The sequence below is a fragment of the Streptomyces cyaneochromogenes genome (assembly GCF_003963535.1).
Classification (GTDB): Bacteria; Actinomycetota; Actinomycetes; order Streptomycetales; family Streptomycetaceae; genus Streptomyces; species Streptomyces shaanxiensis.
On record NZ_CP034539.1, the window covers coordinates 5,301,035 to 5,415,696 of the forward strand.

Sequence of the window (114,662 nt, forward strand, 5' to 3'; positions counted from 1 at the left end):
GAACTCGACGGCACCCACGCCCACATGCCGCCCCTCGGCACGCTCGACCACCTGCCGCCCGAGTGGTGGTCCCAGCGCACCGGCGCCGACGGGGCGGTGGTGCGGACGACCGCCGACATCTGGGCCTTCGGCGTCCTCGCCCACCAGGTGCTCACCGGCGGCCTCCACCCGTTCCCCGGCGCCACCGCCCGCGCCCGCTCGCTCGCCGCCCAGGCCTACGCCCGCGGCACCGCACCGCTGCGTCTGGACGCCGGGCTCGACGAGGACTGGCGCCGGATCATCGGGGACTGCCTGGCACCGGACCACCCGGCCCGCCTCCGCCACACCGCCGCGAGCCTCGCGACCCGGATCGGGCAACTGTCCGGCGGCGGGCGTGGCCGGCGCCGACTGCTGCCGGTCGCCGCGGTGGCCCTGGCCGGTGTCGCGGCGGCCGCCGTAGCCGGGTTCGCGCTGCTCGGGGGCGGAGGCGGAGGGGGCGGTGGTGCCGGGGGTACCGGTGGAGCCGGTGGTGACGACGCCGGGCGAGGCGCACCCGCCGTCGTCACCGGCGCGCAAACTCCGGCTGCCGCCGGGGAGATCCCGGAGGATTCCGACGTACCCGAAGCGCTGCGCCCGGTCATCGTGAGCGCCGCCCGGCGCTGCACCGACGAGGAGGTCACCCCAGCGCTGCTCGCCGCCCTGATCAAGGCGGAGAGCGGCTTCGACGCGAACGCCGCCCGCCCGGCGACCGACGAGTACGGCATCGCCATGTGGACACCGTCGGTGTTCCGGGCCTGGGCGGTGGACGGTGACGGCGACGGCGACAAGGACTACCGCTCGCCACCGGACGCGATCGCCACGATGAGCGTGTACGCCTGCTGGCTCGACCAGCGGTTCAAACAGGCCCATCTGCCGACGGAGGACCTCCCCGCGCTGATCGCGGCCGGCTACCGCACGAGCGATCGCACGGTCATCGAGGAGCGCGGCGTCCCCGAACGCGTACGGCCGCACGTGGAGGAGGTGCTTCGCTTCCTCGCCGAGTACGAGGGGTGAGGAAGCGGTCGTCGGCCGCCGGCGTTCATCGCCGGCTCGCGTTCAGCACTCCTTGACGGTTCAGCACTCCTTGACGTCCGGGATCTTGTTGTCGGGCGAGCTGACGTAGATGTTGGAGATCCAGCCGCCGTACTGGGGCAGATAGGCCCACCAGTCATTGGTGTACGGCGGCACTCGGACCTCCTCCCCCCTCGCCTGGCATCCGATCAACACCTCGGCCCCCGCCGGGAGTTGGGTGATCGCTGACTTGCCGGTGGACGGATCCGGACGCACATTCACATGGTCGCTCCACGTGCCGTACCACCACCCCGCCGGCCGTGCGGCCCCAGGAACGTTCAGCGAGCGGGTCAGCCGCCCGATGTCCGTGTACGCCTTCCCGTACGACGTGCCGACCGGGTGCAGCGTGTACACGGCCACGATGTTGCGGTCACCGGCGCCGACGGTTCCCGTGCTGTGCAGCGCGGGACGGGTGAGGTCCACGTCGGCGGCGGCGGCCGGAGCGGGCGCGCTCTCCGTCCCTGTCCCCGATTCCGCCGTGCGCAAGGCGGTTGCCGTACCGCACGTGCCCTCCGGATACGACGATCCCGCCCAGCCCTGCTTCACCGCCCACGGCTTCTCGAACGCCCCGGCGATGCCGAAGTGCTGGTCGAAGCGGTCCGAGGCGCAGCGGGTGGACTGGCGCAGGTTGCCCATGACGAAGTCGCGCACGGGGCCCGGCGCCGAGTCCAGGAGGTAGCGGTAGATCGTCACCGTGTCGCGGGCGGAGAGCGAGGTGTAGCCCCAGTAGCCCTCGTACCCGGCGGGCGGCGGTGCGGTGTCCTGCAGTCCGAGACGGCCGACCATGCGGTTGATGACGGCCGAGCCGCCGAGCGTCGACCAGTAGTGGTTGGCCGCCTGGTCGTTGCTGCTGCGCAGCATCGGCTCCAGCCGGGCCCGGTCGGCGGCGGGCACGCTGTAGTCGGGGCCCCGGTTCCACAGGAAGTCCAGCGCCAGCAGCAGTTTGACGACGGAGGCGGACCGGAAGCGGGCGCTCGCGTTGAGCTGCTCGGTGAAGGTTCCCGTCTGCCGGTCGAAGACGGCGACCCCGGCGGTGACGCCGGCGGGGACCTGGACGGACGCGACGGCGGGGTTGGCGGAGGCAGTGGCCCCGGCGTTGGCGGAGGCACTGGCGGCGGCGGACCCCGCCACGCCGCTGACCAGCAGCAGCGCGGCGGCGGCAGCGAACAGACGACGCCTCACTGGAGGTGCTCCCGCAGGAGGATCGAGTTGATCGGCGTGAGGTCGACGTACCAGCCTTCCTGCGGGGGGATCGTCTCGTGACAGTCCCCGTTGACGGACTTGCACAGCCCGGCGAGGGCGCCGTCGTACTGGTTGTTGAAGATCCAGTGGTTGCCGTACTGGTTGTAGATGGGGTGGAACCCGTAGGAGTAGAAGATGTGGCTCGGGTTCGGGTTGTGGGCGGGAGTCACGTTCTCCGGGTAGATGCAGACGGCGCCGTAGGGGCACCCGTCCCAAGTGCCGCCCTCGGCCTGGGCCTGGCTGGCGCCGGTCAGGACGGCGGCGGTCGTGAGGGCGAGCGCGGCGATGCCGTGGAGAAGTCTGCGCATGGCTTTCGTACCTTTCGTGGTGAGCGGTGAGCGGTGCAGGTCGGCGGGGCCTACCACCAGTCGGAGCACTCGACCCGGCCGTCCGAGATGAGCGAACCGCAGACCCGGAACTGGTACTGGGGGTCGGTGCTGGTGCGCTTGATGGGGACGGCTTGAAGCCTAGGGAGAGGGGCGGTGTTGGCGGTCCTGACGAATGTCAGGGTGCGGGGAGATCGCTGTTGCCGCTGCACTCGGCGAGATCGGCGGTTGTCGGGACAGCGAATCGAACCGCAGGGCGTCCTACGGGGCGTCAATCTGCCAAGCGATCACGCCGGTCGCCCCCTTGGCGCCGGCGACGTTGATGCGGACCAACTCGTCCGCAGTGACCCGCTGCTGAACCACTGACTCATCGCACGGCACCGTGGCCGCCGTACCGGCGTTCGCGGGCACGAACTCCAGCTCCGCGCTGCCGCTGCCGACGCATACCAGCTTGAGCCGGTAAGTCTTCCCCTCGCTCAGCCCGGGTTCGGTGTGGATACCGTCGGTCACGCGTTCCACGCCGGCCTCGACGAGCGTCCCGCTGCTGACGGCGGCAAGCGCCGCCTGGGCCCGCTCGGTGAGCTTCTTCTCCGACGGCTCGGTTGCCGTTCGAGTCGATCTCGGTGCAGGCGACTGCGAAGAATCCCCGGCGTCGTCCCCACCGCTGCCGGACGTCGTGCACGAGGTGAGAAGGAACGCCGACACCAGCACAGCGCATCCGACGAACCGGGCCGCCCGCGGGCTCGAACAGGTCATGACTTCGCGATGTTACGCCCTGCTACTGGCTCTGCGGGTGTCTCTAGGCCCTCGCGGCCTCAACGTGCTGGTCAGCCGTGGTTCGGCAGCAGCAGAGCACGTGGGGGTGGTGGATGTGGGGCTCCCGTGCGGGAGTTTTCCATGGGTCAGCGGTCGCCGGGGGCGGAAAATCTCTGGCTGCTTGCCTCGCGCGGCGTTACGCTCGTCCGCGATGACCACTCACTGTGTTGACAGATTGGGGGTCCCGTCCGCGCAAGGTGAGTGCTGATGGGCACTCCGATCGCGAACGGGGCAGCCGAAACCCGGCTCTTCCAACGTCCCTCGTCGTTTTCCTTCTGGCCGCGCGTGCGTGCCTTCGCCGTGCCGGCCTCCATGATCGAGACCGCTACCGCCCGTCGGGTGGTGGGCGACTGGGCGGGGGCCTGTGCCGCCGCCGGCTTCGATGTCGATCTGAATCTTCGGTCCCTGACTCGTGACTACGGGCGGGACATCGCCGGGCGGGTGCGGGCCGATCTGCGGGCTCTCGCTCCTGACCTGCTGCGTTGGCACATGCCTCGGGTCGCTCCCGACGGGCTGCTGCGTTCCGGGCTGACTCTCACGCTGGCCACGTATGGCCAGGACGGCGAGTACGGCCAGTACGGCCAGTACGGCCATGAGTCGCGGGAGCGTCAGCGGCCGCTGCACCTCGTGGTGCGGACTCCGCCCGCTTGGGCCGATGCCGGTCAGCGGATCAGCCTTGCGCTGTGGGACGGAAGCCGGGGCGGGCGCGAGTCGAGTAGCGCACTTCGGCATCCGCATCCTCGGCCAAATCGGCGGTTCCGGCTCGATCTGCACCGGCATCTGTGGGATGCCCGGCGGGTCGGTGAACTGCGATACCGGTGCGGGGGGTTCGACGGGGCCGAAGGGTTCGGCGGGGCCTACGGCGCCCACGGGAATCCGGCCGCGTTGGATCCTGACCTTCCTGAGCGTCTGCCCTACTGGCGCCGCTGTGCCGTTGACCGGTGGGCGGACGAGGCGCGGGTGCTGCTGCGTGCCGAGGGGCTGTCCGGTGGGGCTGTGCTGGTGCGGTTGGGGGGACGGCATCGGCTGGTTCTGGAGCTGGGTGAGGGTGAGGGTGAGACGGAGGGTGCGGACGGTCCCGGTGGATCGTTCTCGCTGCGGATCGCCGCGTCCGCCAGGCGTTCCTCCTCCGTTCCGGCCGTCCTTCCCGACGCCGCCACCTGGGTGCTTCCCGACCTGGAGTTGCTCCGCGCGGGGCTCATCGACGCCGATGGGCTGCATCCGTTGGTCGCCCGCGCCCTCGTGCCGGACTGTTCACCTTCGGCGCGGCGGCCGTTCCCGGGCGCCGATCCGGCGGGGCAGCCGCGTCTCGTCGAGTGCCGGGGGGCACGGCATCGGATCGGGCTCGTCGACGGCGTACTGGCTCCGTTGGACCATGATCCGGAAGAGGTCCGGCGGGAGGAACTGCTGGCCGCGCTGACCGGTACGCCGCTGCCGTGCCTGCGGGCCATCGACGAGGCGCACCGTCGGCCGGACTGTCTGCCCGACGTGCGCGAGCGCCTCGACCACGGCGACATCGCCGGGGCGCTGGCCGTCGTCGAGGGGCTGCTGGGGCCCGACGCGGTGTTGCGTGACGGGCCGTTGCGGGACGAGTTGGAGGCGGCCGCGCGGCAGCGGATCACGTACGGGCTGTTCAGGGCCGGGTTGGTCGGGCCGGGGCCGGGGCGGGTTCGTTACGACGAGTGGATCGGCCGGCCCGGGAGTACCGGGCGCAGCATCCGCGCAACGCGAATCTGACTGAGGCGCGCCATGTGCCGGCCTCGGCCCACCGGCACCACAGGGCCTTCTTCTGACCCGCCCATGTGACCCGCCCATGTGACCCGCCCAGGTGACTCTGCCAGGCGACTTCTCACTGACCTCGCTGATCCGGGGACCGCGTCCCCCTAAACCCAAAGGTGATCCCACATGCCCATGAGCACCCAGAACCACCACCACGCCCCCGCCCCCACCCCCACCCAACTCGACATCGCCGCCGACCTGTTGACCCTCCTCACCGACACCACCACCGAACCCCGCCCGGACACCCAACTGGAGGCGCTCACCCTGGCCGTCGCCGCCGATCTGCCCGTCCTCCTCTGGGGTGAGCCGGGAATCGGCAAGACCGCTGCTCTCACCCAGCTCGCCGCCGCCCTGGATCTCCCTCTGACCACCGTGATCGCAAGCGTTCATGAGCCGTCCGACTTCTCGGGGCTGCCCGTCGTCGGGGACGACCCCGCGGAGCAGGGGGTTCCGATGGCCCCGCCGGACTGGGCCGTGCGGCTGGTGAGGGCCGGGCGAGGGCTGTTGTTCCTGGACGAGTTGTCCACCGCGCCGCCGGCCGTGCAGGCCGCGCTGCTGCGGCTGGTGCTGGAGCGGCGGGTCGGGGCGTTGCGGCTGCCGCCGGGTGTGCGGATCGTGGCCGCCGCCAACCCCCGGTCCTCGGCGGCCGACGGCTGGGAGCTGAGCGCGCCGCTCGCCAACCGGTTCGTGCATCTGCAGTGGGCCCACGACCACGAGGTCGTCGTACGAGGACTCGGCGGGACCTGGCCACGGGCCACCCTGCCGCGGCTCGATCCGGAGAAGCTGGCCGAGGCCGTGGACTTCGCACGGCGTGCGGTGTGCGGGCTGCTGGCCGGGCGTCCGGGGCTCGTGCACCGGCTGCCCAACAGTGAGACGCGCCGGGGCGGACCGTGGCCCTCTCCGCGGAGCTGGGAGATGACGCAGCGGCTGATCGCCTTCGCGACCGCCGCCGGTTCGTCGCGGGACGTGCTCTCCTTGCTGGTCAGGGGCACCGTGGGGGACGGGCCGGGGCTTGAGCTGCTGGCGAGCGTGGATCGCATGGATCTGCCGGATCCCGAGCTGCTGCTCGCCGATCCGGCGGGTGCCGTGCTCCCCGAGCGGGGGGATCTGCGGCAGGCCGTGCTCGACGGGGTGGTGGAGGCCGTGCGGGGGCGTATGGAGAAGGCGCGTTGGGATGCGGCCTGGGCACTTCTTGTACGGGCATTGGAGACCGGGGCGCCGGACCTCGTCGTCGTACCCGCGTCCACCCTCGCCTCCCTGCGTCGGGAGGACTGGGACGTTCCCGCGTCGATCGAGCGGCTCGCCGGGGTCGTGTCGCTGTCCCGGAGGGCGGATCAGGTGGCGGGCCGGACGGCGGCCGCCGGCGCGCAGGCGGGGCGGCGATGAGCGCGGGTGCGCCCGGGGCCCCGGAGGTCTCGCCCCACGCCCTCGACCGTGACGAGCTTCTGGCCGCTCGCCCCCTCGACCGCGACAAACTCTTCACCGCCCGCCTCCACGCCGCCCGCGTCCGCCCCTACCTCGCCACCGCCCTGTTCGCCCTGCACGTCGTCGAGTCCCGGCGCGTGCCGACGATGGCCGTCGACCGGTACTGGCGGTGCTACGTCTCGCCCGCGTTCGTGGACCGTATGCCGGTGGAGGAGCTGGCCGGGGTGTGGGTGCACGAGGTGTCGCATCTGCTGCGGGACCATCACGGGCGCAGTGACCGCGTGGCGCGAGAGCGGGGGCTGACCGGGCCGGGGGAGCGGCTGCGGATGAACATCGCCGCGGACTGCGAGATCAACGACGACGTGTACGGGGAGGGCCTCGCCCGGCCCGAAGGCGCCGTCCGGCCGTCGACCCTGATGCTGCACGACGGCGAGCTGATGGAGGACTACCTGCGGCAGTTCCGGCTGGGGCCGCGCACGCAGGATCTGGCCTGGCTGGACTGCGGCAGCGGGGCCGACGGGCTGGAGCGGGATTGGGACATGGGGGCGGACGGCGCGCACGGTCTCAGCGCGCAGGAACGGGACGCCGTCCGGTTCCGGGTGGCGCAGGGCATCAAGGGGCGGCCGGGCAGCGCTTCGCGGGGGTGGCAGCGGTGGGCGGAGGAGGCCTTCCATCCGCCGCAGCCGTGGCGGGAGTTGCTCGGCGCCGCGGTCCGCTCGGCGGCCTCCGGCGCGGGGGCCGGCGAGGACTACACGTACGGCCGTCCCTCGCGCCGTTCGGCCTCGGTGCCGGGCGCCGTCCTGCCGAGTCTGCGGCGCAGGCCGCCCCGTGTCTGCGTCGTCATCGACACCTCCGGCTCGGTCAGTGACACCGAACTGGGCAGTGCGCTGCTGGAGGTCGCCGCGATCTCCCGTGCCGTGGGCGGGCGGCGCGATCTGGTCAGCGTGGTGCCGTGCGACGCGGCGGCCGGGGGTGTGCACCGGCTGTGCCGTGCCGAGGGCATACCGCTGGTGGGAGGCGGGGGTACGGATCTGCGCGCGGGCTTCGCCAGGGCGCTGCGGACGCGGCCCCGGCCCGATGTCGTCGTCGCTCTGACGGATGGTCAGACGCCGTGGCCGAGTGAGCGACCGCCGTGCCGGACGGTCGTGGGGCTGTTCCCGCGGCAGGGGTCGACCGGCTCGTCGGACGAGGACGATCCCGAATACGTGCCGGACTCGCCGCCCGCGTGGGCTCGTGTGGTCGACATCGGGTAGCCCACCCCTCGGGTAGCCGCCCCTTGGGTAGCCCCCCGTAGCCCTCCCCCGTCGTACCTCTGGCTGACGTATCCACCACCGCGTACTGCGTTCTCAGTACAGCGGATTGTCGGCACCCGCACGACGACACGGCACCCCCGCTCCGGACAGCCTGGGATCACATTCGAGCCCAGATGTGGAGACCCCCTGCCGTGGCTACTTTCCTTTATCGCGTGGGCCGTCTGGCCTTCCGGCGGCGTTGGTACGTCGCCCTGGTCTGGGCGGCCGTGCTGGCCGCCGTCGGGTTGGGTGCCCTCAAGGCTCCGGGAGCCTCCGAGGAGGAGTTCTCCATGCCGGGCATCGAGTCGCAGAAGGCGTTCGACCTGATGGAGGAGCGCTTCCCCGGCGCGACGGCCGACGGTGCCACCGCGCGGGTCGTGTTCGTCGCGCCGGGCGGTGAGAAGGTGACCGCCGCCGAGAACAAGAAGGCCGTCGAGGAGGCCGTGGCCGAGCTGGGCGACGGTTCGCAGGTCGGGTCCGTCGTCGACCCGTTCCAGGCGAAGGCGGTCAGCAAGGACGGTACGACGGCGTACGCGACCGTCACCTACAAGGTGAAGGCGAATGACCTCACCGACGCCAGCAGGACCCACCTGGAGAAGGCGATCGACGACGCCCGGGACACCGGGCTCACCGTCGAGGCCGGCGGGACCGCGATGGACGAGGGCGGCGGACCGGGCGGCGCGGCCGAGGTGATCGGCGTCGCGATCGCCGCCGTCGTCCTCTTGATCACCTTCGGTTCCCTCGCCGCCGCCGGGCTTCCGCTGCTGACCGCGATAGTCGGCGTCGGCGTCAGCATGGCCACGATCCTCGCCCTGGCCGACGCCCTCGGCCTGTCCACCACGACCGGCACCCTCGCGATGATGCTGGGCCTCGCGGTCGGCATCGACTACGCCCTGTTCGTCGTCTCGCGCTATCGCGAGGAGCGCGCCAAGGGCCGTACGCCGCAGGAGGCGGCCGGGACGGCCGTCGGGACCGCCGGGTCGGCCGTGGTCTTCGCCGGGCTCACCGTCGTCATCGCGCTCGCCGGGCTCTCGGTCGTCGGTATTCCGATGCTCACCAAGATGGGGCTGGCCGCGGCGGGCGCTGTCGTCGTCGCCGTGTTCATCGCGCTGACCCTGGTCCCGGCCTTCCTCGGGTTCTGGCCGAACGCCGTGCTGTCGCGCAAGGCCCGCAAGAGCGGCCGTATCGAGGAGGGCGGTGACACCAACGGCGGCACCCGGTGGGCGCGGTTCGTGCTGCGCCGGCCGCTGCCCGTGCTGCTCCTCGGCGTCGTCGGCCTCGGGGCGCTCGCCGTGCCGATGACCCAGCTGCAGCTGGGCATGCCGGGCGACGAGGCCAAGTCGACCTCCACCACCGAGCGGCGGGCCTACGACGCGCTCGCCGACGCCTTCGGGCCGGGCTTCAACGGGCCCCTGACCGTCGTCGTGGACGTCAAGGGGGACGCGGATCCGAAGGGTGCCGTGGCGACGGTCTCCGAGGAGATCGGGGGCACGAAGGGGATCGTGTCCGTGTCCCCCGCCCGCTTCAACGACGCCGGTGACACCGCCGTCTTCTCCGTCGTGCCGTCCACCGCGCCGACGGACGAGAAGACCAAGGAGCTGGTGACCACCATCCGGGGCGAGCGGCCGGGGGTGGAGGCCGAGACCGGGGCGACCTTCGAGGTCACCGGCACCACCGCGATGAACATCGACATCGCCGACAAGGTGCAGTCCGCGCTGGTCCCGTATCTGATCGTGGTGGTCGGGCTGGCGATCGTGCTGCTGCTCGTCGTCTTCCGGTCGCTGCTCGTCCCGCTGAAGGCCGCCCTCGGCTTCCTGCTGTCGGTGCTGGCCTCCCTCGGCGCGGTCGTCGTGGTCTTCCAGCAGGGGCACGGCGCGGAGCTGCTGGGCGTGGAGCAGACCGGGCCGATCATGAGCCTGATGCCGATCTTCCTGGTGGGCATCGTCTTCGGGCTCGCCATGGACTACGAGGTCTTCCTCGTCTCGCGGATGCGGGAGTCGTACGTCCACGGGGAGTCGGCCGGACAGGCCGTCACGTCCGGCTTCCGGCACAGCGCTCGCGTCGTCGTGGCCGCCGCCCTGATCATGATCGCGGTCTTCGCCGGGTTCATCGGGGAGAGCGACTCCATGATCAAGATGATCGGGTTCGGGCTCGCCACCGCCGTACTCCTGGACGCCTTCGTCGTCCGGATGGCGATCGTGCCCGCCGTGCTCGCCCTGCTCGGCGACAAGGCCTGGTGGCTGCCGAAGTGGCTGGACCGGATCCTGCCGCGGGTGGACGTGGAGGGAGAGGCGCTCGGCCGACGGCCGCAGGCGGAGACGGAGACGGAGACGGAGCGGGACCCGGCCGGGACGGCCGACCTGGAAGCGGCGCACACCTGATCGACCGGCCCACCCCCCACCCAGGGGCCGCCCGCGACCCGGTACGAGGTCACGGGCGGCCCCGTCGGCCGTCCGTGACGGAATCGTCCACCATGGCCTCAGCAGCACACCGACCGGAGAGCACCGTGACCACCAGCCAGGAGCGCCGCTACGCGGACCGCCTCGAGGGGTTCGCCGCCCGCCACCCTTTCGTCATCGACCTGGTCGTCGTCGCGGCGCTGATGGGCTCCGCGACCCTCGGCAGCCTGCTCACCCTGCCCGGCGCGGAGCCACCGGACCAGGACCGGACCAGCGCCGTCCTTCTGGGGATCTCCTGCCTCGCCCTGTTGAAGCACCGCACCCACCCGCGCGTCGCCCTCGTCGTGACCGCGGTCTGCACGGTCGCCGTCGTGGCGGTGGGATACCTGGTCACCCCGCTGTTGCTGGCGCCGATCATGGCGGCGCTGTTCTGGCTGTCCAACCACACCGACCGGAAGACCACCCGCGCCTACGGCATCCCCACCGTCGTGGCGCTGATGCTGGCGGCCGCGTTCTCCGACTCCATGGACCACATCTCGCTGCTGCTGCGCACGATCGGCCCGTTCTTCTGGCTGATGCTGCCCCTGGCCGCCGGCAAGATGACGCAGCTGCGGCGCGCCTACCTGAGTTCGATGCGGGCCCGCGCCGAGCACGCCGAGCGCACCCGGGAGGAGGAGGCACGGCTGCGGGTCACCGAGGAGCGCATGCGCATCGCCCGTGAGCTGCACGACGTCGTCGCCCACCATCTGGCCCTGGCCAACGCCCAGGCCGGCACGGCCGCCCATCTGGCGCTCAGCAGTCCGGAGCAGACGCGGAAGATCCTCACCGACCTGACCGGCACCACGTCCTCCGCGCTGCGCGAGCTGAAGGCCACGCTGGGACTGCTGCGGCAGAACGGCGACCCGGACTCCGCGCCGCTGGAGCCGTCACCCGGGCTGACCCGGCTGCCCGAGCTGGTCTCGGCGTGCGCCTCGGCGGGCGTCACCGTCACGGTCACCACGGAGGGCGAGCCGCGGCCGCTGTCCCCCGGCGTGGACCTGACCGCGTTCCGCATCGTGCAGGAGGCACTCACCAACGTCACCAAGCACGCCACCGCCGAGGCCGCCCACGTCCGGCTCGCCTACTCCGGCACCCGCCTGATGATCACGGTCACGAACGACGGGCCCAGGGCAGCCCCCGGGGGAACCGGGGCCGGGCATCCCCAGGGCTTCGGCGTCATGGGCATGCGCGAGCGCGCCCACTCCATCGGCGGCGAACTCAACGCCGGCCCCCGCCCCGAGGGCGGCTTCGAGGTCGCCACCACGCTCCCGCTCCAGCCGCACGCGACCGAGGCGGACGCCGAGCCGTGAGGCCGGTCAGAGACCGAACTCCTGCGGGGACAGACCCAGGGTCGAGCACGCCTCGCGCAGCACCTGCTCCTCGGCCGGGGCGACGTAGCCGTCCGCGCCCGCGACGACGAAGCCGGTCTGGACGACCGCCCTGGCCTCCGTCGGCTTCTTCGCCGCCTTGGCGATCTCCTGGAGGGCCTCGGTCTTGCCCTGCTGGAAGTTGTACGACAGCTGGTCGACGTGCTTGTTGAAGCGCTGGCGCAGCTGCTCGGACGGGAAGTTCTGCAGGACGTCGTTGTTCAGGATCAGCGACTCCACGTGCTGGCGCTCGGCCGGGTCGACATGCCCGTCGGCGGCGGCGACCAGGGCGCACATGGCCATGCTGGCGTCACGGTAGGCACCGCTCTTCAGCTCCGTCTTGAGGGACGTGAGCTGGGACTTGAGCGCGCTCACCAGCTGCGCCTTCGAGCCCCCGGAGGATCCCGAACCCGGCCGGCCGTGCCCGCCCGCGCCGTGCCCGCCCGCGCCGGTCCTGCCCTGCGCCTGCTGCTGCAGACCCTTGGCCTGGTCCTTGATCCGATCCCACATCGCCATCCGTGCCACCTCGGCTTCAGCCCGTGTCGTTCCGGTCGCGGCGCGTGTTTCCACGCGTCCCCCTGGCAACTCCCCCCGACCGCGCGAAGTTCCCGGCCGGGCTCGGGCCGCTGATCCGCGAGGAACCCGTGGGCCCCGGCACAGGGGGTACCGTAAAAGCGTCTTGAATGGCGCAACTCCGCAGAAACCCGGAGTGTGATGCCATGCCTCACCGTCGTACCGCCCAGCCCGGTGGCACCGGAGATCTGCTCCAGACGCTCGGCGATCTGACAGGCCGGATACTGGACCGGATCAAGTTCCAGCAGGCCCGCGTCGAACTCGCCGCCGCGCTGCAGCGCCAGGTCCTCGCGGGCGAGCTGCCGGTCCTGCCCTGCCTGCACGCGGCGGGACGGTACGCCCCCGCGCGGGCCGGGCTGGACATCGGGGGCGACTGGTACGACGGGTTCCACATGCCCGACGGCTCGGTCGGGTTCGCGATCGGGGACGTGCAGGGGCACGACGTCGAGGCGGCCGCGCTCATGGGGCAGGTGCGCACCTGTCTGCGGGCCGTCGCGACCGCCACCACGGACCCGGCGGAGGTGCTCCGCCGCACCAACGACCTGCTGGTCTCCATGGACTCCGGCCTCTTCGTCACCTGCTCGTTCCTGCGCTTCGACCCGGTGACGAACGAGCTCGCCGACGCCCGCGCCGGGCATGTCCCGGCCGTCTGGGCGACGGACGACGGCCGCTGCGACATCGTGATGAACGAAGGCGGACTGCCGTTGGGCATCCAGGCCGGCGAGAACTATCCGTCGACCCGTCGGTCGCTGACCGACGTGGGTGTGTTCGTGCTGGTCACCGACGGGTTGGTGGAGGGCCCCAGCTACCCGATCGAGGAAGGGCTGGAGCGGGTGGCCGCGCTGGCGGGCGGCAGCGCCTGCCGCAGTGATCCGGACGAGCTGGCCCGGCGGATCATCCGGGTGGCGGACGCCACCGGCCACAGCGACGACGCGGCCGTCCTCGTCCTTCGCTACGGAGGGCTCCAGCAGCAGAGGCAGGACGAGGGGTGAACGGGCATGCGCGGCTTCGATGACGTGGCCGGCGTCGGATACGACGCGCAGGGCGCCCGTGCGGACCACCCCGCCCGGCACCGACCGCGGGGCAGGCGGAGATGACCGACGCGGCACACGGTGCGCTGCGCCGGCAGTACGCCGTCGAAGGCCTGCGGGTGGCAGCCGTCGTGGCCGCCTACTACGTCAGCGGCAAGATCGGTCTGCAGCAGGAACTGGTACGCGGGCAGGTCACGCCGTTCTGGCCGCCCACCGGCATCGCCCTCGTCGTCCTGCTGCTGTGGGGCCTGCGGATGTGGCCGGCCGTCGCGCTCGGCGCGTTCCTGGTGAACGTGACGCTGGGTCCGTCGATCCTCCCCGTGCTCGCCATCACCGCCGGCAACACGCTCGCGCCGGTGTTCGCCTTCCTGCTGCTGCGGCGCGTGGGCTTCCGTATCACTCTGGACCGGCTCCAGGACGCCCTGGCGCTGGTCTTCCTCGGGGCCCTGATCGGGATGGTGGTCAGCGCGACGGTCGGCACGGGGGTGCTCGTGGCCGCCGACGCGCTGGCGGCCGATGACTTCTGGCCGACCTGGTCGGTGTGGTGGACCGGCGACGCGATGGGTGTCCTGGTCGTCGCGCCGCTCCTGCTGGCCGCGCGCGAGGCCCGGCGGCCACGGCGGGTGTCCGCGCTGCGCTGGGCCGAGGCGGTGGCGCTGCTCGGCGGCACGGCGGCGGTCTCGGTGCTGGCCACGCACAGCCGGGTCGACCTGCTCTTCCTCGTCGTCCCCTTCCTGATCTGGGCGGCCTTCCGCTTCCAGCTCGCCGGTGCCGCCCCCTGCGTGCTGATCGCCTCCATGATCACCATCCACGCGGGGGCGACGGGGGCGGGCCCCTTCGCCGGGCACGACCTCCTCGCCCAGATGGTCATCCTCCAGGCCTTCAACGGCACCGTGTCCCTGACCGCCCTGCTGCTCTCGGCGATCATCACCGAGCGCAACCGCACCCTCGGGGAGATCGAGCGGGTCTGCGAACGCCTCACCGAAGCCCTGTCCCAACTCGCGCCGGAGGAGACCCTCGACCGGTCGTCACCGTCCCGGGCGGGCGAACGCGACCACCGAAGGGAACGGCACCGGCCGTGAACGCCCGCGTCCGCGACGTCAGGAACGGAACCCGATGACCCCGAAGCCCGGCTGTTCCTCGGCGCGCCTCATCCAGCCGAGGCACTGCATGACGGCGTCCACGATCTCGGGCTCCAGCGGCGGCGCCTCGCCCGACTCGTCGACCGCCCGCTTGGTGGCCTCGAACTGTTCCAGCGCCCGTGCGATGTCCTCGGGCGTCCAGGTGCCGCAGCCCGGTGTGTGGGTGTACGGCAGCGGGGCGGGCAGAGCGCCGTAGCCGAAGTCCTCGACGGACACGGCGGTGATGCCGAGCGCCTTCAGGCCCTGGTCGACCTGTGACAGCCAGTCGCCCCGGTGCGGTGTGAAGCAGCTGTTGTCCAGGAACGTGCCGGTGAGCGAGCACAGCCGCTTGTACGCGTAGCCGTACTGGAAGGCGTGGTCCTCGCTCTCGCTGAAGGGCCCGCCGTGGACGACCGCGCGCAGCGCCTCGTACGCCGTGGGGGCGCCGCGCTCGATCTCGTGACCGAAGCAGTCGTCGTCGCGGGTCAGGTCGTCCCCGAAGTCGTCGCGTATGACCTGCAGCAACTGGTCGTTGCGGGATCCGACCAGGGCACGGGTGGCGGCGACGTCGAGCAGGTGGACGCTCAGCGAAGAACTCATGCCTCGAACCCAGGGGATGCCACTGACATCGCAGGGGCCGTCACGCGCGCAGGGCGCCGCCCATGGTGTGCGGATGCCGTGCCGGGGTCCGGGCCGCACCCGCACCCGCACCGGGCCACGCGGCAGCGCGCAGGTTCCGCCGGCTACGGCGGTACGGCCCGTAACATCGCCGCCGCGGCCGAAGGGGCCGGCCCACCGCCCGAGGCCCCACCCCCAAACGGCCCCACCCACCAGGGGATCGAGGAACCTTGCGCGTCTGCGTCGCCCTCTTCACCGCGGACCTGCGGCTGCACGACAACCCCGTGCTGCAGGCCGCCCTGCGGGACGCGGAACGCGTGGTCCCGCTGTTCGTCGTCGACAGCGGCATCCGTCGCACCGGCTTCGCCGTGCCCAACCGTGCGGCGTTCCTCGCCGACAGCCTGGCCGATCTCGACGCGGCCCTCAGGGAGCGGGGCGGGCGGCTGGTGGTGCGGGTCGGTGACGTGGTCGAGGAGACCTGCCGGGCGGCGGCCGAGACCGGCGCCGAGGCCGTGCACCTCGCGGGCGGGGTGAGCCGGTACGCGGTACGGCGCGAGGAACGGCTGCGGGCGGAGCTGGCCGGTGACCGGCGCGAACTGCGCGTCCACGACGCCTCGTTGACGGCCGTACCGCCGGGGGCGCTGACCCCGGCGGGCAGCGGCAAGGACCACTTCGCGGTCTTCACGCCGTACTTCCGCCGCTGGGAGAGCTTCTCCGTACGGCGCGTGCTGCCGGCCCCGGACGCCGTACGGCCGCCCGACGTGCGCTCGGCCGGCCTGCCCGGGGCGCAGGCCCTCGCGTCGGGCTCCCCCTCGCCGGGACTGCCCGACGGCGGGGAGTCCGAGGCCCGCCGCAGGCTGCGGGCCTGGCTGTCCGGCCCGCTGTCCGCCTACGACGAACGGCACGACGACCTCGCCGCCGACGCGACCTCCCGGCTCTCGCCGTACCTGCACTTCGGCTGCCTGTCCCCCGCCGAACTGCTGCACCGGGCCCGCGCCCAGGACAACCCCGGCGCGCACGCGTTCGTCCGCCAGCTCGCCTGGCGCGAGTTCCACCACCAGGTCCTGGCGGCCCGCCCGGACGCCGCCGACCACGACTACCGCCCCCGGCGCGACCGTTGGCGCCGCGCCCCGAAGCAGACCGAGGCCTGGCGGGACGGCCGTACGGGCTATCCGGTCGTCGACGCGGCCATGCGCCAGCTCCGCCACGAGGGCTGGATGCCGGGCCGGGCCCGTCTGCTCGCGGCGAGTTTCCTCGCCAAGACGCTGTACGTGGACTGGCGGGTGGGCGCCCGCCACTTCCTGGATCTGCTGGTCGACGGCGATGTCGCGAACAACCAGCTCAACTGGCAGTGGGCCGCCGGAACCGGCACGGACACGCGCCCGAACCGGCTCCTCAACCCCCTTGTCCAGGCACGCCGTTTCGACCCCGACGGGGAGTACGTACGCCGCTGGCTCCCGGAACTGCGCCACCTCGACGCCAGGGCGGTCCACCGTCTCCCGCGGCTCGACGACGCCGACCGCGCGGGTCTGGACTACCCCGCCCCGATCGTGGACCTGGAGGCGGCGGCCGCCCGGTTCAGGGCGGGGCGGGGCGTCGACTGACGGGACGGGCGGCTCAGCCGTAGAGCGCGACCCTCGGGGCCACCGTGCCCTTGGCCTCCGGGTTGACGACGGTCAGCCGGTAGACCTGGGTGAGGGTCTCGCCCGCGGGCAGCGTGCGCCGGGCGGTCGTGAGGTCGGTGAACAGCGTGCCCGTCTGGGTGCCGACCTGCACGGGCTCCCAGCAGCCGCGCGCGGTGCGCCGCTCCAGCCTGACGTCCGCCGGGGTCAGGAACGGCCCCGCCTCCGGGGACGTCACGAGGAGCTGGGGAGCGACCGTGCGGGCGGCCGTCGAGTCGTTGCGGTAGGTGACCGTGAACTCGTGCGGCTCGCCGTCGGCCGGGAGGGCGCTCGTGGGCAGGTCCACGAAGTCCGTGGGGATCGCGGGCGCCTGCTCCTGCGCGGCCGTGGACGCCGCCATGGACGGCTGCGTGGCCGCCATGGCGGGGCTCGCCATGGCCAGGCCGGAGAGCGCCACGATGAGCGCCAGGGAAGCGAGCCTGAGACGACTGTTCTTCAACGACACGTTCGCTGTTCCTTCGAATTCGCTCGGGTGAACTGGTCTTCCCGGAAGGGCTGCCGGCCGCGGACGTTCCCAAGGGTACGCATCGCAGCCCAGGTGGCGGGAGCAGCCCGGCGGATCGGCCGAACGGCCGAGGCGGGTGACGTGTGCCGCCCGTGATGCTGAGGGGTGCGGTTGTGAATCCGACCGCAAAGCTCAAACTTTCAAACACCCTACGGGGGGCGGAGGTCAGAGGAAGGTGGCGAGGCCGTCGAGGAAGCGGTCCACGTCGTGGGCGGTGTTGTAGGGGGCAAGGCCCGCGCGCAGGGCGGGGTCCTCCAGTTTCAGCGCGGCGAAGGGCTCGTACGCGTAGAACGACCCGGCCGGTGCCACCACGCCGCGTGCGGCCAGGTGGGCCTGGGCCTCGCGGGCGTCGCGGCCGTCCAGGGTCATCAGCAGGGTCGGGGTGCGGTCGGCCGCCTTCGAGTGCGGGGTGACGGCGTCGCCGAGAGCGCGCAGCCCGTCTTCCAGCCTCGTGCGCAGCACCCGCTCGTGCTCGTGCAGGGAGTCCAGCGCATACGCCAGCCGCTCCCTGCGCGTGCCCGCCGCACCCGGGTCCAGCGCGGCGAGGAAGTCGACGGCCGCGGTGGCGCCCGCCAGGGTCTCGTACGGCAGCGTGCCGAACTCGAAGCGTTCCGGGACGGTGTCGGGGGAGGGCAGGAGCTTGTCCGGACGCAGGGTTTCGAGGAGCCCGGGCGCCGCCGCGAGCACCGCGCAGTGCGGTCCGAGGAACTTGTACGGCGAGCAGACGAACAGGTCCGCCCCGAGCGCGGGTACGTCCACGAGGTGGTGCGCGGCGTAGTGCACGCCGTCCACGTACACCAGGGCGCCGACCTCGTGGGCCAGGTCGGCGATGCGGCGGACGGGGGGCTTGGTGCCGAGCACGTTCGAAGCCGCCGTGACAGCGACCAGCCGCGTACGGGGGGACAGCGCCCGCTCGAACGAGGCGAGGTCGAGCTCCGTCGTCTCCGGGTCGATCTCGATCCAGCGGACCGTCACTCGGGCCCGCTCGGCCGCCTGCAGCCAGGGGCGGACGTTGGCGTCGTGGTCGAGACGGCTGACGACGATCTCGTCCCCGGCCCGCCAGTCCTTGGCCAGGTGGCGCGAGAAGTCGTAGGTCAGCTGGGTGGCGCTGCGGCCGTGCACGACACCGTTCGCGGGCACGTGGAGCAGATCGGCGTAGGCGGCGCGGAAGTCCGCGACGGCGCGCTCGGCGTTGAGTTCGGACGGGCTGACGGTGCCCCGGTTGGACAGCGGGCCGGTCAGCGTCGCCGCGATGGCGTCGGCGACGGGGCGGGGGGTCTGCGTGCCGCCCGGTCCGTCGAAGAAGGCGAGGCCGGAGTCGAGGGAGGGGAAGTGGGCGCGCAGGGCGGTGAGGTCGATGGCCATGGGGTCACTCTCGCCTCGGCCTCGCCGACACGTAAAGCGGTCGATCACGCCGTGGACACGGACGGCCTGCCATTCCAGGTCCTGCCGTGGTCGTACGACACCCTTGACGCGGTGGTGCCGGGCGCGCGCTCGGTCCTAGGCGCCGGGTGCCCGGAAGGCGACCTGCCTGCGGATGGCCTCGTCGACCTCGGCGAGGGTGAGGAGGGGGGTGGCCCGGGTGCGCAGGGCGCCGCTGGCCTTGACCCTGAGGCTGATGGCGGCCATCGACACCGGGTCGGGGAAGTCGATGATGCACACGAGGTCGTCCTCGCCGAAGACGAAGTACATGGCCTCGACCGAGCCGCCGAGGTCGGCGACGACCTGGTCGACGGAGGCCCGGCGCCCACTCGCGCCCTCCGCCAGCAGCCCCTTGGTGCCCTCGGGCGTGTAGCTCGCCTGAACGAGGAACTTCGGCATCGGGACGCTCCCTGCCCGTCGCTGGTCCGGTACGCGAGATGGCCTTCCCGCCGCGACGCCGGCCGCCCCGCGTCGCATGCCCGGATTCACTCGGATGCCGGTCCGATGACGTCGGCCCGGACGCGGTCGGCCTTCCTACTGGCCCACCCTGCCGTCCACGCACTCGCGCAGCAGGTCGGCGTGGCCGCAGTGGCGGGCGTACTCCTCGATGCGGTGCACCAGCAGCTCACGGACCGCGAAGCCGTCCTTCCCCAGCCGCTCGGACAGGTCCGGGTGCTCGGCCAGCGCGGCGTCGGTCGCCGCCTGCTCGCGTTCCAGATCGGCGTACGCGGCGTCGACCACGGCCTGTTCGGCGACGGCTCCGTCGAAGTCGCCGTCGGGCCCGCCGTACAGCTGAGGCAGCGGCTCGCCGTCGGTGATCCAGTTCTGCCAGTCCCGCTCGACCTCGGCGAGGTGCCGGATCAGGCCGAGCAGGGACATCGTCGACGGCGGAACCGACCGACGGGCCAGTTGCTCCGGGTCCAGGCCCTCGCACTTCATCCGCAGTGTCAGGCGGTAGCCCGTCAGGAAGTCCTGCAGAGTGGCGAGTTCGCCGTCCGGACTGACTCCGTCGCTGTTGCGGGGGTCGCTGTCCGGGTCGACCCACATGTCGGGGTAGACGGTCGCCTGGCTCCAGCGTGCGGGTTCGTCGGTCATGCGTTCCATGTTCGTCTGCGAGGGCCCGGCCCCGCCAGTGAGTTTGGGGCCGCTACGGAGCGGTGAAGGGACGGGTGAAGTCGATCTCCTTCGCCGTGACGATCCGGGCCCCCATGTTGCGCCGCATCATCTCCAGGGCGGCGGACGCCAGATGGGGGTGGATGGAGGCGACGGCGTCCTCGGGCACGGTGACCTCCAGGTGGCGGATGTGCGCGTCCAGGGCGGAGTAGAGGACGCACTGCTCGGTGACCTGGCCGGTCAGCACCACGTGTCCTACCTCCAGTCGCCACAGGAGGTAGGACAGCGGGGTCTCGTAGAAGACGGAGTGGCGGGCCTTCACCACGAAGAGCGACTTGTCGTCGGGCCGTATCGGCTCGATGAGGTCGGCGTGCGGGCGGGACAGCGCGGTGTCCACGAGTTCTCCGTGGTGCGAGCGCCACAGTCCGAAGTTGTCGTTCGCGTAGATCACCGGCACGTCCGCCTCGCGGGCTCGTCCGATCAGCTCCGCAAGCACCGGTACGACCCGCCCGGCGGACGGTACGAGCAGGTCGGCGTCCTCGTGGTCGTATGTGTTGATCATGTCGATCACGACGAGAGCCGCCGCCTTCGGCTCTCCGGGTCCGTTCCGCCGGTCCACGTCCCTCGCCGTCCGTCCCTCGCCGTCCGTCCGGTGCCGTCAGGCACGCAGTTGCGGAAGGATCTTCGTGCGGTAGAAGTCGAAGAAGCCCTGCTGGTCCTTGCCGATCTGGCTGACGTACACCGTGTCGAACCCCGCGTCGACGAACGCGGTCAGGGCCTCGAGATGCGCGTCCGGATCGTCCCCGCACGGTACGGACGACGCCACCTGGTCCTCCGTGACCAGCTCGGAGGCCTGCTCGAAGTGGCTCGGGGTGGGCAGGATCTGGGCCAGTTCCCCGGGGAGCTGCTCGTTCGCCCACAGGCGGTGCGCGGTGCGCCGTGCCTCCCGCTGGTCCGTGCCCCAGCACACCTTGGGTCCTCCGTACACCGGCTTGGTGGTGCCGCCCGCGCGGCGGAAGCGCTCGACCAGGGCGGTGTCGGGCATCGTCGTGATCAGCCCGTCGCCGATCCGCGCCGCGACCTCGGCGGCCTGCGGGCCGAAGGCGGAGACGTCGATGGGTATCGGCTCGTCGGGCAGGGTGTAGAGGCGGGCGTTCTCGACGGTGTAGTGCTTGCCGTAGTGGCTCGTCCGCTCGCCGGTGAACAGCTTGCGGATGACCTGGAGGGCCTCCTCCAGCATTTCCAGGCGTACGGACGCCTCGGGCCAGTGGGTGCCCAGGATGTGCTCGTTGAGCGCCTCGCCGGTACCGACACCGAGCCGGAACCGGCCGCCCAGAGCGGCGGCGCTGGTGGCGGCGGCCTGGGCGATCACCGCGGGATGCGTGCGCAGGACGGGGCAGGTCACGGCCGTCTCCACGGGCAGCGAGACGGCCTGGGACAGCGCGCCGATCACCGTCCACACGAACGGACTCTGACCCTGGGCGTCGTTCCACGGGTGGTAGTGGTCCGAGATCCAGAGAGAGTCGAAGCCGGCCTGCTCGGCCATGCGGGCCTGCTCGACGAGTGCTGCCGGGCCGTGTTCCTCGGACGACAGGAAGTATCCGAAGTCGGGCATCGCGTTCTCCCAGGTGCGGCGTGTGGTGGAGGCGTGTCGTGACGCGTGAGGCGACGGTTCCGGGACGCGCCGCCGAGTACCCATGGGCCGGGTCGGCCTAACAGGGGGCGTGCTGCGGCCGTGATCCAGGCCGGATCGCCCCGGCGGCCGTGTGCTGGGTGCGTGTAGCCCGGGGTGCAACGGCCCCTGTGCCGTCGGCGGCGGAGGGCGGCGGCGAAGGCGGATGGACCTGGCGGTCCGCCCCGGGCGGCCACCCCGGCCGGCAGGGGCGCCGGTCGGGCCTGTGCGCTCTGCGGTGCGGGCGTTGCCGTCCTCGGCGTGTGGGGCGGGGGTGTTTCCGGCCGGGTTCTTCGGGGTGGCTGCCCGGGGTCGGCCTGACAGGGGGCGTGATCCGGCCGTGAAAGACGCCTGATCGCCCGGCGGCCGCGCGCTGGGCGGGTGTAGCCCGGGGTGCAACGGTCCCTGTGCCGTCGGCGGCGGAGGGCGGCGGGCGGAGAGCGGCGGCGAGGGCGGGTGGACTTGGCGGTTGGCCCCGGGCGGCCACCCCGGCCGGCAGGGGCGCCGGTCGGGCCTGTGCGCTCTGCGGTGCGGGCGGTTGCCGTCCTCGGCGTGTGCGGCGGCGGCGAATCCCGCCGGGGCCTGCGGGGCAGTGGATCTGCCCGAGCCTCGCAGGGCGGTGAATCAGCCCAGGCCCGGCGGGCGGCCCCCCAGGCCCGGCGGGCGGCCCCCCCAGGCCCAGCGGGCGGCAGCCCCCTCAGGCCCGGCGGGCGGCAATCCCCCAGGCCCCGCAGGGCAGCGGGGCGGCGCTGGGTTCAGGGTTCCGCGACGACCCGTACGGTGGTCAGGTGCCGGTCTGCGGCGTCCGGCAGGAACATGCCGGCCTCGACCCCTGTGACCAGGTACTTCAGTACCGGCTCGGTCAGGCGTTCGCCGGGCAGGATCACGGGGATGCCGGGTGGGTACGGGGTGATCATCTCGGCGGCGATCCGGCCGACGGCCTCGTTCGCGGGGACCTTCGCGTGCCGCGCGAAATAGGCGTCCCGGGGGAGGAGCGCCTGGTCCGTCCGCAGGTCGGCGGGGGAGGGGACGGCGACTTCGGGGGCGTCGCGCAGGTCGGCGTGGTCGGTGACGTGGGCGGACAGGTCGCGCAGGGCCGTCAGCAGCCGCGCCGTGGTCCGCTCGTCGTCGGCGTGGGTGAGCTGGGTGCTGATGCGCCGGTGGTCGAAGAGGTGGGCATCGAGGTGATGGTGGGCCCGCAGCCAGTCGGCCGCACGGTAGCCGCTGGTGCCGAGGCCGCCGATGTCGATGACGACCGGGAGCGGGTCGAAGTCGGCGGCGAGGCCGGGCCCGCAGAAGTCCTCGGCGTCGTTGACGTGGCAGCCGTCGATCGCCTCGATGGCCGTACGGGTGCGGGTGGCCAACTCCAGGGCCCCGCCGATGAGTTCGCGCCCATGCTGGACCATCTGGCGGCGCCAGGCGTCGATGCCGGCGTAGATCAGGACGTTCGGGCTGGTCGTGCCGAGGAGGTCGGCGCGCGAGGCGAGCTCGGCGGGGTCGATGAGGTCGCCCTGCAGGTGGAACACCGAGCCCTGCTCCAGGCCGCTGCCCATCTTGTGGATGCTGGTGACGCAGATGTCGGCGCCCGCGTCCATCGCCCACGTCGGCAGCTCTTCGTGGAAGGGCAGGTGCGCTCCCCACGCCTCGTCCACGATGAGCGGCTTGCCGAGCCGGTGGCAGACCTCGGCGAGGCCCCCGAGGTCGGCCGCGGCTCCGTACGGTGTGGGGCTGGTGACCAGGGCCCCGTCGGCGTCTGGATGCTCCGCGAACGCCTTGGCGTAGGCGGCCGGGGAGGGGGGATGGGCGAGGTGCCGGGAGGCGTCCCACCGGGGCTCCACCCACACCGGGTCGACACCGGACAGGATGAGTCCGGCGACGACCGACTTGTGCGCGTCGCGCCCGACGAGGAGCCGGTGGCCGGGGGAGGTCACCGCCAGCATCGCGGCCTTCACGGAGAGGGAGCTGCCGCACGTCGAGAAGAACGTGTGGTCCGCGTGCACCGCGTCGGCCATGAGGGACTCGGCCCTCGTCAGTACCCGGCCCCCGGAGAGCCGGTCGTCCAGGCCCCCGTTGGCCAGGACGTCGCCGAAGAAGACGGCGTCGCCCAGGACTTCGCGGGCGCGTGGATCCGCGCCGCGTGCCCGTTTGTGGCCCGGGGGCGTGAACCCCAGCTCGTCCACGTTCCGATACCGGGCGAGCGCCTCGAGAATCGGGGCCTCAGTGTGGTTCGCACCCATGCGGGGCGGGTTCCCCGGGGCCCGGCGGGCATGCGGGCCCGGTTTTCGCGGCGTGCGGGTGTGGGTGCGGGGGGCGTGGGGGAGCCCGGCGGTTCCGCGAGGCCTCCGCGCGCCGTTTCAAGGCGCCCTCTCCGCGCGCCGTTTCAAGGCGCCCTCTCCGGGCGTCGTCTCAGGGCGTCGGCGAAGACGCGGCCACACGCAGTGGCCGCGCCCCGACCACCCCTCCGTCCAGTCCCCGTTTTCCGTCCAGGCCCCGCTTCAGGTCGACGTGCCGTTCCAGGTCGACGGGCCGCTCCAGGTCGGCCCACCAGTCGGCGCCGTCCTCCAGATAGCGCAGGAGGATGCCCTCGCGCAGGGCCCAGGGGCAGATCGTCAGGGACTTCACGCCGCTGAGTTTCATCGCGGAGTGTCCGACGATCGCTCCCGCCAGGCTCTGCCGGGCCCGAGGGGCGGAGATGCCGGGCAGGGCGGCCCGCTCGGCGACGGACAGCGGGACCAGGCGGTCGACCGCCTGGCGCAGGTCGCGTCGGCGCAGGACCCGTTCGGCGAACGGGCCGTGACGCCCCGGAGCCGCGCCGCACAGCCGTGCCAGTTGCTGGAACGTCCGTGAGGTGGCGACGGCGGTGTGCGGGTGCTCCCAGCGGATGCGGGCGGAGACGTCCCGCAGTTGGTGGCGCGCCTTGCGGCGCAGGGCGGCCATGTCGGACGGCGCGGGAGGGTCCGTCGTGGCGAAGAACTCGTTGGTGAGACGGTTGGCGCCGAGCGGCAGGGAGGCCGCGAACTCGGGCGTCCTGCCGCGGCCGAAGGCCACTTCGAGGGAGCCGCCGCCGATGTCGAACAGGGCCAGCGGGCCCGAGCGCCAGCCCATCCAGCGCCGGGCACCCAGGAACGTCAGCCGGGCCTCCGCCTCACCCGGCAGTACGCGCAGACGCAGGCCGGTCCGGCTGTGTACGGCCGCCAGGACGTCCGCCCGGTCGGGTGCGTCGCGCACCACGGCGGTCGCGAAGGCCAGCGGTTCCGGCGCGCCCCACTGCCGCGCCATCTCGATCGCCGCGCTCAGCGCCTTCACCAGGTGTTCCGTCGCCTCTTCCCCAACGCGCCCGTCACTGCCGACCTGTTCGGACAGGCGCAGTTTCCACTTCGCGGTGTGCACCGGAAGGGGCACTCCGTCCCCCGCGTCGCACACGGCCAGTCGGACCGTGTTGGAGCCCGTGTCCAGCACACTTATTCTCACGGGCACGGAGTACCCCTTACGGGACATGTGAAGCGTCGGAGAGCGAGGCGCACAGGCGCATCGACCGCCCGGCCTGCCTCCCCCGCCGAATCCGTCCACAGCTGTGGACAACCCGCGCTCCCCTCGCGCGCCCCCCGCGTCACCCGACGTCACCCTCCCCCGGCGCCCTTCGACCCGTCCTTTGACCCGCCCTTCGCCCCGCCCTGCGTGGCAGCCCCCCAGATCCCCGCCGCCACCCCCTGCGCGAACTCGACCGGCGGCGGCACGTTCGGCAGTTGCGCGGGTGCCGTCGTGCCCTTCTTGCCGCCCGCCCGGTCGGCGAACAGGGCGACCGTCAGGGCGAGTCGGGCGTCGTAGCCGGTGGTCCACACGGTCCGCCGGGTGATCCCGCCACCCGCCCCGCCGGTGGTGAAGAGCCCCGCCTCCGCCGGGCCGACGGCGACGGGCGTCGGTACGGCACCCGTGCGCGCGCCCGCCATCAGCGCCTCCTTCTCGCCCAGTACCCGCCGCACGTCGGGGCTTGCCCGGTAGACGGTGCGGCCCTCCCGCGTGATGCGCGCGACGGTGTACGGGGCGGCGTACCTGCCGTCCGCGGCCAAAGTGGCGTACGCCGACGCCAGGTTCAGCGGGGTCGGCGCCGATGTCCTCAGCAGCGCGCGCAGCGGTTCGTCCGCTTCGCGCACCGCGCCGAACGGCTCCAGCGCTGTCCCCGCCTCCACCGCCCCGCTCACCGCGTCGTTGAACGGCTGACGGGCGTAGTCCGACCCCCCGTACAGCAGCCGCACCGCCCCGTCGCCGGGCACCATCCCGACGACGGCGGTGTGCACCCGGACACCGCCCTTTCCCCCGGGGTGCTCCTGGACACGTTGCGCGGTGCTGTCCTGGAGCGCCAGGTCGAAGGTGGTCGTCACGCTGTAGCCGCCGCTCGCCAGTTGGTCCTCGGTGATGCCGAGCCGGTCGGCGGCCTCCTTCGCGGCCACGTCGATCAGGTACTGCCGCTGCCCCTCGGTCTCGCCGGGCGGATAGAACCGGAACGCCGGGAAGCGTGCCGCGGCCCGCTCCCGTGCCGTGATGCTCCCGCTGGCCGCCATCGCGTCCAGCACCCACTCCCAGCGGTTCTCCAGCTTCGCGGTCACCTTCGGATCGGAGCCCGCCTTCTCGTAGTACGAGGGGATGTTGACGATGGACGCGAGCGCGGCGCCCTGCGCGACCGTCAGGTTCCTCGCGTCCACGCCGAAGTAGTTGCGCGCGGCCGACTGGATCCCGGCGGCACCCCGGCCGAAGTACACGGTGTTGAGATAGCCCTCCAGGATCTCGTCCTTACCGCGGGTGCGGTCCAGCTTGATTGCGACGATCGCCTCGCGCGCCTTGCGGGACAGTGACCGTTCCGGGCTGAGCAGCGCGTTCTTCACGTACTGCTGGGTGATGGTGGAGCCGCCCTGCGGTTCGCCGCCCGTCAGCGTCGCGAGCGCGGCCCGTGCGATGGCCTTCGGTGAGATCCCGCTGTCCGTACGGAAGGAGCGGTTCTCGGCGGCGATCACCGCTTCCTGCACATGCCGGGGGACCGCGGACAGCGGGACGTCCTGCCGGTCGACCGGTCCGCGCCGGCCCAGATAGGCGCCGTCCGTGTCGAGGAAGACGGTGCTCTGGGTGACGGTCTCGGGGTGCGGCTTCGGAATGGGCGTCAGGTGGTACGCCGTGACGGCCGCCGCGCACAGTGTGGCGAGCAGCGTGAGGAAGGCGTAGAGCAGCAGGCGCAGTCGCCGGCCCCGGGTGCGCCGGAACCGGATGCGCAGCGGGACTCGCTCGCGGCGCCGGGTCCGCTTCTCGACGCGCCGCGCCGTGCGCGCCGGGAGCGGGCCGTCCGGCCTGTCAGGCCCGTTCGCCTCGCCGGTCCCGTCGGTCTTGCTCGTCTTGCCTGTTTCATTCATCTCGTTCATATCCGCCACCACTCGCCGGTCGACCGTGCGGCGACCTTGCCCGCGGCGTCGTACACCGTGACGATCCGTTCGTCGGCGGCGGTGGAGAGGAACGCCTTGATGTCCTTCTCGGGCACGAGCGCGCTCGCGTACCAGAGGCCCCAGCCCGGACTGCCCGCCAGGACCAGGACTTTCGCGGTCGTCCTGCCGTCGCCGGTGTTCACCTCGACGCGGCCCGGTTCGCCGTCCAGGCCATGGAAGAGGCCGGACAGGAAGAGCCCGCCGTCGACGTTGTCCACCCGCAGGGAGACGCCCGGTTCGTCGCGGGCGGGCTCGCTGTCCTCCAGCCCCTTGAGGCGGACGGGCACCGCCCAGTGCCCGCGATCGGCCGTCAGCCACACCCGCACCCCCGGCCCGGCGGTCACCCGCTCGCCCGGCCCCACGACCCGGACCGGGCTCGCCGCCGGACCGGTGCCGTTCCCCGCCCGAGCACCGGAAGTCCCGCCCTGCGTAAGGCCCATGCGGTCGACGGCGAGCAGCGCGGCCGGCACGAGCAGCGCCGCGCACGCGGCCGAGGCCAGGGCGAGACGGCGCCGCCGCCGGACACGCCCTTCTGCCTGGAGGCCGGCCGGCGGCAGCTCGGACGAGGCGACGTCCTCCACGGCACGGGCGTACGTCTCGCGCAGCCGTCCGGGATCGGCGCCGGCCGCCCTGAGACCCTGTCTGACCAGGGCCCGCACCGCGCCCACCGAGCAGCCCAGCAACTGGGCGATCTCCGCGTCCGACAGCCCCTCCCAGAACCGCAGCACCAGAACGGCCCGGCGTCGCGCGGCCCGTCGGCCACGCAGCGGACGCAGATGGCCCCGCACCAGACAGCGCCGTACATGGAAGTCCACGTCGTTGCGCGGCACGCGGCGCCACCGCGCGCACATCCGCACCAGCGTTCTCCGCGCCAACTCCTGTGCCGCACCGGCGTCGTCGGTGAGCAGCCGCGCGGTCGTCACCAGTGCGGACCAGTGCGTCCGGGCGTACGCGGCGAAGTCGTGGTCGGCGGGGAGTACGTGGGGGGTCGGGGGCACGTGGGCGGTCCTTCGGCTCGGGAACTCGGGATCAACTGCGATTTCGCCGCAGGCGGGTTGAGCAGCCGGGAAGCCAACGCCGTTGAGGAAAGGGGAGCCTGGAACCCCTGTGCGCCGTCTTCCCGGACGGGACCTGTACGCACGGCGGAGGGGGCCGGGTTGCACGGCAAGGGCACGGATTCCGGTGGGGGCATGACCGAGGAAGAGTTCGACGCGTTCTACGCGACCGCGTTCCCCCGGCTGACCGGCCAGCTCTACGCCTTCACCGGAGACCACGGCGAGGCCCAGGACGTCGTGCAGGAGGCGTTCGTACGGGCCTGGGACCGGCGCAGGCAGTTCCTGGCGGACAGCGCCCCCGAGGCGTGGATCCGGACGGTGGCCATGCGGCTGGCGGTGAGCCGCTGGCGGCGGGCGAAACGCTGGCTGGAACTGGTACGGCGCACTCCGCCGCCCGTGTCCACGCCGGGGCCGGATCCCGAGCACACCGCGCTCGTGGTCGCCCTGCGCGAACTGCCCGAGGCGCAGCGGATGGCGATCGTCCTGCACCATCTGTGTGACCTGAGCGTGGAGCAGGTAGCCTCCGAGACCGGTGCGCCCGTGGGGACGGTCAAGGCGAGGCTGTCCCGGGGGAGGGCGGCTCTGGCGAAGAGTCTCGCGGTGGACGAGGCCGACGGGCCGGTACGGGAGGAGAGCGGCCGTGTCCGATGAACTCTCGTCCGCACTGCGCGAGTTGGCCGCGAGCCAGGGCACTGCCCCGGACGTCGGCGGCGCCGGGATACGCGCCAGGGCGATGCGCCGCAGGCGCCGGCGCCGTGCCGCCGTCACCCTCGGCGCGGGAACCGCGGCCCTCGCACTGCTGGGCCTCGCCCTGACGTCGGCCCTCGACGGGCCCTCGAACCACCCGGTCCGGCCACAGGTCCCGGCCGCGGAGGGGTCGGTGAGCGGCCCGGCCCAGTCCGTCCCGCCGTCCCCGAGCACCCCCCTGCCGGTCTCGGGCACGCTCAGCCTGCCCGACATCACCCTCACGGTCGGCCGCCGGCCGCTGTCGATCCTCTCGGCGTACGACGGCTCGATCGGGTTCACCGGCCCGCTGACGGTGGCCGCGAAGCACACCGAGAGGGACCTGGCGGTCGACGTACCGGCCAAGGGCCCCGTCAGCGTGAGCGTCCCCTACGTGGTCGAACTGCGCGACACCCAGGGCCGGACCCTCTACGTCGGCACCTTCACCAAGCCGTTGGCCCTGGGCGACCCCTACCCCACCAGCGACTGGATCGGCCTCGACGCCGAGGACGCCAAGTGGTTCTACGCCCGGATCCGCGTCGGCGACAGCATCGCGGTGACGACCCTCACGACGCCGAGTGCCACGCCCTCCGACCGTGCGCGCCCCGCGAGCTAGGATCCGGACCATGGCCCTGACCATGAACGACGTGGACCGGTTCGAGGCATCGAGGCCCCGCCTGGCGGCCATCGCCTACCGCCTGCTCGGCTCGGCGAGCGAGGCCGAGGACGCCGTGCAGGAGACGTTCCTGCGCTGGCAGGCCGCCGATGTCGACCGTGTCGAGGTCCCCGAGGCCTGGCTGACGAAGGTGCTCACCAACCAGTGCCTCAACCAGCTCACCTCGGCCCGCGCCCGGCGCGAGACCTACGTGGGCCAGTGGCTGCCCGAGCCGCTGCTCGCCGGGGACCCGATGCTCGGCCCGGCCGACACCGCCGAGCAGCGCGAATCGGTGTCGTACGCGGTCCTCGCCGTACTGGAGCGCCTCTCGCCGGGCGAGCGGGCGGTGTACGTGCTGCGGGAGGCCTTCGCCTATCCGCACCGGGAGATCGCCGAGATCCTCGACCTCACCGAGGCCGCCTGCCAGCAGATCTACCACCGCGCCAAGAAGCACGTCGCGGCCGGCAAGGCCCGCACCGAGGTCGACGAGGACGCCGCCCGGCGGATCGTCGAGGAGTTCCTCGCGGCCGCGACCAGCGGTCGTACCGAGCCTCTCGTGCGGCTGCTCACGCAGGACGCCGTCTCGATCGGTGACGGGGGTGGGAAGGTCCCGGCGCGCGCCAAGGCGTTCGAGGGCGCCCTGGCGGTGGCGAAGTTCCTGCGGGGCCTGTTCAAGCCCAGCGAGGCCAAGCGTGCGCTGGTCGGCGGCTCGCCCGAGGTGTACGCCACGACCGCCAACGGCGGCCCGGCCCTCGTGGCGGTCCTCGACGGGCGGGTCGTCGGCGTCATGTGCCTGGAGGTGACCGCCGACGGCATCGCCGGGTTCCGCAACCAGGTCAACCCCGACAAGCTCGAACGCGCGACCGAGCGGTGGGCGGCCACGGACCACGGGGAGCCCCTGCTGCGCAGCGCGTTCTGAAGGCACGTCACACGGCCGACCGGGCCATGTGACGTGCTTCACATTCCATTCCTGTCAGGAAACGGCGGGCCGTCCGGTTCAAGTGGCGAATCCGCTCAAGATCCGCCCAGGATCCGCCAAGACAGGAGTACGGACATGCAGCACCGCATCGTCGTCCTCGGAGCCGGCTACACCGGGGTGACCGCCGCAGGCCGCCTCGCCAAGCGGCTGCATCGCGCGGACGTCACCCTCACCCTCGTCAACGCCGAGCCCGACTTCGTCGAGCGCGTACGGATGCACCAGCTCGCGGTCGGCCAGGAGCTCAAGGCCCGGCCGTTCAGCGAGATGTTCGCGGGCACGGGCGTCGACCTGAAGCTCGCGAAGGTCACCGGCGTGGACGTCGACCGCAGGACCGTCGCCGTCACCGACGCGAGCGGCACGCAGGAACTGCTGGACTACGACACCCTCGTGTACGCCCTCGGCAGCGGCTGGCAGGACCACGGCGTCCCCGGCGCCGCCGAGCACGCCCACGAGATCGCCTCCCGCCCCGGAGCGCTCCGGCTGCGCGAGAGCCTGGCCCGGCTGGACGTCGGACAGCCCGTCGTCGTGGTCGGCGGCGGCCTCACCGGCCTGGAGGCCGTGACCGAGATCGCCGAGGCCCGCCCGGACCTCGACGTCGCCCTCGCCGCCCGTGGCGCCCTCGGCGACTGGCTCTCGCCCAAGGGCAGCCGGCACCTGCGCAAGGTCCTGGACGGGCTCGGCATCACCGTGCACGAGCACGCCGCGGTCACCGCCGTCGCGGCCGACCAGGTCAGCACCGCCGAGGGTGGCACGATCCCGGCCGCGGTCACCGTCTGGACCACCGGTTTCGCCGTCCACCCGATCGCGCGGGCCACCACCCTGGACGTCACCGACACCGGCCAGATCGTGGTCGACGGGACCATGCGCTCGGTCTCGCACCCCGACGTGTACGCCATCGGCGACGCGGCCATGGCGATGGGCGCCGGCGACAAGCCCCTGCGGATGTCGTGCGCCTCGGGCGGCTTCACCGCGTGGCAGGCCGCCGAGGCCATCACGGCCCGCCTGACCGGCGGGAAGCTCCCGAACGTGCCGCTGCGCTACTTCAACCAGTGCATTTCGCTGGGCCGCAAGGAGGGCTTGATCCAGTACGTCACCGCCGACGACCGCGCCGTCCGGGCGGCCCTGACAGGACGCCTTGCCGCCGTCTACAAGGAGCTGGTCTGCAAGGGCGCCGCCTGGAGTGTCGCCAACCCGACGTTCGGCATCCCGGTCCGGCGCCGCCGCGTCGTACGGGATCCCGACCTGGCGGGCGCGGCGGTCAGGGCGTCGGCCTGACCGGGCAGGCCCTGGCGGAAGGTGCGGCGGTAGGTGTCCGGGGGCACGCCGAGGGTGCGGTTGATGGCGGCGCAGTGTCGTGGCGGTGCCCATGCCGGTGGCCGTCGCGATGGCGTCGATGCCGTCGTCGGTGCTCTCCAGCAACTCCTGGGCGCGGCGGATCCGTTGGGTCAGCAGCCACTGCAGCGGGGTGGTGCCGGTGGCCGCCCGGAAGTGGCGGCCCAGATGGCGCGAGCTCATCCCGGCCCGGCGGGCCAGGTCCTCCACGGTCAGCGGCCGGTCCAGGCGCTCGACGATCCAGGGGAGCAGCGCGGAGAGCGGGTGGTCGTCCCGGGCGGGTACGGGGGCGGCGACGAACTGGGCCTGGCCGCCCGCCCGGTGCGGCGGCACGACCAGTCGGCGGGCGACGGTGTTGGCGACCGCCGAGCCGTGGTCGAGGCGGACGAGGTGCAGACACAGGTCCATGGCGGCGGCCTTGCCCGCCGAGGTGAGCACGCCGCCGTTGTCCACGTAGAGCACGTCGGGGTCGACCGTCACCTTCGGGTAGCGCTGGGCGAGCACCTCCGTGTGCGCCCAGTGCGTGGTCGCGCGCTTCCCGTCCAGCAGGCCGGCGGCGGCCAGGACGAAGGCGCCCGTGCACAGGGAGGCCACCCGGGCGCCCGCCTCGTGGGCCGCGCGCACCGCGTCGACCAGGCCGGCCGGCGGATCGACGTCGACGTCCGCCCAGCCGGGGACGATCACGGTGTCGGCGTACCGGAGCCGGTCGAGCCCGCCGTCGGGCTCCAGCAGGAACCGGCCGACCCGCACGGCGTGCGGCCCGCACACGGCGACGTCGTACCAAGGGACCCGCACGTCGGCCGGGGCGGCCCCGAACACCTCGTGGGCCACGGACAGTTCGAAGTGGAGCATGCCGTCGGTGACGGCCAGCGCGACAGTGCCCATGTCCGGAATTGTACGAGCCCTGTCGTTCCGGACACTCACGGTGGACCGCCGCCCCCCGCCAGGCTGTTCCACAGCAGGTCGAGCAGGTCGAGCAGGTCGAGCAGGTCGAGCAGGTCGAGCAGGTCGAGCAGACCGGGCGGATCCTTCGAGCACGGGGAGAACTCATGGGAACGGCGCACATGGTGGCCGTCTTCGGCGCCTACGGGCACACGGGGCGCTTTGTGGTGGCACAGCTGCGGGACCGCGGGTTCGTCCCGGTCGCCTCCGGCCGGGACATCGACAAGCTGCGGGCGCTGGCCGCCTCCGCGCCCGGCCTCGACATCCGTCCGGCGTCCGTCGACGACCCGGCCTCGCTCGACCGCGCGCTGGCCGGTGCGGCGGCCGTGATCAACGCTGCCGGGCCGTTCGCCGTCACCGCCGCCCCCGTGATCGAGGCGGCACTGCGCGCCGGGATCCCGTACGTGGACGTGGCGGCCGAGATCGAGGCCAACCTCGACACCTTCACGCACTTCGCGGACCGCGCCCGCGGCGCGGGAGCGGTGATCGTCCCGGCGATGGCCTTCTACGGCGGCCTCGGCGACCTGCTGGCCACCGCGGCCATGGGCGACTGGACGACGGCCGACGAGGCGCACATCGCGTACGGGCTGGACGGCTGGCACCCCACCGCGGGGACCCGGACCGCGGGCGATGTCTCCCGGTCGCGGCGCGGCGGCCGACGCGTCCGCTACGCGGGCGGGCGCCTGGAGTACCGCGACGACGCCGCGCCGACCGAGAAGTGGGCCTTCCCCGACCCGATGGGCACCAGGACCGTCATCGGCGAGTTCACGATGGCCGACGTCGTCACGATCCCCAGCCACCTGTCCGTCCCGGAGGTGCGCACCTACATGACGACGGAGGCGGCAGGCGACCTGGCGGCCCCGGACACCCCGGCACCGGCCGCGATCGACGAGAGCGGCCGGTCCGCGCAGACCTTCCTCGTCGACGTCGTCGTACGCTCCGGCGGCACCGAACGGCGTGCCGTGGCGAGCGGGCAGGACATCTACGCCGTCACCGCGCCCCTCGCGGTGGAAGCGGTCCACCGCATCCTCACCGGGCGGACCAGAACGGTCGGCGTCGCCTCGGCCGGCGAGATCTTCGACGCACGCGACTTCCTCGGGGCGCTGTCCGACCGGATCTCCGTCGAACTGCCCCGGACATAGGCTGTCCCTGCTCAAGCAGTCATCAGCGCGAGGGGTCGTGAACGACGTGTCGAATGATCCGGGCGCCGCCCCCTCGGCCGGCCCCGCCGCGGACGCGGCCCGTGCGCCGATGCCGCCGTCCGTCCGGGCGGGTGCCATGACCCACGCGATCTTCCGGGTGGCCCGGCTGCACCGGATGCTCGCCGGCCAGCTCCTGCGCCGGGTGGGCCTGCACCCCGGGCAGGAGCTCGTCATGATGCAGCTGTGGGATCTCGGCCCGCAGCGTCAGACCGACCTCGTGCGTCTGCTCGGGTCGGACGCGGCCACCATGACCCGTACGGTCAAGCGGCTGGAGACCGCGGGCTTCGTCCGCCGGCGGCCCAGCGAGACCGACAAGCGGGCCACCATCATCGAGCCCACCGCGGCCAGCCTCGCGCTGCGCAAGGACGTCGAGCAGGTCTGGGCGGAACTCGAGGGCAGCGTCGCCGACGGTCTGGAGGCGGACGAACAGGACACGATGCTCCGCGTCCTGGACCGTATCGAGGAGCGGCTCAGCAGCGCGGTCGAGCGCCACGACCCGCTGTCGGCCTGAGCGGCGTCCATCCGCCCGCCCGCGGCCCTCGGCGATATTTCCCTCCTCGATTGTCACTGGCATGCCATCCGCTGCACTCCTCGGCCAGTGTCCACACACCGTCGTCGGTGTGAGGGGGGACGCGCGGCCGGCTCATCGACCGCCGAATGCACCCCGTCGGCGTCCAGCCGCAGCGTGATCTCGCCCGGCCGGACCGCGAACGCGTCGCCGCGCACGCTCGGCACCGCGTAACCGCCGGCCTGGTCGATCCGTGCGACCGGCCCTCCGGTGACCGCGCTCACGCTGCTCGGCATCGCGGCCCTGGTCCCGCGTGCCGATCACGCGTGAGTTGTCCACGGGTGCAGCTCAGCAACTTCGATTCGCTCTGCCTCGTACGCGGGCCACGGCCTGTCGAACTCGGCGCTGCGTCCACCGCGTACGGCGACACCGCACGTGCCTTGCCGGCGCCACCGTTTCCGGGCGGGCGCCGGGGTGCTCACCTTCCCTTGGCCGCGGAGGAGGACCGGCGGCGGCCCTGGGCGGGGCGGCCGCGGCCGGTGCGCCGAGCGGAGCCCGTGCGCTCGGGGCGGTTCTCGGTGACGGGCGGCGTGAGGACGACGGGCACTCCCGAGGGAGTCCGGGCACCGGTGATACGGGTCAGTTCCTCCCCGCCCGAGCGGACCCTGGTGGTCGTCGGGGCGATGCCGGCGTCGGCCATCAGCCGCGTCACGTCACGGCGTTGGTGGGGCAGGACCAGGGTGACGACGGTTCCGGACTCGCCGGCGCGGGCGGTACGGCCGCCACGGTGCAGGTAGTCCTTGTGGTCGCCGGGCGGGTCGACGTTGACGACGAGGTCGAGGTCGTCGACGTGGATGCCGCGGGCGGCGACGTTGGTGGCGACCAGGGCCGTGACGTGCCCGTCCTTGAACTGGGTCAGGGCCCGGGTGCGCTGGGACTGCGACTTGCCGCCGTGCAGAGCCGCGGCCCGCACACCCACGGCCAGGAGCTTCTTGACCAGCCGGTCCGTGGCGTGCTTGCTGTCCAGGAACATGATCACCCGACCCTCGCGGGCGGCGATCTCCGTCGTGGTGGCGTGCTTGTCGTCGTCCTCCACGTGCAGCACGTGGTGATCCATCGTCGTGACGGCGCCCGCGGACGGATCGACCGAGTGGACCACGGGATCGTGGAGGTAGTTGCGAACCAGCCGGTCGACATTACGGTCCAAAGTGGCCGAGAACAGCAGCCGCTGGCCATCGGGCCGCACCTGGTCGAGCAGGGCGGTCACCTGCGGTATGAAGCCCATGTCGGCCATCTGGTCGGCCTCGTCCAGGACGGTGATCGCGACGCGGTCCAGACGGCAGTCGCCCCGGTCGATGAGGTCCTTGAGCCGGCCCGGCGTCGCGACGACGACCTCGGCTCCGTTGCGCAGTGCGTTCGCCTGACGGCCGATCGACAGCCCGCCGACGACGGTGGCGAGCCGCAGGCGCAGCGCCCGGGCGTAGGGGGTGAGGGCGTCGGTGACCTGCTGCGCCAGTTCCCGCGTGGGGACGAGGACGAGGGCCAGCGGCTGCCGGGGCTCGGCCCGCTGACCTGACGTACGGGCCAGCAGCGCGAGGCCGAAGGCCAGTGTCTTGCCCGAACCGGTGCGGCCCCGGCCCAGGACGTCCCGGCCGGCCAGCGAGTTCGGCAGCGTCGCGGCCTGGATGGGGAACGGGACGGTCACGCCTTCGCCGCGCAGCGTGGTCAACAGCCGCTCGGGCATGTCGAGTTCGGTGAACGCCTCGACCGCCGGCAGTGCCGGGGTCAGCGTGACCGGCAGCGCGAACTCCCCACCGGACGACGCGGCGGGTCGGCCTCCGCGACCGCTCCGCCCGGCCTTGGCCGAACGGGAGGGAGCGCTCTGGCGGCCCGTCCCCTGCGAGCGGGCGCGATTGCTCCGGGCGGAGCTGCTGTTCGTACGGGCCGAGCGGTTCATGGGGGACCTTCCTCGATACGGCACCTGTGGCGCCTGTCGCACCAGTCGCACATGGCCGGGGCCCACACCCCAAGGTGCGGGCCCCGGCCATGCGTGCGCGTCAGCGTCAGGCGGGAACGATGTTCTCGGCCTGCGGGCCCTTCTGGCCCTGCGTGACGTCGAAGGTAACCTTCTGGCCCTCCTGAAGCTCACGGAAGCCCTGGGTGGCGATGTTCGAGTAGTGGGCGAACACGTCCGGGCCGCCACCCTCCTGCTCGATGAAGCCGAAGCCCTTTTCCGAGTTGAACCACTTCACGATGCCAGTTGCCATACTGAATCTCCCTAAGGCAGTGCCCGGAGTCCGCACCTTACGGACCCGGCGTCGCAGCAACGATTTGACCTGACGGGAAGATCTGCAAAGTCCCGGAAAGCCCCGGAAACAAAAAGAGTGCCCGTCGACGGAAGGTCGAAGAGCACTCAGAAGCCTCTGGTAACCAAAACTGCCACTTCATGTCAAGGTAGCACAGCCCGGCCGAGCACCGCGTCGGCTTTGCGGGGCGGGGAGCCCGTCAGCCGATCCGTTCGATCCACTCGCCGCCGCCCAGCGGGTAGTCGTAGCCCGGGCGGTTCACGTCGGCGCTGGTGCGGAACGGGGCGTCGTCGTTGTCGATGTGGATGGTGCCGCGCCGGCTGCCGCTGGACCAGTCCAGGGTGAGGTCCCAGCGAACGTCGTGCGCCTTCGTGCGGGCGGTGACGTAGAACACCTCCGGGTCGGACTCGCTGACCTTGTACGGGAAGTCGCGCTGGCCGTTCTTGACGGTGACCGTGGGACTGCCGTTGTCGAGGTCGATGTCGAACGATTTGGTGCCGACGCCTCCGCCGCAGCCGACGCCCATCGAGTAGTCGTTCCAGGCGAGCGGAGCGCCCTTGGTGAGGACGCGGACGTGCAGGTCGTTCAGTACGACGGTGTCCTTGCCGGTGCCCTGGACGGTGAGGGCGATCCGCTGTTCGCCCGAGGAGACCGCCCCGTACGCGGCGGCCCAGCGCGGGGCGTTCTCCTCGTTCGCCGGCGGGCCGACCTGCTCGGGTTCGCTGTTCACGAGGAAGTGCTGGCTGCACGGGTCGTCGTAGACGTAGGGACGGACACCGACGGCTAGCGGGACGGCGTCGGCGGCACTGCCGTCCGTGGGCCGGCTCCCGCCCTGCTCGCCGTCGCCTCTCGCGGCACCGGACCCGGCGCTCTCGGACCCGGTGGCGGACGGGGATGAGGACGGCTTGTTCCGCTTCGGGCTCGGCGACGGGGAGGCGGACGGCTTCCGGGTGTCCGCCGTACCGGTGGCCGGCGCGGTGGCACCGGCCGCCTCCCGGTCGTCCGAGTCGCTCCCGCCGCCGAGCGGCGGACCCACGGTGAGCACGACGGCTCCCAGGACGGCGGCCACCGCGGCGGAGGCGATCAGCACGGTGCGGCGGCGGGGACGACGGGGCGGCGCGGGCTCGCTCGGTACGTCGACGACGACCGGGTCGGGTGGTGCGGCGGCCGTATCGGCCGTAACAGCTGCCCCATTCGTATCAGCTGCACCAGCTACATCAGCTGCATCAGCCGTATCGGCCGAAACGGCTCCCGCAGCCGACCCCGACCCCGATCCCGACCCCGATCCCGACCCCGCCCCCGTGGCCTGGTCCGCCCTGCTTCCCCGTGCCGCGTCCGCCAGGATCCAGCGCCGGTGCAACTCCACCAGCTCCTGCGGTGTCGCCCGGCAGACCCTCGCGAGGCGTTCCACCGGTGCGTACTCGACGGGCACAGCTGTGCCGTTGCAGTAGCGGTGGAGCGTCGACGTGCTCATGTGCAGCCGCTTGGCCAGCGCCCCGTAGCTGAGTCCCGAGCGGTCCTTGAGCTCCCGCAGCAGCCGCGCGAACGCCTCCGTTCCATCGGCCCCTGTTGCCCCTGCCACCCGTTTCCCCATCCCCTCGTGTTCCAGTCCCGCGTTCCAGGGCCACTGCCTCGTCCCTGGTCAGAGGGCGTTTCGGCGTTCCAGCGTCCCCAACTGCCCGCCATGCGTGGCGGTTGGGACAGATCGCCCCACAAGCTTCGGTCATCCAATCACCACGGCCACCCGAACACCGAAGGGGCACAGCAACATGTCCAACCTCCGCACCTCCCGCACCCGTCTCGTCGGCGCCGCCGCGACCGTCGTTCTCGCCGCGCTCTCCCTGACCGCGTGCAACGACGGCTCGGGCGTCAACGACGAGGGCTCCTCGGCGACCAACTCGCCGACCGCGGGCTCCTCCTCCACCACTGCCCCTTCCGGCGCCTCGTCCTCCGGTTCCGGTTCCGGCTCCGGGTCCACCTCTGGTTCCACTTCCGGTTCCGACTCCTCCTCGGGGGCCGGTTCCGCCGGCGGCACCACGGGGTCCGGCGGTGGCGGCGCCGCGTCCGGGGCGGAGGCGTCCGACTCCGCCGGCAAGCCGGTCACCTGCGAGGGGTCCAACACCAAGACGGTCGCGGCCCCGCTGAACCGCCCCGTGAACCACATGCTGCTCACGGTGACCAACACCGGTGGCAAGACCTGCTTCCTCTACGGCTACCCCGCTGTCCGCTTCGGCGAGGCCCAGGCGGTGCCTCCGGTCATCGAGGACTCGCAGCCGCAGGCGGTCGTCACGCTCGCGCCGGGCGAGTCCGGCTACGCCTCGGTGAACCTGTCGGCCACCGACGGCAGTGGCTCCGACGGCCACACCGTCAACTCCCTGGCCGTCTACTTCCACGGCCCCTCCGGCAACGAGAGTGTCGGCGCGGGCGCGAGCCCGTCGCTGCCCGCGAAGGGCGTCTACGTCGACGACTCGCTCAAGGTCACGTACTGGCAGCAGTCCATGGACGACGCCACCGCCTGGTGACGCCCGAGGCGCCCACGAAGAACCGGCCCACAGACCACCCCAGCAGGCAGGTGACCCACCATGCGCAGCACCCGAAGGATCTCCCGACTCGTGACCGCCTACTTCGGCGCGGCCTTCCAGGTGATCGTCCTGGGCGGCACGGGCCACCTGCCGCGGGAGGCGGGAGTCCGCCGGCGCCGCCACCCGGTCTGAACGGGACGCCGGGTCGGAGTTCCGGATCGCCGTACGGGAGGCACTGCGGCAAAGTCACGCCCCGCGCGGCCGGGTCAGGCCCGTGTCGTACGCGAAGATCGTGGCCTGCACCCGGTCGCGCAGGCCCAGCTTGCGCAGCAGGGCGTTGACATGGGACTTCACGGTTCCCGTCGTCACGCCCAGGGCGTCCGCGATCTCGGCGTTGGCGAGTCCCGCCGCCACCAGCGTTAGGATCTCGCGCTCGCGGGGGGTGAGCGCGTCGAGGGCGGTGGGGTCCGGTGCCGGGGCGGAGTGCGCGAAGGCCTCGATCAGGCGTCGGGTGACGGCCGGCGCGAGGATGCCGTCCCCGGAGGCCACCGCCCGGATGCCGGTGAGCAGTTCCTCCGGCCGGGCGTCCTTGAGGAGGAACCCGGAGGCACCCGCGCGCAGCGCGTCGTGGACGTACGAGTCCTGGTCGAAGGTGGTCAGGACGAGGACGCGCGGGGCGTCCTCCCCCGAGGTGAGCAGGCGGGTGGCGGTCAGCCCGTCCATGCCGGGCATCCGGATGTCCATCAGGACGACATCGGGTGTGAGGCGCCGCGCCAGCTCCACGGCGTGGGCGCCGTCCCCGGCCTCGGCGACGACGGCGAGGTCGGGCTCCGCGTCGATGATGGCGGCGAACCCGGCACGGACCACTGCCTGGTCGTCGACCACGATCACGCGGACCGTCGGATCTGTTCGGGCTGTGATGAGGACACCTCCTCTGGCTTCGTGCTCGGCTGCGTCCGTCTCAGCACGGCCAGCAGCTCGCGCATGGCGGCAAGGCCCGCTCGGGCCTGCTCCGCGGCGCCGTCGAGGTCGCCGCGTTCGGCGTGGACGACCACGTCGTCTGCGTGCCGGAGCACGGCCTGGCGCAACTCCGCCGCGATGCGCTGCCGCTCCTCGTACGCCTCCACGACGGCGGACCACACCGCGGCCGTCAACGCGCTGTCCTCACGCCGTGTGACGCGCTCGCGGCGCCTTCGGACGAACACGCCCGAGCCCCAGACCCCGGCCATCGGCAGGGCCAGGAACACCGTGAGGAAGAGGGCGAAGAAGACGAGGAAGGGGAGACCCTCACCGCCACCCCCCGCCTCGGCCTCCAGCGTGCCGCCGCCGAACACGTCCAGCGCGACCGCCGTCAACGCTGCCCCGCCCGCCGTCGCCAGGATCGCCGGCCAGGTGTGAGCCGCGGGTCCCGCGAAGGCCGCCACCGCGTGCAGGGCCACACACTCCGCGCAGGCCCCCGCCACGGCCAGGGACCAGGCCACGTCCGACGGCAGCAGCCCGTACGCCAGCGCGACCGGGGGGATCCAGGCACTGGCCGACACCAGGAGGAGGACGGTCCAGGGAGCCCGGCGCCGCCACAGCAGTGGCAGCGCGTGGAGGACGGCGGGCAGACAGGCCGCGGCGGTGGCGGCGGGCCGTTCGATGAGGACGGCGACGACCGGGAGCGCCGCGACGGCGAGCACGGTCGCCGTATCGGCCCAACTCGCGCTCGGCAGGGCCGGTCGGTGGCGCACCGCCGCCGACGGGTGGGGCAGCCGCGCGCGGACGGACCATCCCGGAGCGTCCCGGCGAGGGCCCGCTTCGAGGGTGCCGCCGAGCCCGGCCGCCCTGTCCCGCATACCCGCGGTACCCCGACCGGAGCCGAGCCCCTGCCGCGCCTCGGGTGCGCGGGCCGCCGCCTGCGCCGCCCCGTCGTCCTCCACGAGGAGGTCCAGCGCTCCGTCGCCGTCCCGCACCACGACGCGTACGGCGGCGCCGGGGGCGTAGCGCAGCGCATTGGTGAGGGCCTCGCGGACGATGCCGAAGGCCGCCTCGGCCACCTGACCCGTCAGGCCGGCCGGTCCGGGGGCCAGGTCCAGGCTCACGCGCTGGCCCAGGCGCTCGAATCCCGCGGCGAGTTCGGCGACGCGCTCTTCGAGCGGGCTCTCCTCGTCGGCCGCCGAGCTCCGCATCACGGTCACGAGCCGGTGCAGCGCCGCGACGGTCTCGCGCCCGCCCTCCGCCGCCAGCCGCAGCGCCTCGGCGGTCAGTTCAGGCCTGCGGTCGCCGAGGCGGCGTGCGGCGTCCGCGGTGACCACGACGGAGGTGAGGTGGTGCGCGCTGACGTCGTGCAGCTCACGGGCGAGACGGTGCCGTTCCGTGGTGGCCGCGGTGCCCCGTACGGCCTCGGCCCGGGCCAGTTCCCGTTCGGCGGCCCGTCGTCCGGCGAGCCATTGGCGGCGCCCGTGGCCGGCGCCCACGGTGGCCGCGTAGATCGCGAGGCTCACCAGGGCCTCACCGCCGATGTCGACCGGGGAGTCGTACCGCTGCAGGGACCTGAGCACCGCCGATCCGGTCAGTACGGACGCGACGAGGACGGCCGTCCCGGTCGGACGCAGCACCGCGACCCGGTACAGCGCGACCACGCCGGCCACCACGGCGGCCAGCAGCGCTTCGTCCGGCACGACGAATTCGGCGACCGTGACGGCCTCGATGGTGAGCGTCGCGGCGACCGGGAAGCGCCGGCGCACCCCCAGGACGGCGACGGCCGACGCGGTCACGGCCAGACCCACGGCGAGCTGCGGTGCCGCCACGGCCTCGCCGCGCAGCAGCGTGAGTCCCGGCCAGACGGACAACTGCACCACCGCCAGCAGCACGGGCAGCAGCCAGTTCCGTATGTGCCCCATGATGGCGACGATCATACGTTTGGTCCTCTGTCAGGGGTGCCTGTTCGGCGGCGTCCCTATCCCAGGTTGGAGACGCCGATCGTGCCCACGGCCGACGCCACGGCCGTCCACCGCCGGGATGCTGATGCACATGACGACGCACACCCTCTACGAGTCGCCTCAGCCCTCCGACCCGGCCTGGACACAGACCGCCCCCGCGCCCGCGCAGCCGCTTGCGTACCACCGGCAGGCTCGGGCGACCGGGCATCACCGGTGGTGGCGGCCGCTGGTGGGGACCGCCGTCGTGTTCATCGGCGTGACCCTCGTCATGCTGGTGGTGCTCATCGGCAGCGAGATCGCCGGTGCGGTCCTCGACCGTCCCCGCAATGATGACGGCGACCTCGTATGGGGCGGAATCGGTGACAACGCCCTGGCGCTGCTGTCCATCGCCCTGTGGATTCCGGTGGTCCTGCTGGCCGCGCGATGGGTGCAGCGGCGCCCGGCGGGCACGGTCTCGTCGGTGACGGGCGGGCTGCGGTGGCGCTGGCTGGGGCTGTGCCTCGCGGTGGCCCTGCCCGTGGCCGCGGCGTCCCTGGGCATCTCCCTGCTCCTGCCCGAATCCGAGGTCAGCGGGCCGGAGCTGACCTGGGCCGGACTGTCGCCGTTCCTGCTCGGCCTCGCGAGCATCTGCCTGCTCGTGCCGTTCCAGGCCGCGGCCGAGGAGTACGTCTTCCGTGGCTGGCTGGTGCAGGCGGTCGGCGCCTGGTGCCGCTCAGCGTGGGTCGCGGTGATCCCGCAGGCACTGCTCTTCGCCGCCGCGCACGGCTGGGGCACCCCCTGGGGGTTCGCCGACCTGGTGGTGTTCGGCCTCGTCACCGGGCTGCTGACCGTCCGTACGGGCGGACTCGAAGCGGCGATCGCGCTGCACGTGCTCAACAACCTCCTCGCCATGGGCGTCATGTCGGCGATCGCCGGAGGGCTCGCATCCGAGGAGACGGCTGCCGACATGAACTGGATGATGGTGGCCGTCGACGTCCCGATGGTCGCCCTCTACGCGGCAGTCGTCCTGTGGCTCGCCCGCCGCCGTCGCCATCACACGGATGTCGCTACGACGCGCCCGTGAGGTTCTCCGGCCGCAGGATCGTGTCGAGTCGGTCGGTGGTGAGGAGGCCGGCCTCGGCGGCGAGGTCCTTGGCGGGGCGGCCGGTGGCCAGGGCCTGGCGCGCGAGGGTGTCGCAGGCGGCGCGCAGGTGGGTCGCGGAGCGCAGCAGGCTGTAGGCGATGACCGGCTCGAAGGCGTTGAGCTGGAGCTGTCCGGCCTCGGCGGCCGGCGGCAGGTTGATCTCGCCGAGCCCCGCGGTGGGGCCGGAGGACGTCAGGCGCAGGTCGTTGCACGTCACTCATCGACGCCCGCGCCGCCGCCGAACTCTCCGGCCACCACTGGTCGGAGCTCGGCGGCCACATCAACGAGCTCTTCGACACCAACCAGTTCGCCGAGACGGTGACCGGCTGAGCCGAGCGCACGGGGGAGCAGACGCGGTCACACCGACCTTGACGGTCAGTGGTCGTCGCGGATGGTGGTCGCGATGCCGTTGCTGATCACGACCTCGGCGGTGAAGCCCTTCTTGGCGGCCGCCTCCAGTTCGGCCTCGGTGCACTCGGTGCCGCCCTGGCCGCCTTCGTCGGTGTTCGTGTCACCGCAGACGTCGCCGTAACCCCAGATCCTGGTGTCCTCGGCGAGGAAGAACTGCTGCTCGACGCCCTTCAGGTCGGAGACCGTGTACTTGCCCGGCGCCAGGTAGGAGACGTTGCCGAACCAGGTGCCGTTGACGCCCTTGCCCTTGTTGATGCCGTCGACGACGGTCTCGCCGGAGTCGGCGTCCTGCTGGGCGGCACGCCGCTCGGTGACCAGGGTGGCGACCCCGTTCCTCATCTCCACGTCGGCGTTCACGGCGGCCTTCTTGGCGGCCGTCTCCAACTGGTCCAGCGTGCAGGGCGCGTCCACCTTGGACCCCGCCTCGCCACAGATCGTGCCGACGCCGTAGACCTCGGTGTCATCGGCGACCCAGAACTGCTGGTCGCCCTTGCCCGGTACGGACACGATGTACTTGCCCGGGGCGAGATAGCTGACCTCGCCGTTCGTGAACGACCCGCTGACGCCCTTGGAGCTCTTGGAGTTCTGAGAGTTCTGGGAGTCCTTGGAGCCCTGGGAGTCCGACGCCTTCTCCGCGACCGCAGTCGCGCCCGCTGCGCCCTTGCCGGACGTACCGGACGCGCTGTCGTCGGTGCCGTTCTGGCACGCCGTCATCAGCAGCCCGGCGGTGATGGCGGCGGTGGCGACGACGGCGTTGCGCAGGTGGCGGTTCATCACGGGAGGTTCCTTCCGGTGCGGCGGTAGGGGGGAGCGGACGGCGTCCTGCGCCGGCTCCCCGCTCTGTGCTCACTATGAGGAGCCCCAGCGCCCGCGGGTCACGCCCGTCTTCCCTTCAGGACCCCGTCGTCGCACAGCCGTGACACAGCAACACATCGGCTGTGGAGGGCGGTTCGCCGCCGCGCCGCCTTGCGTCACACGAACACAGAGCCGGCGCAACGGTCGTCTCACTTCCGTTCCAGGGCCTGGGCCACCGTCTTCGCGTAGAGCTTCGCGGCCGTGGGGCCGGGGTGGATGCCGTCGTTCGCGAGGAGGTCGTCCTTGCCCTGGACGGCACGGTCCCAGTCCGCCACCACCACGTTCGCGTGCGCCTCGGCGGTCTGCCGGATGGCGCTGTTCACCCGGTCCTTCCAGGTGACGGGACCGTGCACGGTGACCAGGACGACGGTGCGCTGCGCGACGATCACGGCAGGCACCGCCAGAGCCACCACGGCGAACGGGAGCCCCGCGGGCGGGGTTCCGTTGCGCGGGCGCGGGCGGCGCAACGGTTCCTCCACCGGCGGTAGGGGACGCGACCGCGCCCGCCAGGACTACGGCCACCCGTACCTTTTCGGACAGGGGGCGGCATGGAGGCGCCCCGCCCCCTGCTCAGCGCAGCGCGCTCTTCTGCTGCCACTCGCTCCACGACAGGTTCCACGCGCCGAAGCCGTTCCCGGGCGCGACCACGCCCTTGGTGTCCTTGCCGGTGATCTCGAACGGGTCGCCCGGCCGGACCTGCCCGTAGAACCAGGCCGCGTTCGCGTCGCTCATTCCTATGCACCCGGAGCTCTGGTTGGAGTTGCCGAAGTAGCGGGCGTTCCACGGGGCGGCGTGCGCGTACATGCCCGACCAGGTCAGCCGCATCGAGTAGTCGACCATCTTGTCGTAGGCGTCGCGCAGGCCCACGGTCTCGGAGTTCATGTTGATCGTGCCCTCCTTGGCCATGAGGACGGCGGTTCCGCGCCAGGACCGCTTGTCACCGCCGGGCGTGCCGCCGGAGACCGGTATGCGCCGGACCGTCTCGCCGTCGCGTTCGAGGGTGAGCCGGTGGCTGTCGAGGTCGACCTTGACGATCTGCCGGGCGCCGATGGTGAAGGTGGTCGTGTAGTCGCGTACGAACCAGCCGCCGTCCGCACCCGAGTCCGTGCCGTTCAAGTCGGCGTTCAGCGTGACCTTGGTGCGGGGCTTCCAGTACGCCTTGGGTCGCCAGTCCACCCGGTCCCGGCCCGACCAGTCCCGTATCCAGCCCCAGGAGCCCTCGGTGTCGTTCGAGGTGGTGATCCTGAGCTGCTTCTCGACCTCGGCCTTGTTCCTGACCGGGTTGTCGAAGACCAGGGAGATCGGCTGGGCGACGCCGACGGTGGCGCCGGCGCCCGGTCGCCAGTCGACCTTGTTGACCTTGCCCGCCGGAGCCGTGCTGAAGGCGGCCCGGGTGCTCTTGGCGGTTCCGCCCTCGGTCCGGGTCGCCGCCGTCACCGCGTACGACGCGCCCGGTACGGCCTTGCGGTCGGAGACCCACGACCGGCCGTCGGCGGCGACCTTGCCGGCGAGCTTGTGACCCTCGTCGTCGGTGACGGTCACCGAGGTGAGCCGGCCGCCCGAGGCCGTGACCTTCACGGGCTCGCCCGCCGGGACCCGTGCTCCCTCGGGTGTGACGGTGACCGTGACCGGGCGGTCGTCGGCGCTCGGCTTGCCCTCGCTGTCCGGGGCGGTGGCCGAGCCGCTCGACGAGCAGGCGGCGAGCGGCGTCAGCAGGGCGGCCATGGCGGCGGCCACGACGGCGGCCCGGACGCGGGCATGGGCGAGTACACGGGTGCGCGACAACAGGACCTCCGGGAAGGGCGATCGAGGGGTGGGCGATTCGGCGATGTCGTGACTGTAGAGCCGGAAAACCCGAGGTCAGCCGCTATCCGGCAATGTGACGGCGACTGGTGAGGAACGGTCATGGTCCGGTCACATTCGCCGGACGGAGCGGTCATGGGCCGCTGTGAACCTCCTTTGTGTCCCCGCGACGGACCGGGGAGAAGGAGAGGCTCAGACTGTGTCAGCGCTGCTCGTTCCGCCCAGCCGCGTGTGCCAAGCACGGGGCCGGGGCTTTGCCCTGCGCCCCATCACCGCGCAGGCCTACCGCGCCTTCCTCGCGTCCCCCGACGGCGCCGCGCTCGGCGCCGGATTCCTGCAGTGTCCGTCCTGGGCCGACGTCAAGGAGGGGTGGCGTTCCCAACTCCTCGGCTGGGGACCGGATCCGGAGGCGGGCGCGCTGACGGGCGTGGCCCTGGTGCTGCTGCGGCAACTCCCCGGCACCCGCAAGTACTTCGCCTACCTCCCCGAGGGTCCCGTCGCCGACTGGACCGACCCCGACATCGACGGCTGGCTCGGCCCGCTCCTCGAACACCTGCGCCGCGCGGGCGCCTTCGCCGTGCGCATCGGCCCGTCGCCCGCCTACCGGCGCTGGGACGCCGCCCTGCTCAAGCCGCTCGCCGGCCCGGGCCGGCGCCTGGGCGACGTCCTCGCCAGCGAGGTCGACCCGCTCGGCACCGCCGTGGCCGAGCGGCTGCGGGCCCGGGGCTGGCGCCGCTGCGGTGGTGACAGCACCGCAGGAGGCGGCACCGGAGGGGGCGGGGCCGGAGGGGACGGGGACGCCCAGCCCCGGCACGTCTTCCATGTGCCGCTCGCCGGACGCACCACCGAGGACCTGTGGTCCGGGCTCAACCAGGAATGGCGACGCAATGTCCGCCGGGCCCAGAAGGAGGGCGTCGAGGTGGTGGTGGGCAGCGCGGCCGAACTCCCCGAGTTCTACCGGCTGCTGGGCATCACCGAGCGACGCGACGGCTTCCGGCTCGGCCGCTCGCTCGCCTACTACGAGCGTCAGTACGCGGCGCTCAACGCCGAGGAACCGGGCCGGATGAAGCTGTACCTCGCCCGGCACCAAGGAGAGATCCTCGCCGCCCACACGATGATCACGGTGGGCCGCCGGGCCTGGTACCAGACCGGCGCCTCCGCCGACCACCGTCGCGAGGTCCGCCCCTCCAACGCCCTGCAGTGGCGGATGATGCAGGACGCCCACGCTCTCGGCGCCGACGTCTACGACATGCGCGGGGTACCCTCCACACTCGATCCAGGCGAACGTGCGTACGGACTGCTGCGGTGGAAGCTCGGCACCGGGGGACACGTCGTCGAGACGTTGGGGGAATGGGAGAGATCCTTGGGCGGCAGCGCCAACCACACGCTTCACCGCGCCTTCCAGGCGTACCTGAACCGCCGATGACGCAGACGACAAAGGCGGCCTCACCGGCCTCACCGGCCCCTTCAGCCCCCTCCGCGGCCCGCGGCACCGCCGTCATGGCCGCCGGATCCGTCGTCGGACGGGCCACCGGTTTCGCCCGTTCCGCCGTGGTCGCGGCAGCGCTGGGCACCATCGGGCCGGTCGCCGACGGCTACGCGGTCGGCAACGCCCTGCCCACCATCGTCTACATGCTGCTCCTCGGCGGCGCCCTGAACGCCGTCTTCGTGCCCGAGCTGGTCAAGGCCGCCAAGGAGCACGACGACGGCGGTGCCGCGTACACCGACCGGCTCGTCACCGTCTGCGTCGTCGCCCTGCTGGCGATCACCGCGACCGCGGTCTGGGCGGCCCCCGCGATCGTCGACGCGTACACCGACTACACCGGCGAGCAGGCGGCCATGACCACCGCGTTCGCCCGCTACTGCCTGCCCCAGATCTTCTTCCTCGGACTGTTCACGCTGCTCGGGCAGGTACTCAACGCGCGCGGCCGGTTCGGCGCCATGATGTGGGCGCCGGTCCTCAACAACCTCGTCGTCATCACCGTGTTCGGCCTGTACCTGGCGCTGGCCATGGGCGGCGGGGACACCCCCACCGCAGGGAACACGCTCACCCCCACCGAGACCGCCGTGCTCGGCTGGGGCACGACCGCCGGTATCGCCGTCCAGGCACTCGCCCTCGTCCCCGCGCTGCGCGCGGCCCGCTTCCGCTGGCGGCCCCGCTTCGACTGGCGCGGCAGCGGTCTGACCCGCCCGCTGCGCGCGGCCGGCTGGCTGGTGCTGCTGGTCCTGGCCAACCAGGCCGCCTACTGGGTCACCACCAGGCTGGCCACCACCGCGGGCCTCGACGGCGGCCCCGGCTACGGCGCGTACAACAACGCCTATGTCCTGTGGGTCGTACCGCACGGCATCATCACCGTCTCCGTGGTGACCGCGCTGCTTCCCCGGATGAGCGCGGCCGCCGCCGACGGGGACAGCGCGGCCCTGCGGCGCGACGTCTCCCATGCCCTGAGGGTCTGCGCCGCCGCCGTCGTACCCGCCGCCTGCGCGCTGTTCGCCCTCGCCCAGCCGGTGATGGCCCTCGTCTTCGGATACGGCAGAACCAGCGCCGCCGACACGGCCGCCATGGCCGGGATCCTGATGGCCTTCGCGCCGGGACTCGTCGCGCTGTCCGGCCAGTACGTCCTGTCCCGCACTTTCTACGCGCTCTCCGACACCCGTACGCCGTTCCTGCTCAACCTCGTGATCGTCGCCCTCAACGCGGGACTGTCCCTGGCCGCCGCGCACCTGCTGCCGGCCCGCTGGGCCGTGACGGGCATGGCGGCGGCGTACTCGCTGGCCCTGGGCGCGGGCTGGGCGGTGACCGCCCGGGTGCTGAGCCGCAGGCTCGCCGTCGCCCGCCCCCTGCGCTCGTCCGCCGCCGGCGCCCACGCACGACTGCTCCTCGCCGCCGTCCCCGCCACGACGCTGGGTTACCTCGCCGCCCTGGGAACCGCACGGGCGGGGGCGTTGGTCTCCACGGTTGCCGGCGCGACCGCCGTCGTCGTCACCTTCGCCCTGCTCGCCCGTCCGCTGCGGCTCGCCGAACTCGAAGCGCTGCTCAGCGGCGTACGCCGCAGATTGACCCGTACCCGCCCCTGACCATCACCGAGGGAGAACCACCGATGCCCCGCGTGCTCCTCATCGAGGACGACCCTTCCGTACGCGAGGGGGTCGAACTCGGTCTGCGCCGCCGCGGCCACGAGGTACGGGCGGCCGCGACCGGCGAGGCCGGCCTCGCCGCGATGGCCGAGTTCCGCCCCGACCTGCTGCTGCTGGATTTGATGCTGCCCGGCATGAACGGCGTACAGGTCTGCCGCCGGGTCCGCGAGCGCAGCCAGCTGCCGATCATCATGCTCACCGCGCGCGGCGACGACTTCGACGTGGTCATCGGCCTGGAAGCCGGTGCCGACGACTACATCGTCAAGCCCGCCCGCACCGAGGTGATCGAGGCCCGGATCCGTGCCGTACTGCGCCGCCTGGACGACGGCGGCCAGGGCCGGCAGGCCATCGAGGTCCACGGCGAACTCGCCATCGACCGGGTCGGACTGACCGTCACCAAGGCCGGCCGGCCGCTCGCGCTCGCCCCCTCGGAGCTCAAGCTCCTGCTGCACCTCTCCGCCGCCCCCGAGCAGGTGTTCAGCAGACAGCAACTGCTGGAGCACGTCTGGGACCACAGCTACCACGCCGACGCCCGGCTGGTCGACGCCTGCGTCGCACGCCTGCGCGGCAAGATCGAGAACGAGGTCGGCAGCCCCCGCTACGTCCAGACACTGCGGGGCTTCGGCTACCGCTTCGGACCGCTGTGAGCACCGGCCCTCGCCGGTCGCGGTTCAGGGCGTTCGGGCTGCGTACGCGGCTCATGCTCGCCTTCCTGCTGGTCGCCGCGGTCAGCGCGGGCACCACGGCCGCGCTGACCTATCGCGAGGCCCGCACCGCGCTGCTGGAGACCGCCCAGGACACGGCGGTCACGTCGTTCCGCGACCAGGTCCAGCAGACCGCCTTCGGGCTGCCCATGCGGGGAGGCGAGGACCTGGAGTCGGTCCTGCGTGACATCGCCCGCAAGGGCAAGCCGCACCCCTGGGTGGTGTTCGCCGAGTACGGCTCCGTCCGCGCCTCCTCGGGCGAGAACCCGGTCTCCACGGTCATCACCCCCGAACTGCGCCGCGCCGCGCGGGCCAACCCCCACGGCATGTTCGAGCGGGTCGTCAAGGACGGCGTCCCCTACCTGACCATCGCCATGCCCATGGTCTTCAAGACAGGCCCGTACAGCGTGGTGCCCAGCGGGCTCGTCCTCTACGCCGTCATGCGGCTGACCGACGAGCAGATCAACGTCGACGCCCTCCTCATGGCCGGCCGGGACGGCGCCCTGCCCGGCCTCGCCATCGCGCTGATCCCCGGCCTGATCGCGGCGCGCAGCGTGCTGCGCCCGGTGCGGGAACTGCGCCAGGCGGCCCGGAGCATGGGCAGCGGCCGGCTCGACACCCGGATCCCGGTGCGCGGCAGCGACGAACTGGCCGACCTGGCACGCACCTTCAACGAGTCGGCCGCCCAACTGGAAGACTCCGTACGGGAACTGCGCGAGGCCGAGGCCCGCGCCCGCCGTTTCGCCTCCGACGTCTCGCACGAACTGCGTACCCCCCTCGCCGGAATGCTCGCCGTCACGGAGGTCCTCGACGAGGACGCGGACCACCTCGACGCCGACACCGCCCGCGCGGTCCGGCTGGTCAGCGCGGAGACCGGAAAGCTCGCCGTGCTCGTCGAGGACCTGATGGAGATCTCCCGCTTCGACGCCCGCGCGGCCGAGTTGAACGCCGACGAGGTCGACGTCGCCGAGGCCATCCGCAAGACCCTGCACAACCGGCACTGGACCGACGACCGCGTCCGCACCGACCTGCCCACCGGCATCCGCGCCCGTCTCGACCCCCGCCGCTTCGACGTCGTGATCGCCAACCTCGTCGGCAACGCCCTGCGCCACGGCAGCGCGCCGGTGACGGTACGCCTGCGCACCGAGACCCGCTCCCCGTCCGGACCCGCGCTGCTGATCACGGAGGTCGCGGACGACGGCCCCGGCATCCAGCCCGCCGTGCTCCCCCATGTCTTCGACCGCTTCTACAAGGCCGACGCGGCCCGCACCCGCTCGGCGGGCAGCGGCCTGGGCCTGGCGATCACCCTGGAGAACGTGAGGCTGCACGGCGGAACGATCCGAGCGGGGAACCGGCCCGGGGGCGGTGCCGTCTTCACCGTCGAGATACCGCTCCACACGGAGGAGGCCGGCGGATGAGGCGTGCGCGGACGCGCCGAGGCGCGGCGCCCGTCGTCGTCGCCCTCGCCTCCGCGGCGGCCGTACCGCTGCTGGGCGGCTGTGGCATCCAGGAGACCGACGTCATCGAGGCGGGCGGTCCCGCCAGCTTCCAGGCCTTCCTCGACCGCGACTACGACATGCTGCTCTTCTTCCGTTCCCCCGACGGAGGTCTGAGCGCCGTGATCCGCAGGATCGAGCCCCCGGTCGGGTCCGGCGACGGAAACACCGGGCTCGGCGACGGATACACCGAGTCGGGCTCCGGATACCAGAACCTCGGCGACACAGCGCGACCGGTGCCGACGGAGAAGGTCGTCCTGGCGCTGCTCGCCGGACCAGGGAAGGAAGACCGAGCCGCCGGCCTGAGCACGTCCCTCCCCGCCGCCCGCCCCGGCGCAACCGTCGAGGTCGGCCTCTCCCCGGACGGCAAGGTCACGACCCGCCTCCCGCTGGCCCTGGAGGGACTGTCCGGCACGGCGCTGCGTCAGCTGACCTGCACGATCGCCTACAGCCAGGACGCCGACGGCCAGGTCACCGTGGAACTGACGGGACAGGACGGCGCATCGAGGTCCGGCACCTGTGGCCTCGCCCCCGGCAGCACCGAGAACGCACCCGCGCGGCCCGAAGTCCGGGCACGGACGACGCCGACGGTCACGAGCGGCTGAGCCGGCGCCCCGAGCGGGCACCGTGGTCCGGGCGTGACGCGGTCACGTCGCCGACGTACCCGCCAGATCGTCCAGCTCTGCGGCGAAGAGCTGCGCGGGGTCGATTCCCATACCGCTGAAGTGACCGGCGAGTTCCAGGGACAGGACACCGTGCAGCCGGGTCCAGAAGGCCAGGGCCCGGTGGAGGGCCGCGGGCGGGGCGGGATGACCGGCCGCCCAGTCCCGGTGGCCTTCGAGGTGCGCCTCGAACGGTGTCGCCGGTCCGTCGGAGGGCAGCGCGGCGCAGGCGTCCAGCAGGGTCGCCATGATCTCGGACGAGATCGCGGTGGTGTCGTCGGGCGCCTGGTAGCCGGGGACGGGCGTGCCGTAGATGAGGAAGTAGCGCTGGGGGTCCCGCAGGGCCCATGCCCGCAAGGCGTGCGCCAGCGCGGTCACATCGGCACCGGACGCCTCCGAGGTCGCGCGGAAGGCGTCGGCGAGGCTTCGGTACGCGTCTCTCACCAGCTCGGTGATCAGGTCGTCGCGGCCGCCGAAGTACCGGTACAGCGCGGGTCCGCTCATGCCCATCTGCTTGGCGATGGCGTTGAGGGAGAGCGCGGAGGCGCCGGCCGTGGCGATCTGCTCCCATGCGCGTTGCTTGATCTCCGTACGCACCTGGGCGCGGTAGCGCTCGCGCGGGGTCTTCGCCTCCGAGTTCACCATGGTTAGAGGGTATCACTGAAGTTATTGACACTTTCGAGTCCGTGCGGTTATAACTTCTAACGAACGTGAAGCCGAGTAACCCACCGACTCTGTGGAGGTCGTCGCCATGAACACCGAAGAACTCGTCGAGGTCGTCCTGCCGGGCAAGGTCGAGCCCGAGGGGCTGCAGATCCGGCAGGGCGCCGTACCCGCCGCGGGTCCGGGCCAGGTCGTGATCCGGGTGGAGGCGACCGGCGTCTCCTTCGCCGAGCAGCAGATGCGGCGCGGCCGCTACTACGACCAGCCGCCCTTCCCGTTCGTGCCCGGCTACGACCTCGTCGGTACGGTGCTGGCGACCGGCGAGGGCGTCGAGCCGGGCCTGGCCGGCACCCGGGTCGCCGCGCTGGTGAAGGTCGGCGGCTGGGCCAGCCACGTGCTCGGCGAGGCGGCGGACGTGGTGCCGGTGCCCGACGGGATCGGCGCGGCGGAAGCGGAGACCCTCGTCGTCAACGGCATCACCGCCTGGCAGATGCTGCACCGCAAGGCCCGCGTCCGGGCGGGGCACACCGTCGTGGTGCACGGCGCGAACGGCGGCGTCGGCTCGGTCCTGGTCCAGCTCGCCCAGGCCGCCGGCGCGCGGGTGATCGGCACGGCGTCCGAGCGCCACCACGACGCCCTGCGGGACCAGGGCGTCACCCCCGTCGACTACCGCGCCGACGACGTCGCCGCCCGCATCCGCGCACTCGCCCCCGGCGGGGTGGACGCCGTCTTCGACCACGTCGGCGGCCGCGGCATCGTCGACTCCTGGCGCCTCCTCGCCCCCGGCGGCACCCTCGTCTCGTACGGCAGCGCCTCGACCCGGGACGACGAGGGCTCCAAGCAGTGGCCCGTCCTCAAGCTGCTCGGCCGGGTGTGGCTGTGGAACGCCCTGCCCAACCGCCGCCGCGCGTACTTCTTCAACGTCTGGGCCGGCCGGGCCCTGGCCAAGAACCGCTTCCGCGCCCGCCTGCGCGCCGACCTCACCCAGGTCTTCGCCGCCCTCCAGCGCGGCGAGGTCACGGCCCGGATCGCCGCGCAACTGCCGCTCACCCGCGTCGCCGACGCCCTGCGGCTGGCGGAGTCGGGCACGGCGGCCGGAAAGGTCGTGCTGAACCCGTAGCGAGCACCCGAGCACCGGATCCGATCACCACAGCGAATCAAACGGGACAACGAAACCGAAACGAGGGGAACACCATGTCCAGCACCGGCCCGTCGAACTCACCCCGCGCGCGTACGGCCGCCGTCACGGTCGCGCTGGCCGTCAGCGCCGTTCTCGCGAGCACCATCCCGACCGCACAGGCCGCCCACGGCGGTACGTCCCAGTGCGGCGGGCGAGGCGTCGACGGCACCGCCCTCATCCGCTATGAGTCCGACATCGTCATCAAGGCGCCACTGAGCACGGTCTGGAAGCTGCAGACCGACGTCGAACGCTGGCCGTCCTGGCAGCCGCCGGTCACCACCGCCGAGCGTCTCGACCCCGGCCGCCTGAAGGCGGGTTCGCAGTTCCGGTGGACGACCCCCGCGCCCGCCACCCCCACGACCCCCGCCACCACACTCACCATCACGTCCACCGTTCAGGAACTCCGGCGCGACAACTGCATCCTGTGGAGCGGACCCGCGGCAGGCGAGGGGCTGCGCATCGACGAGGGCGTCCACCTGTGGACCTTCAGGAAGGTCAAGGGCGGCGTGCGCGTCCACACCGAGGAAACCTGGACCGGCTCCCAGGTCGAGGCGGACGTCCCCACCGCGACCGAGGCCCTCGGCACGGGCCTCGAAGCGTGGCTGCGCGACCTGAAGACCACCGCCGAAGCCCAACGAATGCCCTGACGTGGCGGACTGACGCGGCGGTCCTTGTGTCGTCCGCCGTCACTCACACCATTTCGGGCTGAGGTTCCAGCTGCCGCGCCGACGCGTCCTTCGGTTCCCAGAGTCTGGTGGCTCGTACATAGCCGTAAACCACCGAGGTCATCGCCAGAATGAGAAGTGGTCCGAAAACCCGCGGATGTGCGGCCATCTCCATCGGCGCATAGCGATAGGACACCAAGAGCGCGGCGAAGACCGATGTGCCGTAGGCGACCAGCTGAATTCCCGACCGGTCCCAGCCGCGTGCGTGCGAGCGCAGCGCCGCCTCGATCGTGAGCGCGAAGACCACGCCGGCGATGAGATCCACGCCGTAGTGGTAGCCGAAGCCGAGTGTCGCGGCGAGCGTGGCGACGAGCCAGAACGTGCCGGCGTATCGCAGAAGCCGCGAGCTCTTGCGGGTATGGATGAAGATTGCGGTGGCCCACGCCGTGTGCAGGCTGGGCATGCAGTTGCGGGGGGTGATCGCGTCGTACGGCATCGAGTGCGGGGCACTGAACGGCGGCGGTGTGTGGGGCCACAGGTTGGCCAGCGCCCAGTGCACGCCGCCGGTTCCGGAGGCGCCCGGGCCGTAGGCGAAGACCGGTCCGACCACCGGGAAGATCATGTAGAAGGCCGGTCCGATGAGGCCGATGACCAGGAAGGTGCGCACCAGGTGATGGCGCGGGAAGCGGCGTTCGGCGGCCACGTGGCGCAGCTGGTACAGCGCGACGACGGCCGCGGCCACCGCGAGCTGGGCGTAGACGTAGTCGAGGACATGGGTGCCGATCGGCCCGATGGCCGCGAGGGTCCGGCCTGCCAGCCATGACGGGTCGCCCAGTGCGTGATCGGCGACGGCCAGGTACGGGTCGAGCACCGTGGGGCGGGTCTTCGCCGTGATGAGCAGCCAGGTGTCGCCGATCTTGCGGCCGGCCACGAGCAGCAGGCCCAGCCCGACGCCCTTCAACAGCAGGACACGGTCCTGGCCGGTGCGGCGCGTGACGGCGATGACCGCGCACCCCAACATCACCCACAACGCGCCGCTGCCGAAGAAATGGCCGCCGGGCGGCTCGGCGCCGACCGCCCACCGTCCCAGTGCGAAGACGCTGTCGATACCGATCGCGACACCGGCCGCGACGAACCGTTGCCGCCAGGGGAGCACCACCATCATCAACGCCATACCGGCGTACAGCGGGCCCGGCTTGGGGGCATATATCAGGTCTTTGACCTGACTGGTCATCGGCCCCGGTGCGCCGTCGCAGTAGTACCGTGCGGCGATCTCCATCGAGATGAGGAGGCCGAGGGCCGCCACGCCCGCCGCGGCCCACAGCATCGCCCGTGGTGGACGCCGCGAGGTGCGCGTATGTATGTCCTTTATCCGCGAAAAGATCCGCGATGGTATAGGTATCAATTGCCTGGCGCCGATTTGCTATTCATCTGACCAGGCCACTTCTCGCACTGGATGGCATGGTTTTGGTGGAGGGCCTCGGAAGGCCATGGGCTCGAACATGCTATCGGACGCCGAATTGGCCCTGGCAGCCGGAAAGTGCGTAAAGAAACTTTTACCCGCATTGAGACAACCAAGAGGCAATGAAGGGTTTCTGACGTCTCGCGTCCCCCGATCGATTGGAGACACGAGGTGGACCCTCATACCGCGAACGACCGTAGGCCGCCACGGCCGACGGCCCCGGTCCGACGCCTGTCCCACTGGGTTCCGGCCGCAGCACTCCTCCTGGCCGTGACGACCTCCTGCACGGGCTCCGCGTCGGGGAAGGGCGCCGCCGCGGTCTGGAAGCCCGGCGCGTCCGGCGTGGGGGACCGGCTGTTTCCCGGACTCGGCAATGGCGGCTACGACGTGGCGCATTACGGCCTGACCCTGCACTACGTGCCCGAGACCAACCGTCTGAAGGGCACGGCTGTCATCACGGCGCGCGCCACCCAGAACCTGAGCCGCTTCAACCTCGACCTCTCCGGGCTGCGGGTACGCCTGGCCACGGTGCAGGGCGCGAAGGCCCGATACGCGCGCGAGAAGGACGAGTTGCTGGTGACACCGGCGAAGCCGCTCAAGGACGGCGAGGTTTTCAGGACAGTCGTCACCTACGACGGCACCCCCCGCACGATCGAGGACGACGACGGAAGCCTGGAAGGCTGGATCGAGACCGACGACGGCTCCACCGCCCTCGGCCAGCCCGCCGGTTCCATGACCTGGTTCCCGGGCAACCACCACCCCTCGGACAAGGCCACGTACGACATCACGGTCACCGTGCCCAAGGACGAGGACGGCGACCCCTACGACGTGGTCAGCAACGGCGAGCTGATCACGCAGGAGGACAAGGGCGAGACGGTGACCCGGCACTGGCGCACCGAAGAGCCCATGGCCGCCTACCTCGCGCACGTCTCCGTCGGCTACTTCGAGGTCCACAAGGGCTGGACCGACGACGACCTCCCCTCCTTCGTCGCCATCGACCCCGACGAGTCCGAGGACGCCGCGGACGTCAAGGACCTGGTCCCCGAGATCGTCGACTGGGCGAGCGAACGCTTCGGCCCCTACCCCTTCTCCTCCACCGGCGCCGTCGTCGACCACCTGCCCGAGCTCGACTACGCCCTGGAGACCCAGACCAAGCCCTACTTCGACGAGGCACCGGACGAGACGCTCCTCGTCCACGAGCTGGCGCACCAGTGGTTCGGCAACTCCGTCACCCCGCGCCAGTGGAAGGACATGTGGCTCAACGAGGGCCTGGCCACGTACGCGGAGTGGCTCTGGGAGGAGGAGCGGGGCGGCGAGGAGAAGCAGGACGGCGACAGGAAGCAGGACGGCAGGATCACAGACGAGATCTTCGACGATTTCTACGCCGGCAAGGATCCCGAGAGCGAGGGCATCTGGTCCTTCCCTCCGGCCGCCCCTCCCAGCGCGGCACGCGTCTCCGACCCGCCCGTCTACGGCCGCGGCGCCATGGCCGTCCACAAGGTGCGCCGGGCCGTCGGCGACGAAGCCTTCTTCGACATCCTCCGCACCTGGACCCGACAACACCGCCACGGCAACGCCGACACCGACCAGTTCATCGCCCTGTGCGAGAGCAAGTCCGGGAAGGACCTGACGAACCTCTTCGAGACCTGGCTGTTCAGCAAGGAGAAGCCGGCTCGGATGCGATGAGAGCGATCTGACCCCGAGGAGGGTGTGGGCCCCGTGCCCGCTCCTAATTGCCGCGCGTCCGTGCTGAGCGGTCGGTATAAAGGCGGACGGCCGGGCGGACGGTCCGGAGAGGCCCCCGCCGTCTCGAACACGTCAGAGGGTGGGGATCGAGAGTGTTGTTGCGGAGGATACGCAGATGGATCACGGTGGCCGTCACGGCCGCCGCGCTCGGCATGGGAGGCGTGACAGCCGCGCACGCCGCGGACCAGCCGGAGGTCACCTACGCGGGGAGTGTGTCGGACGACCTCGGGACCCTGCAGATCAGTGCACGGTCGGCGGCCGACATCACCGGCATCACGGCGCGCCTGGTGTCGTACGCCTCGCAAACCGAAGTCGCCGAGATCGGGACCCAGGACTTCCGGCTCTTCTCCGGCACCCGTCAGGACGGCAACTGGCGTACCAAGAAGCCGTTGAAGCTGCCCGAGTTCGGCTCCTACCGCATCGACGTGGAGGTGACGGACGCCGACGGCGGTCACGTACTGCGCCAGTCCGCGGGGGACTTCGCCTACTACGTCGTAGCGGAATTCGGCACGCTCACCGTCGACCGCACCGCCATCGACCGGGACCACCGTGACGTGCAGGTCGAGGGAACGCTGTACGGACGGTGGCCGACCCGTCAGGTGAAGCCCCTGGCGGCACGCCAGGTCGAGATCACTGTCGACTATTGGACGCAAGCCACTGTGACCACCGACGCCCAGGGGCACTTCACGGCCTCGGTGCGGCTCGACGCCGCCGCGCCCGTCCAGGCCGTGTTCCGCATGGACGGTGGCACGCCGACGGTTCTGTACGGGGAGTCCGATCCGGTACAGATCGGTGTCGACCAGATTCCCACCCGGTTCACGTCCACGGTGAGTTCGACCGACATCGACTTCGGTCAGCCGGTCACGCTGAGCGTCAAGGTCGAGCAGAAGACCGCGGACGGCTGGCTGCCGCTGGCCGGGTACTCCGGGGGCGTCCTGTTCGGCCCCGCCGACGCTCAGACCGACCTCGTAGGTCGCTTCACCACCGCTGACGACGGCACCTTCACGATGGACTACACGCCATGGCAGGGCGGCCACTTCCAGCTCGCCCTGGACACCTCGGAAGACCCGTTCCTCCAGGCCGGCACCGGTACGAGTGACGTCGTCCACGTGCACCGGGCGTCCAAGTTCACGGCCTTCACGGCCACCCGCTCCGACACGGGACAGGTCCACGCCGAGGGGCTCATCGACTTCCCCGACGGATGGACGCCCGCCCCGATCGACGTCCACATCCAGTACTCGCCCGACGGCGTGAACTGGTCGACGCTCACCACGGTCGAGGCTCACTGGGGCGGCAGCGGCAACGATTTCGCCGCGGACCTCGACCAGAGCGGCGCCGGCCACTACCGGGCCGTCTTCGACGCCGACGACAACTTCCAGTCGGCCACCTCGGAGACGGTCTTCGTGCCGGCGGCGGCCTAGCTGTCGGACTCCGAGAGGGAGTTCGTGCGAGCGCTGCCGATACGGATGCGGCCGGCACCGTCGATCGGACGGTGCCGGCCGGCTCCGGGGCGTCGTCGTCCACGTCCAGCTCGGCCTTCGCGTACTTGGTGATCCTGGCGAAGTCGATCGCGCCGGGGTCGCCGTGCACAACGAGTCCGGCTTCTAGGACGAAGCGGCCTTCGACGCGGCGTACCGCGCCTGGCTGGAGGAGGTCGGATTCGCTGACCGGTACCTCGACTGGGTCGAGAAGACCGAGGCTGTCGTACGGCGTGGCCGCCGGGCACCCTGACAGGTGTCAGGTCCCCGGGGCCGCCTCCGTGCCCTTCACTGAGGTCAGCACTTGCAAACCGCGACCTCTCGGGGGCACGAGAATGATCCGCAGTAAGAAGATGTTCGCCGCAGGTCTGGCCACCACCGTCTCGGCGGTGGCCCTGTCCGTCGGCGCCATGGCCGCCCCGGCGTCGGCCGCGGGCTCGGTCGACTGCCGTGGCGCGGTCCACGGTGTCGACACGGACCGGGGCATCGCCAGCTGCACGAACAACAGCGACCGCACCATCCGTTTCCGCGCCGAGGTCGTCTGCGGCCGGGCCCCCGACGTCTCCGGTGACTGGGTGACCCTGACCCCGGGCCAGTACGGCCAGTCCTCCGCCACCTGTGCCTGGTACAGCACGGGTGTCGGCAGCGTCGGCTGGACCATCGAGTAGTACCCGGTCGAACGGGGGAAGGGGCGGCGGCCGGATGCTCTCAGGAGTACGGCCGCCGCCCCTGGGCTTAGGCCCTGTCGTTGTTGTTGTCACTCGCCGACTCCCCCACGCTCGAACAACCTCGCGCGGCGGGACTCCCATCACCCCGCTCCGAGCCCTGTTCGAGACGCTGCCCGGAGCACCCGGGGACCTGACGCTGCTCTGCCGGGCCCGTACCGCGGAGGAACTGGCGCTACGGGACGAACTGGAGACGATCGCGGACGCGCGCGGGGCGCGACTGCTGTACGCCGTGAACATGCCCGACGGTCGCCGGACGCCGACCACCGCGAAGATGCTGCGCAGGATCCTGCCGGACATCGCGCGACACGACGTGTACCTGTGCGGACCGCCCGGACTGGCCGAGGAGTCGTACGCCGCACTCCGCGAGGCAGGTGTCCCGCACCGCCGTATCCACCACGAGTCCTTCGAATTCTGAGGCGAGCCGTGACACTTCGTGCCGCTGATGCGCTGGTGCTCCCGTGAGGAAGAAGCATCCGTTCCGCCACGCGCTGCTGGCCACAGTCGGCACCGTCTCCGGCATCGTGCTGCTGCTCTCGCTCAAGCCGACCACGGACCCGTCGGCGGTGCAGGCCGAGCCCGCGATCACGCCGAGCGCCACCGCGCCCGCGTCCCCGTCGGCGTCCGCGTCACCCTCGCCGTCGAAGACGCCCGGAAAGACCGGAAAGAAGCGCACCCCGTCCCCGTCCTCGACGAGCACGCAGCCGCCGCGCACCGCGTCGGCCGCCCCCACGAGAACCGGCAGCGCCCCCTCCGCCCCGAAGACCACCGTGGCCGCACCCACCACCCGCACCGTCACCGGGGCCACGGCCGAGACGAAGTACGGCCCGGTCCAGGTACGGATCACCCTCACCGGCAGCAGGATCACCGAGGCGACGGCCGTCCGGTCTCCCGACGGGACGGCGCGGAGCAGGGACATCAACTCCACGGCTGTTCCCAAGCTCAACCAGGAGACGCTGCAGGCACAGAGCGCGGACATCGACACGGTGTCCGGCGCCACGTACACCAGCGCGGGTTACAGACAGTCCCTGCAGAGCGCCCTGGACCGGGCCGGCGCCTGAAGGCACCAACGTGACCGCGTAGGTGCCTTCCAAGTGTCGGCCCGGTGCCCGGCCCTTCGTCCCCCACGAGCCACCGCCCGCCCTCACACCACAGCGCCCGAATCCCGCGCCCGCCCGCGTCGCTCCAGCGGACTGCGCGCGCCGCCGTCCCCGCTGTCCTCGCTGCGCTTGGGGCGCACCGGCGGCGCCGGGCGGCCGCCCTCAAGCTGCACGGCGATCGGCACGGCCGTGAACACCGTCGATGCCATACCGATCACCACGCCGGCGATCAGCGCCACGGAGAAGTCCGCGAGCGAGTCACCGCCGAGCACGGCCAGGGCCGCCAGGATGAACAACGCGCCCATACCGGTGTTCACCGTGCGCGGCAGCGTCTGGATGACGGCCTTGTTCGCGGTGGTTTCCAGGTCCGTCGAGGGATCGCGGCGGCGCGCCTCGCGCACCCGGTCGAAGACGACGACGGTGTCATTGACGGAGTACCCGATGACCGTGAGCAGGGCCGCCAGGAAGACGCTGTCGACGGGCTTGCCGAGCCAGGCGAACAGGCCCACCACCAGCAGCACGTCGTGCACCATGGCCGAGACCGCCGCGGCGGCGAACGTCCACCGGAACCGCACGCTGAGGTAGATCAGCTGGGTCGCGACGGCGATGCCGAGCGCGATGAGAGCTTTCTGGCGCAGCTCGTCGCCGAGGCTCGGGCCGATCAGCTCGTCCCGCTCGACGGTGACCTCACCGCCCTCCTTCGCCAGCGCCGCTTTGATCGTGTGCTGCTGGTCGTTGCTCAGCTCGCCGGTGCGTACCGAGATGTCCCCGTCCCCCGACTCCTGCACCACCGCACGCGGGAACCCGGCGTCCGCGACCGCCGTACGTGCCGCGTCCACGTCCACGGGCCTGCTGGTGCTGTACTCCACCAGGCGCCCGCCGGTGAACTCCACCCCGAACTCCAGGCCGCGCAGGCCGATTCCGGCGACGGCGACCACGATCAGCAGCGCGCTGACGCCGAGCCAGCGGCGCCGGTGACGCACCAGGCGGGGTTCGCGGCGCGCGAGCCAGGCACGCACCCGGCCATGGGAGGTGATACCGGTCAGTCCGGGCCGGCCCCGCACGAAGCGGCGCCGGATCGCGAAGTCGGCGAGGACCCTGGTGATCACCAGCGCCGAGATCATCGAGACGAGGACACCGATGGAGAGCGTGACGCCGAAGCCCTTGACGGGTCCGGTGGCGAAGAAGAAGAGCAGCCCGGCGGCGAGCAGCGTGGTCACATTCGAGTCGACGACCGCGCTCCAGGCCTTGTTGAAGCCGGTGCGCAGCGGCTTGTCCAGGTGTGCCGCGGCGACCGGTGCCGACTTCAGGGCGCGGGCTCCCAGATACTCCTCGCGGGCACGCTCGAAGACCAGCACGTTCGCGTCCACCGCCATGCCGATCGCCAGGACGAAACCGGCGAGTCCGGGCAGTGTCAGTGTCGCGCCCAGAGCGACCAGTACGGCGTAGGAGATCAGCCCGTACAGCGCGAGCGCGATGGTGGCCAGGGCGCCGAGCAGCCGATAGACGACGAGGATGAACAGCCCCGTCAGCGCGAGCCCGATGATCGCGGCCTGGGTGCTGGCGGCGATGGCGTCGGCACCGAGCGTGGGGCCGACGGTGCGCTGCTCCACGACCTGCACGGGCACCGGCAGCGCACCGCCCTTGACGAGCGCGGCCAGATCGCGGGCCTCTTCCCGGTCGAAGCCGCCGGTGATCTGCGTGGAGCCGCCGGAGATGCCGACCTCGCACGCCACATCCGCGGTGACGCCGGGCGCCGAGAGGACCTTTCCGTCCAGCACGATGGCGACGCGCCGCTCGGGGGCGCCCTGCGGGGCACAGGCCGCCGCCCCGGTGACCCGTGCCCAGTCCTTGCCCGCCTGCCCGCGGAAGGTGAGGTCGACCATCCAGCCCGACATCGTCTGCTGATCGAGCACCGCTTCGGCGTCCTTGACGCCCTCGCCGGTGAGGGCGGCGGGCCCGAGCTTGAGGAACGCCCCCTTCTGGTCGGGGTCGGCCAGGGTGCGCGAGCCGTCCTTGGCCGGCTTCCCCTTGTCCGCGCCCTGCTGGTCCGTCGCGCCCCACACCGGGTGGACGGTCAACTGCGCGGTGCGGCCGATGACTTCGGCGGCCTCGCGCGGGTCCTGTACGCCGGGCAGCTCGACGAAGATCCGCTGCTGTCCGGACCGGTACAGGCTCGGCTCGGACACGCCGAGCGCGTCGACCCGCTGGCGGAGCACCTCCAGGGCCCGCTGGGTCGATTCGGCATCGGCCTCGACGACGGGTGAGTCCTTGGTCTCCAGGACGATCTGGGTGCCGCCGCGCAGGTCGAGGCCGAGGCGGGCGGACTGGGTGAGAGCGAAGAAGAGCGAGGCGGCGATCACACCTAGGGCGACGATCGCCCGCCACATGGGCGCGCGAGACATGAGTTCTCCACGATGGGCAGGCAGACGGAGTCGACGTCTGCTCCGGGCGCGGAGGCGAACGGTCAGGCGTCGATGCGGACTTCGGTGCTCCATCGGGACGGCGGGCCGCGCGGGCGATACGCGTGGGCGCCCCGGCTCGCTCCCGCGGCCGCGACCGCCACGGCCACGGCGGGGCCGCCGACAGCGCGGTGCGGGGCCGCGTCCCCGGTGCCAGGGCCCAGGAAGCCGTGGTTCGGGTACGGCACGGCGTCGGCGTGGCCGAGCACGGAGTGGGCCACGGCGACGGGTCGCTGCGCGTCGGCGGTCGCGGACGCCTGCGCGGTCGCTGCCACGGCCGCGGCCGTGCCCGTTGAGGAGGGGCGGGACGCCGGTGTCGACTTGGCCGACACCGGCAGGAGGAAGGTCAGGACCGCGAGCAGCGCGGAGAGCACGACGGCGGCCGGGCGCGTGGGGTGTGCGCGGTGCGGCTGCACGCCTCTTGCCCCCCGGTCAAGTCGTCGTACGGAATCAGCAGTTGAGCACTGCGAGCAGACGGCTCGGCTCGTCCGGCCGTCAGTGACACGAACGCCGTCGGGCGCCCGAAGGTTCCCGACTCACCGCGGGAATGTTGCTGCCGGCGGGAACGTATCGAGCCATTGCTTCCGGGCGGCCTCCCTCAGCCGGAAGGCCGGTCGCAGGTGACGTCCGTGGCCGGCAGGCGGCCGGTGGCCAGGTAGGTGTTGACCGTCGCGTCGGCACAGGAGCTGCCGAAGACGCCGTACACGGCGTGCTGGTCCGCGCCTCGGAGGGTGACCAGACGGGAAGAGGGCCACATGCGGCGCACCGTCTGCGCGTTCCGGTAGGTGGTACGCGGGTCACCGGTCGCGTTGACGAGCAGGGCCGGAAGGTCGCCGCGGATCGTGGTGGGGCGTTCGCGTGGCGGATCCCAGAACGCGCACGGACCGATGTTGTTGGTGACGGGACCGAACAACGGGTCCTGCGCCCGGGCACGTTGGACATCGCGCCAGTACACCTCGGGAGAGCGCGGCGCGGACGCGTCCCCGCACAGGATCGCCGTCTGGACACTGCCGTACGCGGAGTCGGATCCGTTCGGATCCAGCAGGAAGCCGAGCGTGTCGGCCAGCCACGGCGAGGGTGTGACCGTGTGGCCGTCGGCGGCGCGACGCATGTCCCGTACGGCCTTGGCGAGATCGGCGTAGGCGGCGTCGTTGTCCTGCGAGAGGCCGTTGAAGACGACGACGGGCACCAGATGCTCGTCCACCCGGTGGGCGCCGATCGGCAGGGGCGTACGTCCGGCCGCCGCCTGGACGCCGTCCACGGCCGCCAGCACCTCGCCAGGGGTGCGGCCCAGACCGTAGGTGCTGTCGCGGGCGGCTGCCCAGGAGGCCCAGCCCTTGAGAGCGTGCCGGTTGGCCGGTTCCGTGCCGCGCAGCAGCCGGGGGTTGTAGCGGTCGGGAGCGACGACGCCGTCCAGCACGACTCGGTCGGTGCGGCCGGGGAACATCGTGGCGTACACCTGGCCGAGGTAGGTGCCGTACGAGTATCCGAGGTAGGAGATCCGCCGCTCGCCGAGCACGGCGCGGATGACGTCCATGTCGCGTGCGGTGTTTCGGGTCGTGGCGTACGGCAGGACGTCGCCCTGGGACGTCCGGCAGCGACCGGCGAGTTCCTCGGCCAGGGCCACCGCGCGGTCGAACCCCGCACGGTCGATTCCCGCGCCGCGTATGAAGGAGCCGGTGGGCCAGTGGCAGTCCAGCGGTGTGCTGCGGCCGACGAAGCGGGGGTCGACGCCCACCACGTCGTAGCGCTCACCGACCTGCTGCATCGCCGTGCGCACCCACGGCGGGTCGCCGATCGTCTGCCCGCCGGGGCCACCACCGTTGAGCAGCAGCGCGCCCACGCGGTGGGCCGTGTCGGTGGCCCGGATCCGCGAGATCGCGACGGTGATCGTGCGGCCGTGCGGGTCGTCATAGTTCAACGGGACGGTGACATCGGCGCACCGGGCGCCCGCCTGCTGGAGTTCCTTGCCGGTCTCGTCGTCGGGTCCGAGCAGGCAGCTCTTCCAGTCGAGGTGCTGGCGGTGGTAGCGGGCGAGGGGGTCCGCGGTCGCAGGGGCGGGTTCGGCCGCCGCCGCGGGCGACGCGGCGACGGTGAGAGCCCCGACCAGGCACAGGGCGGCCCCTGCCGCGGTGCGTGACACGAGCCGGTGCAGGCCGCCGGCTGTGGCCGTGGCCGTACGGGCTGAGGAGGTGGGGGACGACGCCGTACGGGACGGTGTGCCGGGGGAGGACGGGGAGCCGGTCATGCCGGTCATGCGGAAGTCCTTTCGGTTTCGGAAGGCCTGCCCTCGCAGAGGGCCTTGTCGACGAGGTCCAGGAAGTCGAGCTCGGCCTGGAGCGAGGCGGGCACCGTGTTCAGGGCGACGGCGACGCTCCGGCCGCCGGGGCCGACGGCGATCAGCGCCCGGTGACCGCCGGGCACCGTGCCGCCGTGCCCCCACCACGTCCCGCCGCAGGACAGCGGTGACGAGATCAGGCCCAGCCCGTAGCGGGCGCCCGGCCACAGCCGATCGGCGTCGGCCTCCACCGTCCGTCGCATCTCGGCCAGTTGGGCCGCGGGCAGCAGTCGGCCGTCGAACAGGGCGGCGGCGAACCGCGTCAGGTCGCCCGGCGACGAGACCAGGGCGCCGCCGACCCCGCCGAAGGTCATGTTCCAGGCGGTGCCGTCGACGCGCCGGCCGTCGCCGTCGCCGTCGCTGCCGCCGCCGTCGATGAAGTAGCTGCGGGAGTGAGGTCCTCGGACACGGGTGTCGTCGCCTGGCCAGTAGGTGTCGTGCAGCCCGAGGGGCTTGATGATGCGGCGGGTGATCTCCGCCTCGGGGCTACGGCCGGTGACCTCGCGGACGATCATGCCGAGGACGAGGTAATTGGTGGTGGCGTAGTGCCAGGTGCCCTGCGGGCGCGGCAGTTCGAGGGCACGCGTGACGAGGTCGCGCGGCTCGAAGTGGCGGTACCGCAGCCGCTCGGGATGCTCCCATTCGGGGGCGTCGAGATAGTCGGGCAGTTGGCTGGTGTGCTGCAGGAGCTGTCGTACGGTGATCAGGCCCCCGTCGTGGCCGTGCCCGTGAATCAGGCCGGGCAGATAGCGGTCGACGGGGGCTTCCAGCGAGAGGCGGTGCTCGGCTACGAGTTGGAGGACGAGCGCCGCGGTGAACGTCTTGGTCACGCTGCCGACGCGCAGCCGGTCGACGGTGTTCATCGGGCGTCCGGTGCGCAGATCCGCCGTTCCGGCGGCCTCGGCCAGGCGCCCGCAGGGCTCATCCGCGTTGGGGCCGCTCACCAGGACCGCGGCACCGGTGATGCCGTCGCGCTCGGTGAGGACGCGCAGCGCCTGGCGGGTCCGGTCGTGCGTGCCGCAGTCGCCGCCAGAGCGTGAGCCCGGCGCCTGCGCGGCCGCCGCCGGGCCGGTGGCCAGCACGGTGGCCGCCACCAGGACCGCGAGGCCGATGCGCCTGCCGGTCCCAGAAGTCGGTAAGAAGGTTGGCATGCCACATCACGGTAGGCACGGGTGGTCCCGTGATCACTCCGGCAGGCATGTGCGTCGGAGCTGAGGCCAGCCCAAGCAGAGAGCCGGGAGCAGGCCCCCTGGACGGTCGGGGCCTTCTGTTGGTACGGGCGAGCCGGCGCGGCGGTTGCCGCCGCTCCTCACAAGGCAGGTGGAAGGCCGGTGGAACGGCCGTTGAGAGCGGGTGACGAGAAACGAAATCGCGCTCTCGGCTTGGGAAGCGACGACCCTTGACGAGGTGCCTCAGGTGCTCCCTCGGCAAAACGCACATCACCCTCGTCGCCCCCGGTCCCGCCCCCGGTCCCGTGCCTGGGGTGTCCGCATTAGCGGAACAGTGCGACGGCCCGGGCGGTGACGACCGAGGCGGAGGCGAGGCCACCGGCCGCCGCGCATACGACGAGGGCCGGCCAGGCGTAGGTGGTCTGTGCCAGGGTTCCGGCGCGGTTCATCAGCAGGCCCAGGAGCGTGGCGAGTTGGGTGAGGAGGAGGACGGGGAGGGCCTGGGGCAGCAAGCGCAGGGCCGTACGCCACCAGGGTCGCCGTGCGGTGTGCCGCGCCCATCGACGCGCCCGCAGGACGCCGCGGATGCCGAGACCCGTCGCCAGCAGGGTCAGCGCCGCCAGGACCGGTTTCGCCGGTCACAGCCGGAGGACGAACCAGGTGGTCTTCCCCTGCTCATCGGGGCGGACGCCCCAGTTGTCGGCGAGGGTGTCGACGAGGATGAGGCCGCGTCCGGATTCCTCGTCCTGGTCGGCCAGCCGTGGCTGGGGCAGGTGTGGGCTGAGGTCGCTGATCTCGACGGCGAGTTCGGTGGCGGTGCGGCGCAGGTGGAGGGCGACAGGGCCTTCCGCGTGCTGGACGGCGTTGGTGAGGACCTCGGAGACCAGCAGTCTCGCGTCCTCGGCTTTGTGGGCGCAGCCCCAGGAGGTGAGGGTCTCGACTGCGAAGGAGCGGCCCGCGAAGACCGCGGAAGCCGTGGCCGGTAGTTCTGTGAAGGCGATGTCCAGTGGGGCGGCGGGGAGCTGGGCCAGAAGGAGGGTGACGTCGTCGTCGTGGCCCTCGGCGTCGGGCAGCAGCGCGGCGAGTACGTGGTCGGCGGCATCCTCAAGGCCGCTGGAGAGCGTGAAGGCGTTGTCGAGGGCCGTGGTGAGCTTGTCGATCTGGTACTCGATGTCGCTGCCGGGGGTTTCGACCAGGCCGTCGGTGTACAGCACGAGGGCGGCGCCGGGTGGGATGGCCGCGCTGGACTGCTGGTACAGGATGTCGCCGACGCCGAGAGGGGCGTTCACCGGCGTGGACAGTCGGCTGACGCCGCCGCCGGGGGTGGCGACGAGGGTGGGCAGGTGGCCGGCGGAGCACAGGGTGACGGATCCGGCGTCCGGGGCGATGACGAGGTAGCAGCAGGTGACCAACTGGTCGGGGACATCGAGGTCGGCGACGACCGCGTCGAGAGCCTGCATGAGCTGACGGGGCTGCATTCCGGTCTTGGCCAGGGCATGGGCGGCGGAGCGCAACTGGCCCATGACGGAGGCCGCTTCCAGACCTCGGCCCATCACATCGCCGATGAGGACACCGACCCGGCCGGCGCCGAGCGGGATCAGATCGAACCAGTCGCCGCCCACGCCGGCGCCCTGGGTCGCGGGCCGGTAGCGGCTGGCAGCCGCCAGGCCGGGGATGGCAGGCGGGGTGCCCATGAGGCTGCGCTGCAGGGTGAGGGCGATGTGCTTCTGCTGCCTGTACAACTCGGTGAGTTCGGCCTCGGCGCGCTTGCGGTCACTGATGTCACGGACGATGGCGCAGGCGCCGACGACCGTTCCGGCGGCGTCCCGGGTCGGCCACAGGGTGACGTCGACGTCGAGCATGGCACCGGTGCTGGTGACCCGCAGGGTTTCGAAATGCTCGATCTTCTCGTCCTGCTGCAGCCGCTCCAGCAGCTGGACGATCTCGTCCTTGCGCTCCGGCGTGGCCAGCATGGACACGTGCTGCCCGACGGCTTCCTCGGATGTGTAGCCGTACAGCCTCTGGGCGGCGGTGTTCCAGTACGTGATGCGCCCGTCGAGCGTCTTGGCGAGGATGGCATCCTGAGAGGACTCGACCAGGGCGGCGAGCTCGGTGATACGCGCCTCGGCGGCCTTGCGCTCACTGACGTCCCGTACGGCCGCGGAGACGAGGAGCCCGTCAGCCGTCTCCAGGGGGCTGAGGCTGATCTCGACGGGGAACTCGCTGCCGTCCTTGCGCAGTCCGTGCAGTTCGAGCCCGGCTCCCATCGGCCGCACCTGCCGGGTGGCGGCATAGCCGTCGCGGTGCCGGGTGTGGTGGGTCTGGAACCGCTTGGGCACCAGCAACTCGACCGGACGGCCGAGGAGTTCGTCGCGCCGGTAGCCGAAGAGGGCTTCGGTCTGGGCGTTGACGAGTTTGATGGTTCCCCTGTCGTCCACGATCACCATCGCGTCCGGGGCCGCCTCCAGCAGTGCCCGGAACCTTTCCTCGGCGGCCTTGCGCTCGCTGACGTCGCGGACGGCGGCGGAGACGAGGAGCCCGTCAGCCGTCTCCAGGGGGCTGAGGCTGATCTCGACGGGGAACTCGCTGCCGTCCTTGCGCAGTCCGTGCAGTTCGAGCCCGGCTCCCATGGGGCGCACCTGCCGGGTGGTGGCGTATCCGTCGCGATGGGTGGCGTGGTGGGCGTGGAATCGGCTGGGGATGAGGACCTCGACGGGGTGGCCGAGGAGTTCGTCGCGCCGGTAGCCGAAGAGGGCTTCGGTCTGGGCGTTGACGAGTTTGATGGTTCCCCTGTCGTCCACGATCACCATCGCGTCCGGGGCCGCTTCCAACAGCCCCCGGAACCGGTCCTCGACTGTTCCGGGCGTGCTCGCACGGCTCGTGGTGCCGCGTCGGCGGCCGGCCTGCGCGGCAGCTCCTCGTCTGCCGGTCGACCCTGATGTGATCGCGTCGTTCATGGCGGCCCCAACTGACTGGCAGGTTGCGGTGAGTCGGGCCATCCCAGCGCATCCCGGTCGTACCCGCCCCGGTCTGCCCCTTACTGGCCCCGAGACGGCCGTACCTGCCTGCTTGCGACCGGACGCTGCTCCTGTCTGGCGAAAGCGAGGGGGGAACGCGATGCCGCCGGTCGAAATCGTCCGACCGCGTGTTCGGCGCATACCGGCGGTAGCTGTTCTCCGAGACCCGCAGCCCGTGAGGAACCGGGCCTGTTCGTCTTCCCCAGCGAGAAGGGCGCCCCGTTCCGCCGCAGCTCCTTCGGCCGGAAGTGGCGCAAAGGCTCGCCTCGTCGCCGGCAGCCCGAGGGCTTCCGGTTCTTCCTTTGGGCGGGGTCGTGAGGCTCGGTTCGCACCGGTATCGACCGTGGTGGTCCGCCCTTACGGGCACGTTGTGGGCGCGGGCGCCGCCGGCAGCCGGGCTATGCCTGCGCGCGACGCGTGCGCCGACCGGACCGCTTCGTCTCTCGGGCTGATCTGGAGTGCCCGTCGCGACCGCAAGAGAAATGGCGGCCCTGGCGGGTGTGCCGCACGGGTGTGCCCATGACTGCACAGAGGGCTTCTGGGAAACTGGACGCCCTGGTTGCGGGAGGATGCGCCGCCGGGCTGTCGGGGGCGCTGACCCTGGCGCGCGCCCGCCGCTCCGTACTGGTCGTCGATTCAGGCGAACCGCGCAACGCACCCGCCGCGGCGGCACTGGGCCGCTTGAGCTGTCCGGCCGGCCTCGCGACACGCGGCCGGGGCTCGCAAAGGAAATGGGGCCTGGCCGGCGAACCGACGGGACACCAGGATGACACCTGCCGCGTCGATCTCCTGCCCGGCAAGAAAATCCTCCCCGAGCACGGCAACCTTTTCGGTCGTGGCGTCGACTGGCGGATGACGGGACCGAATCCTGGGCCCGCTTCGCCAGAAGGACAAGCCGTTGCCAGATCAGAACCCCTCTCATCGCCGCCGTCCGGCAACCCGCCGCCTGCTCGCCGCCGCCTTGGTTCTCGCCGCTGCGGGTGCCGCCGTACCGCTGGTCGCCAAGGCCGCACTCACGTCGGACGCCTCCACACCGACCGTGGCCGCTGATGCAGCGGCCGGCAGCGGCCGCTATTTCGGCACGGCCGTGGCTGCCGGAAAACTCGGAGACTCGACGTACTCCACGATTCTCGACCGGGAATTCAAGATGATCACCCCGGAGAACGAGATGAAGTGGGACGCCACCGAACCGTCCCGCGGCAACTTCAACTTCGGCCCGGCCGACCAGATCGTCGCCCACGCCACCGCGCACGGACAGCGGATGCGCGGCCACACCCTCGTCTGGCACTCGCAGCTGCCCGGCTGGGTCAGCTCCATCACCGACCCGAACACGCTGCGCAGCGTGATGAACAACCACATCACCCGGACGATGACCCACTACAAGGGCAAGATCTACGCCTGGGACGTGGTCAACGAGGCCTTCGCCGACGGCGGCAGCGGCCAGCTCCGCAGCTCGGTCTTCCGGGACGTGCTCGGCAACGGCTTCATCGAGGAGGCCTTCCGCACCGCGCGAGCCGCCGACCCCTCCGCCAAGCTCTGCTACAACGACTACAACATCGAGAACTGGTCGGACGCCAAGACCCAGGGCGTCTACAAGATGGTCAAGGACTTCAAGTCCCGCGGCGTGCCCATCGACTGCGTCGGCCTCCAGAGCCACTTCGCCGCCGGCGGCCCGCCCGCGAGCTTCCAGACCACGCTGTCGAACTTCGCCGCGCTCGGCGTGGACGTCCAGATCACCGAGCTCGACATCGCCCAGGCGTCCGCCACCGCGTACTCCAACGCCGTCAAGGCCTGCGTGAACGTCGCTCGCTGCACGGGCATCACGGTGTGGGGCATCCGCGACAGCGACTCCTGGCGCACCGGTGAGAACCCGTTGCTGTTCGACAACAGCGGTAACAAGAAGCCCGCCTACGGCGCGGTGCTCACCGCCTTGGGCGGCAGCAGCAGCGGGGACACGGCGGGCGGCGGCACGACGGCCGGGGACATCGCCTCCGGCACCGTCTACACGCTCTCCAACGCGGCCGCCGGACGCGTTCTCGACCAGCCCGCGGGACAGAACGGCAACGGCACCCCGCTCCAGGTGTGGGACGCCAGCGGTGCCGCCAACCAGCAGTGGCGGGCCGCCCGGAACAGCGACGGCACCTACACGCTGACCAACGTCGCCAGCGGCCGGGTCCTGGACGAGCCGGCCAACCAGACGGGCAACGGGACGAGGATGACGGTCTGGGACTCCAACGGCGGCGCCCACCAGCACTGGCGGGCCGCCCGGAACAGCGACGGCACCTACAGGCTGACCAACGTCGCCAGCGGCCGGGCGCTGGAGCTCCCCGGCGGTCGGACCGCCAACGGCACTCCCGTCCAGATCTGGGACTCCAACGGCGGCGCCAACCAGCACTGGAACTTCAAGCCGACCACGGCGACGAAGAGCGACACGTGTGTCCTTCCGTCGACGTACCGGTGGAGCTCGACGGGTCCGTTGGCGCAGCCGGCGAACGGCTCGGTCGCGCTGAAGGACTTCACCACCGTGACCTACAACGGCAAGCACCTGGTCTACGCGACCACTTCCAACGGATCGTCGTGGGGCGCGATGACGTTCAGTCCCTTCACGAACTGGTCGGACATGGCGACGGCCACCCAGACCGGGATCAGCGGGTCCGCGGTGGCGCCCAAACTGTTCTACTTCGCGCCCAAGAACATCTGGGTGCTGGTCTCCAACGGGTGGGGCACCGCCTGGCCCTTCACCTACCGCACGTCCAGCGACCCCACCAACCCCAACGGCTGGTCCGCGCCGCAGGCGCTGTTCACCGGCAGCCTGCCTGCAGGCGCCGAGGGCGGCCCGATCGACCCGACCGTGATCGCCGACGGCCAGAACATGTACCTGTTCTTCGCCGATGACAACGGCGGCATCTACCGGTCGACCATGGCGCTCGGGAACTTCCCGGGCAGCTTCGGCTCGTCGTACACCAAGATCATGAGCGACACGAAGGCGAGACTGTTCGAGGCCCCTGAGGTCTACAAGGTCCAGGGCCAGAACCAGTACCTCATGATCGTCGAGGCCATGGGCGCGAACGGACGCTACTTCCGCTCGTTCACGGCCTCCAGCCTGAACGGTACGTGGACCGAGCAGGCCGGCAGCGAGTCCAGCCCCTTCGCGGGCAAGGCCAACAGCGGTGCCACCTGGACCAACGACATCAGCCACGGTGACCTGGTCCGCAACAACCCCGACCAGACCATGACCATCGACCCCTGCAACCTGCAGTTCCTCTACCAGGGCAGGTCCCCCGGCTCGGACGGCCAGCCCTACCCGCAACTGCCCTACCGGCCGGGCGTGCTCACTCTGCAGCGCTGACCGGCCTGATCCACGGTGATCGCGATGTGATGCGGTCACATGCTGTCACTGGCAGACAGAGGCCCGGCGGGCAGGTTCCGCCGGGCCTCTTCGCTCGGCCCTCGATCAGCCACACCGGCCGTCCCGTGACGTGGAAGGCGAGCGCTGCCCCCACCAGCAGCACGGGCAGGCCGACCGCGAGCGGCACGGTCGCCCGCTTCGGCAGCACGTCGAACCGCAGCGCCACCCGGTCCGGTTGCGCCACGCCTTCGCCGCGACGGCGAAGAGCGCCACGTACACCGCGGTGCTCGTCGGCATGATGGCTGTCCAGGCGGGGCGCGGATCCGCGATCCCTGCAGCCATGCCGTATCAAGCTCCACCGCGCACCACAGCCCCGCGCACTCCGCAGGCGCCGGCACGACCCGGAGCCCCTCGGAGGACGCTCGCCGGTCGCCGGGCCGGCTCGGACGGTGCATCGGTGATCGTCTGCAGAAAGTTCTCTGATCGAGGCAACCCTTTGCCGAGCCTGTGACCACAAGGAGTCGGATCCGGTCACCGCAGTGCCTGGATCCGTCTTCCGCTGATCAACTGATCAACAGCTGGCAACAAGGAGAACGCCTCCCCATGAGCAACCCCACGAACGGCCGGCGCCGCGGGCGTCACCGCCGTCGCTGGACCGCGACCGCTCTGCTGCTCGGTGTGCCCGCCGCCGTCGTGCCGTATCTCCTGTTCTCGCAGGAGGACTCGCAGGCCGCGACGGTCGACGGCGACGCCTATTACCGGCTGGTCTCCGTGCGCAGTGGCAAGGTGCTGGACGTCAACGGCTTCTCCACCGCCGACGGCACCCGTATCCAGCAGTGGACCGACCAGAGCACCGCCAACCAGCAGTGGAGGCTGAAGCCCGCCGGGGACGGCTACTACGAGCTGGTGAACCGCAACAGCGGCAAAGTGCTGGGCATAGCGGGCGGTTCGACCGCCCAGGGGGCCGCCGCCGAGCAGCAGACCGACAGCTCCGCCACCTCCCAGGAGTGGCGGGTCAGCGAGGTGAGCGGTTCCGACGCCGTCACCTTCACCTCCCGCAAGAGCGGCCAGGTCCTGGACGTCTCCGGAGGCTCCTCCGCCGAGGGCGCGGCAGTCATCCAGTATCCCGGCCACGGCGGCGCCAACCAGCAGTGGAAGCTGGTGAAGATGGCAGAGGCCCCGGCGGCCGGTACCGACAGTGCGCAGACCACGGCCGCGGCCGGACCGTACAGGTGGAAGAACGCCCAAGTGGTGGGCGGAGGTTACGTCACCGGGCTGGTGTTCAACCCGAAGGAGAAGGGGCTGCTTTACGCGCGTACCGACATGGGCGGCGCCTACCGGTGGGACAGCGCGGCCGAGCAGTGGATCCCGCTGACCGACTGGCTCGGCGAGAAGGACTGGAACCTGCTGGGCATCGACTCGGTGGCCACTGACCCCGTCGACCCCAACCGGCTCTACCTCGGAGCGGGCACCTACACCAACGAGTGGGCCGGCAACGGCGCGATCCTGCGCTCCACCGACCGGGGCCGCACCTTCCAGCGCACGAACCTGCCCTTCAAACTGGGCGCCAACGAGCCCGGCCGCGGCGCGGGCGAACGGCTCGCGATCAACCCCGCCGACAACGGCACCCTGCTGCTGGGCACCCGCAAGAACGGCCTGTGGCGCAGCACCGACCACGGCGCGACATGGAGCCAGGTCTCCTCGTTCCCCGTCAAGGACGGGGCGAGCAGCGGCGCGGGCATCTCCTTCGTGACGTACGGCCCGGCCGGCAGCAAGACGATCTACGTCGGCGTCAACGACAGGTCCACGTCCCTGTACCGCTCCACCGACGGCGGCAGCACCTGGCAGGCCGTCTCCGGGCAGCCCACCGGCCAGATGCCGCAGCACGGCGTCCTCTCCGGTGACGGCTCGCTGTACCTCACGTACACCAACAACCTCGGACCCAACGACGTGACGGCGGGCTCGGTGTGGAAGTACACACCGACCGGCGGGGCGTGGAAGAACGTCTCCCCGTCCCAGGGCGGTTATGGCTTCTCCGGTCTGGCCGTCGACCCGCAGAAGCCGTCCACGGTGATGGTCACCACCCTCGACCGCTGGTGGCCCGAGGACGAGATCTACCGCACCACCGACGGCGGTACGACCTGGAAGGCACTGGCCGACAAGTCGGTGCGCAACGCCTCCGCCGCTCCGTACGTCGGCACCCACACCGGGCACTGGATGACCGCCCTGGCCATCGATCCCTTCGACTCCGGGCACGCGCTGTACGGCACCGGCAACGGCATCCTGCGCAGCAAGGACGCGAACGCCTCCGACAGCGGCGGCACCAGCCACTGGAGCATGGGCGCCCGAGGGCTGGAGGAGACCGCGCTGATGGACGCGATCGCCCCGCCCGGCGGCGCCACCGTCATCACCTCCATGGGCGACCAGGGCGGCTTCCGGCACGACTCCCTGACCGAGGTGCCCTCCGGGCGGCTGAGCAACCCGATGATGGCCAACAGCACCGACATCGATTTCGCCCAGTCCAGCCCCTCGATGATGGTCCGGGTCGGCCGTGGCGGCGCGCAGGACGGCGCCTACTCCACCGACGGGGGCAGCACCTGGACCGGCTTCAAGGCTGAGCCGGTGGGCAGCGCCCAGGACGGCCACATCGCGCTCGCGGCGGACGGCTCCACCATCGTCTGGACCGAGGCCGGCCAGGCCCCGTACCGCTCGACCGACAAGGGGGCGAGCTGGTCGAAGGTCAGCGGCCTGGGCACCGACGCGGTGGTCGTCGCCGACCGCTCCTCGGCCAACACCTTCTACTCACTGGTGGGCGGCACGCTCTACGCCAGCACCGACGGCGGCGCGACCTTCACCGCCCGCGCCACCAACCTGCCCACCGGCCGGCTCACGGCCGTCCCCGGCATCGCAGGGGACCTGTGGATCGCCGACGGCGGCAAGGGACTGCTGCACTCCACCGACGGCGGCCGCACCTTCACCACGCTCGGCACCGTGCAGTCCGCCTCCGCCCTCGGCTTCGGCAAGGCCGCGCCCGGCGCCTCCTACCAGGCCCTGTACCTGATCGGCACCGTCAAGGACGTCACCGGCGTCTTCCGCTCCACCGACAAGGGCGCCACCTGGCTCCGCGTCAACGACGACGCCCACCAGTGGGGCAGCATCGGCGGCGTCGGCGTCATCACCGGCGACCCCGACACCTTCGGCCGCGTCTACGTCGGCACCAACGGACGAGGCCTGCAGTACGGCGACCCGTCCTGACCCCAACACCCCGGCGGGGCCGCAGCCACCACGGCCCGCGGCCCCGCCGGGCTGGAGTGTGCGGCGGGACGTCGGCTCATTCGGACGCGGGCAGGCTCAGGGACAGCAGGACGGGGAGCCGATCCGCTGGACGCGAGGTCGGGTGAGGACTGCGCCGCCTCGCCGGAAGGGACCGTACGCAAGGCACGCCAGGAAGCTGCGGCCGTGCCAGATGATCCGCCGGACGAACCCGACGATCAACGTTCTGGCACGAATCTGGCACGCGGCGACTGATCACGATGGACTGCAAAAGGCCCGGGTCTCTGACCTGGGCCTTCTCATGAGCCCTGATCGCAGTCAAGGTGTCGACGAGCGGCTGATCTTCGGGGCAGAACCCTCAGTGCTGCCCGATGCAGTCCACCATCCACTCATGCGGAATTGCAAAATTTCGCAATTGGCTAGATGCTGAGTTGGCTGTGTCCGTCGTCCGGTAGTCGCGGGCACAGCCTTTGTGCCCGCCCCGCGAGGTGGGGTTTGCAGGGAAGCCGAGGGGTTGTGTCTGTTCCGCTGTACCAGGCCAAGGCCGAGTTCTTCCGGATGCTGGGGCATCCGGTACGCATACGCGTGCTGGAGCTGCTGCAGGACGGGCCGTTGCCGGTGCGGGACCTGCTTGCCGCCATCGAGGTGGAGCCGTCCGGTCTGTCCCAGCAACTGGCGGTGCTGCGGCGTTCCGGGATCGTCACCTCGACCCGGGAGGGCTCGACGGTGGTCTACGAGCTGGCGGGCGGGGACGTCGCTGATCTGATGAGGGCCGCGCGCCGGATCTTGACCGAGATGCTCGCCGGGCAGGGCGAGCTGCTGGCCGAGCTGCGGGAATCCGAGGTCGCGGCGCGATGACCTCGGGGATCAGCCGGGCCGGGGCCCGGCTCACGGCGCTCATGCCCACCCGCACCGACCTGGCGGACATGCGGCGCGATCCGCGCAAGGACCTGCTTGCCGGCCTCACCGTGGCGATCGTGGCCCTGCCGCTCGCGCTCGGCTTCGGTGTCTCCTCCGGTCTCGGTGCCGAGGCCGGACTGGCGACCGCCGTGGTCGCCGGCGCGCTCGCCGCGCTGTTCGGCGGGTCCAACCTCCAGGTGTCCGGGCCGACCGGGGCCATGACCGTGGTGCTGGTGCCGATCGTCGGCGAGTACGGCCCGACCGGTGTCCTGACCGTCGGGCTGATGGCCGGCGTCATGCTCGTGGCGCTCGCCGCCCTGCGCGCCGGCAAGTACATGCAGTACGTGCCCGCGCCCGTGGTGGAGGGCTTCACTCTCGGCATCGCCTGCGTGATCGGACTGCAGCAGGTCCCGAACGCGCTCGGGGTGCCCAAGCCCGAGGGCGACCGTGTGCTGGTGGTGACCTGGCGGGCCGTCGAGGAGTTCGTGCGGCACCCGAACTGGACGGCGGTCGGCTTCGCGGTCGCGGTGGCCGCGGTCATGCTGGTGGGCGCCCGCTGGCGGCCGACCGTCCCGTTCTCCATCCTCGCGGTCATCGCGGCCACGGCCGTCGCCCAGGTCGCGGGCCTGGACGCGGCGCAGCCGATCGGCGACCTTCCGTCCGGGCTGCCCGCGCCCTCACTCGGCTTCCTGGACCTCGGTTCGCTCAGCACCCTGCTCGCCCCGGCGGTGGCCGTGGCGGCGCTCGCGGCCCTGGAGTCCCTGCTGTCCGCCTCGGTCGCGGACGGCATGACGGTGGGGCAGCGGCACGACCCCGACCGAGAACTGTTCGGCCAGGGCCTGGCCAATATCGCGGCACCGCTCTTCGGCGGCGTGCCCGCGACCGGCGCGATCGCCCGGACCGCGGTCAACGTCCGCACAGGCGCCGGCTCCCGGCTGGCCGCCCTGACCCACGCCGCGATCCTCGCTGTGATCGTCTTCGCCGCGGCGCCCCTCGTCTCCAGGATCCCGCTCGCCGCCCTCGCCGGCGTGCTGCTGGCCACCGCGGTCCGCATGGTGGAGGTCGGCTCGCTCAGGGCGATGGCCAAGGCCACCCGCTCGGATGCGCTGATCCTCGTCCTCACCGCGGTCGCGACCCTGGCACTGGACCTCGTGTACGCGGTGATCATCGGCCTGGTCGTCGCGGGTGCCCTCGCCCTGCGCGCCGTGGCCAAGCAGGCCCGCTTCGACCAGGTCCCGCTCGACCGGGGTGACCACAGCGCCGAGGAACACGCCCTGCTCGCCGAGCACATCGTCGCGTACCGCATCGACGGGCCGCTGTTCTTCGCCGCCGCGCACCGCTTCCTCCTGGAGCTGACCGAGGTGGCCGACGTACGCGTCGTCATCCTGCGCATGTCGCGGGTGTCGACGATGGACGCCACCGGCGCGCTGGTCCTCAAGGACGCCGTGGAGAAGCTGCAGCGGCGCGGCATCCTGGTCCTGGCCTCGGGGATTCGCACCGGTCAGCGCCAGGTCCTGGACTCCGTCGGTGCGCTGGACCTGCTGGGGCAGGACGGCGGGGAGTACGCCACCACCCCCGAGGCGATCCGGGCCGCCCGCGACCACCTGGAGACGACCGGAGTCCTGACCGCGGTACCCGCCCAGAAGCCCCGAACCTCCAGTGAGGAGGCCACCCGATGAGCACTGTCCCTGTCCCTCTGCGCATGGTGGAGGTGTCCGGAGCGGAGGCCTTGTGGCTGCTGGAAGGCAGCAGCCTGGGACGGCTGGTGTACCCGCAGCGGGAGCCGGCCGTCGTACGGCCGTCCCGCCATGTGTGGGAGTACGGCCGACTGATCGTCCGGGCCCCCGTCCAGGCGGCGGCGGTGCCGGCCACGGTGACGTACCACGTGGACGAGATCCGGGCGGTGCACAGAACCGGCTGGACGGTCACCGTCCACGGCCCCGTGGACGTGCTCAGCGACGCGAACGAGATATCCCACCACCGCCGCACATTGCCGGGCTGGACGCACGGCCCGCACGACACTCTGCTGCGCCTGCACCCCCAGAGCGTCACCGGCTTCCGCCTCGCCCGCGTGGAGACCTGATGACCCCCGTTCTCGATGCCCTTCCGTACCGGCATGTGCTCACCCTGCCCAACGAGCCGTCCGCCGTCCGTCTCGCCCGTGAGACCGCCGAACAGGCGCTGGCCGAGTGGGGGATAGATCTGCACCGGCCCGTCGTGGACGCGGCGCTGCTGATCCTCAGTGAGCTGGTGACCAACAGTGTCCGGCACGCCGCCGAGGTGTCCCCGCAGATCATGGTCATGTATGCGGCGAGCGGTGGCCGCCTGGCCTTCGCCGTCCACGACCGCCACCCCCACCAGCCCCCGCTGCACCATGCCGCAACCGGTACCGGTGGCGGTCTCGGCACGGTCATGGAGCTCGCCCGGCAACTCGGCGGCACCGTCGCCGTGCACGGCGACGCCCACGGCAAGAGCATCTGGACGACTCTCCCCCTCTGACCTCAACGGGCCAAACGCACAAGGAAGTTCACCGTCATGACCATCGAGTGGCGCTACACCGTCGAGGACGGCTTCGGGGTGCTCTCCGTCGCCGGCTACCTGGGCCCGGCGGCGGTCCGTCGCTTCGGCGGCGCGGTCGGCTGGGTCGTCGCCCGCGGCACCGGACCGGTCATCCTCGACCTGACCGAACTGCGCGGCTGGTCCGTGGAAGGCCAGCTGGCCATCACCGAGACCGCACGCCGCCTAGCGGGAGCGGGTCGTAGCCTGGAACTGGCCGCCATCCCCGCCGAGGGCTCGCTCGTCCCGCCCGCCGACTGCCCGGACATCCCCGTCCACTGCGACCTGGCCACCGCCCTCTCGGTCCACGCCCGGCACATGTCGCCTCCCGACGAGGCACAGCAGGCATGGCGCACTGACGGCTGGCCCACCTGACCCCCGAATCCGATCACTGACTGAAAGACACCTGTGCCATGAGTGACAACCTTCCCCCCTGCCCCGAATGCTCCGGCGCCTACACGTACGAGATGGGCGCGCTCCTGGTCTGCCCGGAGTGCGGGCACGAGTGGTCACCGTCCGTGGAGTCCCTGGAGTCCGTGGACGACGCCCCCGGAAGCAGGGTGATCAAGGACGCGGTGGGCAACGTGCTCGCCGACGGTGACACCGTGACGGTCGTCAAGACACTGAAGGTCAAGGGCAGCCCGAGCGGGATCAAGGCGGGCACCAAGGTGCGCAACATCCGCCTGGTCGACGGCGTGGACGGCCACGACATCGACTGCAAGGTCGACGGGTTCGGCGCGATGCAGCTCAAGTCCAGCGTCGTGAAGAAGGTCTGATCCGGCACGACGGTGCAGGCGTGCTCCTCGATGGCTCGGTTCGAGCGGCTTGGTCACTCGCATCCGGGTTCGGCGTGGCCGGTACCGCAGGCGAGGATGGTCCGCATGTTCTTGACGAGCGAAGCGAGATGGGGGTGCCCCCGCCCGAAGGGTGGGGGAGTGTGGACGCGATGCGCCGAGCGCCGGCCGGAGGGGCCGTGCCGTTGTGTCGGGGAGGGGACGGCACGATGAGTGCGCCGCTGTACCAACTGAAGGCCGAGTTCTTCAAGACGCTGGGCCATCCGGCCCGTATCCGGGTTCTGGAGCTGCTGAGCGAACGTGAACACGCGGTCGCGGAGATGCTGCCCGAGGTGGGTATCGAGCCCGCACATCTGTCCCAGCAGCTGGCGGTGCTGCGGCGAGCGAATCTGGTCAAGACCCGCAAGGAGGGTTCGACCGTGTACTACTCGCTGACCAGTCCGCAGGTCGCGGAGCTTCTGCGGGTCGCACGGACCATCCTGTCCGGAGTGCTCGCCGGGCAGGCCGAGCTGCTGGCCGACCTGCAGGCCGCGCAGAGTGAGCAAAGGCCGCCGTCGTAGCGTCGGCCCTCAAACAGCGGCCACCCCACGTGCCGACATCACCGCCGACGCGTCAGCCGGCCCGGCGGACGCCCCGGACCCGTGAACCGCTTGTTCCCCGGCCCCGGCCTGCCTCGTGATCGGTTCCATGTCAGTGGGCCTCCTTGCCGACGAGCGTGGCGTCCTCGCGGCCGGCGGTGCGGCCCAGGCCGCCACCGGTGAGGCGCTCCCGCAGCGAGGGTGCGGCGATCACCTGTCCGGGATCCGCGAGTCTGCGCTCGATGAACCGCTGGACGAACGACCACACCGTCGTCAGCGCGAGGTAGTAGCAGGCGGCGACGAGGAAGATCTCGAAGGTCTTGAAGGTCGCCGAGTTGATCGACTGCGCGGTCAGGAACATCTCCTGCAGGCCGATGACCGACAGGAGGGAGGTCGACTTCATCATCAGGTTGAACTCGTTGCCCAGCGGCGGAACGATGATCCGGATCGCCTGCGGCAGCAGCACGACCCGCATGGTCATCGCGGGGGTCATGCCCAGCGCCTGCGCCGCCTCCGCCTGCCCGGGATCGATGGCGTCGAGGGCCGCGCGGAAGATCTCGGCCATGTACGCGGCCTCGTTCACGGCGAGCGTCAGAATGGCCGCCTGCACGACCCCGAGGAGCACGAGCCCGCCGACCTGGAGGTCAGCGAAGCGGTAGATGCCCGCAGCGGCGAGGCCGTTGTAGACGAGGACGAGCTGGACGAGCAGGGGCGTGCCGCGGATCAGCCAGACATAGATCCGGCCGCCCCAGCGCAGCGGGGCAAAGCGGCTGCGCTGGGCCAGGGCGACGGCGAATCCGAGGAGCACACCGAGCAGTTGGGCGATGACCGAGATGTAGACGGTGCGCCAGAGTCCGTCGAGGAACGCCCCGGAGGGCGAGAACAGGTAGTGCCAGAAGAACGGCCAGTCGAAGCCGGCCGGCTGCCCTGCGTCGGCGAGCGCGGCGGTTGCGTGGGTCACGTCGTCTTCTCTCTGCGTCTTCTCTCTACGTCTTCGCTCTGCGCGCCTGCCGCGGAATCAGTTGGCGATGTCGTCGCCGGACAGATTCCACTTCTTGAGGATCGCGTCGTACGCGCCGCTCTTGCGTACCGCTGCCAGCGCCTGGGTGAGCGCGTCGTGCAGGGACGCGTCGTCCTTGCGGGTCGCGGCTCCCACCTTGATGCGATTGAACGGTTCGCCGACGAGGCCGAAGGTGCCCGGCTGCTGCTTCAGCACATACGCGGCGGTCTCCAGCGTCGTGCCGTAGGCGTCCACCAGTCCGAGGCGCAGTTGCTGGAGGGCGTCGCTGTCCTTGGTGAACTGCCGGATGTCGATCTTCGGTTTCCCGGCCGCCGCGCACTTCTCGGACTCGTCGGTGAGGTACTGGACGACGGTCGTACCCGTCTGCCCGGCCGCCTTCTTGCCGCACAGGTCGTCCGCGCCCTTGATGGCCTTGGCGTTCTTCTCGGCCACGACGAGGGTGTTGGAGGCGTACATGTACGGGACGAAGTCGACGACCTTCTCCCGTTCCGGCTTGATGTAGAGCTGGCTGATGATCGCGTCGCACTGCTTGGCCTGCAGCGCCGGGATGATCCCGTTGAAGCTGGTGTTGGCCCAGTTCGCCCGGACCCCGAGTTCGGCGGCCAGCGCGTTCCCGAGTTCGATCTCGGCTCCCACCGGCTTCTGTGCGACGTCGTAGTACGTCAGCGGCGGCGCGCTGATGTCCGAGCAGTAGGTGATCTGACCGTCCTTCACGAGCGCACCCGCGGGCACCTTGACCGACCCCGCCTTCGCGGCGGCGTCGGTGCCGCCGGAACTGCCGGCGCATCCAGCGAGGGCTAGGGCGGCCGCGGCGGTGGCGCCGGCCAGCACGGACACCGATCCACGGGAGAAGGAGAGCGACCAGGCCATTTCCGAACCCCTTTGAGAGTTCGCGCTGTTGCGCGGCAATGTAGTCAGTGTCATAGTCGATAACGTTGACTATGGCAGCGAAGCTAGGCCCGTAGCTCTCGGACTGTCAAGAAGCCCATGTAACGCGGGAGTTAAAGAGGTCGCATCGCAGGCGGCCGTCGGCGCACTCGGAAAGGGTCGGGAAAGGGAACGATGTCCGCACTCACCGAACGTCCGCTCGCCGCGAGGGGCGGGGAATGGGCTGTCGCAACGCCCCACGCCGCGGCTAGCGACGTGGCCGCCGAGGTACTGCGCAGTGGCGGCAACGCGGTCGACGCGGCGCTCGCCGCCGCCGCCATGCTGACGGTGGTGTACCCCAACCAGTGCTCTGTCGGCGGCGATCTGCTGGCACTGGTGGGCACCCGGGACGGCGACGTCCGCTTCGTCAACGCCGGCGGCCGGTCCCCGCGCGCGGTCGACGTGGCGTCGTTGACGGCGGCCTACGAACTGATGCCCGTGCTCGGCGTCCTGCCGGTGACGGTTCCCGGCGCGGTCGCCGGGTGGGGCGTACTCGCCGAGACCTGGGGCACCCGTGCGCTCGCCTCGGCGCTCGCGCCCGCCGAGGCCGCCGCCCGTGAGGGCGTACCCGTGGCTTCCGGACTGGCCCACGACCTCGCCCGCGAGAGCGCCAACCTGGCGCGCGATCCCGGCATGCGCGGCGTGTTCTTCGCCGACGGCGAGGTCCTCGCGGCCGGACAGACGCTGCGCCAGCCCCACCTCGCCCGCTCCCTGGCCCTGATCGGCTCGGAAGGCCCCGCCGCGATGTACGGCGGAGAGGTGGGCGCGAGCCTGGTGAAGCTGCTCGCGGCCGGCGGCTCCGCGATGACGGAGGAGGATTTCGCCGCGCACACCGTGGAGCTCTCGCAGGCGCTCGCCGCGGAGTACGACGGTGTCGAGTACCTGTCGGCCGGTGCGAACTCGCAGGGCCTCTACTTCCTCCAGGGCCTCAAGGCACTCGACGTGGCCCGCACCGTCCGCGGGCCGCTCGACCCGCTCGGCCGGGACGCCGGCGTGGTCGCCTCCGTACTCGCCTGGACCGCCGGCGACCGTGACCGCCACTGTGCCGACCCGGAGTGGAGCAGCGCCCCCGTCGACCATCTGCTGTCCGACGCGTACGCGCGGCGCATCGCCGAGCACGCCCTGTCGGGCACGGCGGTCGACCTGCTCGCACAGCGCAAGGCGACGGGAGACACCGTGGCGGTGGTGGTGGCCGACGCGGACGGCACCTGGGTCTCCCTGATCCAGAGCGTCTTCCACAGCTTCGGCGCCGCTGTGCTCGACCCCGGCACGGGGATCGTCCTGCACAACCGGGGTGCCTCGTTCTCCCTCGACCCCGCCTCGCCCAACGGGCTGGCCGGCGGGAAGCGGCCGATGCACACCCTCATGCCGGTTCTGGTCCGCGAAGGGGGCGAACTCGTCGGCGCGCACGGCGCCATGGGGGGACGCGCGCAACCTCAGGTGCACACCCACATGGCCCTGCATCTCGCCGCCGGTTCCTCTCCCGAACACGCGGTGTCGGTGCCACGCTGGGTCCTCGGCGCCATGGAGGCGGGGGTGACGACCGGCGCGGGCGTCGTCAGCACCGAGCGGGAGGTCCCTGCCGCCGGCGTCCACGCGATCGAGGGGGCGGGCTTCACCGTCCGGTCGCTCGGCGCGAACGACGACGGGGTGGGCCACGGCCAGTTGGTCCGGCGAGTTGCCGGGGACGGCCGACCGCATCTGGCGGCGGCCACCGATCCGCGCGCGGACGGTTCGGCGGTGGCGGGCTGACGCCATGGCCGTGTGACGCCGTGGCCTGGTGCACGATCATGGGAGCGATCGACGTGGGGAAGGAAGCATGACCGACAGCAGTGCCAGGACGACCAAGAGGGCGAGCCGGAGCCGGCTGCCGCGAGGCACCCTGAGCCAGGAGCTGATCGTCCAGGCGGCGTTCCGGGTCGCGGACTCCTCCGGTATGGAGAAGCTGACGTTCCAGGCCCTCGGCCGTGAGCTGTCCGCCCATCCGACGGCGATCTACCGGCACTTCCGCAACAAGGACGAACTGCTCCTTGCCCTCATCGACGCCCTGCACGAGGAGGCCCTGGCCAGCACCCCGCCGCCCACGGACGACTGGGCCCACGACCTCATGCAGATCGCGATCCACACCCATGAGGCGTTTCTCCGCCATCCCCGGGTGGGGGCCCTGGCCGCCGCCCGCACCGCCCGGCGGGAGAACGAGTTCCGGTCCGTGGAACGCAAACTGGACTGTATGCGCCGGGCCGGCCTCGACGACGCCGAAGCCGCCCGCTACTACCGGGTCTTCGCCGACCTGGTGCTGGCCTACAGCGCCATGGACGCGAGCCTGGCCGCGCTGTCCCCGGAGCTCCGGGACGCCGACCTGCGCGCCTGGACGACGGACTACCGCACGCTGCCGTCCGACAAATACCCCAACATCGCGCGGGTCGCACCACGGTTCGTAAGCCTGGACGACCCCCAGAACTTCGTGACGGCCGTCCAAGCGGTCATCGACACGGTCCGGACGAAGTCGGAGCGCGAGGCCCGCCGCACCTGAGGCGCAGCGCGCCGGGCTCTTACGGCGCGGACACGACGCACGGTGCAGGCGGTGTGCGCCCGCACCGTGCGCTCGGCGATGTCGAGGCCTCGCGAAGTCCTGGACGTTGTACACGGAAGGCATCGGGCCCTGGCGGCAACCTTCTCGTCCTCTGCGGCAACTGGGAGCCGTAAGACCGAGTCGAACTACCGGATGGACGGGCATGAGGGCAACGAAGCACGCCGCGCCGCGACATCTCAGCCTTCACCGCCCCGCAACCGAGCACGACCGCTGTTCGAATCCCGGGGTGGGCACTGTTAGGCTGCGCCCCCCCATTATTGTTAAATACGCAACCAACGCGCACATCATTGCCAGGAGAGGGCGACCGGGGATGGTCCTCGATGACGCGTCCGCGGAGTTCCATGAATTCTTCGAACGCCACTATGCCGAACTCGCCCGTCTGGCACACCTCCTGACCGGGGAGACCGACGCGGCGGACGACCTCGCGGCGGATGCCCTGGTCGCCCTGTGGCAGCGCTGGGACCGGTTGCGGCAGGCCGACCACCCGCTGGCCTACGCCCGCGGTGTGGTGGCCAACCTGGCGCGTGGACGGATCCGCAGCGCGGTGCGCGAGCGACGCCGGATCACGCTGTTCTGGTCCCGCAGCCCCGAGAAGGTGGAGGGGCCGGACATGGCGGCCGTACTGGACGTGCGCGCGGCGCTCGCCCGGCTGCCGTTCCGCAAGCGCGCCTGCGTGGTGCTGCGGCACGCCTTCGACCTGTCGGAGAAGGACACGGCGGTGGCGCTGGGCATCTCGGTCGGAACGGTGAAGAGCCAGACCTCGAAGGGAATGGCCGAGCTGGTGAAGATACTGGGCGCACGAGCGGCCGGGGACCTGGTGGCAGGGAGGAGGAACCGGTGAACGAGGAGATCGCCCGTCAGCTGCGCGAGGCCGCCGAGGCCCACCGACCCGACCGCGCGAGGATGCTGGCCCGGGTGCAACGCGGCATGGCCGGCCCCGCCGTCCGTCACCGCGCGCGGCCGTTCGCGAGGTCCGGGACCAGGGTCGCGCTCGCCGGGCTCGCCGCCGCCGGCATCCTGGCGACCGGCGGCCTCGCCGTCGCCGCCATCGTCGCGACCCCGTCGCCGTCGCCCACCGTGACCACGCCTGCCACCCCGTCCCCGACCGTCAGCTCCCCGCACCCGACATCGGCCCGCCCCACCCCTGTCGCGCCGGCTCCGGCCACCACCCCGGGCAGCGCGCGCCCGACTCCGCCGGCCACCAGTCCATCGCCGACCGCCGACGAGACCCAGAACGGGCCGCTGTGGTCGGCCGGCTCGGTGGACCCGCGCAGCACCGTCTACTGGACGCAGAGCAACCTCGCCCTCAAGACGACCCAGCCGCTCACCTCGCTCACGATCGAGATCCGGATCGTGCAGACCGGCGAAGTGAAGAACACCGGCACCTGGCAGACCCTGCCGAGTGCTGACTTCACCGTCACCGCTCAGGAGGCCGACGGCACGCTGGTCTACCGCTGGGTCCTCAAGCCGGGCCGCACCGTGCCGGCCGGGAGCCATGAGTTCGCCGCCCAGTTCAACAACGGCACCGGCGTGCGCAGTGCCGCGGGCGACGGCTACCGGGTCGACGCGCAGGCTTCGGGCGGCTCCGCGTCGGTCCGGGGAGGGTTCGTCCCGAACCGGTGAACGCCGATGTGCGGCAAGGCGACGAGTCCCCTTGCCGCACAGCTCGATGGGAGAACAAGTACCCGCACCGTGATGGCGATCGGGTGCGGTGCACCGGCGCGTAGTCGAGCGGTCTACGGCGTGGGCACCTCCACCTGGCTCGGCGAGGCCTGTCGGGCTGACAGCCCGACGAAGACGACGAAATGCGCCCCCATCGAAGAGATGGGGGCGCATTCGTCAGCTTCGCCTACTTGAGTGCTGTACCACCCGAGTTGTGATACGCGATCGTCTTGCGGATCAGGTTTCCGCCGTCGGTCTCGGGCGTCGTCTGCTCCGTCCACCCCGCACCGAACAGCAGGCCGGCGATGTGGGCGTTCGCCACCTGGTCCATGTGCCCGAAGAGCCAGTCCACCTTGTCGTCCTTGAAGTGGCCGGGCGTGTTGTTCCCCGCCATGTTGCCCACGGGGATCTGCCACAGGACCACCGGCTTGCCCACCGACTCAGCCATCGTCTTCCAGAACTTCAGCGAGGCGGCGGCCTTCTGGTCGGTCCAGAAGGTGTCACGGCTGCCGTGGGCCGGCTGTGCGTACCAGCCCGCGTCGCGGTCCGACACATCGGTGACCAGGAAGTCGGCGTTCTTCGCCCCGAGGTCCGCGTAGTCCTTGACGCACTTCTGGACGTTGCTCTCCCAGTCGAAGCAGGAGAGGTGCAGCCCCACGGCGGCGTTCGGCGCGTACTTGTGCGCCATCGAGATCAGGCACTGGGCGAGTCCGGCGGCGCTGTTCTCCTGCGATCCGCAGTCCGTCGGGTTGGCGCCCGTGACCTGCGCGGGGACCTGGTGCAGATTGCCGAGCGAGCGGGCGAAGCCCCAGAAGTCGGGCTCCAGGTCGATCATGTCGTGGGACTTGCCGATCTTCTGGAGGAAGAACCGGTAGTCGTTCAGGTACTTGGCGAGCAGGTCACGCCTGTCGATGGCCTTGACCTCGCCCGGGCCGTCACCCTCGCCTGCCATGTCCCCGAGGTCGCGCAACGAGTACCAGGTCCAAAGGTACTTCTGCGGTCGCGACTTGCCCTGGTACGTCGCCTTGGCCGCCACGCTGTCCTGCCAGGTCACCTGGTTTCCGGGCGCCGTGCTGCTGCCGCCCCAGCAGCCCCACCAGGCCGACCACTCATCCTTGCAACGCGATGCCGTATAGGCCTCCGACGAAGGCGCGGGCTGGCTGTGTATGTAGGCGTATCGCACGTCGAACGGCGCGGCGTTCGCGGAGGCGTCAGTCATCGAACCGCCGATGAACACCTTGTCGCTGCCCATGAAACGGGTCGTCGAGCTGCCGTTGGCGGGGGCCGGAGACGCCGGCGGCGACGCCGGAGCGTTGTCGCTCGGAGCCTGGCTCGCCGGAGTGCTGCCGCTGGGCGTGGGCGTGCTGCCGGAGTTCCCCGGGTTCCCGGTGCCGCCGGCGACGCTACCGGCCGCGACGAGCTTCCACTGCTGGTTGGCGCCGGCCCGGTCGCGGTTCTGGACGATGCCGCCCCCGTTGGCCTTGGTGGCGTTCTTGACGCCGACGGCCATGCCGCTGAAGCGATTGACGAAACGCACGTAGCCGTTCGACGACTTGGCCAGCTTGAACTGCTGGTTGGCGCCGTTCAGGTCTTTCCACTGCACGAGGGCGGAGCCGGCGGTCTTCGACCAGCCGAGGTCGTCCAGCACCTTGCCGGAGGTCCGGTTCTGCAGCCGGTAGTACCCGTCACCCGATTCGATGAACCGCCACTGCTGGTTGGCCCCGCCGTGACGGCTCCACTGCACCACCGCCGCGCCGTCGTTCTTGGCGGAGGCGCGGTCGTCCAGCACCTTGCCGCTGTTGCGGTTGACCAGCACGTACCACTTCTTCAGATCCAGGGTTTTCTGCTCCGCCGAAGCCTGGTTGACCACGACTGCCGAGCCGGCCACGACCACCATGGCGAGACCCGCCCAGAGACCGCGACGCGCGAGCAACCGACGGCCACGATGATTCGGGCGATCACCGCGCGCGCCGCTGTCGGCACGGTGGCCGCCGCGGGACGCCACCGGTGACGTCGGTGGGCCTGGGACATGTCTGTGCTCTCGTTCCAGGGACATGCCTGTGCTCTCGCTTTCAGCCGTTGCATCTGACCGGACCACTTGGCCGGACGACGCTTAGTGGTCCGAGAGGCCGAAAAGGTTGCCGCGAAGATTCACAGATTTTTTCGCCTTCACCGCTTCCCGTTCGCTGCGGAGCACGGCAGGCCTGACGCCGGCGGTGGCGGACGCCTGATGGCTGGTCGGGGAAGGTGGGGGGCAGCAGCGCGATCCCGACCCGCCAAGGCCGCGCCGAGCGCCTCGCCGACCTTGCGGCAGCCACCGGCAGTGCCCACTGTCTGTGCGGCACCGGTGGTCTGCGTTACCTCGACGCCGGCCCCTTCGACGCCCACGGCATTCCCGTACTGCCACCTGGCCGCCCAACGAAAAGCCCACGATCCTGGACCCCACCCGTGACCGCCGGCATCTCCGACACCCTCGCCCTGCTGGTCGGCTCGTACGAGACTCACTCACCGGCCCAAGGCCGGCGGTGGTGCTGATCGATACCGCTGGGAGGCACTGGTCTTTGTAGACCGCCTGGAAACGCGACCGCTGATCACCCCACACAGCAAAAAGGCCCGCGTCTCTGACCTGGGCCTTAATCATGGAGCGGGTGACGAGAATTCGAACTCGCGCTCTCGGCTTGGGAAGCGACGGCGCTTACGCCCGCTCAACGGCCCCGACCAGCACAGATGTTGTCTCCTTTGGGCGGTCGTGCGCGCCGGTTCGCACCGCTGTTGACCGTGGTTGTCCGGTCTTACGGGCACGGATTGGGCACGGCCTCGCTCGCGCCGCGCGACGGCGCCGCCCCTTCCGCGGAGAGGTCACGCAATCAGTTGGCGCGGCTGCCATCCGGGAGAGTCGGGCCGTAGGCCCTGACGTGGCGGAGGTCCGCGCAAACCCTTCCGGGACCGCGCGAACCTCCTGTCTCCGTCGTCACCTGACCGTCGGCACCAGGCTCACCCGGGTGGTTCGGTCCTGCCGCGTTCGACGGTGTCGGTACGACGCCGGGCAGCGGGGCCATCACCCAGTGATTCGGGCGGTGAGAAGTACTGCGCAGAGCACGGCCAGGATCAGCCCGGCGCGACGCCGCCACGGCCCTTGGCCGCGCCCCCCTGGCCGGAAGTCCCACCGGACGTGCGTCCGGTGGGGCCATCCTGCGGGCGGTCGCGGCGTGGTGGAACCTCCGGGTGTCAGAGCGGACGGGCGGGAGAGATCAGGGTCAGGCATGCCCCGGTCTCCTCACCCCTCAGCTCCGGCGACGACCTCAGGAGCTTCTCCGCGAGCGGGTCGCGCACGAGCACCCGGGCCGGGACGACCGGCAGCCTCTCCCCGTCGTGGAGCACGGCCGAGTCCCAGTCGTCAGGGCCGGTTTCACCCCGCCGATCGACGATCACGGCGCGAGTCGGCACCGGAAGTCGCGTCGCCGCCGCAACAACAGCTGCCTCAACCCTGTCGGCCTGCTCCGAGGTGAGGCCATCCACCCACAGCGTCTGGATCTCGCAACCGAACCGTTCATACACGTACGTGTCAATGACGTCGACGTCCGCCGAGAGCCACCAGTCCCGGGCCCGACCGCAAGCTGTCGGACCCCTCACGCACGCGCCACTAGTCCCCGATGAAGAGCAGGTAGCCCGACCGGCGGATCGCCTGGTGGGCTTGCTCGATGACATGCCTCACCACAGGGGTCTTCTCCTCCTCTCGCAGCTCTTCGAGTTCGACGACAAGGCGCTCCAACTGGGGGGTGTTGAACATCGTCAGGTCGTACGGCGAGATGCCCCGCCGCAGGCTGTCTTCCGGCGCTCGCGTGCACAACGCGAGGAACGAATCCTCCACATCGTCACCGAACTCCTCGACGACATCCTGTGCGCGGTTCAGTCTCCGCATTCCCAGACCCATGCCGGGGTCTCCTCTCTCTTTCAGGGTGTCGGAGAAATCGGGTACATCGTCACTAGATCCCCGTGCACGCTCACCACAATGGTGAGGCAGTGGGTTTCCTGCTCTCCGCTCCGCCTGGAGGACTTGCCGAACTTCTTTTTGGGGTCAAGGCAGACGTTCTTCTCACGGTAGGAGGAACCGCCATTCGCCTGCCTCCACCCACCCTGGTCCGTCATCGCCCCGTAGAAGATGTCCTTCAGGTCCCCGAGTGTGAGGTCGGAGTTGAACAGCCCCTTGCTGTCGGAGACCATTCGGCCGCCCTCGAAGTGGTAGTCCCGCAGGTTCCTCAGCGCGATCGTGTCGAGGGCGACCTCGATGCCGTTCTCGGGGAGGTTCTGGCCAGTGGGAATGAACTCGCAGTCGTCCCAGCCATCCCAGCCGTCCCAGCCGTCAAAACCTCCCCCTCCCGAGGAGGCTGCGGCCATGAATGCCCTCGAGGCCGAATTGGACTTGGACATGGACCTGGGCTTGGGCTTGGGCTTGGTGTCGCAGAGAACGGCCTTGGCGCGCTCGATGACCTTCTGGCCCTTGTCGACGAGCTTCCTCGCCTTGGCCGACTTGTCGAGGAAGTCGTTGATGCCCCAGATGACCTTGGCGATCTTCGGGAGCTTGCCGATGAGCTTGGCGGCCTTCGCCACGGGCAGGTTGGTGACGATCGCCCACAGACAGGTCGGGATGTCGGGGTCGTCCCAGCACTCCTTGATCTCCTCGGCGGCGAGTTCGACGAGGAGATCGGCGCCGTTCTCCATCAGGTAGTCGAGCAGGTCCTTCTGCGCGAGCGCTCGGGCAGCCTCGTACTCCGCCACGCTGATGCCTGCGGCTTCGAGGGCCTTGCGCTCCGCCTCCGTCAGGTCGCCGCCGGAGACCTCCTTCTTGGACTTGGCTGCCTCTTCGCGCTCCTTGCGCTCCTGCTCGCGTTGGTACTCCTCGGCTCGTCTGGCCGCCTCGTCGGCTTCCTTGGCGTGGGTACCGGCGTTCTTGGCGGCGGTCTCGGCCGACTTGGCGTGCTCCTCGGCGGAGGTGGCCAGCTTGTCGGCGTCGGCGGCGTCCTTCTCCGCCTGCGTTGCCGCGCCCTGGGCGACGCTCGCCTCCTTCTCGGCCAGGGTGGCGGCGCTGCCCGCGGCCGCAGCCTGGTTCTCCGCGTCGGTGGCGGCTCCACGGGCGCGTTCGGCCTCGGCCTCGGCCTGGGTGGCGGCAGTACGGGCCGCCGCCGCGTCCGCGAACGCCTGGTTGGCGGCCTGGCGGGCGAGTTTCGCGTCGGCCTGTGCCTGGGCATCGGCCTCGTTGGCCCGTGCCGCCGCGGCTCGGGCCTTGGCTCCGTCCTCGGCGGCCTGGGCCGCGGACTTCATCGCGGCCACGGAGGAGCGTGCCGCGTCCGCGGAGGAACGCGCCGCTGCTGCCGCCGCCTTGAACGCGGGGCCCACCTCGGCGTTGGCACGTGCGGCGGCGGCTTCGGCCGCTTCGGCGGCCTTGACCGCCTCCGCTGCTCTGGCCTCGGCCTTGGTGACCTCCGCCTGACCCGTCGCCAGGGCGGCCTGGGCCACCTCCGCGGCGAAGTCGGCGTTCACGTCGGTGCCGGTGAACGGCGCGGTGAGCTGGATGGCGGTGTTGGCCGGGTCGGCGATACCGGCGGCGGTGGTACGGGCAGAGGTAGCGGCCTGGACGGCGATGGTGGACTGCAGGCGGGCCATCGCCGCTTCCCTGGTGGCGCCGTCGGCTTCCTCCCGGGTGCGGTTGGCCGCCTGAAGGGCCTGGTTGGCCTGGATGGCGGCCAGCCCGGCGAGGCGGGAGGCCTCGTGGGCGGCGATGCCGGTCCGGGCTTCCTGCGCGGTGGCCTCGGCCGCCTTGGCATTGGCCCGCTGCGCCGCTGCGCGCGTGGCCGCGGCCTCGGACTCCGCCTTGCTCGCCGCCGCGTTCGCCGCGAAGGCGGCGGCTTCGGCCTTGTTGGCGGCGGCGTTGGCCCGTGCGGCGTGCGCGGTGGCTTCACTGGCCGCCGCCCGCGCCCGCGCGGCCGCACCGGCAGCCTCGATGGCCGCCGAACGCGAACGCACCGCCGCCGCAGATGCCTGATCGGCGGAGCCCCGGGCCGCCCCGGCGGCCGTTCCGGCCGAGTTCGCTGCGGATCGGGCCTCGGTGGCAGCCGTGCGCGCCGTCTCGGCGTGCTCGGTGCCCTTCGCCTTGGCGGCCAGCGCTTCGGTCGCCCGGGCCCGGGCCTCTTCCGCCTTGTGGAGGCGTTCGGCCTCCACCGCCTTGTTCCTGGCGTTGCGGGCCTTGGTCTCCTCGCCCCTGGCCAGCCCGTCGGCCGTGGCGGCGATGCCCTCCTGGGTCTGCGCGGTGGCCCGCTTCTCGGCCGCAACGGCCGCGGCGGCCTGCGCGTCGGCCCGCTTGGCCGAGGCGGTCCGTGCTTCGGCCTCGGCACGCGCACGTGCCTGGGCGGCCACGTCGCGTTCCCGTTCGGCCCGCGCCCGTGCGGCAGCCGCCAGGTCGCGCTCGCGTTCGGCGATCGCCCTCTGCTCGGATGCGATCCTGGCCTGGCGCTGCGCCTCGATCCGTGCGGCGCGCGTCTTCTGGGCGTGGTCCCACGCCTGCTTCTCGGCCTGCTCGGCCTCGATCCTGGCTTGGCGGGACTTGGCCGCCGCGTCCGCCGCGATCTTCGCCTGCTTGGCCGCCGCCTCGGCGAGCCGGGCCGCAGCCTTCGCGTGCTCCTCGGCGTTCGCCCGCCACTTGGCAGCCTGCTTCGCGTGCAGCTCGGCCTGGTTCATGGAGTTCAGCCCGGCAGCGTCGGCGGCCGACGCGTCCACCGCGTGCTGTGCGGTCGCCGCCGCCTTGGCCGCCGCATCCGCCGCAGCCGCGATACCGGAGGCGACTTCGGACCACTGGACGCCGTGGGTGAGCCCCGTCTCGACCAGAACATCGGCCTGCACCTTGGCCTGGCCCGCCGCCACCTGCGCCTGCTTGGCCGCGTCCGCGGCGATACCGACCTGCCGCGCGATCTCGGTCTTGACCGGCCCGTAGTCGGACAGGCGCTTGCCGGCCCGGTCGGCGGCGAGCAGCCGGTCGGCCTCGCGGGACTGCGAGGCCGCCGAGCTCATCGCGTTCGAAGCGGTCTTGAGTGCCTTCACCGCGTTGCCGTGCGCGGCAATCAGCTTCTTACGGGCCTCGGCGGCCGTGGCCGCGTTCTCCGCCAGCTTGCGCAGCCGCTCCGCCGCCTCCAGCGCCTCCTTCTGCGCCTTCTCGTGGGCCGCCTGGTCGTCCGCGTCCTTGCGCGCGGCGACCGTGTATCCCTTCTCCAGGAACTCGGCGATCACCTTGTCGTCACCCGTGGCCAAGGCGGCCTGTGCGGCCCGCTTCACCTCCGGACCGCCGACCCCGACGAGCATCTCGACCCTCTTGCGGTTCTCCGCCGCGCGTTCCTTGTCGTTCTGCTCCGTGGCCTTGTCCCGCTGCCGCGCGATCTCGGCGCCGAACGCCAGGAAGTCGGCCCGGTCGCGGGCGGTGCCCTTCAGGACCCGCTCGACCTCCGCGTTGAAGAACGGGCCGCCCGTGCCGCGCAACGCCTCGATCTGGCGGCGGCCCGCGACATCGGCCGCGTCCCGCTTGTCCTTGGCGCGCTGTCGTGCCTCGGTCTCACCACGCTCCAGGAAATCCCGGATCGCATGCGGATCCGTACTTTCCAACGCCTTCCTGGCGGCCTCGCGGACTTCCTCCTCCTCGTCGAACTCCGCGAAATCCTCGACCAATTGCCGGTCGTGTTCCGCATTGATGTCGTCCAACGCGGAACGTGCCGGGGGCGCGACGGCCTCCGATTTCGGCAACCCGGCCAGTACCCGCGCAGGTGCGACCGTGTCACCCGGCCTCGGCGGGGTCACAGCACCGGCTTCCCCGGCCACAGCGCCGAGAATGACCACCGCCATGACGGTTGACACGACCTTGCCCATCAGGCCTGGCGCGCGGCCGCGTATCCGCCCGGCTCGAGTCCTGGGTCTTCCCCCCACAAAAACTCCCTCAATGAATCGATCGGTAGATCGGGACAAGAAGCCGGCAACAGAAGACCGGCCGAAGAACCCCCCTGCCCTCGATGCGCGGGCAGGGGGGAACAGGCCGGCGCCATGGCCGCGGACCCGGCGGTACGCAACCGGCGGAGTGCACCGGCCCGTGTGGCGTCAGCCCTTGACGCGGTTCTCGCTGTCGCGGGCCCGGTCGGCCATGTCCTTCCAGAACGAGGCCGTCAGGCCGGCCTCCGTCTGCTCCTTGGCCCAGTCGTCCTGCCGGGCCTCGGCCGGCGCTGCGATCTTCTGCCAGAGGCCGTCCGCGCTCTCCTTGGCCAGCCGGGCGATGTTCTGCCAGTTCCCCGCCTGCGCCATGGCCGCATCCTGCTCGGCCAGCCACGAGTTCCGCGCACCGTCCGCGTGCTCGGCCACCGCATGCCAGGCCCGCTCGGCCTCCGCACGCGCCTGCGCCGCGTCCGCCGACGACTTCAACGCCTCTTCGGCGGCCACCGCCTGCGCGACCAGCAACGACAGCACGTGGTGGCGCCGGACCTCCGCGTCCGCCACTCGAAGCCGGTAGGCCTCCACATCCAATGCGGCACCGGTCGCCCAGCCGTAGCCGAAGAACTCCTCGACGTCCGCATCCGTGGAGCCGGGCCGCAGCGCCCACCGCGCCGCCACCCGCACCTGCTCACCCGGGTCGTCCTCCGCGAGCGCCCGCACGAAGGCACGGTCTTGCTCAGCGACCTCCAGACGGTGCTTCGCATCAGCCTCCCGCATCGTGCGGTCACGCTGCTGCGCCTCGGCGTAGCCGGTTTTCACGAACGCTGCCCGGTCGGCATCCGTACCCTTCAATGCCCGCTCCGCGGCCGACCGCACCTCCGGGGAAAACCCCACCGGATGCGTGGCCACCACCCGCTCGCAGAACGCCCGGTTGCGTGACCGCGCATCACGCAGCCGCTGCTTCGCTCCGTCGTAACCGCCCCCGGGGGCCAGCCACTCCGTGATCGCCGCGTCGCCCCGCGTACTGCGCAGCGCGTTCCACGCCGAGGTACGGATCTCCGCGGGCAGGCCCGACTTGGCCAGCCGCAGTACCCGTGCCCGCGCCTCGTCCGCCGCGGCGGCCACCGCCGCCGAGGCCGGGCCGGCCGGATCGGCGGCCACCACAGCGTGCGCCCGCGCGGGTGCCGCGCCCACGGACACGCCGCCAGCGGTCAGCACGGCGACCGCCAACGCGGCCACGGCCCACCTCTGAGGTCTCACGCCGCGACCGGCGGAATCTGCCACCACTTCTGCCCTCTTCCCTCTCCTGCCGCTACGTGCGGTTACCTGGCCGCGCGCGGTCGCGTGGCCCGACGCTGCCACGCCGGGCCGCCGTCCTCCCGATGCCCCGTCAGGGAGCCAGCGGTGCGGAGACGCGCCAGCCCGCGAGGCGGGCCTTCTTGGGCTCCCCTTCCTCACCGCCGGGCAGGGGGAACGCGAAGGTGTGATGGGCGTAGACGTCCTTCGCCGTGGGCGCGAGCCAGTTCACTCCACTGCCGGCGGTCTGGGTGAAGGACACGAGGCCGAGAGTCGTGGACGTCAGGGGGGTCGGGCGAGTGCACCACGTGGCGCTCTTCCGGAAGGCGGCACTGCGGTCGTCCGCGGCGATCTCCACCCGCAGACCGTTCGCCTCGGCCTTGCCGCTCCTGATGTAGTGGCCCGGCTTGCGCACGGACTCGAAGGAGTAGCAGCCGGGCTGGCTCGCGAGCGAGGGCACGACGACCCAGGTGGCGTCCTCGCGGTCGGCCAGGGCGCTGGTGGACTTGAGCGAACCGTTGAGGAGGATCTTCCCGCGGTCGCCGCTGGACTGGCGCGCGTACTCGAGGTCTCCCCATGCCTTCAGGGACTGGCGCTTGAGCCGGTACTGGGTGTCCGCCTTCAGGAACAGCGCGACGTCGTCGTCGCTGCCGGCCAGAGCCTTCTTGGCCGCCGCGACCAAGTTGGGGTTGACGCCGCCGTTCTGCGCGGCGGCCTGTATCTGCAGGGCGAGCTTGCGGTTCGCCTCTGCGAGCTTCTTGCGCCGGTTCTCGTCGTCACGCTTGTACGCGGCGTCGGCGCCGGTGTGGATGTACGCCTTCCACACGGCCGGGTCGGAGCTGAGGGTGGCGCGCTGCCCTTCGGCGTACAGCTCGGTGCCGTGCAAGTCGGCGGCGGCCAGGCGTAGTAGCTCGCGGATGAAGTTGTCGTCGCTCAGCGCGAGCATGGCCTCGGAGGGCGTGATACGGAACAGGGCCGCGGCATTCTTGCGGGCGGCCAGTTCCTTGCGGCGTTCGGCCTCCTTGCGGTCCTGCTCCGCGAGGTCCTCCAGTTCCTTGGCCACGTCCCGCTTGTGGGCCTCGCGGGCGCCGTTGACGATGAACTCCCGCCAGTCCGCCGGCTCACCGAGCAGTGCCTGCAGTGCCGCGGCGCGTACCTCGGGGCCGGACGCCTCGTGCTTGGCGACGGCTCGGATGAAATTGTCGTCGCTGAGAGCCAGCAGTTCCGGGGTGCTGGGGATGCCGATGGTGAGCAGTACCTGGGACTTGGCCAGCCGCGCCGCCCGCTCGGCCTCGGCCTTCTCCCGCTCGCGCTGCTGGTCGAGCTTGTACGCCTCGTGGACGCCGGACACGATGAACTGCACGTGGTCCTCGGCGGACGTGCTGGCCATCGCCTGCTCGGCGGCGGTGCGCACCGCGTCCAGCTTCTCGCCCGCGTCGCCGGCCTTCTGCCACAGAGCGTGGATGAAGTCGTAGTCGCTGAGCAGGAGTACATCGGACGTCGGATCGAGACGGACCACGGCCGCGGCCTCGACGCGCTGGGCGTCGGTCGTCCCGATGCCCGCCGCTCGGGCCACGACGTCCGATGCCTCAACGGCGCGAGCGCTTTCGGCGACTGCTCCCGGTGCGATTGCGCCGGTGACGGCCGTGAGGGCGGTGGCGGTCACGAGGCCGCGCGTCACGATCCGCCGCATGCGTGCGGAAGCGAGGTGCTTGGTGTTCACGTGGGTGAAGACCTTTCTGCCGCTGCGTATCGGCGGCTCGACAGAAGAAAGGTAGAGACAGGAGAAAGGCAGAGACAGGAGAAAGGCAGAGACAGGTGGAGGTGCTGCCGACGCTCTGCCGGCGGCAGGCACGCGAAAGCAGGCGTCAGACGGGTGTGCGGCGCGCGGTCATCGCGGTACTCACCCTCGTACGCCGCCGGAGGTGAATATCGGTGATCCGGAACGCGAAGTCGTGCAGGCTACGGGACCTGACGGTCCTGCCCGAACCGATGAATGTGATGAAGAAGGCGAATGGAAATGGTCACCCGGAGGAATTCCGAAGTGTCACAGGACAAGGCACTTGCTTGCCGCGCCATGGCTCGAAGATGAACTCGGCAGCACAGCAGCACAGACGTCCGCCATGACAATGACGGAATACACAGGCCTACGCCTCACGATTTCCCCCGCTACTGCAAATGAAATACCTGGGGGCGCCCGGTCCGTCGAAGCATCACTGCCCCGTCGGTCCCCTCCGGAACGCAGCCCGGTCATGCTGGTCATCAGGACCCTAACCCACGTTTACCGAGCCACGCAATGATTTCCCTGCCGTGCGTATATGGTCGGCCGGCGGCGACTACCGGTAGTTCGTCACTGAACTTCAACTCGGGTTGTCGCAGTGGGTTATGCGGGGTGCAGAGTGAGCCCGGTTTCTGCGAGACAGCCGTCGAGGAGGGCAGGGCGGTGCTGGATCCTGCGGAGCCCTCGGCGAACGGTGCGGATGAACCGTTCCGGGTTCGGTAGAGATCTCAGATGTTGGCTGTGATCTGGGAGTTCGTGGTTGCTCGGTGGAAGTTGGCTTCGTATTCGACGGGCGGAACGTGCCCTATCTCACTGTGGAGACGGCGGTGGTTGTACCAGTCGACCCACTCGGCAGTGGCGAGCTCGACGTGCGACAGCGTCTTCCATGGCCGCTGCGGCTTGATGACTTCAGCCTTGAACAGGATCGATCGCGACCCGGCATCGGAGTGGTGCCGACAGCGACGCGGACCAGCTGACGATGCGGCGGGAGAAGGTGTCCACGATGAAGCGACATGGACGACGCCCGCCCAGGCGGCGACGTGCGTGAAGTCGGCGACCCAGATGACCTTCTTACCGAGCGCTGGCCACATCCGACACCAGCTGATCGCCGAGGTCGGGCACGGTCCGGCTCATCGGCTGCAGATCCGTAGAACTGGCAGGCCGGCGGCGTGTCGGTGCACATGACAATCAAGCTGGCGATCGCGGGAAAGCGCCTTAAAGTGAGCTGATCGTCACCTGTGACAGATGTGCCGGGGACGGTCTCAGGGGATATGGCCAGGGGGGTCAATTGATGTCTGTTTTTCGCACGGGACTCGTTCGAAGACGTGCTGCGGCGGGGCTGTGCGGAGCGGCGTTGGCCGCCTCGCTGCTGCTTGCGCCCGCGGCGACGGCGTCGGGCGACGGACCGGCCACGGTGGGGGCGGTTTCGTCGGTGGAGGACGAGGTGCTCCGCATCGGGCGCAGCGTCGAGATGGGGGACGACGAGAGCGTCGAGCTCATCGACGGACGAGATGTCCGGGTGACGGCCGACGGGGCAGGGGCCGGGCAGGCAACCCGTTACTCGGTCGCGTCGGTGCAAGGCACCGTGTCCGTGCGACCGACCGGGAAGTCCGCCGCTCACCGCACGGCCGCGAAGCTTCCGTTGACGGCGCGAACCAAAGCCACACAGAGCGTCGCCACTACGGCGAACGCCGCCGCGTCAACGTACTCGGTCAAACTGAGCATCACGAACGCCGACGTCCGGTCCAAGTTGTTCTATGTCTGGGACCGCCGGACCTGGACGCCGTACGCCGTCGACAGCGACACCGCCGGCGGCTCGTCGATCGTGAAGCTGCCGCCGGGTGACTACTTCTCGGTCGCGCTGCACAGCGACTGGCAGGAGCCGAGCTATCTGCTCTCCCGTGCCTTCTCGGTCGGTTCGGCCGCCAAGACGGTCACCTTCGATGAGCGCGCGGCCAAGGAGACCGCGATCCGCACCGACGACACCACCGCTACCCGGCACGCATCCGCCGTGTGGATCAGCGTCCCGGGCGGCGATCTGGCGGGCTTTGCCGGCTCGGGGGCCGACAAGGTGTACGTCACTCCGTTCTCGGTGAGCGGCGTTTCGCTGCGCCTGCACGAGGTGCTCGGCAAGAAGGGCGCCTCGGCGAGCGTGCCGAGCCCCTTCCGCTACGACCTCACGCACAGCTTCACCACCACCGTGCCCGCCTCGCCCATCAAGACGGTCCGTGCGTCCTCCCTGGCGAAGAGCGTCACGAAGGTGGCCGCCCCGGGCACGCGGACGACTGCCTTTCTGCAGAGCGTCCCTTCGTTCGGCGAGTGGACGGGCGTCTACATCGGCGCCGCGGTGCCCGTTGGCGGTTCGGTCACCGAGTACGCCACCCCGGGTATCACCTACAGCCGACTGCTGTCCTACGGCACCGGCGAACTGAGCCTGGACCTCCCGGACCGCACGTCTGTCGCCGGTACCGGTGCCGGCGAGACCCTGGGCGCGGCCCCGCTGCAGCCACTGCGCGAGGAGCGGGGCGGTTCGGAGCGGAACTTCGGGAAGATCCGGCTGTACGAGCCGAATGCATTCGGTGACGCGGTCGGCCACGCGGGAACCGACAGCCGCGCGACGTACTCGTACAAGCTCACCTCCTCCGACGGCGTCACTTACGCCCAAGCCGACGGCCTCCACGCGTTCGACGCGCTGACGTCGTCCAGCTTGCCGTCGTTCGAGAGGACGTACACCCTCGACCAGACCGTCCACCGCCGTGTCCCGTACTCGCGGCTGTCCACGGACGTACGCAACGAGTGGACGTTCCGCTCGGAATACGAGGAGGGTCAGGAACTCCCGCTGATCGACGCCCGGTTGAACGTTCCGGGACTCGACGGCTTCGGCCGGGCGGCCGCTGGAACGGTTCGGGTCCAGGCGAGCGCGATCACCCGCAACACGGATGCGGCGGAGGCGAACACCAGGATCACGGGGCTCGCCTACTCCACGGACGACGGCACGACGTGGACGGACCTGGCCGTTGCGTCGGACGGCTCGGCGGGTCTCGACGTTCCCGTCACCGCCTCCTTCGTCTCGCTGCGCGTGACCGCCGCCGACGACCAGGGCGGCAGCCTTCGCCGCACCATCACGCGGGCGTTCGCGGGCCCGGCGCCGCACGGCGACGAGACAGTGGGAGCGACCCGCATCTCGAACGTCACGGTCAACGCAGGCAAGCCGGTAGAGCTGACCGACGAGCCGCTGCAGGACTTCAAGGCGAAGTTCACCGCAACCGCCCCGTCCGGGATCGCGAGCGGAGACATGTACCTCTACAAGGGTTCGTACGACACCCCTGACGCCGTCCTCTACGGAACCTGGCCGGCCGCCTGCACCAAGGTCAACGCAACCACCTCCACCTGCGAGGCGCACTTCGCCTACATCCACCCGCGCTGGAGCCTCGGCCGCAACTCCTTCGCCGGCACCTGGAAGTTGGCTGCCTGGGCCGAGTCCGCGGACGGTACGGGCCACGTAGACCTGCACGCCGCCAAGTCGGCGCCCATACTGCGTGACGCGACGCTGACCGCCAACGCGGCTCCCGAGCCGGTGACCAAGGGCAAGACCCTCACCATCACCGGCAAGCTCTCCCGCGCGGACTGGGAGACGCTCGGCGGCCACCATGGCTACGCCGGTCAGAAGGCGAAGCTCCAGTTCCGCAAGAAGGGGACGTCCACGTACACGACCCTGAAGACGATCACCACCGACAGCTCCGGAAACCTGAAGACCACAGCGAAGGCGACGACGGACGGCTACTGGCGTTACACCTTCGCCGGCACGTCCACCACCGCGCCCGCCACCGCCGCGGGCGACTACGTCGACGTCCGCTGACCTCGCCTACCTCGCCGGGTCCCGTCCGTGGAGCCAGGACCCGGCGAGCCTCACCCGGGTCCCGCCCGACAGCGAGCACAACATCCACGACATCGCCTGAGGCGCTTCCGCCGTGCCTGCGTCAGGCGAAGGTGGCGATCAGGGAGAGCGCGGAAGTCAGCAGGGACACGAGTCCTGGGATGCCGTCGCGCTTGGCCAGGATCTGTTCCAGCATGGTCCTCGCGGCTGAGCGGCCGCCGGTGTCGTCGAGGTGTTGCTGGGCGGTGAGGTCGAGAAGGACGACACACTGCTGGTAGTCGTTGACGCGTCCTTGCTCGGCGGCCAATTCCCGTCGGATGCGGTCGAGCAGTGCTCAAGGAGACCATGGTTCGTGCCGGGCAGTCCTCGGAGAAAGCCGCGCTGATCTATCAGCACTCAGACGACGAGCGGCAAGAGGAGGTCGCCGCCGGGCTGGACGCCACGGTCCGGAGGGCTCTGACCTGGGCCTTAATCATGGAGCGGGTGACGAGAATCGAACTCGCGCTCTCGGCTTGGGAAGCTGCGGGCATTTGAGGCTGGTTCGGGCACTGACCTGGACGAACGGCTGTGATGCAGCTTCGTCGGGCCCGGTTGCTTTCACCGTGGTTCCCCGCTGTTCCCCGCTGGATCTGGTGCGCTTGTGGTGCGGCCGTGGGGGTACACCACGGCCGCAACCTCCTGGTCCGTAGCTCTAGCCGGATCGGTCAGTGACGGCCACACCGGCCCATGGGCGGGCCCGGAGGGACGCTACCGTAGGGGCCGGTTGTTGGGGTTGCGGTACCTGGTTGCTGTACCGCGAGGTCCAATCGGGGGTGACCATGGAACGGCATGTGCTGGAATCGCTGTTGGCTGGTGATGACGAGGCGTCCGTGAAAGCTCTGGCCACCCTCCGCAGCGGTGCCACCTACTGGGTGGGAGATGGGGCACAACCTGCAGGCCAGCATGTCGGAGTCTTCAAGCGTCGTCTTCGGCGCATGCGCATGCACGGAGTCGAACCACTTGGGCTGGAACGAGCAGTGCAACTCATCCGCGAACATGGCCGGCCCGTGCGCACAGGGATGATCGATTCTGCCGACCGGACATGGACCACCCTGCTCTTTCTCACCGAGGATGGCAGCGCACTAGTGGCCTGCGCCGGCTGGCCGCCGCCGCTGGTTGTCAGAGAGCCACCGCTTTAGGAGTTCGATCAGCGCTCGACTCTGCCGTGGAGTCGAGTGGTGGTGTCAGCCGTAGCAGCCCGCGCAGACCTGCTGCCGTCCGGCACTGTTGATGTCACTCGTGGATGTCAGCCTGGGCTTCGCACCTGCTTCACCGTTGCTGTTGGGTCATCACGCTCCGCACCTGTCCCGGGGCGGCCGACCACAGGCCCGCGTCACCCGGTAACGTGGCGATCTTCGGTCGGCGGAAGCCGTACGGAGTCCTCGAAGGCCGGGCACATCATGCATCTCGCCGACCATCCGGCACGCCACCGCCTCAGCACCGCCCTGAGCAATCTCGCCGTCACCTTCCGCGGCATGACCGCGCATCCGGACGAGAACAACTGTGAATGCCACTGGGGCAGTGCGGAGGAGCTCTCCCTTCTGAAGACGCCGGACGTGGAGCTGGAGCCCGATCTCCTGCGCCGGACGTGGCAGGCCACCGACTGGACTGATCACGCGGCCGTGCTGCGCCGCATCCTGCCGCAGTTCGCCCCGGTCCTGGTCGCCGGTCGCGCGGACCCCCTGTTCGGCCTGGAAGAGGCCGGGTATTCCTTCGCCCGCGGCCGCTGGCAGGAGTGGCCCGACCATGGCGCCGGTTCGGTACGCGAGTTTCTGCATGCCTGGTGGGAGGACAGCCTCACCGATCCGGATGCGGTCGTCCCGGCGCATCAGGTCTTCGTGATGTGTGCCGAGGCATCCGGATCGGTAGGACCCTGGCTTGCCGAATGGGAGAAGCAGACCGGGTACCTCAGCGACCAACGTCTCGCCGAGGCGGCGGCGGAATGGGAGTACGAACTCCTGGGAGACAGCCTGCCGTGGAGCGTCGGCTGGTACGAGCACGACAAGGAGGAGATGCGCGCCGACCTGGTCGCCTGGCTCCTCGGTCACGCTGCGGTGCGGCTCCGCGAGTCGGGCGCATCGGCGGAGCTGCAGCACCGGATACGGCTGCTCGGACTCGCCGACGAGGACCGCTGGACGGATCCGCACTGGCCAGGCCACCGCTACTGACGACGAGCGGGCGCGACGGCTCCCGTGGCTGCACGCCCGGTTCCGACGCGACCTCGGCGCCGGGCCGCGCCATGGCTGAGCTGCAGAAAACGGCTGGCCACGGCGGACGGGCCACACGAGATGCTGCCGCTGCTGGAGGAGGAGCTGATGCGACGGCTGTGCGAGACCGCTGGCCTGGGGCTGGTCCGCCGGCGAGCAGCGTCATCGCGGCGACCAGCGGGGCGGTGGCGATCGGCGACCTGAGCGTGGCGGCCGGTGTCAGCAGCACTCTTCTGACACAGCGGTTCAAGGAGCTCATAGGCGTGACGCCGAAACGGCTGGCCCGCACCTACCGCTTCGCCGCCACCGTGTTCGCGATCAACCAGGCCTACTTCGGCCACGAGTTCCGGGCGTTCACCGGGCTCGCGCCCGACCCGGCACGTCCAAACAGCAACCCCCGGGCCTCTGGCCTGGGGGTTTCGCGTGGAGCGGGTGACGAGAATCGAACTCGCGCTCTCAGCTTGGGAAGCTTGGGTCTTCTGGGTGCCACTACCGTACTGACCTGCGGTGGAACTGTGCTCCACCACCTGGCGGTACGCGGTGGATTCCCCGTTGTTCCCCCTGAGCCCCCGCAGGTTCTGGCATGCGAACGGAACGCTGCTTGCCCTCGTCGTCGCGGATGCTGGGCCTTGGAGGGCCAACAGACGGCTCACCAAAAGGTCGGGCGCGCTCAGGTGTCATGATCTTCTGCCACTCCCGATGCAGACGTGGCAGGCTCCAAATCATGAGTGAGTGGGGAATTGCGTTGATCGCTGCGGGATCAGCGGTCGCGGGCAGCATTGCGACAGGATGGTTCACTCGCAGCGCAGGTGTGCGTCAAGCTCAGGCGGCCAAGCATGCTGGTGATCGCCAGGCTGATGCGCTCATAACTACCGTGCAAGCGACGCTGAATGACCAACGAAACGCGAGAACCCGAGACCAACACAGGGAGATCTACGCTCAGTTCATCGAGTGCGCACAGAGACTCGAGCTAGCCCCGAGCAGGAATCCAGACGACCTGGCCCCGCTGGCCCATGCAATGGTCATGGTGCGACTGGAAGGGCCTGAACCAGTGGTCCAAGCGGCAACCGCGTACTTTTCCAAACTGGCCGACGTCCTTTCCGGCGACGAGGACCGCGATTCGCTCGCCAGAGTGCGCAACCACTTCTATGCGGCTGCGAGGGACGCGCTGGCACGCTAGGCACGTGAGCAATGCGTCACCAGTAAGCGCAGCCAGGGTGGGGCACCTGGATGCTGGCGCCCCAGCTTGGAAGATCGCGTATGCGTACCCCACCTGACCTGCCAAGTTGATGAACTGCGGGTTCTCGGGCCGTTCGCCGGGACTCCCCGTTGTTCCCCGTCTGCTGCTCCTTCGCCGGGCACGTAGGGGGCACGGTGTCACTCGTTCATAGTCCTGCCGAAGGCGCCTCAGAAAGCCGCTCAGGGCCTCGCGGTCCGCAAGCGCTCGTTAGGTGCCAGTGGGAGGGGCACGCGCTCGTCTCCCCAGTCATCGAGCCTGAGCCTGACTTGGAAGTTGTGCTCCGCATGATCGACGACGCTCCCACTGATCGCGAACCCCAGTGGGGGAGGGACAGTTCCAGACGGTGAACCAAAGATCTCTGCCAGCCCCACTGCGTCCGGGACCCCGTCGATCTCTACGAACACGCCGAAGGGCTGTCGGCCGATGACCTTGCCCGTAACGGCGGTGCCAACTGGCAGGGCGGCCACCGTTGCCGACCAGGCACGTCGTATGTCCTCAGGCGTCGGATCACCCACGCCGTTTGGCCACGTGTACTCCGTCATGCGCGGCATCCTCCGGCGATCGTGAGAATCTGTGGCCTCATCCTTATCAGGTCGATCCTTAGGCGCGATCTGCGTCGGTCAACCCGTCCCGGCTCTGGGCTCCTAGGCCGCCAAGGTTCGGCGTTGGCCGCCCCGGTTCGTGCTTGTTGGTGTCAGGCGTTGGCGTCAGGAGAAACCGAGGGCTTGACAGGCCGCTGCAAGAACGCTCCGGGAATCTGCCGGTCGTGACGCTGGTGTCCACACTGCAGGCGGGTGCCAGACGCATCAATGACCTGAGACTCCGAAACGACTCTGTTGGGGTCACCGCTTTCGTAGAGCCACACGCTCATCAGCTCGGCCGCAATGGTCACCGCGAACTGGACGTTGGTACCGTCGCTGACCGGTGAGACGGTGACCGCCTCACCTGGCTCAAGCCAGAAGTCCTCACCGTACGGCTCGACGAAGAGGCGCAGCGGGACGCTCCCCGCATTCTCAACCGGCAGACGTCCGTGCACTGGATCACCCCCAGTCCGCACCTTAGCGGCCGGACACCCACCCTCACCCACCACTCACCCCAGCTCCCAAAGTTGTAACTCAGTCGGAGGCGTGGGGCTGTGTGTCTCGGTTGATGCTTGACGCAGTGGCTTCACCTCATGCTTGACACCGCTTGCCTCGCCTTGTCTGAGCGCCTGGATCCACGGGGATGATGGGATCGCCGCCGTGGCGACCGTGCATGGCAGGATTCCCGGGTGACTGACTTGCCGCGCTCCGTCGAGACTGTGTCGACGGTGTCGACCGATGCTGGAATGCTTGCTCTGTGGGACCCTCAGTGCTTCACCGGAATCGTCGACTACGACACGTGGGACCCGCAGCTCGGCGAGGACGAGGACGTTGAACGCCACATCCGTAGTGGTGCTCTGGTCCCCATCAACATCCGAAGCGATGGCGCCTTCGGGGTCCTGGTCCGCATAGGTGTCTCCGGTCGGCCTGCACAGCTGACAGAGCGGGAGCACAGGCACCGCCTGGTCACTTCGGATGCCTACCTCCTCCATTCGCAGGGACAGGTGTGGCTCAGCGGTATTGAGGCCGTGGGTGCTGACGCCTGGTCCGACACCGTGCAGTTCGATCTACCTGTGGGTCGATACTCCGTGGTGATCCACTTGATCGCCTGGGAAGACGAAGAGAGCAGCGTCAACACGGACGGAACTCCCTCCGAGACTGCTCTCTCCGACTTCGTCGCCCTCATCAACCCCGCCGGGTCGGGGCAGGACCATTTCCGCTCAGCAGTGGAAACCTTCGACCGGCCGGAGGGTTGACCACCAAGGGCTGACGCCGGATATCACCCGCCGCCAGCCCGGGGACCTTCAACTGAGGCTAAGGGCTGTCCCGTAATCGATCTTCAGTCGGTGTGACGGCGGTCCTCCGGCGGGCGACGGTGATCTTGTGCAGGCGAACGATGCCGAGCATGACGGCTGCACGTAGGCTGCCGCTGGCTCGGCCTAGTCACTGGGACAGGCTCGCCTGGGGGGTGATTTACCTGATAGCTCGTCATCGGTCTGGAGCTGCAGTATCAGTGGCTCGCCGGGTTGGCAGAGCCCTGGGGGTGGTCGCCGCTGCGGCGGCCGTGCTGGCGGCGCTGCTGTTGTCGCCTTTCGTGCTGGAGGACGTCTCTGGCTCCAAGGGGGTGGACTGGAACAGGCTGAGTCAGGTCGGCGCGGCGTACGGCTTCACGTCGGCGATCGTCTCGGCGCTCGCGTTGGCCGGCATCGCTGCTTCGCTGGTTGTTCAGAACCGCCAGGCCAGGGCGGAGCAGGTCCAGGGGATCCGCAGTTACTACCTTGAGCTGGTCCGGCTGGAACTGGACGACATGGCGCTCTACCAGCCGGTTTGGGGCGCCACGGACATCGCCGATCCCCATGAGCGCAAGCGGCATGTCTATGCCGATCTGATGATGAACGGCTGCGGCACGCCTGGGGTGTGCACGCTGTGTGGGTGGCGCGGGCGGGGTCGGGGCCTCCGCTGGTCCACCAAGGACACAGGAGAAGGGGGGGGGCTCCCGGCATCACTGCCGCGAGCCCCCCTTTTTGGTCTGCTCCCTTTGGTCTGTCCCGCTAGGCGTCGAGCGCCACCCCCCCGTCCTTAGCCGTGGGCAGACAGGATCCGCCCGACCGCGCGGCGGTCGATCTTCCGGTTGGCGTTCAGGGGGAACGCGTCGAGGTGTGTGAAGCCGCGCGGGAGCATGTAGACGGGCAGGCGGTCGGCCAGGTGGGCGCGCAGGGCCAGAGGGTCCTGGGGGGTGCCGGTGTAGGCCGCGGACAGGGCCTGTTCGGCGTCTCCTGGCGTCGGTACGACGGCCACGACCGCCTCGGCGACTCCCTCCACCGTGCGCAGGGCGGCTTCGATGTCGCCGAGCTCGACACGGTGGCCGCGGATCTTCACCTGCTGGTCGAGCCGGCCGAGGTGCAGCAGCGCGCCGTCCGCGCCCCGGCGGACCCGGTCGCCGGTGCGGTAGTACAGGTCGGCGCCGGGCGGCTGACGGTCCTCGTACACCGTTGCCCGGCCGCCGTCGAAGCGGACGAACCGGCCGAGGTTCTCGGCGGGGTCGAGGTAGCCGGGGAAGCGCTGCGGGCCGCGCAGGCACAGCTCGCCCTCCTCTGCCTCCCGGCCGTCGTCGTCCAGGACGAGGGCGTCGAGATGTGGATACGGCGTGCCGATGGGGACCGTGCCGTTGGCGGTGACCGGCCAGTCGGCGGGGTCGGCGGGCAGCCGGTACTGGGTGCAGGAGACGGTGACCTCGGTGGGGCCGTAGAGGTTCTCCACCACACTGCCGGGGGCCGCCTGCCGCCAGGCGGCGGCCTGTTCCAGGGTGAGCGGTTCGCCGCCGAACAGCGTCCAGCGCAGCCCGGGCATGCCATCGGGTTCGAGGTCGCGCAGCCGCCTGGCGTAGGTGATCACCGACGGGACGGAGAACCAGTGGGTGACGCGGTTCTCGCGGATGAAGCGGGCGGGACGGACGAGGTCGGAGCGGGCGGGTACGACGAGAGCCGCACCGGTGCTCCACGCCGTGAACATGTCCCAGGCCGTCGGGTCGAAGGTGAGGTCGAAGGTCTGGGAGACACGGCTTTCGGGGCCGATGGCGTAGCGGTCCGTGGCGTGGTCGAGCACGGCCGCCACGTTGCGCTGGAGCACCGGGACGCCCTTGGGGGTGCCGGTGGAGCCGGAGGTGAAGACGATGTACGCGACCGCGTCGGGGCGCGGCTCGTACGGCGGCAGGTCCGAAACCGGGTCCCCGTTGTCTGCGGTGAACGGCAGGACGGGGCAGCGGAAGTCCGCGTGGTCCGCCGCCTCCGGTTCGGCGAGCACCGCGTCCAGGCCGGCCGCCCGCGCGATCGAGGTGAGTCGGGCCGGGGCGACCTCAGGGCCCAGCGGTACGGCCGCCGCGCCCAGCCGCTGGGCGGCCAGGTAGGAGGCGTACGCGGCGACGCTCCGGTTGGCCAGCACGCCGACGCGCTCCGGGCGCCGCCCGCCGAGAGCGCCCAGCACCCTGGCGGCGGTGTGCTCGGCGAGGCGGCGCAGTTCCGCGTAGGACAGGACCCGGCCACCGGTCTCCAGTGCGGTCAGCCCGGGGTGGGCATCGGCGGACGCGGCGAACCGTTCGTAGAGAGTGCGCTCGTCAGCCACGGCCGGTGTCCTCCGATACCGGTGCCAGGGGCGTCACGTACGCGTCGTAGTACACCGGCGTGCCGAGGAACGACGAGGTGAACACCCCGCCCACCCGTGGGCCGCGCACCGCCAGGTAGACGTAGGCGAAGACCGGCACCAGGGGGACGTGACGCGTCGTCAGCGTCTCGTCCAGGGCCGCCCATTCGGTGGCGGCGCGGTCTGCGGGCAGCGCGGAGATCCGGGCGATCTCGGCGTTGACCTCCGGGTCGTCGAGGTAGGTGTAGTTCGCGTTCCCGGTGGGGCGCAGGGAGCGGCCGTCGAAGCCGGTGAGCAGGGTGGAGGCACCGGGCCAGTCGGCGGCCTGGCACATCAGGTAGAGGTCGTGGTCGTGGCCGCGGGTGAGGACCACCGTGTTGTGGCTGGGCCGCTCGATCTCCACCACCTCGACGGCGAAGCCCGCTGCCCGCAGGGAGCGGGCGACGTCGCGGGCCCCGGCCGTGAAGTACGCGCCGTCGCGGCTGAGCAGCCGCAGGGTACGGCCGTCCCAGTCGTCCGGCAGACCGCGCGGACCGCCCGCGTGCGGATCGGGGTAGGGGCGGTGGCCGATGGTGGCGGGGGAGAGGACGGTGTGGGTGATCTCGCCCTGGGTGGTGCCCGCCATCGCACCGAGGATCGCCTCCTTGTCGAGGGCGCGGGCGATCTCCCGGCGCACCTCGACGTCCGTCACCCGGGCCGTGTTGATCGCCAGGTACCAGACGAGCGGGGTGCGGTCGCGGTGCAGCCGGGCGCCGAGCGCGGTGTCCGCCAGCAGCTGCTCGGCGACCTCCTCGGGCGCGTTGTTCTCGGCGACGGCGAAGGCGTCCGGACCCTCACCGGCGTGGGCGCGCCGGTTCTGGGCGGCCGCGTCGACGCCGAGTTCGATCTCGATCCGGTCCGGGTGGTCGTGCCGTACGGCGTCGGTGGCCGGGTCCCAGTGCGGGTTGCGTTCGAGGACCAGCCGCTCTCCGGGCACCCGCTCCGTGATGCGGTACGGCCCCGAGGCGAGCGGTGCCTTGCCGTACGTCTCGCCGGTGTCGGCGTCGCGCGGGACCGGCACGGTGGTCACCAGGGCGGCGGCGAACGGCAGGTCGGGGCGCGGCTCGGGGAAGCGGAACACCAGAGTGCGCGCGTCCCGCACCTCCAGGCCCGGCACCTCGTCGGTGCCGTCGGTGAAGGGGCCCGCGTAGGGGCCGTTCGCGCCCAGCCAGTCCTGGAGGTGGTGGGGGCCGCCGGCGAGGCTCTCCTCGAAGGAGCGGGCGATGCCGTGGGCCACGTCGGCGGCGGTGATCTCCCGGCCGTCCTCGTAGGCCAGGCCCGCTTTCAGGGTGAACTCCCAGGTACGGCCGTCGCCGTCGACGTCCCTGCCGGGATGCTCGGCGAGGTCGCCGACCAGTCGCCAGCCGCCCTCCCCGTCCTCGGCGAACATCGTCAGGGTGCGGAAGAGGAGGTGGCCGAGCGCGGTGGCCTGGAGGGTCTGGATGCGCTGCGGGTCCAGGTGGTCGTGGTCGCCGTCGCGCAGGACGCGCAGGGTGCCGCCGCGAACGGCGCCCGGCACGGGGCGGGCGGGGCCCCGCGAGTCGCGCGGGTCCCAGGCGATGGATGCCTTGCTCATGTTCGTGCTCCGATTCGTGCCCCGGGGGGTCCGGAGGGGCTGAAGGAGGTGTCGGGGGCGGTGAAGGAGCCGTCGACGAAGACCAGGGGCCGCTCCCCGGTGAGCGGGCCGAAGTCCTCGACGCGGCCGATGACGAGGGTGTGGTCGCCGGCCGGGTGGGCGTCCCGTACCGAGCAGTCGAACCAGCCGACGCCGTCCGGCAGCACGGGGCAGCCGGTGGCCGGGCCCGCCGTCCAGTCGTCGGCGGCGAAGGCGGCGGCGCCCACGGGCCGAGCGGGGTCGGCGAACCGGCGGGCCGTACCGGTCTGTCGGTCACTGAGCACGGTCACCGCGAACCGGCCCGAGCGCAGCACGCGGTCGTGCCCCCGGGCGCCGAGCCCGATGCCGACGGCGACCAGCAGCGGATCGAGGGAGACCGTCATGAACGCGTTCGCCGTCATGCCGTACGGCTCGCCGTCCGAGACCGTGGTCACCACGGTCACCCCGGTCGGGAACCGGCCCGCCGTGCGCCGGAACAGCGCGGTGCGGCCGTCGGCGGCGGATGCCGTCACGAAGACGCCTCGCGGAGGGCGTTGAGGTGCTCCAGGCCGGTGAGCACCGCGTCCTTGGCCACTCCGAAGTCGATCAGGCAGGCCAGTTCGTCGACTCCGGCGGCGCGTGCCCGCTCCACCACCGCCGACGCCTGCGCCACCGTGCCGAACAACCCGCTGGTGTTGTAGTAGGTGTCGAAGGAGCGCCGTACCAGGAAGTCGATGTCGGACTCGCGCAGCTTGTCGGGGTCGAAGCCGGAGAAGACGCTGCCGGCCGAGCGGGCGATGAGCCCGAAGGAGCTCTTCAAGTACCCGGTGAACGGCTCCCGGACCGTCTCCTTGACCTGTTCCGGGTCCTCGCCGACGTAGGTGTGCAGCATCAGCGCCACATGGCCGGGCCCGCCGTCGTGGCCGGGTCGTTCGGCGAGCGCCTTCCGGTACAGGGTGATCTTCTCGGCGAGCTGGTCGAAGTCCTGGCCCAGAAGGTGGGTGAGCACCCCGGCGCCCGCCGCGCCGGCCGCACGAAACGTCTCCGGGCCGCCCGCGCTGGTCACCCAGACCGGCAGTTCGGGCTGGACGGGCGGCGGGAAGACGCGCACCTCGGCCGGGTTGCCGGCGCCGTCGGTGACCGCGAGGGGCTCGCCTCGCCACAGGGCCCGCACCTGCTCCACGGCGTCGATGACGGCGGTCTTGCGGGCCGCGTAGCCCTCGGGGCGCAGCGCGAAGTCGACGGCGTTCCAGCCGGAGGCCAGCGACAGGCCGGCCCGGCCCCCGGACAGGTTGTCGACGACCGACCACTCCTCGGCGATGCGCAGCGGGTGGTGCAGCGGGGCGACCACGCTGCCCGCGCGGATCGCGACGCGCTCGGTGACGGTGGCGACGGCGGCGCCGGTCACCGACGGGTTCGGGTAGAGCCCGCCGAAGGGGTGGAAGTGGCGCTCGGGGGTCCACACGGCCGAAAAGCCGTGTGTGTCGGCGTACTTGGCGCCTTCGAGCAGCAGGTCGTAGCGGCCGCCGCCGCTCTCGCCGGTGCTGCCGTCGGCGAAGTAGAAGAGACTGAAGTCCATCTCGTGGCCTCTCGGTACGGGTGGTCGGTGGCGGTCAGGTCACGTCCGGTCGGCTCAGCGCAGGCTGAGCGGGCGCAGGTCGGTCCAGACCGTGCCGATGTGCGCGAGAGCCTCCTCGCGGCTGCCCTCGAACCCGGTGGCGCGCCAGCCGGCGGGCAGGGGCAGCGTGGCGGGCCACACCGAGTACTGCTCCTCGTGGTTGACGACCACGAGGTGACGGAGGGTGTTCTGCTCAGGCATGAGGTGCTTCCTTGGTGTCGGGCGTGAGTGGGGCGGGGTCGGCAGTGAGCGGGGCCGGCAGGTCGTACCTGATCCGGGCCAGCGAGGAGAGGGCCAGCGGGAGCAGGGCGGAGGACAGGCCGATCGCGGTGATCAGGACCGTGCCGCGCAGGCCGACGGTGCCGCCGAGGAAACCGCCGAGGAGTGCTCCGACCGGGGCGATGCCCATGGCGACGAAGCGGTTGGTGGCGGCCACCCGGCCCTGGAGGGAGTCGGGGGTGAGGGTCTGCCGGATGCTGAGCACGGTGACGTTGTTGGCGACGCCGAACGACGCGAACAGGAAGTTGATCAGCATCAGGGTGCCGACGGCCAGGAACCCGGAGCCGTGCACGGCGGAGATGCCGAGCATGACGAGGTTGGCGATCGAGGCAGTGGTCAGCATGGTGCGGCCGTAGCCGAAGCGCTGCGGCAGTCGGCCCGCGAAGGCCGCGCCGACCAGGAAGCCGGGCCCCAGCGCGGCCATGACCAGGCCGATCTCGCCGGCCGACAGGCCGAGCGTGCGGGGCATGAACTGGACGAAGGCGACCTCCAGCGCGGTGAAGGACAGGTTGAAGATCGACGCCATGA

At 71.3% G+C, this 114,662-nt stretch carries 100 protein-coding genes and 4 pseudogenes (2 of these 104 running past the window's edge); 51 read left to right on the top strand and 53 right to left on the bottom strand.

What is annotated here, in order from left to right:
- Positions 1–1,032: the 3' portion of a serine/threonine-protein kinase gene (locus EJ357_RS24080; protein ID WP_228473150.1), read on the top strand. It extends 690 nt beyond the left edge of the window; the window shows 1,032 of its 1,722 coding nt (coding positions 691–1,722); its start codon lies beyond the left edge, outside the window; its stop codon occupies positions 1,030–1,032.
- A 60-nt stretch (positions 1,033–1,092) separates the two neighbouring features.
- Here EJ357_RS24080 and EJ357_RS24085 read toward each other — a convergent pair whose 3' ends face one another.
- From EJ357_RS24085 to EJ357_RS49490, 3 genes are all read right to left on the bottom strand, one after another.
- The gene (locus EJ357_RS24085) at positions 1,093–2,271 is read right to left on the bottom strand and encodes a hypothetical protein (protein ID WP_126393634.1); all 1,179 of its coding nucleotides are present in this window, start codon (positions 2,269–2,271) and stop codon (positions 1,093–1,095) included.
- Complete coding sequence (locus EJ357_RS24090) at positions 2,268–2,639, bottom strand: hypothetical protein (RefSeq protein ID WP_126393635.1); 372 nt, start codon at positions 2,637–2,639, stop codon at positions 2,268–2,270. Before EJ357_RS24090 ends, EJ357_RS24085 begins: the two co-directional genes overlap by 4 nt.
- Before the next feature lie 279 nt (positions 2,640–2,918).
- Positions 2,919–3,368 carry a hypothetical protein gene (locus tag EJ357_RS49490; protein ID WP_228473151.1) on the bottom strand — a complete coding sequence of 150 codons (450 nt, stop codon included), beginning with the start codon at positions 3,366–3,368 and terminating at the stop codon, positions 2,919–2,921.
- A gap of 312 nt (positions 3,369–3,680) precedes the next feature.
- Here EJ357_RS49490 and EJ357_RS24105 point away from each other — a divergent pair, with 312 nt between their 5' ends.
- From EJ357_RS24105 to EJ357_RS24125, 5 genes are all read left to right on the top strand, one after another.
- Positions 3,681–5,210, top strand: coding sequence for a hypothetical protein (locus tag EJ357_RS24105; RefSeq protein WP_228473152.1), 1,530 nt, complete (start codon positions 3,681–3,683; stop codon positions 5,208–5,210).
- Between the two features lie 174 nt (positions 5,211–5,384).
- Complete coding sequence (locus EJ357_RS24110; protein WP_407698525.1) at positions 5,385–6,638, top strand: AAA family ATPase; 1,254 nt, start codon at positions 5,385–5,387, stop codon at positions 6,636–6,638.
- A complete protein-coding gene (locus EJ357_RS24115; protein WP_175647493.1) occupies positions 6,635–7,930 on the top strand; it encodes a vWA domain-containing protein in 1,296 nt (431 codons plus the stop codon). Before EJ357_RS24110 ends, EJ357_RS24115 begins: the two co-directional genes overlap by 4 nt.
- A 191-nt stretch (positions 7,931–8,121) precedes the next feature.
- On the top strand, positions 8,122–10,350 hold the full coding sequence (locus EJ357_RS24120) for an MMPL family transporter (RefSeq protein WP_175647494.1): 2,229 nt from the start codon (positions 8,122–8,124) through the stop codon (positions 10,348–10,350).
- A 125-nt stretch (positions 10,351–10,475) separates the two neighbouring features.
- Positions 10,476–11,717: a sensor histidine kinase gene (locus EJ357_RS24125; protein WP_126393639.1), complete on the top strand. Its 1,242-nt coding sequence runs from the start codon at positions 10,476–10,478 to the stop codon at positions 11,715–11,717.
- A 6-nt stretch (positions 11,718–11,723) separates the two neighbouring features.
- Here the strand turns inward: EJ357_RS24125 and EJ357_RS24130 are convergent, their stop codons facing one another.
- Positions 11,724–12,290: a tellurite resistance TerB family protein gene (locus EJ357_RS24130; protein WP_126393640.1), complete on the bottom strand. Its 567-nt coding sequence runs from the start codon at positions 12,288–12,290 to the stop codon at positions 11,724–11,726.
- Positions 12,291–12,493: 203 nt separating this feature from the next.
- Between EJ357_RS24130 and EJ357_RS24135 the strand changes: the two genes are divergently transcribed.
- Together EJ357_RS24135 and EJ357_RS24140 are read left to right on the top strand one after the other, a co-directional pair.
- Positions 12,494–13,339 (top strand): PP2C family protein-serine/threonine phosphatase, encoded by an 846-nt coding sequence (locus EJ357_RS24135; RefSeq protein ID WP_126393641.1) that lies wholly within the window; start codon positions 12,494–12,496, stop codon positions 13,337–13,339.
- Positions 13,340–13,440: 101 nt separating this feature from the next.
- Positions 13,441–14,460 (top strand): MASE1 domain-containing protein, encoded by a 1,020-nt coding sequence (locus EJ357_RS24140; RefSeq protein ID WP_126393642.1) that lies wholly within the window; start codon positions 13,441–13,443, stop codon positions 14,458–14,460.
- Positions 14,461–14,478: 18 nt separating this feature from the next.
- On the opposite strand, the gene EJ357_RS24145 is transcribed toward EJ357_RS24140, so the two are convergent.
- Entirely contained in the window at positions 14,479–15,099 is a 621-nt protein-coding gene (locus EJ357_RS24145) for a DUF7691 family protein (protein WP_126393643.1), read from the bottom strand.
- 248 nt (positions 15,100–15,347) lie between these two features.
- On the opposite strand from EJ357_RS24145, the gene EJ357_RS24150 reads away from it, so the two are divergent.
- A complete protein-coding gene (locus EJ357_RS24150) occupies positions 15,348–16,721 on the top strand; it encodes a cryptochrome/photolyase family protein (RefSeq protein ID WP_126393644.1) in 1,374 nt (457 codons plus the stop codon).
- A 13-nt stretch (positions 16,722–16,734) separates the two neighbouring features.
- On the opposite strand, the gene EJ357_RS24155 is transcribed toward EJ357_RS24150, so the two are convergent.
- From EJ357_RS24155 to EJ357_RS24200, 10 genes are all read right to left on the bottom strand, one after another.
- Entirely contained in the window at positions 16,735–17,244 is a 510-nt protein-coding gene (locus EJ357_RS24155; RefSeq protein ID WP_175647495.1) for a hypothetical protein, read from the bottom strand.
- A 225-nt stretch (positions 17,245–17,469) separates the two neighbouring features.
- The gene (locus EJ357_RS24160) at positions 17,470–18,669 is read right to left on the bottom strand and encodes a cysteine desulfurase-like protein (protein ID WP_126393645.1); all 1,200 of its coding nucleotides are present in this window, start codon (positions 18,667–18,669) and stop codon (positions 17,470–17,472) included.
- 135 nt (positions 18,670–18,804) lie between these two features.
- Positions 18,805–19,125, bottom strand: a complete 321-nt coding sequence (locus tag EJ357_RS24165; protein ID WP_126393646.1) for a GYD domain-containing protein — start codon at positions 19,123–19,125, stop codon at positions 18,805–18,807.
- A 135-nt stretch (positions 19,126–19,260) separates the two neighbouring features.
- Positions 19,261–19,830 (bottom strand): DinB family protein, encoded by a 570-nt coding sequence (locus EJ357_RS24170; protein WP_175647496.1) that lies wholly within the window; start codon positions 19,828–19,830, stop codon positions 19,261–19,263.
- Between the two features lie 43 nt (positions 19,831–19,873).
- The gene (locus tag EJ357_RS24175; protein WP_126393648.1) at positions 19,874–20,458 is read right to left on the bottom strand and encodes a cysteine hydrolase family protein; all 585 of its coding nucleotides are present in this window, start codon (positions 20,456–20,458) and stop codon (positions 19,874–19,876) included.
- Between the two features lie 39 nt (positions 20,459–20,497).
- Complete coding sequence (locus tag EJ357_RS24180; RefSeq protein WP_126393649.1) at positions 20,498–21,454, bottom strand: TIGR03557 family F420-dependent LLM class oxidoreductase; 957 nt, start codon at positions 21,452–21,454, stop codon at positions 20,498–20,500.
- Positions 21,455–22,266: 812 nt separating this feature from the next.
- Positions 22,267–23,748, bottom strand: a complete 1,482-nt coding sequence (locus EJ357_RS50545; RefSeq protein WP_126393650.1) for an aminotransferase class I/II-fold pyridoxal phosphate-dependent enzyme — start codon at positions 23,746–23,748, stop codon at positions 22,267–22,269.
- 169 nt (positions 23,749–23,917) lie between these two features.
- Positions 23,918–24,982 carry a Ppx/GppA phosphatase family protein gene (locus EJ357_RS24190; protein ID WP_126399912.1) on the bottom strand — a complete coding sequence of 355 codons (1,065 nt, stop codon included), beginning with the start codon at positions 24,980–24,982 and terminating at the stop codon, positions 23,918–23,920.
- Positions 24,983–25,131: 149 nt separating this feature from the next.
- Positions 25,132–26,922 carry a transglycosylase domain-containing protein gene (locus tag EJ357_RS24195; protein WP_126393651.1) on the bottom strand — a complete coding sequence of 597 codons (1,791 nt, stop codon included), beginning with the start codon at positions 26,920–26,922 and terminating at the stop codon, positions 25,132–25,134.
- Positions 26,919–27,980, bottom strand: coding sequence for a sigma factor-like helix-turn-helix DNA-binding protein (locus EJ357_RS24200; protein ID WP_126393652.1), 1,062 nt, complete (start codon positions 27,978–27,980; stop codon positions 26,919–26,921). The genes EJ357_RS24195 and EJ357_RS24200 overlap by 4 nt, the downstream gene beginning before the upstream one ends.
- A gap of 192 nt (positions 27,981–28,172) precedes the next feature.
- On the opposite strand from EJ357_RS24200, the gene EJ357_RS24205 reads away from it, so the two are divergent.
- The 4 genes from EJ357_RS24205 to EJ357_RS24220 all read left to right on the top strand — a co-directional run bounded on the left by EJ357_RS24205 (position 28,173) and on the right by EJ357_RS24220 (position 31,669).
- The gene (locus EJ357_RS24205) at positions 28,173–28,688 is read left to right on the top strand and encodes a SigE family RNA polymerase sigma factor (RefSeq protein ID WP_126393653.1); all 516 of its coding nucleotides are present in this window, start codon (positions 28,173–28,175) and stop codon (positions 28,686–28,688) included.
- On the top strand, positions 28,678–29,376 hold the full coding sequence (locus EJ357_RS24210) for a hypothetical protein (protein WP_126393654.1): 699 nt from the start codon (positions 28,678–28,680) through the stop codon (positions 29,374–29,376). The genes EJ357_RS24205 and EJ357_RS24210 overlap by 11 nt, the downstream gene beginning before the upstream one ends.
- A gap of 10 nt (positions 29,377–29,386) precedes the next feature.
- Complete coding sequence (locus EJ357_RS24215; RefSeq protein WP_126393655.1) at positions 29,387–30,334, top strand: RNA polymerase sigma-70 factor; 948 nt, start codon at positions 29,387–29,389, stop codon at positions 30,332–30,334.
- Positions 30,335–30,469: 135 nt separating this feature from the next.
- Positions 30,470–31,669, top strand: a complete 1,200-nt coding sequence (locus tag EJ357_RS24220; protein ID WP_126393656.1) for an NAD(P)/FAD-dependent oxidoreductase — start codon at positions 30,470–30,472, stop codon at positions 31,667–31,669.
- Between the two features lie 14 nt (positions 31,670–31,683).
- On the opposite strand, the pseudogene EJ357_RS24225 reads toward EJ357_RS24220, so the two are convergent.
- Together EJ357_RS24225 and EJ357_RS48420 are read right to left on the bottom strand one after the other, a co-directional pair.
- Positions 31,684–32,611, bottom strand: a pseudogene (locus EJ357_RS24225) (helix-turn-helix domain-containing protein); the annotation flags it as partial.
- Positions 32,612–32,646: 35 nt separating this feature from the next.
- Positions 32,647–32,790 (bottom strand): hypothetical protein, encoded by a 144-nt coding sequence (locus EJ357_RS48420; RefSeq protein ID WP_175647497.1) that lies wholly within the window; start codon positions 32,788–32,790, stop codon positions 32,647–32,649.
- Here EJ357_RS48420 and EJ357_RS24230 point away from each other — a divergent pair.
- Together EJ357_RS24230 and EJ357_RS24235 are read left to right on the top strand one after the other, a co-directional pair.
- Positions 32,776–33,810: a saccharopine dehydrogenase NADP-binding domain-containing protein gene (locus tag EJ357_RS24230; RefSeq protein WP_126393657.1), complete on the top strand. Its 1,035-nt coding sequence runs from the start codon at positions 32,776–32,778 to the stop codon at positions 33,808–33,810. The genes EJ357_RS48420 and EJ357_RS24230 overlap by 15 nt on opposite strands.
- Before the next feature lie 109 nt (positions 33,811–33,919).
- The gene (locus EJ357_RS24235) at positions 33,920–34,381 is read left to right on the top strand and encodes a MarR family winged helix-turn-helix transcriptional regulator (RefSeq protein ID WP_126399915.1); all 462 of its coding nucleotides are present in this window, start codon (positions 33,920–33,922) and stop codon (positions 34,379–34,381) included.
- Positions 34,382–34,856: 475 nt separating this feature from the next.
- Here the strand turns inward: EJ357_RS24235 and EJ357_RS24240 are convergent, their stop codons facing one another.
- The 3 genes from EJ357_RS24240 to EJ357_RS24250 all read right to left on the bottom strand — a co-directional run bounded on the left by EJ357_RS24240 (position 34,857) and on the right by EJ357_RS24250 (position 38,266).
- Positions 34,857–36,335, bottom strand: coding sequence for a DEAD/DEAH box helicase (locus tag EJ357_RS24240; protein WP_126393658.1), 1,479 nt, complete (start codon positions 36,333–36,335; stop codon positions 34,857–34,859).
- Between the two features lie 106 nt (positions 36,336–36,441).
- Positions 36,442–36,645: a cold-shock protein gene (locus tag EJ357_RS24245; RefSeq protein ID WP_126393659.1), complete on the bottom strand. Its 204-nt coding sequence runs from the start codon at positions 36,643–36,645 to the stop codon at positions 36,442–36,444.
- 238 nt (positions 36,646–36,883) lie between these two features.
- Positions 36,884–38,266, bottom strand: coding sequence for a helix-turn-helix domain-containing protein (locus tag EJ357_RS24250; RefSeq protein ID WP_228473154.1), 1,383 nt, complete (start codon positions 38,264–38,266; stop codon positions 36,884–36,886).
- A 187-nt stretch (positions 38,267–38,453) separates the two neighbouring features.
- On the opposite strand from EJ357_RS24250, the gene EJ357_RS24255 reads away from it, so the two are divergent.
- The gene (locus EJ357_RS24255; RefSeq protein WP_126393661.1) at positions 38,454–39,206 is read left to right on the top strand and encodes a DUF4232 domain-containing protein; all 753 of its coding nucleotides are present in this window, start codon (positions 38,454–38,456) and stop codon (positions 39,204–39,206) included.
- Positions 39,207–39,266: 60 nt separating this feature from the next.
- Positions 39,267–39,398: a hypothetical protein gene (locus tag EJ357_RS50270; protein ID WP_267132807.1), complete on the top strand. Its 132-nt coding sequence runs from the start codon at positions 39,267–39,269 to the stop codon at positions 39,396–39,398.
- A gap of 54 nt (positions 39,399–39,452) precedes the next feature.
- Here the strand turns inward: EJ357_RS50270 and EJ357_RS24260 are convergent, their stop codons facing one another.
- Both EJ357_RS24260 and EJ357_RS24265 read right to left on the bottom strand, forming a co-directional pair.
- On the bottom strand, positions 39,453–40,097 hold the full coding sequence (locus EJ357_RS24260; RefSeq protein ID WP_126393662.1) for a response regulator: 645 nt from the start codon (positions 40,095–40,097) through the stop codon (positions 39,453–39,455).
- Positions 40,094–42,106, bottom strand: coding sequence for a sensor histidine kinase (locus EJ357_RS24265; protein ID WP_126393663.1), 2,013 nt, complete (start codon positions 42,104–42,106; stop codon positions 40,094–40,096). Before EJ357_RS24265 ends, EJ357_RS24260 begins: the two co-directional genes overlap by 4 nt.
- 115 nt (positions 42,107–42,221) lie before the next feature.
- Here EJ357_RS24265 and EJ357_RS24270 point away from each other — a divergent pair, with 115 nt between their 5' ends.
- Entirely contained in the window at positions 42,222–43,193 is a 972-nt protein-coding gene (locus EJ357_RS24270) for a CPBP family intramembrane glutamic endopeptidase (protein WP_126393664.1), read from the top strand.
- On the opposite strand, the pseudogene aspA reads toward EJ357_RS24270, so the two are convergent.
- The 4 genes and pseudogenes from aspA to EJ357_RS24295 form a co-directional block, all read right to left on the bottom strand.
- Positions 43,177–43,467 (bottom strand): annotated as a pseudogene (gene aspA, locus EJ357_RS24275) (aspartate ammonia-lyase); the annotation flags it as partial. The gene EJ357_RS24270 and the pseudogene aspA overlap by 17 nt on opposite strands.
- Positions 43,468–43,628: 161 nt before the next feature.
- Positions 43,629–44,438 (bottom strand): hypothetical protein, encoded by an 810-nt coding sequence (locus EJ357_RS24285; RefSeq protein ID WP_126399918.1) that lies wholly within the window; start codon positions 44,436–44,438, stop codon positions 43,629–43,631.
- A gap of 230 nt (positions 44,439–44,668) precedes the next feature.
- Positions 44,669–44,998, bottom strand: a complete 330-nt coding sequence (locus tag EJ357_RS24290) for an SGNH/GDSL hydrolase family protein (RefSeq protein ID WP_126393665.1) — start codon at positions 44,996–44,998, stop codon at positions 44,669–44,671.
- Between the two features lie 91 nt (positions 44,999–45,089).
- Positions 45,090–46,244 (bottom strand): L,D-transpeptidase, encoded by a 1,155-nt coding sequence (locus EJ357_RS24295; RefSeq protein ID WP_126399921.1) that lies wholly within the window; start codon positions 46,242–46,244, stop codon positions 45,090–45,092.
- 277 nt (positions 46,245–46,521) lie between these two features.
- Here EJ357_RS24295 and EJ357_RS24300 point away from each other — a divergent pair, with 277 nt between their 5' ends.
- Genes EJ357_RS24300 through EJ357_RS24320 form a run of 5 tightly spaced genes read left to right on the top strand, consistent with a single transcriptional unit; the run spans position 46,522 to position 52,265 of the window.
- Positions 46,522–47,748 carry a lipid II:glycine glycyltransferase FemX gene (locus tag EJ357_RS24300; protein WP_126393666.1) on the top strand — a complete coding sequence of 409 codons (1,227 nt, stop codon included), beginning with the start codon at positions 46,522–46,524 and terminating at the stop codon, positions 47,746–47,748.
- Entirely contained in the window at positions 47,745–49,400 is a 1,656-nt protein-coding gene (gene murJ, locus EJ357_RS24305; protein ID WP_126393667.1) for a murein biosynthesis integral membrane protein MurJ, read from the top strand. The genes EJ357_RS24300 and murJ overlap by 4 nt, the downstream gene beginning before the upstream one ends.
- Positions 49,401–49,423: 23 nt before the next feature.
- Positions 49,424–50,107: a response regulator transcription factor gene (locus tag EJ357_RS24310; RefSeq protein WP_126393668.1), complete on the top strand. Its 684-nt coding sequence runs from the start codon at positions 49,424–49,426 to the stop codon at positions 50,105–50,107.
- Between the two features lie 53 nt (positions 50,108–50,160).
- A complete protein-coding gene (locus EJ357_RS24315; RefSeq protein ID WP_175647842.1) occupies positions 50,161–51,582 on the top strand; it encodes a sensor histidine kinase in 1,422 nt (473 codons plus the stop codon).
- On the top strand, positions 51,579–52,265 hold the full coding sequence (locus tag EJ357_RS24320) for a hypothetical protein (RefSeq protein ID WP_228472573.1): 687 nt from the start codon (positions 51,579–51,581) through the stop codon (positions 52,263–52,265). The genes EJ357_RS24315 and EJ357_RS24320 overlap by 4 nt, the downstream gene beginning before the upstream one ends.
- Before the next feature lie 42 nt (positions 52,266–52,307).
- Here the strand turns inward: EJ357_RS24320 and EJ357_RS24325 are convergent, their stop codons facing one another.
- Complete coding sequence (locus EJ357_RS24325; protein ID WP_126393670.1) at positions 52,308–52,967, bottom strand: TetR/AcrR family transcriptional regulator; 660 nt, start codon at positions 52,965–52,967, stop codon at positions 52,308–52,310.
- Between the two features lie 106 nt (positions 52,968–53,073).
- Here EJ357_RS24325 and EJ357_RS24330 point away from each other — a divergent pair, with 106 nt between their 5' ends.
- Entirely contained in the window at positions 53,074–54,105 is a 1,032-nt protein-coding gene (locus EJ357_RS24330) for a medium chain dehydrogenase/reductase family protein (protein ID WP_126393671.1), read from the top strand.
- Between the two features lie 74 nt (positions 54,106–54,179).
- Positions 54,180–54,812 carry an SRPBCC family protein gene (locus tag EJ357_RS24335; RefSeq protein WP_126393672.1) on the top strand — a complete coding sequence of 211 codons (633 nt, stop codon included), beginning with the start codon at positions 54,180–54,182 and terminating at the stop codon, positions 54,810–54,812.
- Positions 54,813–54,855: 43 nt separating this feature from the next.
- Here EJ357_RS24335 and EJ357_RS24340 read toward each other — a convergent pair whose 3' ends face one another.
- Positions 54,856–56,157, bottom strand: coding sequence for a phosphatase PAP2 family protein (locus tag EJ357_RS24340; RefSeq protein ID WP_126393673.1), 1,302 nt, complete (start codon positions 56,155–56,157; stop codon positions 54,856–54,858).
- A gap of 399 nt (positions 56,158–56,556) precedes the next feature.
- Here EJ357_RS24340 and EJ357_RS24345 point away from each other — a divergent pair, with 399 nt between their 5' ends.
- The 5 genes from EJ357_RS24345 to EJ357_RS24365 all read left to right on the top strand — a co-directional run bounded on the left by EJ357_RS24345 (position 56,557) and on the right by EJ357_RS24365 (position 61,302).
- On the top strand, positions 56,557–57,978 hold the full coding sequence (locus EJ357_RS24345; RefSeq protein WP_407698526.1) for a M1 family metallopeptidase: 1,422 nt from the start codon (positions 56,557–56,559) through the stop codon (positions 57,976–57,978).
- Between the two features lie 185 nt (positions 57,979–58,163).
- Positions 58,164–59,459 carry a hypothetical protein gene (locus EJ357_RS24350; protein WP_126393674.1) on the top strand — a complete coding sequence of 432 codons (1,296 nt, stop codon included), beginning with the start codon at positions 58,164–58,166 and terminating at the stop codon, positions 59,457–59,459.
- A 392-nt stretch (positions 59,460–59,851) separates the two neighbouring features.
- Complete coding sequence (locus EJ357_RS24355) at positions 59,852–60,184, top strand: hypothetical protein (protein WP_126393675.1); 333 nt, start codon at positions 59,852–59,854, stop codon at positions 60,182–60,184.
- Positions 60,185–60,218: 34 nt separating this feature from the next.
- A complete protein-coding gene (locus EJ357_RS24360) occupies positions 60,219–60,659 on the top strand; it encodes a ferredoxin reductase domain-containing protein (protein ID WP_407698413.1) in 441 nt (146 codons plus the stop codon).
- Positions 60,660–60,702: 43 nt separating this feature from the next.
- A complete protein-coding gene (locus tag EJ357_RS24365) occupies positions 60,703–61,302 on the top strand; it encodes an FMN-binding protein (protein WP_126393676.1) in 600 nt (199 codons plus the stop codon).
- A gap of 83 nt (positions 61,303–61,385) precedes the next feature.
- Here the strand turns inward: EJ357_RS24365 and secD are convergent, their stop codons facing one another.
- The 6 genes from secD to EJ357_RS24395 form a co-directional block, all read right to left on the bottom strand.
- Positions 61,386–63,746: a protein translocase subunit SecD gene (gene secD, locus EJ357_RS24370; protein ID WP_126393677.1), complete on the bottom strand. Its 2,361-nt coding sequence runs from the start codon at positions 63,744–63,746 to the stop codon at positions 61,386–61,388.
- A 62-nt stretch (positions 63,747–63,808) separates the two neighbouring features.
- Complete coding sequence (locus tag EJ357_RS24375) at positions 63,809–64,219, bottom strand: hypothetical protein (RefSeq protein WP_126393678.1); 411 nt, start codon at positions 64,217–64,219, stop codon at positions 63,809–63,811.
- A gap of 182 nt (positions 64,220–64,401) precedes the next feature.
- Positions 64,402–66,051 (bottom strand): alpha/beta hydrolase, encoded by a 1,650-nt coding sequence (locus EJ357_RS24380; RefSeq protein ID WP_126399927.1) that lies wholly within the window; start codon positions 66,049–66,051, stop codon positions 64,402–64,404.
- Between the two features lie 5 nt (positions 66,052–66,056).
- A complete protein-coding gene (locus EJ357_RS24385) occupies positions 66,057–67,292 on the bottom strand; it encodes a serine hydrolase domain-containing protein (protein WP_126393679.1) in 1,236 nt (411 codons plus the stop codon).
- A gap of 341 nt (positions 67,293–67,633) precedes the next feature.
- Entirely contained in the window at positions 67,634–67,822 is a 189-nt protein-coding gene (locus tag EJ357_RS49495; RefSeq protein ID WP_228472575.1) for a hypothetical protein, read from the bottom strand.
- A gap of 126 nt (positions 67,823–67,948) precedes the next feature.
- Entirely contained in the window at positions 67,949–70,267 is a 2,319-nt protein-coding gene (locus EJ357_RS24395) for a SpoIIE family protein phosphatase (protein ID WP_175647498.1), read from the bottom strand.
- Positions 70,268–70,846: 579 nt separating this feature from the next.
- Here EJ357_RS24395 and EJ357_RS50780 point away from each other — a divergent pair.
- The 10 genes from EJ357_RS50780 to EJ357_RS24450 all read left to right on the top strand — a co-directional run bounded on the left by EJ357_RS50780 (position 70,847) and on the right by EJ357_RS24450 (position 81,759).
- Positions 70,847–71,377 (top strand): FAD-binding protein, encoded by a 531-nt coding sequence (locus EJ357_RS50780; RefSeq protein ID WP_407698414.1) that lies wholly within the window; start codon positions 70,847–70,849, stop codon positions 71,375–71,377.
- Positions 71,274–73,676, top strand: a complete 2,403-nt coding sequence (locus tag EJ357_RS24405) for a non-reducing end alpha-L-arabinofuranosidase family hydrolase (protein ID WP_126399932.1) — start codon at positions 71,274–71,276, stop codon at positions 73,674–73,676. Before EJ357_RS50780 ends, EJ357_RS24405 begins: the two co-directional genes overlap by 104 nt.
- Before the next feature lie 603 nt (positions 73,677–74,279).
- A complete protein-coding gene (locus EJ357_RS24415) occupies positions 74,280–76,931 on the top strand; it encodes an RICIN domain-containing protein (RefSeq protein ID WP_126393680.1) in 2,652 nt (883 codons plus the stop codon).
- A gap of 534 nt (positions 76,932–77,465) precedes the next feature.
- Positions 77,466–77,807: an ArsR/SmtB family transcription factor gene (locus tag EJ357_RS24420; protein WP_126393681.1), complete on the top strand. Its 342-nt coding sequence runs from the start codon at positions 77,466–77,468 to the stop codon at positions 77,805–77,807.
- The gene (locus EJ357_RS24425) at positions 77,804–79,528 is read left to right on the top strand and encodes a SulP family inorganic anion transporter (RefSeq protein ID WP_126393682.1); all 1,725 of its coding nucleotides are present in this window, start codon (positions 77,804–77,806) and stop codon (positions 79,526–79,528) included. The genes EJ357_RS24420 and EJ357_RS24425 overlap by 4 nt, the downstream gene beginning before the upstream one ends.
- Positions 79,525–79,932 (top strand): pyridoxamine 5'-phosphate oxidase family protein, encoded by a 408-nt coding sequence (locus EJ357_RS24430; RefSeq protein WP_126393683.1) that lies wholly within the window; start codon positions 79,525–79,527, stop codon positions 79,930–79,932. The genes EJ357_RS24425 and EJ357_RS24430 overlap by 4 nt, the downstream gene beginning before the upstream one ends.
- On the top strand, positions 79,932–80,348 hold the full coding sequence (locus EJ357_RS24435) for an ATP-binding protein (protein ID WP_126393684.1): 417 nt from the start codon (positions 79,932–79,934) through the stop codon (positions 80,346–80,348). Before EJ357_RS24430 ends, EJ357_RS24435 begins: the two co-directional genes overlap by 1 nt.
- A gap of 36 nt (positions 80,349–80,384) precedes the next feature.
- Positions 80,385–80,780 (top strand): STAS domain-containing protein, encoded by a 396-nt coding sequence (locus EJ357_RS24440; RefSeq protein WP_126393685.1) that lies wholly within the window; start codon positions 80,385–80,387, stop codon positions 80,778–80,780.
- Positions 80,781–80,818: 38 nt separating this feature from the next.
- Complete coding sequence (locus EJ357_RS24445) at positions 80,819–81,181, top strand: zinc ribbon domain-containing protein YjdM (RefSeq protein WP_126393686.1); 363 nt, start codon at positions 80,819–80,821, stop codon at positions 81,179–81,181.
- A gap of 227 nt (positions 81,182–81,408) precedes the next feature.
- A complete protein-coding gene (locus EJ357_RS24450; protein ID WP_175647499.1) occupies positions 81,409–81,759 on the top strand; it encodes an ArsR/SmtB family transcription factor in 351 nt (116 codons plus the stop codon).
- Between the two features lie 130 nt (positions 81,760–81,889).
- Here the strand turns inward: EJ357_RS24450 and EJ357_RS24455 are convergent, their stop codons facing one another.
- Both EJ357_RS24455 and EJ357_RS24460 read right to left on the bottom strand, forming a co-directional pair.
- On the bottom strand, positions 81,890–82,738 hold the full coding sequence (locus EJ357_RS24455; RefSeq protein WP_126393687.1) for an amino acid ABC transporter permease: 849 nt from the start codon (positions 82,736–82,738) through the stop codon (positions 81,890–81,892).
- 57 nt (positions 82,739–82,795) lie between these two features.
- Positions 82,796–83,668, bottom strand: coding sequence for an ABC transporter substrate-binding protein (locus tag EJ357_RS24460; protein WP_126393688.1), 873 nt, complete (start codon positions 83,666–83,668; stop codon positions 82,796–82,798).
- Positions 83,669–83,941: 273 nt separating this feature from the next.
- Here EJ357_RS24460 and EJ357_RS24465 point away from each other — a divergent pair, with 273 nt between their 5' ends.
- From EJ357_RS24465 to EJ357_RS24480, 4 genes are all read left to right on the top strand, one after another.
- Positions 83,942–85,477 (top strand): gamma-glutamyltransferase family protein, encoded by a 1,536-nt coding sequence (locus EJ357_RS24465; protein WP_175647500.1) that lies wholly within the window; start codon positions 83,942–83,944, stop codon positions 85,475–85,477.
- A gap of 67 nt (positions 85,478–85,544) precedes the next feature.
- On the top strand, positions 85,545–86,258 hold the full coding sequence (locus EJ357_RS24470; protein WP_126393690.1) for a TetR/AcrR family transcriptional regulator: 714 nt from the start codon (positions 85,545–85,547) through the stop codon (positions 86,256–86,258).
- Between the two features lie 370 nt (positions 86,259–86,628).
- Positions 86,629–87,159 (top strand): SigE family RNA polymerase sigma factor, encoded by a 531-nt coding sequence (locus EJ357_RS24475; protein ID WP_126393691.1) that lies wholly within the window; start codon positions 86,629–86,631, stop codon positions 87,157–87,159.
- On the top strand, positions 87,156–87,941 hold the full coding sequence (locus EJ357_RS24480) for a hypothetical protein (protein ID WP_126393692.1): 786 nt from the start codon (positions 87,156–87,158) through the stop codon (positions 87,939–87,941). The genes EJ357_RS24475 and EJ357_RS24480 overlap by 4 nt, the downstream gene beginning before the upstream one ends.
- 226 nt (positions 87,942–88,167) lie before the next feature.
- Here the strand turns inward: EJ357_RS24480 and EJ357_RS24485 are convergent, their stop codons facing one another.
- From EJ357_RS24485 to EJ357_RS24515, 8 genes and pseudogenes are all read right to left on the bottom strand, one after another.
- Positions 88,168–89,877 carry an RICIN domain-containing protein gene (locus EJ357_RS24485; protein ID WP_126393693.1) on the bottom strand — a complete coding sequence of 570 codons (1,710 nt, stop codon included), beginning with the start codon at positions 89,875–89,877 and terminating at the stop codon, positions 88,168–88,170.
- Between the two features lie 1,331 nt (positions 89,878–91,208).
- Positions 91,209–91,613, bottom strand: a complete 405-nt coding sequence (locus tag EJ357_RS24490; protein WP_175647501.1) for a hypothetical protein — start codon at positions 91,611–91,613, stop codon at positions 91,209–91,211.
- A gap of 10 nt (positions 91,614–91,623) precedes the next feature.
- Positions 91,624–91,914, bottom strand: coding sequence for a hypothetical protein (locus EJ357_RS24495; RefSeq protein WP_126393694.1), 291 nt, complete (start codon positions 91,912–91,914; stop codon positions 91,624–91,626).
- A 20-nt stretch (positions 91,915–91,934) separates the two neighbouring features.
- Positions 91,935–95,726: an ALF repeat-containing protein gene (locus EJ357_RS24500; protein ID WP_175647502.1), complete on the bottom strand. Its 3,792-nt coding sequence runs from the start codon at positions 95,724–95,726 to the stop codon at positions 91,935–91,937.
- A gap of 390 nt (positions 95,727–96,116) precedes the next feature.
- Positions 96,117–97,184, bottom strand: coding sequence for an ALF repeat-containing protein (locus tag EJ357_RS24505; RefSeq protein WP_228472576.1), 1,068 nt, complete (start codon positions 97,182–97,184; stop codon positions 96,117–96,119).
- A 151-nt stretch (positions 97,185–97,335) separates the two neighbouring features.
- Positions 97,336–98,964 carry an AbfB domain-containing protein gene (locus EJ357_RS24510; protein WP_228472577.1) on the bottom strand — a complete coding sequence of 543 codons (1,629 nt, stop codon included), beginning with the start codon at positions 98,962–98,964 and terminating at the stop codon, positions 97,336–97,338.
- 660 nt (positions 98,965–99,624) lie between these two features.
- Positions 99,625–99,732, bottom strand: a pseudogene (locus EJ357_RS50985) (transposase); the annotation flags it as partial.
- 17 nt (positions 99,733–99,749) lie between these two features.
- A complete protein-coding gene (locus EJ357_RS24515; RefSeq protein ID WP_126393696.1) occupies positions 99,750–100,112 on the bottom strand; it encodes an integrase core domain-containing protein in 363 nt (120 codons plus the stop codon).
- Between the two features lie 263 nt (positions 100,113–100,375).
- On the opposite strand from EJ357_RS24515, the gene EJ357_RS49505 reads away from it, so the two are divergent.
- On the top strand, positions 100,376–102,880 hold the full coding sequence (locus tag EJ357_RS49505) for a hypothetical protein (RefSeq protein ID WP_228472578.1): 2,505 nt from the start codon (positions 100,376–100,378) through the stop codon (positions 102,878–102,880).
- A gap of 121 nt (positions 102,881–103,001) precedes the next feature.
- Here EJ357_RS49505 and EJ357_RS24525 read toward each other — a convergent pair whose 3' ends face one another.
- Positions 103,002–103,205 (bottom strand): hypothetical protein, encoded by a 204-nt coding sequence (locus EJ357_RS24525; protein ID WP_126393697.1) that lies wholly within the window; start codon positions 103,203–103,205, stop codon positions 103,002–103,004.
- Between the two features lie 20 nt (positions 103,206–103,225).
- Between EJ357_RS24525 and EJ357_RS49510 the strand changes: the two are divergent.
- The 4 genes and pseudogenes from EJ357_RS49510 to EJ357_RS24550 all read left to right on the top strand — a co-directional run.
- Positions 103,226–103,432: pseudogene (locus tag EJ357_RS49510) on the top strand (hypothetical protein); the annotation flags it as partial.
- 284 nt (positions 103,433–103,716) lie between these two features.
- A complete protein-coding gene (locus tag EJ357_RS24535; RefSeq protein ID WP_126393698.1) occupies positions 103,717–104,076 on the top strand; it encodes a hypothetical protein in 360 nt (119 codons plus the stop codon).
- A gap of 261 nt (positions 104,077–104,337) precedes the next feature.
- Positions 104,338–105,105, top strand: a complete 768-nt coding sequence (locus EJ357_RS24540; RefSeq protein WP_126393699.1) for a hypothetical protein — start codon at positions 104,338–104,340, stop codon at positions 105,103–105,105.
- 763 nt (positions 105,106–105,868) lie between these two features.
- A complete protein-coding gene (locus EJ357_RS24550) occupies positions 105,869–106,324 on the top strand; it encodes a hypothetical protein (RefSeq protein WP_126393700.1) in 456 nt (151 codons plus the stop codon).
- A 239-nt stretch (positions 106,325–106,563) separates the two neighbouring features.
- Here EJ357_RS24550 and EJ357_RS48425 read toward each other — a convergent pair whose 3' ends face one another.
- Together EJ357_RS48425 and EJ357_RS24560 are read right to left on the bottom strand one after the other, a co-directional pair.
- Positions 106,564–106,926 (bottom strand): hypothetical protein, encoded by a 363-nt coding sequence (locus tag EJ357_RS48425; protein ID WP_175647503.1) that lies wholly within the window; start codon positions 106,924–106,926, stop codon positions 106,564–106,566.
- 152 nt (positions 106,927–107,078) lie between these two features.
- Positions 107,079–107,420 (bottom strand): hypothetical protein, encoded by a 342-nt coding sequence (locus EJ357_RS24560; RefSeq protein ID WP_175647504.1) that lies wholly within the window; start codon positions 107,418–107,420, stop codon positions 107,079–107,081.
- 234 nt (positions 107,421–107,654) lie between these two features.
- Between EJ357_RS24560 and EJ357_RS24565 the strand changes: the two genes are divergently transcribed.
- Positions 107,655–108,221: a hypothetical protein gene (locus EJ357_RS24565; RefSeq protein ID WP_126393701.1), complete on the top strand. Its 567-nt coding sequence runs from the start codon at positions 107,655–107,657 to the stop codon at positions 108,219–108,221.
- 287 nt (positions 108,222–108,508) lie between these two features.
- Positions 108,509–109,048, top strand: coding sequence for a DUF6082 family protein (locus tag EJ357_RS24570; RefSeq protein ID WP_126393702.1), 540 nt, complete (start codon positions 108,509–108,511; stop codon positions 109,046–109,048).
- Here EJ357_RS24570 and EJ357_RS24575 read toward each other — a convergent pair.
- The 6 genes in view from EJ357_RS24575 to EJ357_RS24600 are tightly spaced (at most 54 nt apart) and all read right to left on the bottom strand, a layout consistent with a single transcriptional unit that may run on beyond the window.
- Positions 109,045–110,586, bottom strand: a complete 1,542-nt coding sequence (locus EJ357_RS24575) for an amino acid adenylation domain-containing protein (protein ID WP_126393703.1) — start codon at positions 110,584–110,586, stop codon at positions 109,045–109,047. The two genes, EJ357_RS24570 and EJ357_RS24575, sit on opposite strands and share 4 nt — an antisense overlap.
- Positions 110,579–112,219: an ABC transporter substrate-binding protein gene (locus EJ357_RS24580; protein WP_126393704.1), complete on the bottom strand. Its 1,641-nt coding sequence runs from the start codon at positions 112,217–112,219 to the stop codon at positions 110,579–110,581. The genes EJ357_RS24575 and EJ357_RS24580 overlap by 8 nt, the downstream gene beginning before the upstream one ends.
- On the bottom strand, positions 112,216–112,770 hold the full coding sequence (locus EJ357_RS24585; RefSeq protein WP_175647505.1) for a flavin reductase family protein: 555 nt from the start codon (positions 112,768–112,770) through the stop codon (positions 112,216–112,218). Before EJ357_RS24585 ends, EJ357_RS24580 begins: the two co-directional genes overlap by 4 nt.
- A complete protein-coding gene (locus EJ357_RS24590; RefSeq protein ID WP_126393705.1) occupies positions 112,767–113,816 on the bottom strand; it encodes a MupA/Atu3671 family FMN-dependent luciferase-like monooxygenase in 1,050 nt (349 codons plus the stop codon). The genes EJ357_RS24585 and EJ357_RS24590 overlap by 4 nt, the downstream gene beginning before the upstream one ends.
- Before the next feature lie 54 nt (positions 113,817–113,870).
- Positions 113,871–114,056, bottom strand: coding sequence for an MbtH family protein (locus EJ357_RS24595; protein ID WP_126393706.1), 186 nt, complete (start codon positions 114,054–114,056; stop codon positions 113,871–113,873).
- Positions 114,049–114,662, bottom strand: partial view of an MFS transporter gene (locus EJ357_RS24600; RefSeq protein WP_126393707.1) — the 3' end only. It continues 724 nt past the right edge of the window; only the last 614 of its 1,338 coding nucleotides appear in the window; its start codon lies off the right edge, out of view — the gene reads right to left on this strand; its stop codon occupies positions 114,049–114,051. Before EJ357_RS24600 ends, EJ357_RS24595 begins: the two co-directional genes overlap by 8 nt.

Bases quoted from the DNA above. Each gene is read 5' to 3' on its own strand.
- EJ357_RS24165 (WP_126393646.1), bottom strand. From the start codon at position 19,125: ATGCCGAAGTTCCTCGTTCAGGCGAGCTACACGCCCGAGGGCACCAAG.
- EJ357_RS24325 (WP_126393670.1), bottom strand. From the start codon at position 52,967: ATGGTGAACTCGGAGGCGAAGACCCCGCGCGAGCGCTACCGCGCCCAG.
- EJ357_RS24580 (WP_126393704.1), bottom strand. From the start codon at position 112,219: ATGAGCAAGGCATCCATCGCCTGGGACCCGCGCGACTCGCGGGGCCCC.
- EJ357_RS24205 (WP_126393653.1), top strand. From the start codon at position 28,173: ATGACCGAGGAAGAGTTCGACGCGTTCTACGCGACCGCGTTCCCCCGG.
- EJ357_RS24170 (WP_175647496.1), bottom strand. From the start codon at position 19,830: ATGGAACGCATGACCGACGAACCCGCACGCTGGAGCCAGGCGACCGTC.
- EJ357_RS24340 (WP_126393673.1), bottom strand. From the start codon at position 56,157: ATGCTGTGGGCCGCGGCGGGCGTGGCGGCCCTCGGCCTCCTCATCTCG.
- EJ357_RS24445 (WP_126393686.1), top strand. From the start codon at position 80,819: ATGAGTGACAACCTTCCCCCCTGCCCCGAATGCTCCGGCGCCTACACG.
- EJ357_RS24090 (WP_126393635.1), bottom strand. From the start codon at position 2,639: ATGCGCAGACTTCTCCACGGCATCGCCGCGCTCGCCCTCACGACCGCC.
- EJ357_RS24265 (WP_126393663.1), bottom strand. From the start codon at position 42,106: ATGATCGTCGCCATCATGGGGCACATACGGAACTGGCTGCTGCCCGTG.
- EJ357_RS50545 (WP_126393650.1), bottom strand. From the start codon at position 23,748: ATGGGTGCGAACCACACTGAGGCCCCGATTCTCGAGGCGCTCGCCCGG.
- EJ357_RS24360 (WP_407698413.1), top strand. From the start codon at position 60,219: ATGCTCTCAGGAGTACGGCCGCCGCCCCTGGGCTTAGGCCCTGTCGTT.
- EJ357_RS24195 (WP_126393651.1), bottom strand. From the start codon at position 26,922: ATGAACGAGATGAATGAAACAGGCAAGACGAGCAAGACCGACGGGACC.
- EJ357_RS24140 (WP_126393642.1), top strand. From the start codon at position 13,441: ATGACCGACGCGGCACACGGTGCGCTGCGCCGGCAGTACGCCGTCGAA.
- EJ357_RS24295 (WP_126399921.1), bottom strand. From the start codon at position 46,244: ATGGCCGCCCTGCTGACGCCGCTCGCCGCCTGCTCGTCGAGCGGCTCG.
- EJ357_RS24315 (WP_175647842.1), top strand. From the start codon at position 50,161: ATGCTCGCCTTCCTGCTGGTCGCCGCGGTCAGCGCGGGCACCACGGCC.
- EJ357_RS24220 (WP_126393656.1), top strand. From the start codon at position 30,470: ATGCAGCACCGCATCGTCGTCCTCGGAGCCGGCTACACCGGGGTGACC.
- EJ357_RS24255 (WP_126393661.1), top strand. From the start codon at position 38,454: ATGTCCAACCTCCGCACCTCCCGCACCCGTCTCGTCGGCGCCGCCGCG.
- EJ357_RS50780 (WP_407698414.1), top strand. From the start codon at position 70,847: ATGACTGCACAGAGGGCTTCTGGGAAACTGGACGCCCTGGTTGCGGGA.
- EJ357_RS24440 (WP_126393685.1), top strand. From the start codon at position 80,385: ATGACCATCGAGTGGCGCTACACCGTCGAGGACGGCTTCGGGGTGCTC.
- EJ357_RS24335 (WP_126393672.1), top strand. From the start codon at position 54,180: ATGTCCAGCACCGGCCCGTCGAACTCACCCCGCGCGCGTACGGCCGCC.
- EJ357_RS24380 (WP_126399927.1), bottom strand. From the start codon at position 66,051: ATGACCGGCTCCCCGTCCTCCCCCGGCACACCGTCCCGTACGGCGTCG.
- EJ357_RS24470 (WP_126393690.1), top strand. From the start codon at position 85,545: ATGACCGACAGCAGTGCCAGGACGACCAAGAGGGCGAGCCGGAGCCGG.
- EJ357_RS24355 (WP_126393675.1), top strand. From the start codon at position 59,852: ATGATCCGCAGTAAGAAGATGTTCGCCGCAGGTCTGGCCACCACCGTC.
- EJ357_RS24515 (WP_126393696.1), bottom strand. From the start codon at position 100,112: ATGTGGCCAGCGCTCGGTAAGAAGGTCATCTGGGTCGCCGACTTCACG.
- EJ357_RS24160 (WP_126393645.1), bottom strand. From the start codon at position 18,669: ATGGCCATCGACCTCACCGCCCTGCGCGCCCACTTCCCCTCCCTCGAC.
- murJ (WP_126393667.1), top strand. From the start codon at position 47,745: ATGACGCAGACGACAAAGGCGGCCTCACCGGCCTCACCGGCCCCTTCA.
- EJ357_RS24130 (WP_126393640.1), bottom strand. From the start codon at position 12,290: ATGGCGATGTGGGATCGGATCAAGGACCAGGCCAAGGGTCTGCAGCAG.
- secD (WP_126393677.1), bottom strand. From the start codon at position 63,746: ATGTCTCGCGCGCCCATGTGGCGGGCGATCGTCGCCCTAGGTGTGATC.
- EJ357_RS24460 (WP_126393688.1), bottom strand. From the start codon at position 83,668: ATGGCCTGGTCGCTCTCCTTCTCCCGTGGATCGGTGTCCGTGCTGGCC.
- EJ357_RS24215 (WP_126393655.1), top strand. From the start codon at position 29,387: ATGGCCCTGACCATGAACGACGTGGACCGGTTCGAGGCATCGAGGCCC.
- EJ357_RS24110 (WP_407698525.1), top strand. From the start codon at position 5,385: ATGAGCACCCAGAACCACCACCACGCCCCCGCCCCCACCCCCACCCAA.
- EJ357_RS24395 (WP_175647498.1), bottom strand. From the start codon at position 70,267: ATGAACGACGCGATCACATCAGGGTCGACCGGCAGACGAGGAGCTGCC.
- EJ357_RS24270 (WP_126393664.1), top strand. From the start codon at position 42,222: ATGACGACGCACACCCTCTACGAGTCGCCTCAGCCCTCCGACCCGGCC.
- EJ357_RS24240 (WP_126393658.1), bottom strand. From the start codon at position 36,335: ATGAACCGCTCGGCCCGTACGAACAGCAGCTCCGCCCGGAGCAATCGC.
- EJ357_RS50270 (WP_267132807.1), top strand. From the start codon at position 39,267: ATGCGCAGCACCCGAAGGATCTCCCGACTCGTGACCGCCTACTTCGGC.
- EJ357_RS24595 (WP_126393706.1), bottom strand. From the start codon at position 114,056: ATGCCTGAGCAGAACACCCTCCGTCACCTCGTGGTCGTCAACCACGAG.
- EJ357_RS24230 (WP_126393657.1), top strand. From the start codon at position 32,776: ATGGGAACGGCGCACATGGTGGCCGTCTTCGGCGCCTACGGGCACACG.
- EJ357_RS24415 (WP_126393680.1), top strand. From the start codon at position 74,280: ATGAGCAACCCCACGAACGGCCGGCGCCGCGGGCGTCACCGCCGTCGC.
- EJ357_RS24115 (WP_175647493.1), top strand. From the start codon at position 6,635: ATGAGCGCGGGTGCGCCCGGGGCCCCGGAGGTCTCGCCCCACGCCCTC.
- EJ357_RS24450 (WP_175647499.1), top strand. From the start codon at position 81,409: ATGAGTGCGCCGCTGTACCAACTGAAGGCCGAGTTCTTCAAGACGCTG.
- EJ357_RS24535 (WP_126393698.1), top strand. From the start codon at position 103,717: ATGGAACGGCATGTGCTGGAATCGCTGTTGGCTGGTGATGACGAGGCG.
- EJ357_RS24430 (WP_126393683.1), top strand. From the start codon at position 79,525: ATGAGCACTGTCCCTGTCCCTCTGCGCATGGTGGAGGTGTCCGGAGCG.
- EJ357_RS24310 (WP_126393668.1), top strand. From the start codon at position 49,424: ATGCCCCGCGTGCTCCTCATCGAGGACGACCCTTCCGTACGCGAGGGG.
- EJ357_RS24435 (WP_126393684.1), top strand. From the start codon at position 79,932: ATGACCCCCGTTCTCGATGCCCTTCCGTACCGGCATGTGCTCACCCTG.
- EJ357_RS24135 (WP_126393641.1), top strand. From the start codon at position 12,494: ATGCCTCACCGTCGTACCGCCCAGCCCGGTGGCACCGGAGATCTGCTC.
- EJ357_RS24385 (WP_126393679.1), bottom strand. From the start codon at position 67,292: ATGCCAACCTTCTTACCGACTTCTGGGACCGGCAGGCGCATCGGCCTC.
- EJ357_RS48425 (WP_175647503.1), bottom strand. From the start codon at position 106,926: ATGACGGAGTACACGTGGCCAAACGGCGTGGGTGATCCGACGCCTGAG.
- EJ357_RS24180 (WP_126393649.1), bottom strand. From the start codon at position 21,454: ATGCCCGACTTCGGATACTTCCTGTCGTCCGAGGAACACGGCCCGGCA.
- EJ357_RS24145 (WP_126393643.1), bottom strand. From the start codon at position 15,099: ATGAGTTCTTCGCTGAGCGTCCACCTGCTCGACGTCGCCGCCACCCGT.
- EJ357_RS24590 (WP_126393705.1), bottom strand. From the start codon at position 113,816: ATGGACTTCAGTCTCTTCTACTTCGCCGACGGCAGCACCGGCGAGAGC.
- EJ357_RS24475 (WP_126393691.1), top strand. From the start codon at position 86,629: ATGGTCCTCGATGACGCGTCCGCGGAGTTCCATGAATTCTTCGAACGC.
- EJ357_RS24235 (WP_126399915.1), top strand. From the start codon at position 33,920: ATGCCGCCGTCCGTCCGGGCGGGTGCCATGACCCACGCGATCTTCCGG.
- EJ357_RS24425 (WP_126393682.1), top strand. From the start codon at position 77,804: ATGACCTCGGGGATCAGCCGGGCCGGGGCCCGGCTCACGGCGCTCATG.
- EJ357_RS24550 (WP_126393700.1), top strand. From the start codon at position 105,869: ATGAGTGAGTGGGGAATTGCGTTGATCGCTGCGGGATCAGCGGTCGCG.
- EJ357_RS24320 (WP_228472573.1), top strand. From the start codon at position 51,579: ATGAGGCGTGCGCGGACGCGCCGAGGCGCGGCGCCCGTCGTCGTCGCC.
- EJ357_RS24495 (WP_126393694.1), bottom strand. From the start codon at position 91,914: ATGGGTCTGGGAATGCGGAGACTGAACCGCGCACAGGATGTCGTCGAG.
- EJ357_RS24330 (WP_126393671.1), top strand. From the start codon at position 53,074: ATGAACACCGAAGAACTCGTCGAGGTCGTCCTGCCGGGCAAGGTCGAG.
- EJ357_RS24540 (WP_126393699.1), top strand. From the start codon at position 104,338: ATGCATCTCGCCGACCATCCGGCACGCCACCGCCTCAGCACCGCCCTG.
- EJ357_RS24285 (WP_126399918.1), bottom strand. From the start codon at position 44,438: ATGAACCGCCACCTGCGCAACGCCGTCGTCGCCACCGCCGCCATCACC.
- EJ357_RS24485 (WP_126393693.1), bottom strand. From the start codon at position 89,877: ATGGTGGTCGTGGCCGGCTCGGCAGTCGTGGTCAACCAGGCTTCGGCG.
- EJ357_RS24105 (WP_228473152.1), top strand. From the start codon at position 3,681: ATGGGCACTCCGATCGCGAACGGGGCAGCCGAAACCCGGCTCTTCCAA.
- EJ357_RS24245 (WP_126393659.1), bottom strand. From the start codon at position 36,645: ATGGCAACTGGCATCGTGAAGTGGTTCAACTCGGAAAAGGGCTTCGGC.